Raw genomic sequence first — 115343 nt, 5'->3', positions numbered from 1 at the left:
CCATTGTGCACGCACACCGAGGTGGCTTCCTTCAAAGAAATGGAGCTCGGCAAGTTCTGCAGGGTCCGGTTCTTAAAGTGAATAGACACCCATGAGTTGGTGTTTACGGTAGACGTGTCCCTAAAATATAGGGTAATCCCGTTGTTCTCCTCTATATAATAGGTCTCCAACTTGTTTTGGGCCGACACCTTGTAGGTTTTGCCGTTCAGCTTTTCATACACATCGGGGTACATGTTCTGGAAAGACGCATTTACCTTGATGCTATCCACCAACGAGAAGCTGGTGTTGGTAGGAGCGGCTTCCGGAGAAGGCTCTGTCATATCTGAATCTGCTTCACAGCCCAGCAACAGCGAGGCCGATAGCAGCACCCCCAGCGCAGTCCGTAAAGGAAGAAGTATAGCTTTTAACATAAATATATTTTTAACTGAAGTAAGTTTCTAGTCTGTTAACCTGCCGCTTTAGGTAAAATAAAGCTAGTGGCAAGTTGGCAAAAATGATTAGGCAAAATGCGTGCCTGCTTTTCATGTTGGTAAACTACGGCCTTTTTTGGAATAAATTATTCAAAAAATGTAGCGAACCGGACAAAATCTGCAACCAACTTTACTCTAGACAGCCGCTTTTTCATTCTCCCCTACTCCACTGCAATTTCATTTTCATGTTTTGAAACCGGCGCGTACCTTTGCACATGCCAGAAAAAATTCTCATTCTCGATTTCGGGTCTCAGTACACGCAGCTGATTGCCCGTCGCGTCCGCGAGCTTAACGTCTACTGCGAAATCCACCCTTTCAATAAAATCCCGGAAATCACCCCAGATACCAAGGGCGTGATTTTGTCGGGGAGCCCGTCTTCGGTGCGGGAGGAAAACTACCCTAATCCAGACCTTACCCCTTTTCTGGGCAATTTGCCGGTTTTAGGGGTGTGCTACGGAGCCCAGTTAATGGCGCAGGAAGGTGGCGGGGAGGTAATCGCTTCTACCATCAGAGAATACGGCCGGGCCAAGCTCAGCCACGTTGACCAGCACAACCGCTTATTAAAAGAGATCACTATTGACTCCCAGGTGTGGATGTCACACGGTGATACCATCAAGAAAATACCAGATCATTTTGAGGTAATTGCCAGCACAGATTCTGTGGAGGTGGCCGCCTACAAGGTGAAAGACCAGGAAACCTACGGCATTCAGTTCCACCCAGAGGTGACGCACTCCACCGAAGGCAAGCGCCTGCTCCGCAACTTTGTGGTGCACATCAGCGGCTGTTCACAAGACTGGACCCCAGATCAATTCATTGAAAGCACCGTGGCCGAGCTGCGCGAGCAGATTGGTGATGACAAAGTGATTTTAGGACTTTCCGGCGGGGTGGATTCCTCCGTAGCGGCCATGCTCATCCACCAGGCCATCGGCAAGAACCTGTACTGCATTTTCGTAGACAATGGCTTGTTGCGGAAAAACGAGTTTGAGGATGTGTTGCACTCCTACAAAGACATGGGGCTGAACGTGAAAGGCGTGGATGCCAAAAACCAGTTCTACTCTGCGTTGGCCGGCTTAACTGACCCAGAAGCGAAGCGTAAAGCCATTGGCCGCGTGTTCATTGAAGTATTCGACCAGGAATCGCACCAGGTAGAAGATGCCAAGTGGCTGGGCCAGGGTACCATTTACCCAGACGTAATTGAGTCGGTATCGGTGAAAGGCCCTTCGGCGACTATCAAATCGCACCACAACGTAGGTGGTTTGCCCGACTTCATGAAATTGAAAGTTGTAGAGCCCCTGAAGACACTCTTCAAAGACGAAGTACGTTTAGTAGGCAGAACCTTGGGAATCGCAGATACCATAATCGGGCGTCATCCTTTCCCTGGTCCAGGCTTGGCCATCCGTATCTTAGGCGACATTACCCCTGAGAAAGTGGCCATTCTGCAGGAAGTAGACCATATTTTCATCTCTTCCCTGAAGAGAACCGGCTTATACGACCAGGTGTGGCAGGCGGGCGCCATGTTATTGCCTATCCAAAGCGTGGGCGTGATGGGCGATGAGCGTACCTACGAGAGAGTGGTGGCCTTACGCGCCGTGACCAGTGTTGACGGCATGACCGCCGACTGGTGCCATTTGCCGTATGAATTTCTGGCCGATGTCTCTAATGAGATCATCAACAAGGTGCGCGGGGTAAACCGCGTCGTCTATGACATCAGCTCCAAGCCACCAGCTACCATTGAGTGGGAATAGGTTTAGAGCTTAGTTTTCTGAAAATGATGAAAAAACAAATAGTACTTGCCGTTGCGGGGATTGCGCTGAGTTGGAACGTGCAAGCCCAAACCAGTGCTGATCTGAACACCAAGCTGCAAAACGGCCGCTTATTGCTAGACCAGGAGAAGTATGCACTGGCTATGGCGGAGTTGTTGCCCATTTCCAGCGCCACCACCGGTAAAAACTACGCCCCAGATGCTGCTTATCTGTACAGCGTAGCCGCTTCCCGGCAAAAGAAGTATGCCGAGGCCGACAAAATGCTGACCCAGCTTACTTCTACGCATGCAAACTGGGGCGGCTTAGCCGATGCCCAATACCTGCACGGGCAAGTACTATTTGAAAAGAAAGAATATTTAAGAGCTCTCAAGGCCCTGGCCGCCATTGACGAGAAGGCGATGGAGGAAGAAGTGGCCGCCATGAAACGGCACTACATGATGCTGCTCACGGACAAAGCCACCTTCCAGTACCTCATGCGTCAGTTCCCCGAGGACGCCACCCTGGCACGGGCTTACGCCGACAAACTGGTAAGCGGCTGGTTCACCGAGGAGGACCGTCCGCAGTTGGAGGCTTTGGTGCGCCAATTCAAACTGGACCGGAGTTACCTGCAGCGCTCGGAGAACATCAAGAAAGCCGCTTACAATGTGGCAGTGCTGCTGCCCTTCAACGTCTCAGACAAAACCATCCGGGTTGACAAGAAAAACCTGTACATCACCGATTTCTACGCTGGCATTCTCTCGGCCCGCGATTCCTTGCAGAAGCAGGGCGTGCAGGTGAACGTGTTTCCGTATGATACCAGCAATGATACGGCCCAGGTACGCCAGGTGATGGAGCTGCCCGAGATGGGCACCATGGACCTGGTAATTGGGCCTATCTATAAAGGAAACAGTGCATTTGCTGCCAAAATTGCCCAGAAACGGAACCTCAACATGGTAAACCCTTTCTCTGATGATGCTGATATCGCGAAAGACAACCCGTACTTGTTCCTGATGGAAACTTCAGTGGCTACTCAGGGGCAACGGGCGGCGGCGTACGCGTACCAGACCTTCCCTAAGAAAACGGCAGTGCTGGTGTATGACAGCGAGAAAAACGACACCGTATTTGCCGGAAACTTCAGACGCACGTTCACTGCTCTGGGCGGTAAAATTGTGAGCACCCATAAGATCAATTCCAAAGCAAACGGGAACATTGCTACTGTTTTAGCCCCTGTGAACCTGAAAGATCTAGGGGTATTGGTGGTTCAGTCCTCGGCAGCTAACGTGGCGACCAGCACCGTAAGCTTTCTGGAGCAACGCGCTTCCAAGGTGCCGGTATTCGCACCTCAGGCCTGGCTGGAGAACCCTCAGCTTGGGTTTTCGCAACTCGATTTCCTGGAGATGTACTTTACCGCTCCTAAGTTCATTGATCCGGAAAACCCAGCTTTGCAAAGCTTCAAACAGGCGTATACCAGCCGCTACAACCTGCCACCTTCCTCTTTCACGTACACCGGCTTTGAGTTGCTGAACTACTACGGCCGGCAGTTGCAGGAGAACGGGTATTCGGCGCCTCCAAGGTTAAGTGGGGTGCAACCCGGAGTGTTTTACCAAGGCATCGGTTATAGTACCGACGGAGGAAAACAAGCTCAGGACAATCAGTACCTTCCTATTTTAAAACTGGAAAACGGCCGCCTGTTGGTCGTAAACCCAGTGCTTTAAATTTTAGTTAGTGATTGTGAGTGAGCAAGCAAGAGTGAATAAAGAGGCCTGACCCATTCACTCACCTTCTTCTTCTCTCAATCACTTCTTCACCCTATCACTCATTAACTACACATGTCACTTATACATACAACCAGCCAAGAGTTATTCCAACGAGCACAGCAGTCTATTCCCGGCGGGGTGAATTCTCCGGTGCGGGCTTTCAGAGCAGTGGGCGGGAAGCCGCTTTTCATGAAATCGGCGAAAGGGGCTTACCTCTACGATGAGGATGGCAACCAGTACCTGGATCTGATTAACTCCTGGGGGCCTATGATTCTGGGCCACGCCCACGAAGTGGTGGAGAAAGCCGTGCGGGATGCCTTACCGGGTTCTCTCTCCTTTGGCGCTCCCACCCGCCGCGAGGTGGAGATGGCTGAGCTCATCATCAGCATGGTACCCAGCGTAGAGAAAGTACGGATGGTGAACTCCGGCACCGAGGCGACCATGTCTGCCATACGGGTGGCGCGGGGTTTTACGGGCAGAGACAAAATCATCAAATTTGAAGGCTGTTACCACGGCCACGGCGATTCTTTCCTAATCGCCGCAGGTAGTGGGGCCATCACCCTGGGAGTTCCGGATAGCCCGGGCGTAACCAAGGGAGTTGCCAACGATACCTTAACCGCCCCTTACAACGATCTGGCCGCTGTACAAACCTTGATTGATGCTAATCCCGCCCAAGTAGCGGCCATTATCTTGGAGCCGGTGGTAGGCAACATGGGACTTGTTCCGCCGGCCGAGGGGTTCCTGCAAGGCTTGCGCGATCTTTGCACCAAAGAAGGCATCGTGCTGATTTTTGATGAGGTGATGACTGGCTTCCGGTTAGCAAAAGGCGGTGCGCAGGAGTTGTATGGGGTTACCCCAGACATGACCACCATGGGCAAAATCATTGGAGGCGGCATGCCAGTGGGCGCTTACGGCGGAAAGGTAGAAATCATGAACGCGGTGGCTCCGGCCGGTCCGGTGTACCAGGCGGGCACTTTGTCTGGCAACCCGATTGCCATGTCGGCGGGAATGGCGGCTTTGACCTACCTGAACGAGCACCCCGAACTTTACACCCATTTACAGCAAATCACCGATAAACTGGTGAACGGTACCCGCCAGAACATGCAGCAGTTGGGCATGAACTTTACCATCAACCAGGTAGGCTCCATGTACAGCCTGTTCTTCACCCAACAGCCGGTCACTGATTTCGCATCGGCCAAAACCTCAGACCTGGAATTGTTTGGCCGGTACTTCCACCAGATGTTGCAGCGAGGCATTTACCTGGCCCCTTCTCAGTTTGAAACCTTGTTTGTATCCGCAGCCATTACCGATGAACTAGCAGATGCTTACCTGGCGGCAAACCTGGAAGCTTTGCAGGCACTTCAGGCATAGAGATAGATTCCCTATAAAAGCAGCGGCCCCTGATTGAATCAGGGGCCGCTGCTTTTATAAAAAGTATGATTCTGCAAGCTTCTATTCCAGCTTCTTCGGTTTGAAGTAATTCACCAGCACTTCAATTACCACCGATGTGGAGGTGCCGATCAGGAAAAGTAATCCAATGTTTTCACTTAGTACTAAAGGCTGCTGGAAGAAACCGGTCATGGCACAAATCAGTAGAAAGGAGCCCACTCCCCAAATGGAAGTAACTATAAGCAACTGCTTTCTGGTGGGGTGACTAACAAAGGTTTTCTTCATCTTTTCCATCAACTATGAATTTCTGTTGGTTTCAGATTCAAGATAAAGACATTCTGCTATAAACTGTCATCAAGTTAACATGAACTAACGCAAAGGGTAATCTCCTGCTGTTTTAGTTCTTCTATCTGATTAACTGTTTTAGATCTGTTTTAAAGAAATCAGCCTTCAAAAGCGGAGTCATCCAGAGTGCCTGTTTTTAAAGTAATTCAGGTACACACCCAATATGAAAAGCGTAGAAGTGCCTGTCAGAAGTAAAAAGGGTAGGTTTCTTCTGGTAAACAAACGCTGACGGAAGAAGTCGGTCATTGCCAAAAGCATCAAACTTATAGCGGCAACCCAGATGATGGTGAGCACCATTACCTGTCTTTTAGTGGGATGACTAAGCCAGGATCTTTGGGGCGCTTGCATAAATCTTTCGTTAATGGTGATGAAAAATGTGATTACAGAAAATCTCGGGAGACTCCCTCCAATTAAAGTTACCTACGAGCCTCTGCTTAGACGGGGTGCCGGCTTCTTAGATTTTATAGGCTTTGCAGGAGCAATCAATTGTTAATTTCGCCTTTAAAGGGTCTTTTTCGATAACTGCATCTAAAACGGGCCAATCTAGTAGACATTGAAAGGCATTCACTAAACCTCCACCCATGACCTCCTTTTTTGAACTGAGGAAAAACGGAACCACCATCCAAACCGAAATCATCGCCGGAATTTCCTCTTTTCTGGCCACTTCGTACATTATTGTGGTGAACCCCAGCATCCTAAGCCAGGCTGGTATGCCCTTTTCGGCGGTACTCACGGCCACGGTTCTGGTTTGCTTCTTCAGCAGCCTGATGATGGGTCTTTACGCCAAGAACCCTATTCTGGTGGCTCCGGGCATGGGATTGAACGCTTTCTTTACGTTCACTGCGGTGCTGGGCATGAAGGTGCCCTGGCCGGTGGCGTTGGGTGCGGTTTTCTGGTCGGGCATTGTTTTTCTGCTGCTCTCGGCGTTCAACGTTAGAACCTACATTATCAAGGCCATTCCGCGGCCATTGCGGTACGCCATTGCGGCAGGAATCGGTCTGTTTATCTCGCTCATCGGGTTTTCCAATGCCAAATTCATTGTAGCCAATCCGGCTACCATCATCGGGATTGGGGCTTTGACTCCGGCGGTGCTTACTTTTCTGGCGGGTTTACTGGTGACGGCGGTGCTGGTCACCAAACAGGTGAAAGGAGGTATTTTGATAGGAATTTTGTTCACCACCCTGGCGGCCTACCCCATTGGCCGTTGGTGGGGAGTGGAAACCGGTGCCGCGGCCACTTTGATCAACTGGCAGGGAATCTTTGCGGCCCCTGATTTTAGTTTGTTTTTCAAATTAGACCTGGTAAACTCACTTCAATGGGCCGTGGTGCCGGTGATCTTCGCCTTTGTCTTCACCGATATGTTTGACAGCCTCTCCACGCTGGTTGGTTTGGCCGAAGCAGCGAATTTGCTGGATGAGCGCGGTGAGCCCCGAAACGTGAAACGCTCGCTCATGGTAGACGCCATTGCCACCACTATGGCGGGTTTGGTAGGTTCCAGCCCCGGCACGGCCTACATAGAATCGGCGGTGGGGATTGAGGCCGGGGGCCGAACAGGACTTACTGCGGTAGTAGGCGCCTTGCTGTTCCTTCCCTTTTTGTTTCTGGCTCCTTTGCTGTCTGTGATTCCGGCTATTGCCACTGCCCCGGCCGTGGTGCTGGTGGGCGTTTTTATGGTTAGGCCGGTCACTAAAATTAACTGGCAGCAACTGGATGAAGCCATCCCGGCTTTCCTGGCGATGGTGCTCATTCCTTTCTCCTACTCCATCACCCAAGGCATCATCTGGGGATTCCTTTCCTGGACGGCCTTGAAACTAATTACCGGCAAACGGGAAGATGTCACCTGGCCCCTGCTCATTGTGGACGTTTTCTGCATTGTGGCTTTGGTGCTGGAGTAAAGTTTTGGTTATTGACACAGTTTGCAGTTTTCGCCCTAAAACAGAATACCTTCAACAACTTGGTTCTGCTTAACTCAGAAGCAAGAGAAAACTTGTGAATCGATTACCTGTTTCCTGTTGGTAAACCTTAAAACCACCAGAAAACAGCAGCATGAAAAATTATTTAATCATTGGAGGCTCATCGGGCATAGGAAAGGAGTTGGCCCAACTTCTCGTTCAGGAAGGGCTTCAGGTGTATGCCACCTACCACCAACATCCGGTTTCTTCACAGTCCCCTACCCTGGAGTATCATCACCTGAATGTACTGGAAGAAAAACCAGACTTCTCTTATTTACCAACGGTGCTGGATGGAGTGGTTTATTGTCCGGGAAGTATCAACCTGCTTCCTTTCCACCGCATTAAACCCTCTGATTTTCTGGATGATTTCCAGTTACAGGTGAACGGGGCCATTCAGGTGCTGCAAACCATCTTGCCTAACTTGAAAGCGGCGGCAAGCGCCTCCATTGTGCTGTTTTCCACGGTGGCCGTTCAGACCGGATTTAGTTTTCACACCCAGGTTGCCGTTTCCAAGGGCGCAATTGAAGGATTGACCAGAGCTTTGGCGGCCGAACTAGCGCCTACTATTCGGGTGAACGCCATTGCCCCATCCTTGACAGACACTCCCTTGGCCTCAAAGTACCTGAACACCCCGGAAAAAATTCAAGCCAACGCACAACGGCATCCCTTGAAAAAGCTTGGCACCCCACAGGACCTTGCCCAAATGGCAGCTTTCCTTCTCTCTGACAAAGCCGCTTGGGTAACGGGTCAAATCTTAAAAGTGGATGGCGGTATGTCTAGTATCAGGGCTTAGGTCATTGAATTTCATTCAAGAAGACTAGTTCCCCCCAATTTTCGACGGAAAAGGGTTAGGTGTTTTAACCCCCATTTCTTTGAATTGGCATCAGACCTTTTATATTTGATCTATCTCAAACCCTTTCATTCTCTCCCCAAGATGCAAGCACATGTAAGCAGATTCAGTATTGACATAAAGGTGGCTCAAGACGACATTGATGCGCTGGGTCATGTGAACAATGTGGTGTACCTGCGCTGGGTCCAAGATGTATCAGCCGCGCACTGGGCACACGTGGCTCCTCTTTCCATGCAGGAAAAATACTTGTGGGTGGTGCTTCGGCACGAAATAGACTTCCACAAGCCGGCTTTTAAAGAGGATACCATCACAGGCCATACCTGGGTTAGCGAGCACCAAGGCGCCAAGTTTGAGCGCTTCGTGAGCTTATACCGGGCCGGCACCCAGGACTTGCTGGCAGCAGCCAAAACCACCTGGTGCCTACTGGATGCTCAAACCATGCGCCCTAAACGCATCGAAAAAGAGATGCTAGATTTGCTGTAAGCCCGTAGCACTACATGTATAAGGCAGATAACCTTAGGTGTTGATTTATCCGGAAGTTAGGCAATAGTAAAAAACAAATAAATGAACTTTTTGAATTTTAATATTTCATCTAGAAGTTCCAGTACTTGCTCTTGTGACAAGTATCAGCCTATCGAATTAACACGGGATGAAATAAGTAAAAGGGTCAAGGAAAGTAAAGGAATCAAAAAAGGACTCGAACTAAAATCAGAAACCTTGCAAGGTCAGCAGCTTTACCAATGTTCAAACTGTCACCAATTCTGGCAAAGTAACAGGGCATGGAACTGGGGTAATAAAGAATATTTAATTAAAGTCCCAGCTATTGGCATAGAGGACTGGAAAGCTGAACCTTATATGCAGCCTGACCAGATGTTGATTTACTCTGCATTAATGAGTGAGTACTTTGAAAAGAATAGTCTTGTAGATTCAGAAAAATTATGCAGCAAAGAAAGCTGTAATAGGCCTTCTCTAAGGGCAAGCGCTCTTTGCAGAGACCATTTTATCAAGAACCTTCAGGATTTTAATCTCTTACCCAAAAGACCCAGTGGGCGTCTGTTTGAACCTTATTATGTTTAAAATTCTGGCCTGAAAAAGTAAAAATGAAAAATATCATTGCCTAACGGTCTCGTGTAAACAGCATGCCACAGCCGACGGCCTTGCACGCTGTTTACACGAGACCGTTAGGTGCAAAATAAAATTTATGAAAAAGCTGATTATCCCTTTCTTTTTGCTGTTGGTAAACCAATTCAGCTTGGCACAGAGTATTGACAACCTTTACAAAGAAATTGGAGAGGCGTCGGTTCAGGTAAGAAGAGATAAGGACGGAGCAAGCAGCTACAGCACATTGGAGACAAACTATAGGGTGCAGTATGCCCAACTTCCAAACCGCGAGTATCAGCAGTACCTAGCCAAACTTAAGTCCTCCACTACGGTCACACTAGGACGTGAAGGTCAAGACAGAACTATAGAGTTGACCTTAAGCCCACTTGACAATCCCTCTGAAGTTGCCCTATCGGCCAAGCATGAATGTGATGATATAGAGTTCCACAGTGGTTTCTACAAAACCATAAAATACGCATGCTGCACAGGACTTGCCAAAGTAAAGCTCTTCGATTACAGAAACCAGGAGATAATTGAAGGCTCTGACAAGGTTGTAACAGCCTCAATCCCTAACAATGAAACCGTGCTTTACTTTGCCTACAGTGACAGCAACTTTGACTATAGAACGGCCCTTGGCAGGATTACGGTCTCCTATGGGAGCGGTCAGCGGTACAACATCAATCTTTTATCTGACAAGCCGCTTCCAGAGCTTACCTGCCCATTTTCAAACCCAGTGCTGGAACTCGTCTCTCCCAACAAGAAGGATACAGAGTATGATAGCAACCACGATACGTATTCACTCTGGTCTTTACAAAAAATTAAGTCAATCTACGAGATAAATAAGATTTCCTTAAAAGTCAGCTTTACCTGTGACAAAACCATGAAGCCGTTTATCATCCCAATAATCAATGGGCTCCCCTTTGGTAAAGACCAGAAAGAACAGTCCTACAATGTCAGGAAAAATTAAGAGTTACTTTGCACAACAACGTGTAAAAATCAGCTTCGGCCGACGGCCTCAACGTCGTTTACACAAGACCGTTGTGCTTAATTTGAAATGGAAAAAAAATCAATTATTAAAGGCTTTTCAATAATAATCGGCATTCTCGGGCTGATACTCATTTCCATTCCGCTGTTCCTATGGTTAGCTTTCGGACCAATTAACACCTCAGGAGAAATTTTATTTTCAAAGAATAGATCCCTTGAATATAAAGTGACCTACAATGGAGACTTTGCAGGAGAATATTATGACGTCACATTCATAAACAATGACTCAGTGATTGGACATCATACTTTCCATAACAAGGACTGGGAAAATAATTATTTTATTGACTCTTTATCAAACAGAACATTTGTTTTCTTAGCTGACTCTAGCCTTGATAAGCGGAGTTTGAATGGTTATTACCTGATTTCATTTGAGGCAGACTTTACGAATGTGATTGATTCAGTCTACGATGAATATGAGAACTTTAATCACCTATATAAAATGCAGGAAATAATAAAAAAGCACTAAGCACAACAACAGCTAAACGCCAGCCTCACCCGAAAACCTCTTCCGCAGTTTAGCCTTTAAACTATAAAAGAGTTATAAATCACGAGAAGATCCATTTGCATGAAAGCCGAACTTATAAAGATCTATACCCGAGACCTTAATAGATTGAAAGCTGAGATGGAGGCTTTTCGGCAAAGTGATAATGTTTGGAAAACCAAAGGCGGTATAACAAATTCAGCTGGAAACCTGTGTTTACATCTTATTGGAAACCTAAAAACCTATATTGGAAAGAATATCGGTGGTCATGATTATGTAAGGGATCGTGACGCGGAATTCAGTTTAAAAGAAATTCCAACCATAAGCTTAGTACATCAGATTGATGAAACAAAAGAGATTGTCTTGAAAACTCTAAACCAGATGCAGATCGAGGATTTCGATCTGCTTCATACAGAAGAGGCATTAGGGTATCCCATGACAAATAGATACTTTCTGATTCATCTAATAGCTCATCTTTCCTACCATTTAGGCCAAATAAATTACTTAAGGCGTGTATTAGAAGAGTAAAACTCCCTTCGATCGTTTCTTATTCCAAAAATAAAAAGCCATTTAATATAAGGTTTAATAGTAACTCTTCTTTGCAGCCATCTACTTCTTAAATGTCCTAAAACCAAGGCTAAAGCGGTCTAATCAATAGTTCAACTTGAAAGATAATGCTATGGAAAACGCATTTAACAACAACCTAATGCTCCCTCCAGAACGGATCAAAGAACTACTCAACATTCTACAAACTCGGTTTGAAAAGAACATGAACCGACATAAGGAGCTTGAATGGGGGAATATTCAAAAGAAACTGGAGGCAAATGCTGAGAAGTTGTGGTCCCTTAACGAAATGGAAGAAACCGGCGGTGAACCAGATGTGGTTGGCCTAGATGCTGCCACTGGCGAATACCTCTTCTATGACTGCTCTGCCGAAACCCCAAAAGGCCGCAGAAGCATTTGTTATGACCCCGAAGCCCTTGAATCCAGAAAAGAGAATAAACCCCGACATAGCTCGGTTGGCATGGCGGCAGAAATGGGGATTGAGCTATTAACCGAGGAGCAGTATCGCGAATTGCAGAACCTTGGAAAGTTTGACACAAAAACATCCAGTTGGATCGTAACCCCATCAAGCATCAGAGAACAAGGAGGAGCCATCTTCGGCGATTACCGGTACGGACAGGTATTCATTTACCACAATGGCGCTGAATCTTACTATGCCGCCAGAGGATTCAGAGGCTCACTGAAAGTGTAGGTTTTTAGAAGCCCGCAAACCGAAAGTTTCTGCCTTCAGGACTAGCCAAAGAAAAAGATTTCACCTTTTCAACTACCCTTATCTTCCTTAATAATAGAATTTTGATAAAACGGATTATCCCGCCTTTTTAAAATTTGGATAGCTGCTGTATTTGTAAATTACACCCTTTCCATAAACCTCAATTGGTCTGCCCCACCCTATCCAAGCTTGACTCTTTTGATGTTCGCCTTTGCTTTTTATTGAATACATGAAAATTCCACTGAAAATAAGAAGGATTTACTTGCCCCTCCTGCTAGTAAGATTTGCTTTTACCTTCACTTTACTAGCTACTCCTTTCTTGGGGTTTGCACAAGTTCGTTTACCAAAGGTATTTAGTGATCACATGGTCCTGCAGAGAGGGTTGCCTATACCGGTTTGGGGTACGTCTACTTCTAGGAGCCAGGTAACCGTGGAACTGGGTGGCAATCGTCTTAAAACAAGTGCCGGACCAGATGGAAAGTGGATGGTGCATATGCCCCAGATTCCAGCGGGAGGTCCGTACCAAATGAAGGTGTATGAAGGAGACCAATCTCAACCGGTGATGACCTTCAAAGACGTGTTGATTGGCGATGTGTGGCTCGCCTCTGGGCAGTCCAACATGGAGTGGCAGGTGCAGCAGGCCATGAACGCCGACGCGGAGATAAAAAATGCGAAGTACCCGGCCATCCGGTATTTCAACGTACCTCATGCTATGAAAACCTATCCGCAGCAAGATGTCATTGGCGGCTCCTGGAAAGCGGCAGATTCCGTTACCGTGAAAGAAACATCGGCGGTGGCGTATTATTTTGCCAAGGAGTTACACGCGGACCTGAACGTGCCCATTGGCATTCTACAGGCTACCTGGGGAGGCACCCCCGTTGAAGCCTGGACTAGTCGGGAGCAATTACTTTCCTCTCCTATCACGCGGACAAGGGTTCTTCAAAACGATTCGGTGACGGCAAAATACTTTATCAAAGACAGTCTGGATTTGGTCCGTTTTTGGGAAATCGTGTATAAAGCGCCTTCCAAAATAGAAAAGGCTATTCCCAACCCTAAGTTTAACGATGCCAAATGGCCGGAGATAAGCATGCCTGCCACCCTCAAGGACCTGAACATGCCCGGCTATGAAGGCATGGTTTGGCTCAGAAAAACAATTAGCCTCCCTTCCCATATGGCCGGCAAAGAAGTAACCCTCCACCTGGGCCATCCCGAGATGAACTATTCCTTGTACTTCAACGGCAAAGAGATTGCCAAGAATGTCTGGAATGCAAACCCCACGCACCATTACCGTATTCCGGCCAATTTGGTAAAACAGGGCAAAAATGTAGTTGCGGTAAGAATGGCGTTTCTCTGGACGGGCGGCGGCTTCAACCCACCCGCTGAGGAAATGTTTATTACCGATGGTTCTTCCAAAGTAAGCCTGGCGGGTTCCTGGAAATACAAGAAAGACCTGGAACCTACCATTCCAACCATCCAAAATTACCACCAGTATCCTACCTACCTTTATAACGCTATGATCAATCCGATCATCCCTTATGGCTTGAAAGGAGCCATTTGGTACCAGGGCGAAAACAACGTATCTGCTGCTTCTGATTACAGAACTTTGTTTCCCATGTTAATTAGTGATTGGCGCATCAGGTGGCAGCAGGGCTACTTCCCGTTTCTGTACGTGCAACTGGCCAATTACATGAAAACCCAGCCGGAACCATCGGAAAGCGAATGGGCAGCCCTGCGTGAAGCCCAGACCATGACCTTGGCCCAGCCAAATACCGGCATGGCTTCCATCATTGACCTAGGAGAGGCAGACAATATTCACCCCAAAAACAAGCAAGAGGTAGGCAGACGATTGGCGTTGGTGGCCAAGAAACTGGCTTACCAAAAGCCTGTGCAGGCGTACGGTCCCATGTACCAGAGCCATACCATAGAAGGCGACAAAGTAAAGATTCAATTCACCGAGACAGGTGCAGGGTTGACAACGAAAGACAATGGCTCCATCAAAGGGTTTGCAATTGCAGGTCCTGACCAGAAGTTCTATTGGGCTACTGCCGTACAAGATGGAAATTCGGTAATTGTCAGTTCTGAGAAAGTAAAGAACCCGGTGGCGGTACGCTACGCTTGGGCAGATAACCCCGAGTGCAACCTCATCAATAAAGATGGCTTACCCGCTGTCCCCTTCCGCACGGATGATTGGAAGTTTGCTATAAAAAAATAAAGCCCTTCTGCCAACAAACAGAAAAACCACTTCTAAAGTGAAAGTCATCTACAAAATCACTTACCCGAACGGTAAAATCTATATTGGACAGGACCGGACAGATGACATAAACTACTTCGGCAGTGCCAACAGTGAGCTGATCTCTCAAGATTTTACAAGAGAGCAGAGAATGGATTTTACGGTTCGGCGCGAAATTTTATGGCAATCTGAAGAAGCCTCGGTGCAGGAAATCACCTTAAAGGAGATTGAATTTATAAGGGCTTTCAAATCTAATGATCCTGCCATTGGTTACAACCGCTGGCCAAAACACTCGTGAAAGGTTTAGTTTATTTAAACCTTTTAAAGCTTCTTTTTACAAAACGATCTTAAATAGCTAACTGTTGAAGCCTGAAAGTGGGACAACTTTTGGCTGTTCTGTTTAAGTCAAAGAATTGCTAAAGAAGTGTTATGCCTTGCCTGCTTTAAATCAGTTTCTTTGAGTTTCACCTCAAATACAACTATGTCGCTTAAGAAGATCATCCCTGCCCTGCTTTTGGTAGGAGGCAGTTTTGGAGTTTCCGCCCAGGCGGTGAAAGAACACGGCGCTTTACGCGTAGAAGGCATCCAATTGGTAGACAAAGCCGGTCAGCCTGTTGTGCTCAGGGGAATGAGCTTTGGATGGCACAATTTCTGGCCCCGATTTTACACTCCCCAAACGGTAAGCTGGTTAAAGAAGGATTTCAAAATAAACGTGATCAGGGCGGCCATGGGCATTGAGCCCAAAGACGGTTACTTGCAAAAACCTGAGTGGTCTAAAGAGAAGGTTAAGGCTGTAGTGGATGGCGCCATCAAAGAAAACATTTACGTCATCATTGACTGGCACAGCCACAATATCAACCTGCCTGAGGCCAAAGCCTTCTTCACCGAAATGGCCCAAACTTACGGCAAGAATCCGCATGTAATCTACGAGATCTTCAACGAGCCCGATGAAGAGACCTGGCCGCAAGTGAAAGCCTATTCAGAGGAACTTATCAAAACCATCAGAGCTATTGACCCTGACAATATTATTCTGGTGGGTACTCCGCACTGGGACCAGGACGTGCACATAGCCGCCGATGATCCTATCAAAGGGGAAAGCAACCTCATGTACACGCTGCACTTCTACGCCGCCACTCACAAGCAAGAACTGCGGGACCGCGGAGATTACGCCTTGCGCAAAGGTCTGCCTCTGTTCATTTCAGAATCGGCGGGGATGGAAGCTACCGGGGACGGTCCGTTGAATGAAGCCGAATGGAAGAAATGGATAGACTGGGCTGAGCAGCATAAAATTAGTTGGGTGACCTGGTCTGTCTCAGACAAAAACGAGACCTGCTCCATCCTTCTCCCCTCTGCTTCGGCCACTGGCAACTGGAAAGAGTCTGATATGAAGCCGTCTGGTCTGAAAAGCCGGGAGCTGATTAAACAGTATTCCGCCCCATCAAACAAGAAAGGTCAAGCCAAAGCTAAATAAGGCTCGGCTGTTTTCTTCAGAGAGCAATTAGCCTTAGAATATAAGTCAGAAACACCGGTGTAGGTCCTGTAAAAGGGAGCACGCCGGTGTTTTTTGGTTTATTTCTATAAAACATACCTAAAGCCCTTTTCGGCTAGTAACTCCAATGGCAAGAACCGGATTTTACGTGTACCTTGCAGGCTTAATCTAAGCACTACATCCGCATGATTCTCACCGACCGTCAGATTCTGGAAGAGATAGAAAAAGGCACTATCCTGATTGAACCATATGACCGCACCTGCTTGGGGACTAACTCCTATGACGTGCATTTAGGCAAGTACCTGGCGTTCTACAAAGACGAGGTATTGGATGCCCGTAAACACAACCAGATTGAAGTTTTTGAGATTCCGGAGGAAGGCTACATTCTGGAACCTGGCAGATTGTATCTGGGAGTAACCGAGGAGTACACTGAGACCCACGCTCATGTTCCCTTTCTGGAAGGCAAATCAAGCGTTGGCCGGTTAGGCATTGACATTCATGCCACCGCGGGCAAAGGCGATGTAGGGTTCTGTAACCACTGGACCCTGGAGATCTCAGTAAGCCAGAAAGTGCGCGTGTACCACAATATGCCTATAGGGCAATTGATCTATTTTGTGGTGAATGGGGGTATTGAAAATTATTACAACCAAAAGGCAAACGCCAAGTACAACCAACGCTCTGTGTACCCGGTGGAGTCTATGATGTGGAAGAATAAATTTTAGACTTTTTCTACTTTCAGGGCGCGTTTGACCAAGGTTTGTATAAATTTTACATTACCCTTGTAGTACGCCAAGAACTTAGTTTTCAGGCCTTTTTAATTGGGTTTCAGCAAAACAAACTGGTGGCTGGCACGTTCATTTTTAACATAGCGCCAACTTTTTTGCTATCGGTTTTGTTCTAAAATAGATGGCACAGGAATTGTGTAGTAACTCTCAAAACTGAACGACCATGAAAAGATTAGTGTATAGCTTAGCCCTTGTTTTATGTGTTTCTGTGGCTTCCTTCGCCCAAACCGGAGGCACTGCCGAACAACGCGCCAAGAACCTTTCCGACAAGATGATTCGGGATTTACAGCTGAACAATTATCAGGCTCGTAAACTGAGGGAGCTTAATCTGGCCAACGCTCAAAAAATGATCAATTTTGAGACGAAATACGCTAACAACCCTGCTGAATTAGAGAAATGCATTAATGGGGTTTGTAAAGAGCGTGACTTGGCTCTGGAGCGCATTTTGAGCACCGCCCAGTACTCTCAATACTACGGCTCCCGTAAGTCGCTGAACTCCTATGACCGGGAGTATGCCTTACAGTTGCAGAAAGAAAACGGCAAGGCTGCCAAAGCCCTGATCGCTCAGGACAAAGCCAGCGCTAAGCGTACGTTCTCCCAACCCGAGACAGCCGTCATTAAAGAAGCTTCCCCTAGAAACTAAAAATACGTTATCAATAAAAAAAGCCGCTTTCTCAAGCGGCTTTTTTTATTGATAACAATCAAGGCAAATTATTGAGGGTTTTGCGCGGCGTTCCGCTTTTGCTGCTCCTCAACGTGCTGCATCAGTTCCTGGCAAAGGCTGCGCATTTTCTCGGCCATCAGTTTATCATTCGTGGCGGTCTCTATGCTTTGGGCCATGGCTCCAATCGTGTCTATGTAGAAGTATTTCATCTCATCAACAGGCATATCTTTGGTCCAGAGGTCAATCTTCATGGTTCCTGAGTCATTGCGGTCCCAAAGAGAGATGTTGATGGCTTTGGCGAAGTGAATATCAGTACCGGCATCGGTAGCGGTCCAACTGATGGCCTCTGGGATGCGCTGATCATCTAAGGCAATGCTGAAGTGTATCTCTGATTTTTTCATTTGTTTCATGGGCTTTCACGCCACTGGCGTTTCTTACAAAGCACAAAGGTAAAAATGTTTTTTGGAGTTCTGCGGCTTGCTCCTCGGGCTTTTCTTCCGCCGTCCTATTTTGGGGCAATTTTCAAACAAGTGGCTCTAAAATAAGACATTTCATTTTAGCCTAAGTAACTGAATTCTACTATAAATAAACATTACCAGCAGTTCTTTTAGCATCCTGCTTTCATTTTCTAAACCACCGGTCCAAAAAGCAGAAGCCCGGCCAGATTTGATTCTGGCCGGGCTTCTGCTTTTTGGGTGTATTTGTAGACCTTACACGTAGTTGTTCAGCATTACTGGCATCACCAACATCAAAATGCTTTCATCCTCATCATTGGTGGATGGCATCAGTAAGCCGGCGCGGTTTGGCGTGGAAAGCTCTAGGGAAATTTCATCAGAGTCAATGTTGCTCAGCATCTCTGTCAGGAATTTCGCATTGAAGCCAATTTCCATGTCCTCTCCGTCATACTGGCAAGTGAGGCGCTCATTGGCTTCGTTCGAGAAGTCCAGATCCTCAGCGGAAATCTGCAACTCGCTGCCCGTGATGCGCAGACGTACCTGGTGCGTGGTTTTGTTTGAGTAGATAGAGATACGTTTCACCGAGCTCAGGAAATCGTAGCGGTCAATCACCAACTTATTAGGGTTCTGCGCTGGAATTACATTCTCATAATCTGGGTAGCGCTCGTCAATGAGGCGGCAAATCATTCTAATGTTATCAAAGCTGAAGAATGCATTGGAGTTGTTGAACTCTACCCTTACGGCAGTTGCTTCGTTAGGCAACGTAGACTTCAATAGGTTAAAAGCTTTTTTAGGGATGATGATGGAAGCGGCGTTGTCGCTGCTCACATCCTGGCGGCGGTAACGCAGCAGGCGGTGTCCGTCTGTGGCCACAAACGTGATGTTGCCGCTATTCAATTGCACAAAGATACCCGTCATAGCAGGACGCAACTCATCATTGCTCACCGCGAAGATGGTTTTATTGATGGCGCGGCTCAGCACATTAGACGGAATCTCAATGGCATTGCCCCCACGTACCACTGGTACTTTAGGGAAATCGGTGGCATTCTCGCCAGAAAGCTTATACCGACCGTTAGACGAACTGATCTCAATGGTATAGGTCTCCTCGTCAATGGTGAACGTCACCGGCTGATCTGGCAGGTTTTTCAAAGTATCTATCAGGATACGGGCTGGGGCAGCGATGCGGCCGTTTTCACGGGCTTCCACGTGTATCTCCGTGATCATGGAAGTCTCCAAATCACTTGCTGTGATGGTCAGGACACCTTCGTTGATCTCAAACAAGAAGTTCTCCAAAATCGGCACCACTGGGTTGTTGGCCACTACCCCGTTGATGCTAGTAAGCTGCTTGAGCAGCGCCGTAGAAGATACAATGAATTTCATCCGATATAGTAGGTTTGGATAAGGTCGTATATCGGGCAAAGTTAACCAAAAAAGGATTTTTTCCTATCCTGAAGGCGGTTTTTGTTTGGTTCTCCCCCACTGTTTTGCCCCTGTTTTCAGGAAAAGACGTTTAAATCAACCAACAGGCTTTTCCCTGCCCAACTATGAATCCATATCTTCTAGGATTTGGGGTAAAAATCACAAGATCACAGTCTTTCAGAATTGGTGAACAGTGCTAATATTCCTTTTGATAACCTATATGCTTCAAAAACCAATGTCCTTGAATACCTTGCTTAGGCATTTAAGGACATTGCTGCGAGTAAAGGATTGAGTTATTTTTTAGTTGCCTTCGCTTTCTTCATGGCCTTGAAAGATCCTTTGCCCTTTGTTTTTGAGGTTCCGTAGATTCCTTCATTCCCTGCTGAACCACCCGCTGGCATATGGAAGACCAGGTTTGGCTCGGCAACCGTAATATGGGGCTGCTGGTTGAAGAGAGTGCAAATCTCCAGCACCGTTCCGGCAGAGTTTTTATCGGCTTTCAATACGTGAATGTCCTCTGTGAACGAAAAAACCAGTTTGGTTCGGGTTCTCGCCATCAATTGCTCTAACTGCTGGTAGGTTCCGCTTCCTTCAATGGAGACCATGAACTCATTAGATAAGCCGGTAAGGGGTTCATCTGGGGCAGTGGAGTTGGGCGCAAAGAAAGGAGCCACATAAGTGACCGAATTTTCCTTTAATAGCCTTAAACCGATTTTTTCTGCATCATTGCAGGTAGAAGAGGCTACCAGTCGCACCACGGTTAAGATACCTGAGTCAAGGGCTACTTCACCTTCTATGCTATGAAACTGCGGAAATCTACCCATAACCTGTTGACGAGCTTGTAATGACATCCCTTCTGAAAAGCCTACCAGTATCCGTTCTCCGTATGCCTGCCCAAAATGAATGGTACCCGAAATTTTATTGAAGTAGGAAAAATTAATACATTCAGAACTCCTAGCCTCAGACACCGAGGCTGCTAAAAAGGTAGGTTCCACCTCTTCTTTTTCGCAGGAAAACAGGAAAGAAGAAGCTAGGCAAAGGCACGACAGGGATAAAAATCTTTTCATAAAAGGTGAAGTACTAAGGGAATTATGCTCTTAATACGGTTTCTGTTGAAAAAAGAAAAGATTTTATAACTGAACAAACCTCTTTATCAACAACTACCTGATTAACAATATAATAAAATAATTTTCACCTTTATATCAACGAAAAAGTTGTACTTAGCAAGGTTAGTAGACAGGATACTTGGCGTTATTTCATAAAATTTAATTTTACAACCGTCATGAAAATAGAACATGTGGCCATTTGGGTACGAGACCTGGAGCAAATGAAGGAGTTTTACACAAAGTACTTTCAGGCAACTGCCAATGACCGTTACCACAACCCAACTAAAAACTTTACTTCTTACTTTCTGAGCTTTTCTGAAGGTGCCCGCTTAGAAATCATGCATCGGCCTGATGTACCGGATAACAAGAACAGGGTGGATCTGCAAAACTTGGGGTTGATCCATTTGGCGTTGTCGGTAGGCAGCAAAGAAAAGGTAGATGCACTCACTGAAACCCTCAGGCAAGATGGGTATATTATCTATGGGGAGCCTAGAACTACAGGAGACGGTTACTATGAAAGTGTGGTACTGGACCCCGAAAACAACCTTATAGAAATTACTGCTTGAGTTAGCTTTGACCCTTATAGAGGGCCAAGGAAGCGTATTTGCTATAGTTACATTTTAGAAAATAGGCCCTTAAACTTAAATCAAAGCCATGCCTCCGCGCCGGTCAATTTTGCCGGTTGCGGTTTCAGGCAGGCGTGGCAGGTAACCAAACTGTTTAGGTATTTCATATTTGGTCAGGCTTTCGCTGAGTTTTCCTTTGAGATTGGTTTCCTCCACATCGGTCAGGGGGCTACCTTCCAGCACCGCGATGAGCTTTTCTCCTAGGGCTTCATCCGGCAAGGCAGCCGCGAAATACCGGCGCGAAATACCCAAAGCTGCCAGGGCCTCTCCTATAGCCGCTTCCACTTTTTCTAACTGTACTTTCACTCCGCCAGAGTTAATGGTATTATCGGCGCGACCTATCCACCGGAAGGAATTGTTCTCCAGCAGTTCTACCAGGTCATTGGTCACCAAGGTCTCATCTCCGGTTAAGTCGGCGGAGATGGTCAAGCAGCCGCGCTCATCCTGGTCTAGGGTTACTTCAGGAGGTGCCGTGTAGTAATCTGTTTTCTCAGGCCCATTAAGGCGGCGGACGGCTATGTGGGAGATGGTCTCTGTCATGCCGTAGCTTTGATACACAGGCACCTCCAGGCTTTGCACCGCCTCTTCCAATGCTTTGCCCACCGGGGCACCTCCCAAAAGAATGGCTTTCATCTGGTTCAGGCGGGTTACCTGCTCGGGGGTTTGCTCCAGAATGGTTTGCAGCTGAAGAGGCACCAGGGCTACAAAATCAAATTCCGCTTCTGGGTCTACACTGGCCATTGGGTTCCCGATGGGTTCAATGATGGTCATGTGCAGCTTTCCTACCAAACCCCGCACCAACATCATCATGCCAGCAATGTACTCGGTGTTCATGCATACCAACACCCGGTCCTCAGGCTGTAGGTCAAAGAGGCGAAGGGTACGCTGGGCACTCGCTTCCATTCGGGCGCGGGGCAGTTCCATAAATTTTGGTACACCGGTACTGCCCGAGGTTTGCACCGGAAACTCTTGTACACCCATAAGCCAATTCTTGCAAAACTCCAGCGTTTTTGCCTCATATCCGTCAATGGGAATACTCTCCCTGAACGAGTAATGCTGGATTTCATCTAAGAAGAATTTCTTGCCATTTAGAAGCAGGTGGTCGGGCATGGGTCAGGTGCTAATAGATGAAGGTTGTATGCTAAACTTTGGTACGTAAACTTACTAGCTACACCGAATAAAGTTTGCTGTCAAACCAAAAAAAAGCCCTGCCTAATGGTAAGGCAGGGCTTAAGTCTATGTTCTAAGATTTAGATACAAGCGTTTATCAAGGGAATTTAGGATACTTAGAGAAATCTGGTTTCCGCTTTTCCAGGAACGCGTTCTTGCCTTCTTTTGCCTCATCAGAGAGGTAGTACAACAAGGTGGCGTCTCCGGCTAATTGCTGCACCCCAGCCTGTCCGTCTAACTCAGCATTGAAAGAGGCTTTGAGCATGCGCAGGGCCAACGGGCTTTTCTCCAGGATCTTCTGGCACCACTCCACGGTGGTTTCCTCCAGGTTCTCCAACGGCACTACTTTGTTCACTAAGCCCATATCCAAGGCTTCCTGGGCGTTGTACTGGTCGCACAGGTACCAGATCTCGCGGGCTTTCTTCTGCCCCACAATGCGGGCCAGGTAAGAGGCTCCGAAGCCACCATCAAAGGAACCCACTTTAGGGCCGGTTTGGCCAAAACGTGCATTTTCTGCAGCAATAGAAAGGTCACACACCACGTGCAGTACATGGCCGCCACCAATAGCCCAGCCCGCCACCATAGCAATAACGGGTTTAGGTATACGTCTGATTTGCATCTGCAGGTCTAGCACGTTCAGACGAGGAACTGTGTCTTCGCCAATGTACCCGCCATGCCCGCGCACACTTTGGTCGCCGCCGGAGCAGAAGGCTTTACCGCCCTCCCCAGTTAGAACTATCACCCCGATGTCTGAGTTATCGCGGCAAATATTCATGGCATCAATCATCTCGGCCACCGTGCGCGGCGTGAACGCGTTGTGCACGTGCGGACGGTTAATGCTTATTTTGGCGATGCCATTATAGAATTGAAAAAGTATCTCCTGATATTCTTTGATGGTTGTCCAGTTGAATTGACTTTGCATGAACCTCTGGTTTGGGTAGAACAATGTTGCGCAAAGGTACTGTGCCCTTGCAGGAATATGCAAAGGTATACGCAGAATTGAGTTCTGCCTCAGTATTTGTGACAACAATTATCCTCTGTTCTGCAACTGCTTTTTCTCATTCAACCTTTTTTCATTCATCTGAAATTTGTGGTCCACTGAATAGTAGCCAGAGCCTCCCACAAAATAGAAAATCAAGGCGATGAGCGTCACCAGGGAAAGGCCAAACTGGGGGTTGACAGAGAAAAATCCCTGCCCGGGGTTAAAGAAGAAAACGGCCCCAATCAGGATAGGAATCTGGAACCCGATGGCTACCCTGGTAATCAACCCGATGGCAATGAGCAACCCTCCTACCAAATGGGCAAAGGCCACATAGTGCGCCAAGCCTAAAGCCACAAACTGAAACTGACTGTTCTGGATGATCTCGGCCAAAGCTGAGGTGTCGGCAATAAAGGTTAGGCCTTTATAGAAAATAAACAGGCCTAGAAGGATTCTCCCGTAGTCAAACGCTACCGGATGGTGTTCATGTTGCCACCGATCTACTTGTTGTACCCAATTCATTTTTATAACGCCTTTGCAATGGCGTCTCCAAGATACTTATACGTTGGATACTAGTAATTTATAATTATAATGCTAAACTTTTTCTTACACCCACTTACAAATAAAAAGGTTAAAAAGTGAGGCAGACGGAGGAGAATAACTTTAGGCACTTCAGAGCCTTTTCTAAGATACCAAAGTTGGGGAGGTGGAATTGAGACGTTTTGCTTCTGACCTAAAAGAATGAATAAATCATAAGTTAGAGGATTATTCTTCCACCGTTTTCCGGTACCGATATGCCCTGCTGTGGTCAAAAGAGTAGTACCCTGCCCCGCCGATGAAATAGAAAACTAAAAAGAGCAGCGTGTAAATAGCTACCGCAAACGGTGAATACAGGGAAAACAGGTCGTGGGTGGGCGTGAAGAACATCACGGCACTCAGCAGGATGGGAATCTGCACCAAGATTGCGGTACGGGTGTGCCAACCTATGGTGATCATGGCCCCGCCGACTATATGCAATACAACCACTGCATACGCCAGGAAGGTAGCCATTGAAAACAGCTTGCTGTCCAGGAGGATCTGCTCCAAGGCCGTTATGTTCATGAGGAAAGAAATTCCTTTGTAAACCAGAAAACAGCCCAAAGCTATTCTTCCGTAATCATACAGCACTACATGATGTTTATGGTGCCACTCTTCAACGTTCTTTGTAAACTCCATAATTATATCGCTTTATTACAGCGCCTCCAAAAGATAGTTACGACTATTTTTTGGCTAAGTCAACAAAGAAGATGTTAAATTTTAACCTATTGGGTATCAAAGCTGTACTTCACCAGAAACCTGCTTTCGGTAGGCTTCAAAAACAGCAAAATTCTCGGGGCTGCTGGTCTCTATTTCCAACAGTTGCGGGCCTGCTGCCGAGTCAAAAAATGTAGGAAGAACAGCCTTCAAGGAAGCCAAATCTGTCACCTTTACATAGGTGAGTCCCATGTCTTTGGCGGTGTTCTGAGCGGTTTGCATTTGCTCAGTCTCAAAGAAGGGCCTTAGCTCGGGTTGGCTTCTTGGGCCTTCAATCATCCGGAAGATTCCGCCTCCATGGTTATTTAAAACCACAATACGGAGGTTCTGCGGAAGGTAATTGTGCCACAAGGCATTTCGGTCGTACAAAAAGGCCATGTCACCCGTCACCAGGGTAACCAGTTTATCTGTGGTTAATGCTGATCCCACGGCGGTGCTGGTGCTTCCGTCAATGCCGCTGGTGCCTCGGTTGGCGAACACCTCCACTCCTTCCCTTTGGCTTACTCCAATGAGGTTGGCATAGCGCACGCTCATGCTGTTGGCCAAATGAAGCAGGCTACCAGGTGGAAGGTTCCTGAGAACCTGGTAGCAGGCCTGGAATTCTGAAAAAGGGCTGGTTTCCTGAAAACCCTCCAAAACCGCTTGGCCTTGGTTTTCCAGGTCATACCATGCTTGTGCAAAGGAGGTCGGCACTTGCTTTTCACTGGCTTCCGGAGCCACCTGCCGGAAGAAATCAAGCGGAGTGGTTCTGACAATGCGGGTGAGCGACTGAAACGTATCGGCGACCATACCGGCTTGCTGCACGTGCCAGTGGTGCATTTCTTTCTGCTTGCGCAGGAACAACTTCAGATTTTTAGAAATCAGTGATTTATGGAAAGTGATCAATAAATCGGGTTTAAGTGCTTCGGCTTCGTGCAGGTGCTTGGCCCCCAGGAACACATCATGGTAATTGATAGTCTTACCAGCCATCTGGTGGTTGCTGATGATATCCGCGACGAAGATTGCTCCAGTAGCCTGGCAAAACTTCAGGACTTCTGCCTGCAACGCCTGGTTCCGCCTCCCTTGACCCGCCACAACCAGCACTCTTTTGTATTGCTGAAGCTCGGTTTTTAGAGTGTCCCAAGCCTGAACTGGTAACCCAAAGCCCGAAGGCAACTCTTCTATGATCTTCGCGTTTGAGGAATACGCAAATTCCTCCCCTTCCTCGGGGTAAAACGGCTCCCGCAACGGGATATTCACCTGCACCGGCCCCTCCGGAAAGGTCATTACCTCATTCAAGGCTTCATTTAACAAACGACTGGCATACCACTGGGCATCAGAATGCTTTGTGTCTACCGGAAAGTCAAAGCTCCGTTTCACGTGCCCACCGTAAATGTGCGACTGCCGGATGGTCTGCCCGTCCAATTGGTCAATCCATTCAGGGGGTCTGTCTGCTGTGAGAACGAGTAAAGGAATGTTTTGGTAGAAGGCCTCGGCCACAGCTGGGGCGTAGTTGTACGCCGCTGTACCAGAGGTACAAACCAATACAACGGGCTTTCCCGTTTGCTGAGCAATCCCTAAGCCAATGAAACCGGCACTCCGCTCATCAGGTACTGTACGCACGCGCAACTGTGGGTGGCGGGCAAAGGCTAGCGTCAACGGTGCGCACCGGGAGCCCGGGGAAAGCACAATGTCCTGCACTCCCTTGCGGGCACAGATCTCTGCTATATCAATAACGGCTTGTAAAATCATGATTCTGATGCTTGAAAAAGGCGGAGCACGGTTTGCATTTTCAGCTCGGTTTCCAGCCATTCTTTGGCCGGAACAGAGTCGGCGGTCATTCCCGCTCCGGCGTATGCGGTCACGGTGTCTTGCCCCAATTCCACGCACCGCAGGTTCACAAAAAGATTGGTTTCCTGGCCTAACTGCACTGGTCCTATAAAACCACTGTAATACCTGCGTTCATGCAGCTCTAATTGGTTTATCATCTGCAGGGCGGCGGCTTTGGGCATCCCTCCTACTGCAGAGGTGGGATGTAACAACTCCAGCATTTGGGTACCCAACTGCGGGAAGCCCACCTCCTCCATGGCTGCGCTGAAATCGGTCTTTAGGTGCAGCAGGTTTCCGGCCATAATGGTGCGCGGCCCCATCTCCACATATTCGCGCAGGCGCAGGTGCCGGAAACAGCTCACAATGTAGCGTTGCACCAGCGCCTGCTCCTCAATCTCTTTTTGGCGCCAAATGGCATCAGCCGGCGTTAACCCATCGGTTACGGGTTGGGTACCGGCCAAGGCCACGGTCCGGAACACTTTATGACGGTCAATCTGTACCAGCAACTCAGGGGAAGCTCCCAGCCAGGTTCCTATCCCCGGAATAGCCACCAGAGACACAAAGGCGGTTGGGTACAGTTTGGTTAACTGGGTATACGCGTGGAGCAGATCAAAACCCTCAAACAAAGGCAAGGTCTTGGTGCGGGACAGTACCACTTTATCCAGGCAACCAGCCTGCATGGCTTTCACTGCCGTGCTCACCGTCTGCTCAAACGCATCGCGGGAGATGGACTTCACCGCACCGGCTGGGTGGCTGGGCCATGCACCCGTTACTTCCAGTTTTGGACTTCTTTTCCTGAAATCAACCCAAAAGCTGGTGGGCAGCACGGCATCTCCTAACACCGGGGCATCTCCGGCTTTCCCAGAGAAATAAAGGTCTGAGGGCAAAAAGGTAATCGGGGCCGAAGCAGAAGTCTGGAACGGGCAAAAGGCAAACCCTTTCTCCGGTCCCTCCATGGGGGGCAAGGTGTGCTTCACCTCAGCCGCCACCAAGGCCTGAACTTCTTTGGTGTTGGGCAATCGCCAGAGCGCCACCGGCAGTTGCGCCTGTAGGGCTGCCCTGAAAACCCTGAACGCGGTTTCTTCTGGGGAGGCGTCAGCGGTATTGGGGGATATGGATGGGTTTTTTAGGGACATGTAAGTTTATCTATCCAAAACGGCCATGGTAATGCGGCTGATGCAGACCAGATCACCGGCCTCGGAGGTAATACGGATTTCCCAAACCTGGGTCTTGCGCCCGACATGCAGCGCGGTAGCCTTGCCGTACACATACCCGCTGCGCACGCTCTTGATGTGGTTGGCGTTGATCTCAAGCCCCACGCAGTACTGCTTACTCAAATCCAGAAACATGGTGGCTCCTACGCTGCCTAGGGTTTCAGCCAAAGCCACGGAGGCTCCACCGTGCAATAAGCCTAGGGGCTGGTGGGTGCGGTGGTCAACGGGCATGCGTCCAATAAGGTAATCATCGCCTATCTTAGTGTATTCCATGCCCAGGTGCTCGCCTAAGGTGTTTTTATTCCAGGCATTTAGCTGTTCCAGGGTCACATCGGGGCGTCTTTTCATCCGTAGTTCTCGTATTTATGGCCTATCTTAGGGCCTGCAAATTAGCGTAAAATTGAGCCTCAAAAAAATCTACCTCGTTCGCCACGGTCAAACCGATCTCAACCTGCAGGGTGTGGTGCAGGGAAGCGGCATTGACAGTTCCCTCAATGAAACCGGCCGCTGGCAAGCCGATAAATTTTTCCAGGCTTACCAGCACGTTGCCTTTGACAAAGTGTACACATCAGGGCTGCAGCGAACCGTGCAAAGTGTGCAGGGATTTATTGACCTGGGCATCCCCCACGAGCGGCACACCGGCTTAAATGAGATCAGCTGGGGTAACCGCGAAGGCACCCGCATCACTCCCGAGGAAGACGCCTATTATTTTGACATGCTGCGGCGCTGGCAGAACGGCGAAACTCACGTACCTATTGAAGGTGGGGAAAGCCCCCAAATAGTGGCCGACAGGCAGAAACCCGTCATTGACCTGATCCTCTCCCGTCCTGAGGAAAAGACTATTCTGGTTTGCATGCACGGCCGAGCCATGCGGGTCTTGCTGGCCCAATTGCTGCGCTACCCCTTGCACCAGATGGATAGGTTTGTGCACCAGAACCTTTGCCTCTATGAGCTCAATTTTACCGGCTCTATGTTCTGGGTAGAGCGTTTTGCCGATGTGTCACATTTGACCTAGAAAAAAGAACAAGATTCTTATTTTTGGCCTTGTTTTTTGAAAACACGCCAAAAACCACCGCAGAATCTCTTAAAAGCATATTTGTATTACAGCATTTTTGCCTCTATTTTTGAGGCCTTAAACCCGAGCAAAAAACTATGGCCGAAATCATCCGAATGCCCAAGATGAGTGATACTATGACCGATGGGGTCATTGCCTCATGGTTAAAGAAAGTTGGTGACTCTGTGAAATCTGGGGACGTTCTTGCCGAAGTGGAAACCGATAAGGCGACCATGGAATTGGAGTCTTATGAAGACGGGACGTTACTGTACATCGGCCCAAAAAATGGTGAATCTGTACCCGTAGATGGTGTGTTGGCTATCATAGGGAAACAAGGTGAAGATATCTCTGGCCTTATGGCCCAAGTGAACGGTGGTGCGGCTGCCCCTGCTACTCAGGAAGCTCCTAAAGCTGAAGCCCCAAAAGCAGAATCTGCCCCTGCTCCAGCTCCTGCCGCTCAACCAGCTCCTGCTGCTAACGTGAACGCCGAAGTGGTACGCATGCCAAAAATGAGCGACACCATGCAGGAAGGTACCATTGTAGCCTGGCACAAAAAAGTAGGTGACAAAGTGAAATCTGGTGACCTGCTGGCCGAAGTGGAGACAGACAAAGCCACCATGGAGTTGGAGTCTTACGAAGACGGTACACTCTTATATATAGGTGTGGAAGCTGGTGCTTCTGTACAGGTAGACGGCGTGCTAGCCATCATTGGTGAAGCCGGTGCCGATTACCAAGCATTATTAAATGGCGGCAGCGCTTCAGGCGGCAAATCTCAAGCCGAAGACAAAGGACCAGACGTAATGACGGGTTCTATTGAGGAAGTTACCCGTGCTGAAAACCATAAAACTGATGTGCAATCTCAGTCTGGCGACGGCGTAAACCAATCAGTTGGTGCTCCGGTACCAGGCCCAGGAACTGCCACCCAGGCTGCTCCGGCAGAGAACAATGGCCGCGTGTTGGCTTCTCCGTTAGCCAAGAGAGTTGCCCAGGAGAAAGGCATCAGCCTGGCTCAGGTAAAAGGCTCTGGCGAGAACGGCCGTATTGTGTTGCGTGACGTGGAGAACTTCACACCTAGTGCTGCACCACAAGCTCAGCCACAAGCTGCTCCAGCCGCTGCCCCTGCTCCTCAGGTTTCGGCTCCGGTTCAATCGGGTGAAGCCTTCACCGAGGTTCCGGTATCGCAGATGCGTAAGGTGATTGCCCGCCGTCTGTCTGAAAGCTTGTTCACTGCGCCGCACTTCTTCCTGACCATGGAGATTGACATGGACAAAGCCATGGAAGCCCGTACCAGCATGAATGAAGTTTCTCCGGTGAAAGTGTCCTTCAATGACATGGTGATCAAAGCAAGTGCCGCTGCCCTGCGCAAGCACCCGGCTGTGAACTCATCCTGGTTAGGCGACAAGATCCGTTACAACAACGTGGTGAACATTGGGGTGGCGGTTGCTGTGGAAGAAGGGCTCTTAGTGCCAGTTGTTCGCAACGCTGACCAAAAATCACTTTCTACCATCTCCGCCGAAGTAAAAGACCTGGGCGGGAAAGCCAAATCTAAGAAACTGCAACCATCTGACTGGGAAGGAAGCACCTTCACCATCTCTAACTTGGGTATGTTCGGTATTGAAGAATTCACCGCCATCATCAACCCACCAGATGCGTGTATCTTGGCCGTGGGCGGTATCAAGCAAACGCCAGTGGTGAAAAACGGACAGATCCAGATCGGTAACGTGATGAAAGTAACCCTTTCCTGCGACCACCGCGTGGTAGACGGTGCCGTTGGTTCTGCCTTCTTGCAGACCCTGAAAGGCTTCCTGGAAGATCCGGTAAGAATGCTAGTTTAATCTAAGTAACAGCTATAAAACGAAAGAGCCGAGGGAGAAATCCTTCGGCTCTTTTGTTTTAAGCCTACTTTATTAAACAGCTACTATACTGAGATGTGTAACTACCTTTTACCCAATATTGATGTAGGGGCAATCCCTTGTGGTTGCCCTTCCGCATGTAGCAGCAAAGGGCAACCACAAGAGATTGCCCCTACATTTTACCTTTAGGCTATTTCTCAAAAACGAACCTAAAATCGCTTCTCTATTACTTTGCCAAAAGCAATAAAGCCGCCGCGAATGTACCCGCGGCGGCTTTATTGTTAACCCTTAGCAATTTTTAGTAATGATACCGCACGAAGGCTTCCATAGCTTCGTAATCTGCCAAGCCGAGTTGGTCATAGCGGCGGGCGGTATCGCGGTTCCGTTCCTGGGCGCGTACCCAGAATTCGCGCTCATCGTCGCCGGGGAAGACAGGGCGGTCCTTCTGGCTTTGGTGCTTGAAAATGGCGATGCGCTTGCGCTCCACTTCCTGCGGTGACAAAGGAACGGCCATTTCTATTTCGTGAGTCTCAAACTCGTGCCAGGCCCCGCGGTACATCCACAACCAGCAATCCTGTACCCAGGCCTCGCCTTGCGCACGAAGCCTTCTCAATGCTTCCAGGATGATGTTGAAGCACACGATGTGCGTGCCGTGCGGATCCTCAAAGTCACCGGCGGCGAACACCTGGTGCGGCTTTACTTTCTGCAGAAGCTCCATGGTGAGCTCAATGTCTTTATCGGTGACCGGGTTCTTCTTGGTTTTACCGCTCTCGTAGAAAGGCAGCGCCTGAAAATGGATATGGTCATCGGGCAACCCCGCATAACGGGCTCCAGCGATGGCCTCACTCTTCCGGATGAAAGCTTTTACATCCTGGATCTCGGGGGTGTCTACCTGATTGGGCTGTTTCTGCGCAATGAAAGTTCGCATTTGCTCGTACACCGAGGAAAGCGTTTCCCCGTCATGGCCAATGCTCCGGCTGAAGTCAATGGCAAATTCCATGTAGCGCAACACGTCATCGTCCCAAACGGCGGTGTTACCCGAGGTTTGGTAGGCTACGTGCACATCATGGCCCTGGTCCACCAACCGGATGAAGGTACCACCCATGGAGATTACGTCATCGTCTGGGTGGGGCGAGAAAATAAGTACCCGCTTTTGAGCTGGTACGGCCCTCTCTGGCCTTCCGGAGTCATCTGCGTTGGGCTTGCCACCGGGCCAACCGGTGATGGTGTGCTGCAGTTGGTTGAAGACGTCAATGTTGATGTTATATACCGGCCCTCGGTTCACCCCTAGCTGGGCCATGCCGTGGGCATTGTAATCCTCCTCGGTTAGTTTAAGGATTGGTTTTTTCACGGTGTTAGACAGCCAGATTACCGCCTTTCGGGTAAGGAAAGAACCCCAAACGCAGTCTTTCACCAGCCAAGGGGTTCCAAAGCGGGTAAGATCCGTGGCCGCATCCCGGTCTAGCACAAATTCCACGTTGTCAGAAAGCTGCAGGTAGGTGGCTGGCACTTCCCCCGAAATTTCCCCTTCCACGGCTTTACGCACAATTGAGGCTTTCTTCCCGTTCCAAGCCATGAGCACAATCTCGCGGGCCTTGAAAATGGTGCCAATGCCCATGGTGATGGCCTTAGTCGGCACGTTTTCTTTTCCCCCGAAGTCACGGGAAGCATCGCGCCGGGTCAAGTCGTCTAAGGTTACCAATCGGGTACCCGAGTTAGGTGCTGAACCTGGTTCATTGAAACCAATGTGCCCGGTACGGCCAATCCCCAGCACTTGTAAATCCAAACCGCCCAACTCCTCTATCTTCTTTTCATAGGCCAGGCAAAACGCCGGTATCTCCTCCAGAGACAAGGTGCCATCCGGTATGTTGACGTTAGCCTTATCAATGTCTATGTGGTTGAACAGGTTCTCATCCATGAACCGAACATAACTCTGCGGCGCCGTGGGCTTCATGGGATAATACTCATCCAAGTTGAAGGTGATCACGTTTTTAAAGCTAAGTCCCTCCTCACGGTGCAGGCGGGCTAGCTCGGCGTAAACGCCCACAGGTGTAGCCCCGGTGGCTAACCCAAGTACTGTCTTCTCTCCTTTTGCCTGTTTCCCCCGGATCAATTGGGCAATCCGGTGTGCCACTGCTTTGGAGGCCACATGCTGATCATCGTACACGGTGACGGGCACCTTCTCATAACGGGTCTCTTCCAAGAGGTTAAGCCTGCTCATAGTCGTATTCTGTTTAGTGGATTTTTAGGATGTGGAAGTAGCAAAGGTAAAAAGGTTAACTATTTTACAAAATTTACTAAGAACTAATTATATATTAATTTTTTTTCAAAATTCATCTTTAATCAAGCCTTCTTTAACCAAGTACTTCAATTTTTATGCTTCTTCCTTCCTTTTTAGGTGGTTTTCAGAAAATACCTGATTTTCGGGGTAAGCTTAAACCTATAACCTTGGACCAGGTAAGCAGCTTTAAGCCAGGTTCGGGTATTCGGAAAGTTTGTCGTACTTTCGCGGCTGTAAACGTGAGGCAAAGTCTTCTCATTAAGAAAGGTACATCATGACGAAAATACGTTCAACCACCGTGCTGGGAATCTACCATAACGGGGAAGTGGCGCTGGGGGCCGATGGCCAGGCCACTATGGATAAATATATTGCCAAGAGCAACGTAAAAAAAATCCGGAAACTGCAGGACGGGAAGATTGTAACCGGTTTTGCTGGCTCTACCGCCGACGCTTTCACCCTGTTGGAGCGCTTTGAAGAGAAATTAGGCGCTTACAGCAACAACATGAAGCGCGCGGCAATTGAACTGGCCAAAGACTGGCGCAAAGACCAGTACCTGCGCAAACTGGAAGCCATGATGGTGGTTGCCAATAAAGAGGAACTGCTGATCATCTCTGGGACCGGTGACGTGCTGGAACCCGACTACCAGATCGCCGCCATCGGGTCTGGGAGTACCTACGCACAGTCGGCCGCTCTGGCCCTGAAAAAGCACGCTCCGCACCTCACCGCTGAGGAAATGGTACGCGAGGCCCTGACCATTGCCGCCGATATATGTATCTACACAAATCATAATTTCATTATTGAGAAACCGAACTAAGCCGGGAGTATCTCTGTTTGCACTTTGAACCTTAAAAAATGGGAAACAAAACGCCCGCAAAAGGTTTGAATTGCTTTATTTCAAGCTTTTAAAAAACGATCAAGAAAAAGAATGAAGGTAACTCAGTTCCTGAAAGACCATTACAAGCACTTCAACGCTGCTGCGTTAATTGATGCCGCCGAAGGCTATAAGACGCACCTGAACAACGGCGGTAAAATGATGATTACCTTGGCGGGTGCCATGAGTACCGCTGAATTGGGAATCATTTTAGCCGAAATGATCCGCCAGGACAAAGTGCAGGCCATTACCTGTACCGGTGCCAACCTGGAAGAAGACATCTTCAACCTGGTAGCCCATGATTTCTACGAACGCATCCCTAACTACCGCGACCTGACACCCCAGGACGAGCAAGACCTGTTAGACCGTCACCTGAACCGCGTAACCGATACCTGTATTCCAGAGGAAGAGGCAATGCGCCGCTTGGAGCACACCGTGTTGAAATACTGGCAGAAAGCCGATCAGGCTGGTGAGGCGTATTTCCCGCACCAATTCTTCTACCAGATCCTGTTGTCCGGTGATTTGGAGCAGTATTACCAAATTGACCCTAAAAACAGCTGGATGCTGGAAGCGGCCAAAAAGAACCTGCCTATCTTTGTACCGGGCTGGGAAGACTCTACCTTGGGTAACATCTACACCGGGCACGTGATCTCCGGAGATATCAAGAATGTGCATACCATGAGAACCGGTATCCAGTACATGATGGAGCTGGCCGAGTGGTACACCCAAACCGCTACTGAGGAGTCTACCATTGGATTCTTCCAGATTGGTGGTGGTATTGCCGGTGACTTCCCTATCTGCGTGGTTCCAATGTTGCACCAAGACTTACAGCGCACTGGGGTTCCGTTGTGGGGTTATTTCGCTCAGATATCTGACTCTACCACCAGCTACGGTTCTTACTCTGGCGCGGTGCCTAATGAGAAAATCACCTGGGGTAAACTGGGCATTGACACACCTAAATTTGTGATTGAGTCCGATGCTACCATTGTGGCTCCGCTGGTGTTTGCCATTGTGTTAGACATGTAATCTTACCTTTCTTAAGAATATTGAAAAGGCGGAAGTATTTTCCGCCTTTTTTTATGCCCATTTAGTACTATTTATTTATTATTTTTTTATAACTTGTAAAGAAGACACCGGTTAACAGTAGAACAAACCTATTGGTACTCATGCTGATACGCCACCTCCCTCTTTTTACAAAAAGTAATAAAGGACAGCAGTTCTTTTATACCAATAAGCGTGGTCTTCACTTTTTGGCTTCTTCCCGCTCATTCACGCTCCTAAGGGGTAACCCCCTGCCAACTTCTGTGAAAGCAAGTTCTAGTGAGATTTCGCCTTACCGTATTGTGTTTGGCATTCCCAGAAACCGGTTAGCTTTTACACTTAAAGGACAGCAGTATATAGGGCAGGGAAAATTACCAAATTATGTATAAGGGAGGCACCTTAAAAACTGCAGAATTAATTCCCGAAAAAGTAGAAATACGGGTGTAAACAGGGATAAGCCTCGTTTTTCATTTTCTTATAAATATTTAAAACCTTCCTTGATGCCTAAATCGTAAGTAACGGAGATACAGAATTTTAAAGCCAAAGAAAAAATGAGAAAGCACTACCATCTGTCACCCATCCTCCTAGTGATTCTAATGGCCGCTTTAAGTAGCTGCCTGGGCTTTGGCCACCGCAAATTTGGATCTGATTACAGTTATGCGGGGTCCTTCCATAAATATAAGACCTTCAACTTCATCACCCACGCCTCTGAAGAAGACAGCACAACCCTGAAAAATTACGAAGTTTTAAAGAAGTACATTAGGGAGAGGTTGGAAATACAAGGGTATGAATACAGTGATAAAAAGCCCGACCTGCTGGTAAGCTACTATATCTACTACAATGACCTGAACATGAAAGGGTATGAGCAGGAGGAGTTTGACATTTGGCTTGTGAACAACGAAGAGCCCAACAAAGAACATGAGGCCTACAAACCCATCAAGATGTACATGAGCCAGGGCACTTTACTGGTGACGTTGCTGGATCATAAAAAGCAGAACGCCGTTTGGCAGGGCTACACGTCAGGGGTGCTTTCAGATCCTTCCACAGAAAACACAGCTTATCTCAACAGAGCGGTAAGAACTATCTTTGACCAGTACAGGGTTTTCCGGAAGGGGTATCTGCGCGAGAACTCTTCTAATAACTAATCTCAAAGAACCTTCTTAAGGTTTTCATTCTGGTGGGTTTTGCGGCCGCATTCTAGAAATTGGCCGCAAAACCCACTTTTATTTTATAGCTTGTACACCTAAAAAACGTTTGAAGGCAGATCCAAAGATGACACCTTGCGCTTTGGACGGCTTTCCCTTTTTAAGCAAGCTCAGCATACATGACTCTTTCCCAATATCCCCTTGAACCAAATGCATCAGAGCGTTTGGTGGTGCAACAAGCCGTTGAGAATTACCTACAGAACTTCTTAACCCAACTTCCCTCCTTGCCTGCCTTCGTGGACTCCGCAGAGAAAGGCGCCGGCCTGCTGGACAGCACTTTGGAGGAAAACCCCATCTCCATTGAAAAAGCGTTGTCCTTGTTGCACAGCGAGGTAGATGTGCCAGGCATCAACTCTGCTTCGGGTGGGCACCTGGGCTACATTCCGGGAGGCGGGCTTTACTACTCTGGTCTTGGAGATTATTTGGCTGCCGTCACAAACAAGTACGCGGGTATCTTCTTTTCGGCACCCGGGGCAGTGCGCATGGAAAACATGCTACTCCGCTGGATGGCCACTTTGATAGACTTCCCCGCCGATGCCGCCGGAAACCTTACTTCCGGAGGCAGCATTGCCAGTTTAATAGCTCTGGCAACCGCCCGTGATGCCCAGAAAATTACCTCTCGCGTCATCCCAGATGCGGTGGTCTACACCACCGCGCACGCCCACCATTGCCTAGACAAAGCCCTTCGTATTGCTGGCCTTGGTGAATGCCCCGTACGGTACATCCCCATGGATGCGCATTACCGCCTGCAACCTGAAGCCTTGGAAGAAGCTATCTCCCAGGATAAAGCTAACGGTTTAACACCTTGGCTCATCATTGCCTCGGCGGGTACAACCGATGTGGGGGCCGTTGACCCGTTGGTAGCCATTGGGGAAATCGCCAGGAAATTTAGATTATGGTATCACGTGGATGCGGCTTATGGAGGGTTCTTCGCGCTAGCTCCATCTGGAAAGCCAAGATTGAAAGGAATTGCTTCAGCCGATTCGGTGGTGATGGACCCGCACAAGGGACTTTTTATTCCTTACGGTTTGGGAGCGGTGCTTATTAAGAACAGGCAACAGACGGCAGAGACCCACCATTACTTAGCCAATTACATGCAGGATGCCCTCTCCTACACCGAAGAAGCTTCCCCTGCCGACCTATCCCCAGAATTAAGCAAGCACTTCAGGGGACTTCGTTTGTGGCTTCCGCTGAAACTGCACGGGGTAGCCGCCTTCCGGGATGCCTTGGAAGAAAAGCTGACCCTGGCGAAATATGCCTATCGAAAACTAAAGGAACTTCCGGGGTTTGAAGCACCGGTTGAGCCAGAGTTATCAGTCGTGATTTTCCGCTACGTTCCAAAAAACAACCTGGATATTAACGAGTTCAATCAGAATCTAGTCAAGGCGGTGCAACAAGACGGGCGCGTGTTTCTTTCTTCTACCTTACTGGACGGAAACTTTATGCTTCGGTTGGCGATCCTTTCCTTTAGAACGCACCATGACACCATTGAGCTTGCCCTTTCCATCCTTCAGGAAAAAGCGGCTCAACTAGAAACCGAACTGACAAATTAAGGTGATTTTGCGTTTTTAGCCCTAAAACCAATTAGCGGGAGATAGAGAATTTGATGCCGTCTTTTGACTCAACTCCCACCAATGGGAATACCCCGTTCTTTAAGAACTGGTCTCCGCTTTTTGTTAGCAGGGTCAGGTTGTCCAACTCGATCTTCCACTTATAGGTGCTTCTGTTTAGATACAGGATTGCCTGAGCCACTACCTCGGGCGAAGTGTCGCCCAAAGCCAATGATAGATGGGGCATCCACACGTCTGGGTGGTAGTAAGGGCTGATCTCCTGGCTGATGAGGCAAACCGCCTTATATAATTGGCTGTGAAATTGGTTGACGTTAGAGGTGCGCAAGATAGGAATGTACAACACCGGCTTCTCGCCGGGGAAAATACCCAACCCGGTAGTGGTAATCCTGAACCGGCAGCAGATTCCAGCCGCGTGCCCCAAGGTCTTTTGCAGATTCTGTAAGCTCCCGTCGTTAACTGTTAGCCACGTGATGTGCGGATAAGGGGTTTTCTGCACGTCTTTTAGCCCAAACTCACGCTCTAAGCTATAAATCAGTTGATTCATTCTGTCTGAATGTTCAGCATCGAGCAAAGAAACAAGAGCTACCATAGCATATAAGATTTCGCGTTTTGAGGCTAACTTTCCAAATTAACGAGATAAACGGGTAAACGTTGAAATTGAATGCTCCATATCCAGAGAGTTTGACGTTCACACCTTACCACATGAAAGAACAATGAACTGCCTCGGTTGTTCTTAGATGCAGCTTCTTTGTTTCTCATGATGATTTTCTTTCAGGGTTTCAACTTAGCCTTACTTTTGGGTCAGAAAGGATAAAGCATTTGTCCTGGCAAGCCGATGAACAAGGCTGTCGGCAATCTCGGCGTGAAAGGCGGCAGTATAGTGTACTTTGTCCACGTACCGGTTGGCAGGCCTGTTTTGCTGGATGTGAGCCAACCAGATGGCGTTTTCCTGATTTCCCTGTTGCTGCCACTCCTGGTACATCTGCCGGTAGCCACATTCAGGGTAGCATCCATTTGCTTCCTCGGGACTTAGAAAATAGGCATTTTTTGCCTGGTACTGAAAACAGGAAATGGGCTGCCAGACAAAGTAGCAGGGAATATTCGCCTGTTTGGCGACTGCCTCAATTAGGCGGCGGTTTTGCCAATAACGGGTATGAATCAAATGAATAGAGTCTGGTGCACAACTTTGGGCAGGTTCAGGGGCCTCAGGCGAGATTCCTAGCAAGCGATACCGTAAGGAACGAGCCAACCGGCTAAGGGGCATTCCCTGGAACCAGAACTGAAATAAGGTACCCTGTTCCTGTGCAAAAAGCGCCTGGGTTTGTTCAACAAACTCAGGTTCAGGTTGGGCGTACTCGTTCAACCCGTCTATAAACAGCACTAGGTCGGGTTTTACGCCTTTTACCAGCAGTTTCTCAAAAAGGGCCCTTTCCTGCTCCGAGTAATAAAAACCGCGTCCAAAGTTGTAGCAACGGACCTTTGAATGCAGTTTGCTTAATGCACGCTGTAAATAGGAAGGCAACGTTTCTTCATCTGCCACGCCATACCCAAAGGTGGTGGAACCGCCAAACACAAACACATTGTAGTTCTGGGTATCCAAAGGCCAGGGACCTTGCTCCCAACCCATCCGGAACCCTGCGGGGTGCACATTAAGGTATTTCCCCTGGTAAGGAGCCTCCTTAAACCCCGTGAAACTTTCGTATTGCTGCTTTCTGGTCCATGTTTCAGTAAGGAGGGCATCTTGTTCCTGATCTGAGTACATGGGGTACACTGCGCGCAAGGCTTCCCTCCCATACTTAAGTACAATGGGATTGGTCTTTTTGAGTTCCTCGTCTTTATAATGATAAAAGATGGAAAGCAAGGTGTTGGCTAGCAACAGCAATAATAGCAACGTAAAAACCTGCACTGCCATGAATTGATACCCCGTCACCCATTTCTTGTACATAAGCCCTATATTTCCATCGGCAATTTGAGAAAATTCAGAGTCTTTTTATAATGAGTGATTTTGTTCTAGGGATTTCAGCATTCTACCACGATGCGGCAGCGTGCTTAGTGGGGAAAGGAAAGATATGGGCAGCGGCCCAGGAAGAGCGTTTTACCAGAAAGAAGTTTGACGAGGCTTTCCCGGAGCAAGCCATCCGGTATTGCCTTTCTGAAGCCGGAATTACCTTGGCAGAGGTCAAAGCCGTGGTGTTCTATGACAAGCCTTTGCTTAAGTTTGAGCGACTGCTGGAAACCTATTATCAAAATGCCCCCTCAGGATTTACTTCTTTTCAGGCTTCCATGCCCATTTGGCTGAAAGACAAACTTTTCCTGAAAACCACCCTCCAAAAGGCTTTAAAAGAAATTGACCCTGGGGTGGAACTGCCTTTGTATTTCTCAGAGCACCATCTCTCCCACGCCGCCAGTGCTTTCTATGCCTCCTCCTTTGAGGAAGCCGCGGTGCTGACCATAGACGGAGTAGGCGAATGGGCCACGGCGGGCATCTTCCACGGGCAAGGCACTCACTTAAAGTCTCTGGTTGAACTAAAATACCCAGACTCTGTGGGTCTGCTATACACCTCGTTCACTTACTTTTTGGGTTTCAAGGTTAACAGCGGCGAATACAAGTTGATGGGGCTGGCTCCTTACGGCCGACCAGAACAAGCGCACCAACTTAGACAGGTGTTGGAGAAAGAACTGGTCACCCTTTATCCAGACGGCTCCATTTCCCTGCATCAAGAGTACTTCCAGTATTCCACCGGTCTTAAAATGATCCATGAGAAAAAATGGGAGAAACTCTGGGGGTTTCCGGTACGCCCGTCATCCGCACCTCTGGAGCAACACCACGCGGACATAGCCTTGGCCAACCAGCAGTTCACCGAGGAGGTGGTGCTGCGCATGGCCCGAACCGCCCAAAAACTTACCGGGACCCAAAATCTTTGCTTGGCAGGCGGCGTCGCTCTTAACTGCGTGGCAACCGGGAAACTGGAAAACTGCGGTATTTTCGAAAAGATCTACACCCAACCTGCCTGTGGCGACGCCGGGGGCGCTTTGGGTGCTGCCCTGGCGTTTTACCACCTCTTCCAAAAAGCACCCCGCTTAGAGAACAAGGGCTATGATGCGTTACAGGGTGCTTACCTGGGGCCTGGTTTTTCGCCTAAGGAGATTGAAAGTGCCTTAGCCAAGAGCAATCTAACTTTCCAACAATATGATGAGTTTGACCAGTTAGCCGAGGAAATTGCCGTCCAATTGGCGGACGGTAAGATTGTAGGCTGGTTCCAGGGCCGGATGGAATGGGGCCCTCGGGCTTTGGGCAACCGAAGCATCTTAGCGGATCCTAGAAACCCTAAGATGCAATCGGTGCTGAACCTGAAAACCAAACACCGGGAGGATTTCCGACCGTTTGCCCCTGCCATTCCGCTGGAATTCAAAGACAGGTATTTCGAGAACAACCGGCCATCGCCTTACATGACCACCACCACGCTTCTTCGGGCAGAGCACCGGCAGGAGGTAAAGGAAAACTTTGCACAAGCTGATATTACAACCAAACTCCTTACGCCCAAAAGCACCCTTCCGGCCGTCACCCACTCTGACTTCTCGGCCCGGGTACAGACGGTTACCCCAGACACCAATGAGCGCTTCTGGAAACTTTTACATGCCTTCGGAGCCTTAACGGGTACACCTGTTTTAGTTAACACCAGCTTCAATGTAAACGAGGAGCCCATTGTAGCCACCCCTTCAGATGCTATCCGTTGTTTTCTGGGTACTGAAATAGATATGCTGGTAATGGATACCTTTGTGGTTCGTAAACCTTAACATTCATGGATTCTTTGAAAGAACTCTGGCGGTATATGCTTACCAGAAAAAAATGGTGGCTTACCCCAATTTTATTCTTCCTCCTGCTCTTAGGACTGCTGGTAGTGGCGGGCGGACCCGCTGCGTCTTTTATTTATGCCCTTTTCTAAGTCATGACTACTTCAAGGGTCCAGACGTTAGAGGCGGCCATTTCACTGGCGCTGCCCCTACTTATTGTTTATCTGGTGTGGTTTCCCTCTACCGTCTTGCTGCTGGTAGCGGGAGGGGTTCTGATGCTGGCCCTGCTGTCAGTACCTCCTATTCCCTGGCTTCTTCAGAAATGGATGGCTTTGCTCCATGCAGTTGGGGTCATCAACACAAAAATTTTGCTGGGCCTCCTCTTTTTTGGGGTTCTCACGCCTATTGCGCTGGTTTACCGCCTGTTTCATAAAAACATCCCCAAAGAAGAAACCAACTTCGTAGAAAGAGACCACACTTTTGGTGCCGCTGATTTTGAACGCACCTTTTAAGGAAGATCAAAGCACCCTTGGTTTAGACGATGGTTTGCAGAAAGAAGCCTAAAAACCATCCCTTTCCCCTCTTCTTCCAGCAGCCGAACTCCTGATTTCGCTACCCGCAAGGCACGATTTGGAGCTTAATTTTGTTTGAAAGCTGGCAACCTTTTTACCTAAAAGTATCACCCAAAAAGGCAGACACCTGATTATTTTCAAAGTGTTACCTTTGCGGTTCCATATAGTTTGACCCATGATTTCCATTAATAACCTCAACTTCCATTTCGGGAGCCGCACCCTGTACGAAGACGCGAACCTGCACATCAAGCCAAAAGACAAGATTGGGTTGGTAGGCCTGAACGGAACCGGGAAATCTACCCTGTTGCGCCTCCTAGTGGGCGAGTACAAACCTGATGCCGGCAGCATCCAGATGGGCCGTGAGGTAACCCTAGGTTTCCTGAACCAGGACTTACTATCCTACGATACCCACGAGAGCATTCTGAACGTGGCCATGCAAGCCTTTGAGGAAGCGATTCAGCTGCAGCACAAGATTGACGAGGTGCTGCACCAAATGGAAACTGATTACCAGGACGAGCATATTGACAAGTTGGCCAAGTTACAGGAGCAGTTTGAGGCTTTGGACGGCTACAACATGCAGATCAAAGCCGAGGAGATCTTGGAAGGATTGGGCTTCACTACCCAAGAGCTTCAGCAGCCCCTGAAGACGTTCTCCGGCGGTTGGCGCATGCGCGTTATGCTGGCCAAGATCCTGTTGCAGAAACCTTCTCTCCTGCTGCTGGATGAGCCTACCAACCACTTGGATTTACCTTCCATCAAGTGGATCGAGAATTATCTGAGTGCTTATGAAGGTGCCCTGGTGATTGTATCGCACGACCGGGAGTTTCTGGACAGGACCACCAACACCACTGTGGAGGTATCGGGGCAAAAACTGAACGTATATGCCGGGAACTACAGCTTCTACCTGGAGGAAAAAGAACTCCGGAACGAGATCCAGAAAGGCGCCTACGAAAACCAGCAACAGCAGATAAAGCAGGCCGAGCAGTTTATCGCCCGTTTTAAGGCAAAAGCCACCAAAGCAAAGCAGGCCCAAAGCCGGATGAAGGCCTTGGAAAAAATGGAGCGCATCGAAGACGTGGCTGGTGACGCGCCGGTGGTAAACTTCAAGTTCCAGTTCACCGTGCAGCCCGGCCGTAACATCCTGCGTCTGGCTAACGTGAGCAAAAGCTACGGCGAGAAGTTGATCTTCAAGAACACCCACGTGAATATTGAACGCGGCGACAAGATAGCCTTAATTGGGGCGAACGGAAAAGGTAAGTCTACGCTCATGCGCATTATTGCCGGTGATGAACCTATCCAGGGCGAGCGCCAGTTGGGGCACAACGTGATCATGGCGTTCTATGCCCAGCACCAGTTGGAAAGCCTCACCGTGGAAAATGAAATCCTCCAGGAAATGGTACAGGCCGGTAGCCGCCGTACCGAGATGGAGTTACGCGGCGTTCTAGGATCCTTCCTCTTCACCGGAGATACCGTTTTCAAGAAGATAAAGGTGTTGTCTGGGGGCGAGAAAAGCCGGGTGGCGTTGGCCAAAACCCTGATCTCCGAAGCCAACTTCCTGCTGCTGGATGAGCCTACCAACCACTTAGACATGCAAAGCGTGAACATCCTCATCCAGGCCTTGGAGCAGTATGAGGGTACCTTTGTGGTGATTTCCCACGACCGTTATTTCGTGGAGAACGTGGCCAATAAAATCTGGTACATTGAGGATCATGAACTGAAAGAGTACCCAGGTACCTACCATGAGTACGAATACTGGATGGAGCAGCGGGAGAAAACCGGCAAGAAACCAGTAGCCCAAGCCACCGCCCCCAAAGCCCAGGCTAAACCGAAGCCCACGGTAAGCCAGCAACACGAACTGGAACAGGAGCTGAAGCGCATCAACCAAAAGATAAAACAGGTAGAAGGTTTGGTGAACGAACTGGAAGGCAAGCTGAAGACCTGTGAAAACAAACTGGCCCTGCCCAGCACCTACGCTGATCCTGGCGCCCTGCACGAGGCCACTCAGCAGTTCAACAAGGTAAAAGCGCAACTGGATAAAGAACAAAGCACCTGGGAACAACTCATGGAACAGGTGGATGAGTTAGAAAGCCATTTGAAATAAATTCTACAAACCCCACAACCTAAGCGGAAGTGGGGTTTACTTCTTTTAGGCCGTTTAAAGGAAAACATCCTCTACCCATCAAAGCAAGCTTCCACCCTTCTCCACGTTTACAAGAGAAGTTCCATTACCTTTATACAAGCAAGCCTTACATCCGTAGTAGCAGAAGATTCATTCATTTGTAGTCAACTTGGCAAGCGGATGTTTCTATTGATTTGACGAAAAGACCCATGAAACAAAGAAAAGCCTGGCAACATGCACTTCTCACCCTTGCTTTGACTGCGGCTTCCCTGACTGGGTGCGTGCCCGTAGAGTCAACCGGCACCGGGGGCGGAACCACCGGGTATGGCGCCATCCGGTACGAAGACGTCGTCTACAACCCTGATGTCCGGTCTGTCCAGTTTTACTCCAGCAGCAACAACGTAGGCGATTTCCTGGCGCCTCCTGTAGTTCCCATAGACCAATCATCTGCTTTAATGCTGGAATTTGACCGGATGACCGCCCCAAGGGGTCGAGTGGTGGTGAAATTCCACCATTGCGATGTAAACTGGAAACCCTCCCAGCTTCAGGCGCTGCAATTTGTTCAGGACTTCAACGAATTCTTTATTCAGGAGGTAGAGCCTTCGGCCGGCACAAAAGTCCCTTACTGGCACCACCGGTTCCGGTTACCTCGTTTGAAAATTAGTGGTAATTACCTGATGGAAGTGTCTGAGGAAGGCGGAAACCCTCTGTTAACCCGTAGGTTCGTGATCTTTGAGGAACAGGTGCAGGTGGGTTTACGTCCGGTAGCCACGCCCGGGGCCGGTGACCGGTACCAGCGGCAGCAGCTGGATTTCAACATCTTTTACGCCCAGTACCCACTGGTGAACCCGTCACAGGAAATCAAGGTTGTGATGCGTCAGAACCACCGGTGGGACAATGCCAAGTACTTTACGCGCCCTACGTTTATCCAGGAAGCGCAACGCCGTTTAGAATACCAGTTGTTTGAGCCCGAGCAGGCCTTTCTTGGTTTAAGCGAGTTCAGGGCCATAGACACACGCAGCGAGCGGTTCAGTGGCTTTGGGATTGAACGCCGCGATGTCTCCTCTACCCCAGATCGGGTGTATGCCACCGCAGGCAGAAGTCGGGCCCGTGAAGTGTACAGCTCGCAGCCAGATGCCAACGGCAAGTTCATCTTCGGGAGTCGCGAGTACGGCAATGCCCCCCTCAACGCCGATTACCAGCAGGTCACGTTTTCCCTACAAGCCCCGGAACCCGCCCCCGGTCCGGTGTACATCTACGGCGGCCTGTCTGACTGGCAATTGCAGGAACCTTTCAGGATGACCTACGATGCCGAGAAACAACTTTACACGGGTACTGTACTGCTGAAACAAGGCTATTACAACTACTACTTCGCGGTGAAAGGCGCCAACGGCCAGGCTGATGCCCGCTACTTTGAAGGAAGCCATTTCGCCACTGAGAACGTGTACGATGTTTTAGTCTACTACCGTCCGCCAGGCACCCGGGCCGACCTGGTCATTGGGTACTCCACCATTCAATTTAATCCGCAACGATAAGCCAATTCATAAATCCAATTCGGATCAATAACAGGAAAGCCTCCCTTGAAGAAGAGAGGCTTTCCTGTTTCTATTTATGGCCTGTTTTCCTGAAACAAAGGTCAAACTGTTGCATAAACTTAAAACCGACGAAGCATTCCAAAAAAGTACCTTCTGAGTAGGACTTGTTTTCAAGGTATCTTTGACAAACCAACCTTAAAACACCTACTTGCCTCTCTTTTCCAGGAAGGCCGCTAGTTTCTGAACCAATACTTCGTTGATGCGCACATAAGACTCCTGCGTCCAGCCGGCGATGTGGGGCGTTAGAATTACCCGTGGATGTTCAAACAAATACGTCAACCGGTCCTGTTGCTCTGCTGTAAGCGTTTTCAGCTTTTCATTTTCCAACACGTCTAAAGCTGCCCCGCGCACTTTCCCTGATTTAATGGCTTCTACAAGAGCGCCGTGGTCTAACACCTCGCCCCGGGCAGTGTTCAACAACCAGAACGGGTGCTGGAAATTCGAAATCACCTGTTCGTTTACAAAGTAGTGGTTTTCCTTGGTGTAAGGGAAATGGAGACTCAGGACTTGGGCCTTTTCCTGGATTTCCTGTAAAGAAGTCAATCGTACGTGGGGGTAAGGATTCTCTACCGGCTGCTGATCGTAGGCCAACACCTCGCAGTCAAACCCCATCAAACGTTTGGCAAAAGATTTTCCCATGTGGCCGTACCCAATCAACCCAATGGTCTTCCCGCCTATTTCCTCGCCTCGGTTATCTTCTCTCAGCCATTGCCCCTGCCTGATCTGCCGGTCACCTTGGGTGATCTTCCGGAACAAAGCCAACAAGAGTCCAAGGGTATGATCGCCCACGGCATCGCGGTTACCCTCGGGGGCATTGATCAACGCGATGTTGCGCGCCTCCAGCACCCCATCATCAATGTTGTCTACCCCTGCACCGGCCCGCGCCACTACCTCCAGTTTTGGGGCATGTTTCAGTAAATCGGCGGTGATACGCATTTTGCTTCTAACTACCAGCATCTGGTACTCCGGAAGCAAAGCAGGAACTTCTTCTTTTTTAATCTCAGGCCGATAAGAAACTTCCACGCCAAGGTTCTCCAGCATGGGTAAGAGACTTTCGTGCATCAGATCTATGACAAGGCAGCGGAAGGCGGTGGGTACAAGTGAATTCATGAAGAACAAAGAAGGTAAGAGTAGAAACTTTCTTCCAAATGAGAAATCAAAGGTTTAATAATAGGTGAGCTACCATGAAATACACTGCCAGCCCTAACAAGTCATTGGCGGTGGTGATAAAGGGCCCTGCAGCAACGGCGGGGTTCACGCCATATTTATCCAGAATCATGGGAGTGACGGTACCCATAAACGAAGCCAGTAAAACCACACTGAACAAGGCCACAGCCACTACCATGGACAACGTTAACTGCACCCCTAATAACAAATTAAACCCGAGCACCAGGGAAGACATCACCAGCCCATTGATCACGGCTACTAACAACACCTTGATAATCCGGGAGGTGAAATTGTCGAAAAGGATGGTTTTATTGGCCAAGGTCTGGATGATGATGGACGAGGATTGAATACCCACATTTCCGCCGGTGGCGGTGATAAGAGGCGTAAACATGGCCAAGGCCGGAATAATGGCAATGTCACCTTCAAACAACCCGATGAACCGGGCACCCAGCAAACCACCCACCATGCCTACCATCAACCAAGGTAAACGGGCGCGGGAAAGCCGGAACACGCTATCGTCTTCCTCAATATTCTCGGTGATACCCGTCATTAACTGGCGGCTTAGTTCGGCCTGCTCCTGAATCACGTCAATAACGTCATCAATGGTGATGCGGCCTAATAATCGTCCCTGGATGTTCACTACCGGGATTGCCTCCAAATCATACTTTTGCATGACAGTGGCCACTTCCTGCTCGTCTTTGTAGGACTCTATGGAAATCACATCGGGGTCATAGAGTTGCGAGATGGGTGTATGGTCGTTGGAGAGGATGAGGGTTTTCATGCTCAGGCGGCCCACCAATTTATCCCGGTCATCTACCACGTAAATGGCGTACACTTTCTCTACCTCCTCGGCTTGTCGCCGGATCTCTTCTATACACTGCCCTACGCGCCAGTTCAGGTTCACCTTGATCAATTCCTTCGCCATCAGACCACCCGCGCAGTCCTCGTCATAGTGTAGGAGTTCAATGATGTCCGCGACGTGCTCCTGGTCTTCCAAGAGAGCAATGATCTCCTCTTTGCGCTGCACGGGCTGCTCATTGAGCAAATCCACGGCATCATCAGAGTCCATCTCGCCAATGTAGCGGGCAATCTCCTCAATGGTAAAGTTCTTCAGGAAATTTGTGCGCACATCAGAGTCCAGGTCGCTAAGGATCTCGGCCCCCACATCCGCGGGGAGCACATCCATCACGTACTTGCTTTGCTCGGTATTGAGCTCATACAAGACGGTGGTGATGTCCACGGCGTACATCTCCTCCATGTTGGAGAGCACGAACTCGGCATCGCGGCGCTCTATAGCGTCCTCTATCTGGTCAATAAACTCACGGGTGATTTCAGACTGCATGCTGCTGGATCAGAAGGGTCAGGTTGATAAAATCAGTCACGGAAAGCTGCTCGGCGCGTTTGTCAAACAAGGCATCCTGGGCTACTTCCTGCGGAAGGTTAAATGGTTTGAGGCAGTTGCGCAGGGTTTTGCGGCGCGTACCAAAGCTGGTCTTCACCACCTTGAAAAACAGTTTCTCGTCGCAGGGCAGTTGAGCCATCTCATTACGGGTGAGCCGCACCACGGCGCTTTTCACTTTGGGCGGAGGGTTGAACACGTGCTCATGTACCGTAAAAAGGTACTCAATGGTGTAAAAGGCCTGCAAGAGCACGCTCATGATGCCGTACGTCTTGGAGCCGTGCGGCGCGGCAATGCGTTCGGCCACCTCTTTCTGGATCATGCCCACCACCTCAGGTACCTGGTCGCGGTGGTCCAACACCTTGAAGAAGATCTGGCTGGAAATGTTGTACGGGAAATTCCCGATGACGGCAAACGGACCAGAGAACAACGTTTTCAGGTCGGTTTTCAGGAAATCAGCAAAAAGCACGCGACCTTCTAACTGGGGGAAATGCTCGTTCAGCCAGGCGATGGATTCCCGGTCTATGTCCACGATGGTGGTTTTGTATTCGGGGTGATTTACCAAAAACTGGGTCAAAACGCCCATGCCGGGGCCTACCTCCAGAACCTCCTGCACCCCTTGGGGCAGGCGCAAAGCCTCCACTATCTTCTGGGCGATGTTGAGGTCGGTGAGGAAATGCTGACCTAGGTGTTTCTTGGGCTGGACGGGCTTCACTGGTTTTGGTTTCCGTTTGTTAAGGCTATATTGCAGCTCAAAGATACACATCTTATGCGCACAGAACTGACCTACGCTGCAACATTACCCGCGAATACCAGTACCGCCGTACTGGTGCCGGGCCGCGAGCATCTCCCCGAGGAACTTTTCTCCGCCGATGAGCTAACCTACATCCACCGCCAACTGGAGCTGAAAAGCACCTTGGTGGGTATTAATAAATTCACGCACCAGCTGTACCTGGTTCTCACCGAGCCCAAACGCAAGGGCACCGAGACCCAGGAAGCACTGCGCAAAGCTGGCCATGCCCTGCACCAACGCCTCCAAGCCGACAAAGTGGAGCATGTGGTGTTGTTGGACGGCGCCGATGGCGAAGCCTCTTTGTTTGTAGCCGAAGGGCTGGTGCTGAGCAATTACTCGTTTCAGCGGTATAAAACCCAGAAGGCTACCCCTCCTACTTTGCAAACGGTAACCATTACAGGGGTTGGGGTTTCACAGACGCAGGTGACAGAACTGGCCCATTTGCTGGAGGCAGTGTATCTTACCCGTGACCTCATCAACACGCCTCCTAACATGCAAACTGCTACCCTCTTAAGCGAGCAAATCCAGGAGATGCTGCAGAACACGGGGGTTCAGGTAGAAGTACTGGACCAGGTACAGATTCAATCCCTGAAAATGGGTGGCCTACTGAGCGTGAACCAAGCTTCAGACGAGTCGGCTACGTTTAATATTCTGGAGTGGAAACCCGAAAATGCGACCAATGCCCAACCTGTAGTTCTGGTAGGCAAAGGCGTCGTTTATGACACCGGCGGACTTAGCTTAAAGCCTACCCCCAACTCCATGGACTACATGAAATCTGACATGTCCGGCGCGGCCGCGGTAGCTGGAACACTGTATGCTCTGGCCCACAACCAAGTCCCCTTGCACGTCATCGGATTGATTCCCGCCACCGATAACCTGATCAGCGGCAAAGGCTTTGCTCCCGGCGACGTGATCACCATGCACAGCGGGCACACCGTGGAAGTCCTGAACACCGATGCCGAAGGTCGCCTAATCTTAGCCGATGCCCTCCACTTTGCCAAACGCTACAACCCTGCCCTGGTGATTGACATTGCCACCCTTACTGGAGCCGCCGCTAGGGCTGTGGGCCGCGAAGGCATTGTCATGATGGGCACTGCCGATGATTTACTTAAAACGGATTTGAAACTGGCCGGCGAAGCTGCCCACGAGCGCCTGGTGGAACTTCCCTTATGGGAAGAATACCAGGAGCACCTCAAGTCAGACATCGCCGATCTGAAAAACATTGGCGGAGCTGAGGCGGGAGCTATTTCGGCAGGCAAGTTCCTGGAGTATTTCACTAATTACCCCTGGATTCACCTGGACATTGCGGGCACCGCGTACCTGTTGAGCCCAGATTCTTACCGTGGGAAGCACGCCACCGGCAGCAGTGTTCGGTTGCTCTACCATTTCCTTTCTTCACAAGCTACCGCGTAATCAATGGAGCACAAAACCAAGCCCCGCATAGGGATCACCATAGGAGATATCAGCGGCATCGGGCCGGAAGTTGTACTGAAAACCCTTTCTGATAACCGGGTGCTGCATTACTGCACACCAATAATATATGGCTCGGCCATGGCGGTAAACAAATACCGTAAGCTGCTGTCCTTGGAGAACTTTAACTTTCAGGTAATTCAGTCTTTTGATCAACTGCACCCTAAGAAGGCGCATGTGCTCAACTGTCTGGAAGAAGAATTTGACTTTACCCCAGGTGTTCCTACCCCCGCCACGGGCAATCTGGCTCGTACTGCCTTGTTGCGTGCCGCCCAGGATCTGAAAGACGGTCACATACAAGCAGTGGTGACGGCGCCCATTGATAAAGATAACACCCAAGGCGAAGGCTTTAACTTTCCGGGGCACACCGAGTTCTTCACTACCTATTTTGATGCGCCGGAGAGCCTTATGTTCCTGGTAGCCGATGGGTTTAGAGTAGCCACGGTCACTGGGCACCTTCCACTTAAAGAAGTAGCCAACCGCCTTACGCCTGAACTCCTCATCCGGAAACTTAACATTCTGGACCATTCTTTGCGCAAAGACTTCGGGATACAGAAACCCCGGATAGCCGTGTTGGGCCTAAACCCTCATGCCGGTGAAAACGGTTTATTGGGCACCGAGGAAACAGAAATTGTGATTCCGGTGATTGAGCAGCTCAGAAACAAAGGCAACCTGGTGTTTGGCCCCTTCCCGGCAGATGGATTCTTTGGCACCCGCAGCTATAAGAAATTTGACGCTACCTTGGCGCTGTACCATGACCAAGGTTTAATTCCATTTAAGACCATCGCCTTTGAACGGGGCGTGAACTTCACAGCGGGATTACCCATCGTACGCACCTCGCCAGACCACGGCACGGCCTATGACATTGCCGGCCAAAACAAAGCAGACGAGACTTCGTTCAGAGAGGCCCTGTTTGCCGCCGTGGATATCCTGCGGGCTAGAGCCGGGGTTTAAGTTCAGACTCACCAAGTCTAATCCAAAGCGTTTCGGGGCAGTCTAAAGGAAAACTGCCCCGAAACGCTTTTCTTTGAAGAGTATGTCCTTTTTTTCATTAGTACTAAGAGGGTAATTTAGATGATAGGCAATGGCTTTCATCTCCTTTTAAGACATATCTTGTTCATTGTGAACTACTCCCGTTTAGAAGCTGTTTTCCCCAAGACAAGCCCAAAACGGGTATTTATTAACCAGCGCAAAAAAGGCATTTGTATTTTATAATTCAGATATTCTTGCTAATTTTGCGACTTGCAAAAAAAGAGGCAACGTGAAGGAGATTAAGAAATACGATATCAATCTTGTAAAGCTTGGCAACAAAAGCCACAGCTACGAGTTTGAATTGGATGACCGCTTCTTTGAGTTGTTTGAACAGGAGTTGATCCTGGGCGGCAACTTGAAGGCAGAGGTAGTGCTGCACAAGTCGGAGCTTCTTTTGCAATTTGATTTCCACATCAAAGGGACGGTTCGCCTGATCTGCGACAGAAGCTTGGAGGAGTTTGAGCATCCGTTGGAAGTTGAGCAAACGCTGCTCGTGCGCTACGGCCAGGAAGATCTGGAACTGGATGTGAACGTGCTGCAAATTGTACCGGAGACGCAGTACATCAACATTGCCCAGCATTTGTATGATTACATAGGCCTGGCAATCCCCATGAAGAAACTGGCTCCCCGGTTTGTAGAGGAAGACCAAGAAAGGGAGGACGATCCGGAGGCAGAAGGCCTGCTGATTTACTCTACCGGCTCCGACGAAGACGATGAGGACGACGAAGACGATGATGATGAGGACGGTCCTGTAGACCCTCGCTTCGCCGCCCTTAAAAAGCTAAAATAAGTTTATAACCAATTTTGTAATAATTACCTGAGATGGCACATCCTAAGCGAAAAATCTCCAAAACCAGAAGAGATAAGAGAAGAACGCACGACAAATTAACTCCAAAGGCGATTTCTATCTGCCCTAACACTGGTGAGGTGCACCAATACCACAGAGCATACGTGGTAGACGGCGATTTATACCACAACGGTAAAGTAGCAATCAAAAATTATACCTCTGTTGCCTAATAAAGCTTGCCTAAACAGGCTTTATTTTAGTTACTTGTAGGATAATTTACGAAACACGCTTTACATGAAAATAGCTCTGGATGCAATGGGAGGCGACTTCGCCCCCGACGCAGTTGTAGAAGGCGCACTTTTGGCGGCTGAGACTTTGACGGATGAGGTTGAAATTTTCCTGATTGGAGATGAAGACATAATCCATAAACTCCTGCAAAAGCACGGCTACAAAGGTTCCAGAGTAAAGGTTGTTCACGCATCTCAAGTAATTGGGATGGGTGAACACCCTACTAAAGCCCTCACCCAGAAACAAGACTCCAGCATTGCGGTAGGCTATGGCATGCTGGCCTCTAAGAAGGTAGACGCTTTCTGCAGCGCCGGCAACACTGGTGCCATGCTGGTAGGCGCCGTCTTCAGCGTAAAACAGGTAGAGGGCATTCTCCGTCCGGCGTTGGCCAGCTTCATCCCTAAATTATCAGGGGGGTTGGGCGTGCTGTTGGACGTAGGAGCCATTGCAGATTGCAAGCCAGAGATCCTGGACCAGTTTGGCGAGATTGGTTCTCTCTGTGCAGAACATATCTTAGACATCAAAAAGCCCCGCGTGGGCCTCATGAATTTGGGAGAGGAAGAAGGCAAGGGCACCATGGTGACCCAACCCGCCCACAAACTCCTCAAAGAAAACACCTCCATTCACTTTATCGGGAACATTGAAGGACGCGACTTGTTCAACGACAAGGCCGATGTCATTGTGTGTGATGGGTTTACCGGTAACGTTCTCTTGAAAATGGCAGAGTCTATCTATGACATCCTGCGGGAGAAAAAAATCTCTGATCCATTTTTTGACCGCTTCAACTATGAGGCGGTAGGCGGCAGCCCAATTCTGGGCGTTAATGGCAATGCAGTCATTGGGCACGGGGTCTCCAGCCCTACCGCTATCTGCAACATGCTACACCTGGCCAATAAAATGGCTGAGTCGCACATTGCAGAGAAATTCAGAAAACACTTTAGCGCCTGAGAGCGCCCCTTCACCAGACATTCCTTCAGAACGATATGAGTAGAATTACCGCCGCGATCACCGGTGTGAGCGGATATGCCCCAGAATATGTGTTGACCAACCAAGAGTTGGAAACCATGGTAGAAACCAACGATGAATGGATTGTTAGCCGAACGGGTATCAAAGAAAGACGCATCCTGAAGGGTGAAGACCAGGGAACCTCTGCCATTGCCATCCCGGCCGTTCTTGACCTGCTTAAAAAAACCAACACCCAGCCAGAAGAAGTAGATTTGCTTATCTGCGCCACCACTACCCCAGACATGGTGTTCCCGGCCACGGCCAACATCATCTGCGCCGAGGTGGGTGCCGTGAACGCCTTTGGGTATGACCTGCAGGCTGCCTGCTCCGGCTTCCTGTTCGCCTTGGCTACGGGAGCCCAGTTCGTGGAGACGGGTAAATACAAGAAAGTCATCATTGTGGGGGCTGATAAGATGTCGGCCATTGTGGACTACACAGACCGCGCGACCTGTATCATCTTCGGTGATGGTGGCGGGGCAGTTATGCTTGAGCCTAACGCTGAAGGTTTAGGCGTACAAGACAGCATCCTGAAGTCTGACGGCACCGGAGCCCAGTTCCTGCACATGAAAGCTGGAGGCTCACGCCGCCCGGCCACTGCAGAGACTTTGGCTAGAAGAGAGCACTATGCGTTCCAGGAAGGCCAACAGGTATTCAAGTTCGCGGTGAAAGGCATGGCCGATGTGTCTGCCGAGATCATGGAGCGGAACAACCTGACCGCCGAGGACATTGCCTGGTTGGTACCGCACCAGGCAAACAAACGCATCATCGACGCCACTGCCAACCGCATGGGTGTAGGCCCAGAGAAGGTGATGATCAATATCCAGAAATATGGCAATACCACCAGCGGCACCATTCCCTTGTGCCTGTGGGAGTACGAAAGCCAGCTTAAAAAAGGAGACAACGTGGTTCTAGCTGCTTTTGGCGGTGGTTTTACCTGGGGTTCCATTTATTTGAAGTGGGCGTATGACCCTAAGTAATCGCCTCGTTTTTAAGGCACTTTTCTAAAATAGATCAAAAAATTCGGCTATCTTTGGCCGAATTTTTTTATGTCCAATCGGGAAAAACCCGCAGACATCTTAAACCGAAACACAAGACAAACTATGGCAACTACCGCTGATTTTCGCAACGGGCTTTGCATTGAATTTAACGGTGACCTATGGCTAATCACTGAGTTTCAGCACGTGAAACCAGGGAAAGGTCCGGCTTTCGTTCGTACAAAACTGAAGAACATCAAGACCGGCAAAGTGGTGGACAACACCTTTACGGCCGGGGTAAAAGTGACTACCGCCCGTGTAGAGCAGCGTCCGCACCAGTTCATCTTCAAAGATGACTATGGCTACAACTTCATGGACCTGAACACGTTTGAGCAGGTGTCATTGGACGAGAAAATGGTGCCTTTTGCTGACCTGATGAAAGAAGGCCAGGAAGTGACTATCTTGTTCCACGCTGAGACTGAAACCCCTCTTACCGCTGAGCTTCCTACGTATGTAGAACTGACCATTACGTATACAGAGCCCGGCATTAAAGGAGATACGGCCACCAACGCTTCAAAACCAGCCACCGTTGAAACCGGGGCAACCATCTCTGTTCCATTATTTATTGGGCAAGATGAAAAGATTAAGGTAGACACGCGTACCTACACCTACGCCGAACGAGTAAAATAGAACTATGAAAGCAAAGGAAATCCAAGAACTGATTGATTTCATCGCGAAATCAGGCCTGAACAAGGTTGACATTGAGACAGAAGAGTTTAAAATCTCTGTGCAGCGCGAAGCTAGCCAGAAGGTAAAGTATGTATCTGAGCCTGCTCAGGCACCGGCTCCATTGGCCTTACCTCAAGCAGCAGCCCCTGCCCCTCAGCCAGCCGCCGCCCCGGCAGCACCTGCTGCTCCGGCCCAGCCTGTCGCCGATGACACCAGCAAATACCTCACCATCAAAGCACCTATGATTGGTACACTGTACCGCTCTGCCAACCCGGAGTCTCCGGCGTTTGTGAACGTAGGCGACGAGGTGAAAAAAGGTCAGGTGATCTGTATCATTGAGGCCATGAAGTTGTTCAACGAGATTGAGTCTGAGATCTCAGGCCGTATCGTGAAAGTGTTGGTAGACAATGCCAGCCCTGTTGAGTACGACCAGCCGTTGTTCTTGGTAGATCCTAGCTAATGCAATTTGAAAATTTGAAATTAAGATGACTTGAAAATGGAGATACTTCTGGTGTCTCCTTTTTCATCATACCATCTTCACATCTCCAAATCTTCAAATCTTCTAATTAGACAAAATGTTCAAAAAAATACTAATTGCCAACCGTGGCGAAATTGCGCTGAGGGTCATCCGGACCTGCAAAGAAATGGGAATCAAAACGGTAGCTGTGTATTCTACCGCCGATAAAGAAAGCCTGCACGTGCGCTTCGCGGATGAAGCCGTGTGTATTGGTCCTGCTCCAAGCGCCCAGTCTTATCTGAATATCCCTAACCTGATTGCCGCCGCTGAAATCACCAACGCTGATGCCATTCACCCAGGTTATGGTTTCCTTTCTGAAAACGCCGAGTTTTCCAGAATCTGTGCTGAAAACGGAATAAAGTTTATTGGCGCCTCCCCAGAAATGATTAACTCCATGGGAGATAAGTCCTCGGCGAAGGAGTACATGAAGAAAGCCGGCGTACCTACTATTCCAGGTTCTGAAGGATTGCTTTCTTCTGCCGAGCAAGGCAAGAAACTGGCGGCCAAAATCAAATACCCGGTGATCATCAAAGCCACCGCCGGTGGCGGAGGTCGTGGAATGCGGATCATCAAATCGGCTGACGAGTTTGACAAAGCCTGGAACGATGCCCGTCAGGAAGCCAAAGCCGCTTTCGGGAACGACGGTATGTACCTGGAGAAATTCGTGGAGGAGCCGCGCCATATCGAGATCCAGATTGTGGGTGACCAGTACGGGGCCGTTTGCCACTTGTCTGAGCGTGACTGCAGCATCCAGCGCCGTCACCAGAAACTGATTGAGGAAACCCCTTCCCCGTTCATCTCAGACGAGTTGCGGGAAAGAATGGGTCAGGCTGCCATTGCAGGCGCCAAGGCCATCAACTACGAAGGCGTGGGTACCATTGAGTTCCTGGTTGACAAGCACAAGGACTTCTACTTCATGGAGATGAACACCCGTATTCAGGTGGAGCACCCTATTACTGAGGAAGTAGTGAACTATGACTTGATCAAAGAACAAATCAAAGTGGCTGCCGGAATTCCTATCTCAGGCAAGAACTACTACCCGCAGATGCACGCCATTGAGTGCCGTATCAACGCCGAGGATCCGAAGGCAGGTTTCCGCCCTAGCCCAGGAAAAATCAACGTACTGCATATCCCAGGTGGTCACGGGGTTCGCGTAGACACGCACGTGTATGCTGGTTACACCATCCCTGCCAACTATGACTCCATGATCGCGAAGCTGATTGTGAGTGCGCAAACGCGGGAAGAAGCCATCGTGAAGATGAAGCGCGCTTTAAGCGAGTTCGTGATTGAGGGCGTGAAAACCACCATTCCGTTCCACTTGGCCATGATGGAGGACCAGAACTTCAACGAAGGTGATTTTACCACCAGCTACCTGGACACCTACGATTTCGCAAAGGTTTAAATCCAGTACTTACTTAAAAACAGAAAAGCAGCCCTAGGGCTGCTTTTCTGTTTTTAAAACCAAAATTTCCACATTTTCCGAAATGTTCTGACCTACAAAAACATTAGGCTTACAAAAAGCCTCCCCTGTTTTAAGCTTAATTCAGAAGATTGAGCTTAAAACAGGGGAGGCTTTTTGTAGGTCTTGCTCTTACTTCGCTAAAGCTTCTTTGCTTACCATTTCATCTAACTCCTGGAACCACTCTTCACCATATTTCCGGATCAAAGGCTCTCTGAGGAATTTGTAGACGGGTACGCCCAACTCCTGCCCGAAAGAGCATGCCGGGTTGCATATTTCCCAGCGGTCATAGTTCAGAGCTTCAAACCCATCGTACTTGGTAATCCTGATGGGGTATAGATGGCAGGATATAGGTTTCTTCCAAGATATTTTCCCCTCAAGGTAGGCTTGTTCAATAGCGCATTTAAGGGTAAAGTTATCATCATAGATGGCGTAGGCACACTCGCGGTCACCAATGGTGGGGGTGCTGTAGTCGCCTTCAAAATCTTCCACGAAAAGCCCTTGCTCCTCCACCGCCTTAATGCCTTCCTGAGACATATACGGTTTCACGTACTCGTAAGCTTCAGCCAAGATAGGTAGTTCTTCTTTTTCTAAAGGCGCTCCTAAATCTCCTTCCACGCAGCAGGCACCTTTGCATTTCTCCAGGTTGCAGACAAAGAACTTGTCTTTAAGGTCATCTGAGAGAACGGTATTTTGTAGTACAATCATGAGCTATTTCTTACAGCAGAAAGACAAAAGTACCGTTATTTAAGTTCGGCCGCAAAAAGCGGAATAAGAATATGAGATAACAGAAAAGCAGCCCTTTTGAGACTGCTTTCTTAATAAAAGGTCAAAAACGGCTAAGCTTCCATTACCCAGGCAAATGCCTTTGCTTCACTGTCAAAGAAGTGCGTGTCAAAACCCACAGCATTACTGCTTTTCATGAAGATATTTTCAATAGCCATCTTGTTGAAAATATCAGTAGACACGATCACAGCCATGCGCTTAACTTTTCCTTCTTTGGAGAATTGCGGTGCCCACTCCCGCGCCGTCCATTCCTGGTCAGAAGGCCTAATGGCTTTGGCATTGGTGTTATCCCCTAATCCAGCGGGTAACGGTTTTTTGCTTTACCAACTGAAGATAGATGCCTAAAATCTGGCGGTATTCCTCGCTGTTGGCAAATCCCTGCCACTGGGTACGCACTAATTGTAGGTCCTCATCATAAGTAATGAGGATCTTATCATTCTTGAAATATTCCATCCTTCTTGTTGTCTGTCTGTTTGAGGCTCCTGCAAAACTGGCTACATCTGCCATGAAAAGAAGTCACGCTCTTCTTGGGTAGCGTCTTGCAATTATGTTACCAAGTTCCTTCAATGCCGCCCGAAAGGCTACATAAAGCTTATTATTTGAAATTCGTTGGATGTGCTCAACTCACATCTGAAATAGGTGTGAGTAACCAAGAGAAGGCCTAAATTGTTCAGAAAATTACTTTTTTCAAAGTAAATACTTTGTTAAGCTGAATTATAGCATTATTTGTTTATAAAAGTCGAAGAACAAGGCCCCGTTACCTTTAGTAGGAGGTCTGCTTAACACAACCTGTAGAATATACTACCTAAGGGAATAGAAAAAGAATCCTCCTTTCTTGATCAATTACCTCTCCCCGATTTGCCTTTTACCTCAATTTCTTTCCTGATTAAACATAATAAGAATTTTTGTAAGGAAAATATAATAAATTGTCAATTTTAAAGCCCTACTTAGCAAATCCTTATTATGTCACATCCTGTAGGAGTCAGATTCCTGTGTCTGGCGGCCTTATTTACCTTATGCATTCCTGAGGTATTTTCTCAAAGCATCAAAGTTGATGTTTCTGCTACCCAGGCCGCAGTTGACTACCCGGTGAGCCTTTATCAGCAGGCCACCAAAACTGAGTCTCACCTCTTCAATGGTCCCGAGTATGTAGATTATCGGAAACTGCACCGGGAGGGGCACCAATTCTTTATGCAGGACTTGAAAATCAATGGGCAAGTGCACTATGACGGTGCTTTGTACACCGATGTTCCCATGCTCTATGACTTGGTTAAAGAAGAATTAGTCATAGTGACAAACGGGTTTCTACTACAAAAACTGATCACCGAAAAGGTGGCTTCCTTCACCATGAACAATCACATGTTTGTGCGCCATGTCTCTAAAGACTCGTTGACCAACACCTCGCTGCCCACCGCTTTCTATGACGTGCTTTATGACGGAAACACCCAGATGCTGGTCAACCGGAAGAAGTTGAGAGAATTTGTCATCAAAGACCTATTAGAAGTAGAACGGTACACCTCAGACAATAAATTTTATATCAAGAAAGACACTACTTACCACCAGGTGCACAGCGGCAAGTCTGTTTACAAAGTATTCAGTGACAAAAAGAAAGAACTTAAAAAGTTTGCCAGAACCAAGGGTTTCAAATTCAGGAAACAACGGGAAGAGGCAATACTGGCCCTTGTCCAGCTTTATGATTCTCTGTCTAGGTAAGATGACCTACGTTTCGCTCGCTCCCATTCTCCCCTAAAACTGAACCCTCTCCAATGACCCAACTTTACCGCATAGCCTTTCTGCTTGCCGTCTTCTTTACTTTTGCCATAGCCCAAAGTAAAGCCCAGACGGCTCCAGAAACACTCCTGACCCTGCAATTGAAGGAAGCTTCTTTGGAGGATTTGATCCGGGAGGTGGAAAACCAATCAAAGTACCGGTTTTACTTTGAACCTGCTGCCATAGACAGCTTCAAAGTGAATGTCCAGGTTACCCAACAACCACTCAAAGCAATTTTGGAACAGGTGCTGCAAGGCACCAACCTTCGGTTTGCCATCACTTCCCAGAACGATGTGGTCATCACGGAAGGCAAAGAGTTTTTGGCGGACTTGCCCAGTGATTTCTTCAAAAGGCAAGAGACGCAGGCTCCTACCAAAAGCCTGGCAGGCGAGAATCCGTTGACAAAACCGTATGTGGCCGGCGAACAGGATAAGAAGAAAGCAGTCTCAGAGGCCAAACTTTACGTCATTGGCATCAAACGCGAAAATGCCACCGGCAATGCCAACTTGGCGGGCCACCTCCGGGATGCAAAATCAGGGGAGCCCATCATTGGGGCTTCTGTCTACATCCAGTCTCCCCTGCTGGCCACTACTTCAGACCAGTATGGGTACTTCTCCTTGACCTTACCGGTAGGCCAGCATGAGTTGCTGATCAGGGGCATCGGGATCAAAAACTCTAAGCGCCGCATTGCCTTGTACTCAGACGGTAAGTTGGACATTGAGATTGAGGAAGACGTGAGATCGTTGAAGGAAGTATTGGTGGAGGCCGAAAAAGACCGCAACGTGGCCGGGATGCAGATGGGTATGGAACGCCTGGACATGCGCGCCATTAAACAAGTGCCCACTGCCTTCGGGGAAACGGATATTTTGCGGGTGGTCCTTACATTACCGGGTGTAAAATCTGTGGGGGAAGGCAGCACCGGCATGAACGTACGCGGCGGCTCCACGGACCAGAACCTCATCCTGTTCAATGATGCCACTATCTACAACCCCTCCCACTTGTTTGGCTTTTTCTCCGCGTTTAACCCAGACATAATTAAAACGGTAGAGCTGCACAAAAGCAACATTCCGGCCAGGTACGGTGGAAGGCTTTCCTCGGTACTGGAAGTCACCACCCGTGACGGTAATAAGAAGAAATTCGCCGGATCAGGAGGCATTGGGCTTTTGACCAGCCGGTTAACCTTGGAAGGCCCAATCACCAAGGACAAAACCTCCTTTATGGTGTCTGGCAGGAGCACGTACTCAGACTGGCTGCTCAAGAAACTTCCGCAGGAATCGTTTAAAAATAGCTCGGCTTCCTTTTATGATCTCAATGCCCAGATCAACCATGAGTTTGACAGCAAAAACACCCTGTACATCTCGGGTTATTTAAGCAAAGACAAGTTCAGACTGGGCAGCGATACGCTTTATTCCTTCACCAACCAGAACGCCAGCGCCAAGTGGAAGCATATCTTCCATAATAAACTATACAGCGTGCTCACGGGGGCTTACAGCCATTATGATTACGGGGTGAATTCTGAAAACAACCCTGTAAACGCCTCCAACATGACCTTCAACATGAACCAGGCTAACCTGCAGGCCGACTTCAATTATTTCCTAAACACCAAGCACACCATTGATTTCGGGGCCAGCTCTATTCTGTACAACGTATCGCCGGGCAGCCTGAAACCAGTAGGGTCAGAGTCGCTGGTGAAGGAGGATGTGCTGCAGCGCGAAAGAGCCGTGGAAAGTGCCTTATATGTCTCAGACCAGATTGACATTTCCCCCCGGTTCTCCGTGTACCTGGGACTTCGGTACTCCCTGTTCAATGCACTGGGTTCAAGGCAGGTCTATACGTACGCACCTAACGTCCCTAAATCCGAAAGCACCATCCTGGATACCGTATCTTACGGTTCAGGCAAGGCGTTCGCCACCTATCATGGCCCCGAGTACCGGGTTTCTGCCAGGTTGGGTTTGACGGATCATTCCTCGGTGAAGGCAAGCTTTAACCGGATGCGCCAGTACATCCACATGCTCTCCAATACGGCCACCATGTCCCCTACCGACACCTGGAAGCTAAGTGACGCCAACATCAGGCCTCAGGTGGGCGACCAGGTCGCCTTGGGGTATTACCAGAACTTCAGGGCCAACACCGTGGAGTTCTCGGTGGAGGGATACTACAAGAAAATGAAGGACTTCCTGGATTACCGCAATGGAGCCACCATCATCCTGAACCACCACATTGAGACCGATGTCGCCAATGCCGAGGGGAAAGCCTACGGAGTGGAAGTCATGCTGAAGAAATTGACCGGTAAACTCAACGGGTGGGTAAGCTATACCTATTCCCGCACCCTGGTCCGGCTGAACAACCCACAAGTCTCGGAACTGATCAACCAAGGGAAGTGGTACCCCAGCAATTTTGACAAACCGCATGATGTGACCCTGATCAGCAACTACCGGTTCAGCCAGCGGTTTAGCACCTCTTTGAACTTCACCTACAGCACCGGCCGCCCTATCACCTTGCCCATTGCCAAATACACCGATGGCAACGTGCAGCGCATCTTCTACTCTGACCGGAACCAGTACCGGGTGCCTGACTATTACCGGGTAGATTTTGCCATGAATATTGAAGGCAACCACAAAGTCAAAAAGCTGGCCCACAGCTCCTGGACCTTGGCAATTTATAACCTGACCGGCCGCAAGAACCCTTACTCGGTGTACTTCAGGTCTGAGGACGGCGCCATCAAAGGCTACAAGCTTTCCATCTTTGGGCAACCCATACCTACCATCACTTATAACTTTAGATTTTAATGCTGTTTTATAGAAATTGCCTCAAAAGCGCCCTGTTCTTCCTTACTCTCTTGGTGTTTGCCGCCTGTGAGGAACCCTACACCCCCGAGGTGCTGGAAGGGCAAAACAATTTTCTGGTGGTAAGTGGCTTTATCAATAGCGGTGGTCCCACTACCATTAAACTCTCGCTCACCCAGAACCTGTCTGACAACAGCGCCCCCGCCACCGTAGTGAACGCCACGGTAACGGTGGAGGAAGAAAACGGGACAACCTTCCCCCTCCGAGAATCATCGGCCGGAACGTATACCAGCCCCAACTTACACCTAAACCCCGCCAAAAGATACCGGCTCGCGATCAAAGCGGGTTCAGGGAACTATGCCTCTGACTTTGTGGAGGTAAAGCAAACCCCGCAGATTGACTCAGTAGGTTGGAAAGCAGAGAATGGCAGCTTGCAGATTCTGGTGAACACCCACGATGACCAGAATAAAACCCTGTACTACCGCTGGGAATTTGAGGAAACCTGGGAATACGCCTCCTTCTATTACTCTAACCTGGAAATCAGAAACGGGCAGATTGTGGAACGCACCAACAACATCAATCTTTGCTGGCGCTATGATAACTCCACCGCCATCAACCTGGGTAATACCGTGAAACTCAGCCAAGACATTGTCAGCAATTTTCCCTTGGTCAAAATACCGGGAACTTCAGGGAAACTGGACCGGATGTACAGCATTCTGGTAAAGCAATATGCCCAGTCAAAGGAGTCTTATGAATACTATGAGGCTTTGAAAAAGAACACCGAAAGCATAGGTTCTCTGTTTGATCCGCTTCCCACCCAATTAACGGGGAACATCCGCAACACGACCAACCCGAGCGAGCCGGTTATTGGCTTTATTAATATTTCCTCCATGACAGAGAAACGGATTTTTGTGACGAACGCAGAGCTTCCCCCGGGCTTTCATTCACCGCGCGGTTCCTGTGTTCTGGATACTGTGAAAGCCGGGACTGAAGGCCAGTACTTTTCCGGGAGCACCAACCTCCCCATTGACAGGCTCTACTCTAACAGCAGAGTGTTCATTGGTTACTCTGCGTCTTCAAAAGCCTGCGTAGACTGTAGGGTGTACGGTTCTAATGTAAAACCAGATTACTGGAGATAACCTTAACGGCAGCATGAAAGCACAACCAAAAACAAAAACCCCTGCCAGAAAGGACTCTCTTCTGAAATCCCTTCTAAGCCTCAAAAACCCAAAAGCCTGCTATGCTATCGCTTTAGGGGTTCTTCTTTTCCAAGGCAATCCCCAGCAAGCCGCCGGCCAGGTCAGATCTTTCCAGAGCCTCTTAGTTGATTTCAAGGAACATGGGATTAGATCCTTACAGGAGAAAGTATTCCTGCACCTAGACCGCCCCGCGTACGCCGCCGGAGAAACCATGTGGTTTAAAGCCTACTATGTAGAGGGTACCAGACACCAAATGCTGAACATGAGCAAAGTAGCCTATGTAGAAGTGCTGGACAGCGGCCACAAACCCCTTCTTCAAGGCAAAATAGCCTTAAATGAAGGCACGGGCCAGGGTTCCTTTACCTTACCAGTGACCTTGGCATCAGGAAATTACCGGGTGCGGGCCTATACCAGTTGGATGAAGAACTTCAGCCCGGAGTTCTACTTTGAACAGCCCGTCACCATCATCAATACTTTTCAATCCTTAGGCCTGAAACCCTTAGGGGACACCGCCTCTTTTGCCATCCAGTTTTTTCCTGAAGGGGGCCAGCTGGTGCAGGGGCTTCCGTCTAAAGTGGCGTTCAAGGCCATTAACTCCAAGACCGGGAAAGGCGCTCAGTGCTCTGGAGAAGTCTTGGATGCCTCAGGGAAAGTGGTTACCACATTTCAACCTGGCAAACTGGGGATCGGGAACTTCCGGTTTACACCCACTGGTTCCGGCGACTATACGGCGGTGGTTAGATTCCCCGGCGGCAAGGAAATCCGCCAGAAGTTGCCCAACGTACAGGACCAGGGATACACGCTGCAGGTAGAAGAGGGCCAAACTGGCGAGTTACAGCTTCTTACCCAATCCACACAACAGCAACCTGAGTCCCTCTATTTGCTTGGCCACACCCGTCAATTGGCGGTAGTAGCGGCTACGGCCACTCTGGAAAACGGAAAGGCCTTATTCAAAGTGGCGAAAGATTCACTGCCCGCGGGTATAACCCATTTCACGGTGTTCAACAGTCAGCAGAAACCGGTGACCGAACGCCTGTTTTTTAAATTACCGACAACGCAGCTGGAGATTGAAACGGTTGTTAACAAAACCCAGTTTGGCACCCGGGAAAAGGTTACGGTAGACCTCCTTTCCCAATCCGCGCCGGGCAAAACTATTTCAGCCAACTTATCTTTAGCTGTCTTCAAGGCCGATAGTTTGCAGGCGACTGACTTGGCAGATATTAGATTATATCTATACCTTACCTCAGACCTGAAGGGAACCATTGAGAACCCTGCCTCCTACTTTACCCAAGTTGGTCCACAGGCCGAGGAGGCCCTGGACAACCTGATGCTGACCCATGGCTGGAGCCGCTTCACCTGGCAGGAAGTATTGAACCCCAAACCGGATCTTTATGCCTTTCTACCAGAGGTGAAGGGGCACTTACTCCAGGGCAAAGTAACCCATGCGGTCTCGGGAGCCCCGGCTGGAGGAATTCGGACTTACCTGGCCTCGCCGGGGAAAAACGTCCAGTTCTACAGTAGTGTCAGCGCCGAGAACGGGGCAGTGTTGTTTGATGCGCAGGATTTCTTCGGGCCCAAAGAAGTGATCATGCAAAGCAATTTCCTCAAAGACAGCACCTATCATTTCCAATTGCAAGATCCGTTTTCAGAGAAATACTCCAAAACCCCGCTGCCTTCTTTTGACGTGTCAGAAAGCTTGAAAGGAGCCATTTACCAGCGACACCTAGATGTTCAGGCCCAGAACATCTACTTTGAGAAATTCCTGAACCGGTACAGAGCCCCGGGCGTTGACAGCCTGCCCTTTTATGGCAAACCTGACCAACACTATTTCCTGGATGATTACACCCGTTTCAAAGTAATGGAGGAAGTGATGCGGGAGTATGTACCAGGTGTAATGGTGAGAAAGCGCCGGGACGGTTTTCACTTTCTGGTGATGGACCTTCTTAATGACCGGTTTTTCCAGGAAGACCCATTGGTTTTGCTAGACGGGGTTCCGGTCTTTGACATCAACAAGATCATGGCCTTTGACCCTTTGAAAGTGCAGAAACTGGACGTGATGACAGGTAAATACTACAACGGGTCACTGGTATCAAGCGGCGTGGTGAGTTATACCACCTACAAAGGTGACTTGGCGGGTTTTTCGGTAGATACCCGGGCCTTGTTGCAGGAGTATGAAGGCCTACAACTGCAGCGGGAGTTCTATGCCCCTACCTACGAGACCGAAGCTCAAAAATTAAGCCGCCTCCCCGATTGGCGCAACCTCCTGCACTGGTCTCCCACCATCCAAACCGGCCAGAACGGCAAAGCCAGCACCTCATTCTACACCTCTGACCAGGCCGGCACCTACACCATTGTGGTACAAGGCCTTACCAAAAACGGGCTCCCCGGCAGCAAAGTCATCACCTTTGAGGTGAAAAAGCCCCTTTAAAAAATTTAGCTTTAACTCTGCAAGTTATTTAAAGCCTTGTTTCCGGAAAACACCCTAAAGAGAGCTCCTTCATCTGGTAAAGAAGGAGCTCTCTTTTTCCTTAAAGGCCGGGTTTCCTACCCCCAGGCAGGTTTGCAGAATGTCACCTTCAACTTTAAAAGCCAAAAGACATTTAACTTCCATAATCTGGAATGGGGCTGAAAACGGTCTCTGATAATGCGACTTTATTCCGTAATTTTGTGTTCTCCCTGAAGAAAGAATATTTGTGAGCATGGATTACCTGAAACTCCTGAATGAGTCACAGCGAGCCGCTGTTTTAAATACCGAAGGCCCTTGTATGATTATTGCCGGGGCGGGCTCCGGCAAAACCCGGGTGCTTACCTACCGCATCGCGCACTTACTGGAGAAAGGCGTTGATCCGTTCAACATTCTCTCCCTCACCTTTACCAACAAGGCTGCCAAAGAAATGCGGGAGCGGATTGAGAAAGTGGTAGGCCCTGAGGCCAAGAACCTTTGGATGGGAACCTTCCACTCCGTGTTCTCGCGCATTCTTCGGGCCGAGGCTCAGAAAATAGGCTATCCCAGCCACTTTACCATCTATGATTCTGATGACTCCAAAACGCTCATCCGGAACATAGTGAAGGAGATGAACCTGGATGATAAGCTCTACAAGCCCAACATGGTGCTGGGGCGCATCTCGGCAGCGAAAAACAAATTGATCTCCGTAGCCCAGTACCTGCGTGACCCCGCCATCCAAGCCGATGACGAGGCTGCCCTACGCCCGAAAATTGGCCAGATTTTCAAAATGTACGCCGAACGGTGCTTTAAAGCCGGGGCCATGGATTTTGACGATCTGCTCTTCAATACCAACGTGCTCTTTAGAGACCACGTGGATGTCTTGAACAAGTACCAGCACATCTTCAAGTACGTGATGGTGGATGAGTACCAGGATACCAACTACAGTCAGTACCTGATCACCCGCAAGCTTTCCGCCAAAGACCGCAACATCTGCGTGGTAGGTGATGATGCCCAAAGTATCTACGCTTTCCGGGGGGCCGATATCCAGAACATCCTCAACTTTGAGCGTGACTATCCAGAATTGGAGGTGTTCAAACTGGAGCAGAACTACCGCTCTACCCAGCACATCGTGAAAGCGGCTAACTCGGTAATCAAGAACAACAAGGCCCAGTTACGCAAAGACGTTTTCTCCCAGAACGAGGAAGGACAGCTCATTGACGTAATCAAGGCCAGTTCAGACAACGAGGAAGGCAAACTGGTGGCCCACGCCATCTTTGAGGAGAAGATGAACCAGCACCTCTCCTACGAGGACTTCGCCATCTTGTACCGCACCAACGCCCAGTCAAGGGCCATGGAAGAGGCCTTGCGCAAGATGAACATCAAGTACCGCATTGTGGGTGGCCTGTCGTTCTATCAGCGCAAGGAAATCAAGGATTTGATCTCGTACCTGCGTTTGGCCATCAACCACAACGATGAGCAAGCCCTGCGTCGCGTGATCAACTACCCGAAACGCGGTATTGGTGACACCACCGTGGAAAAACTGATTGTGACCGCCAACGAAACCAACCACAGCATCTGGGAAGTAGTAAGCCACGCAAACCAGTTGGTGGGCGGCAGAGCTGGCGCTGCCATTGGCGAGTTCGCTACCAAAATCAAAAGCTTTGCGGTCATTGCTCAGGAGAAAGATGCTTTTGAGGCGGCTACCTATATTGCTAAGCACTCTGGCCTGGTAGATGACCTGTACGCCGATAAATCGGTGGAGGGATTGGCCCGCTACGAGAACATTCAGGAATTGCTGAACGCGATCAAGGAGTTCGTGGACGATCCGGAGAAGGATGACAAGTCGCTGGCGCTGTTCCTCCAGGACATTGCCCTGCTTACCGACTCTGACACCAAAAAAGAAGAGGAAGGCGAATACGTAACCATGATGACCATCCACTCGGCAAAGGGTCTGGAGTTCCGGAACGTGTTCATTGTGGGAATGGAGGAAAATTTGTTCCCCAGCCAAATGATGCTGCAGTCCCGCGCTGACTTGGAAGAGGAACGCCGCTTGTTCTACGTGGCCATCACCCGGGCCGAGAAAAAGCTGACCCTCTCCTACGCTACCAGCCGCTACCAGTGGGGGAACCTGCGGGCCGCTGAGAAAAGCCGCTTCATTGACGAGATTGACCCTACGTTCCTGAACTTCAAGTTTGGTGATGAGCGCGGGCCGTTTGAGAAAGTGCTGCAGCGAAAAACCCCAGCGGCGCAACTCATCAGCCCGGCTAAAAAGACAGCCGCTGCCCCGTCTTATACGCCGCCTACAGACTTCACCCCCAGCGACACGTCTAACCTACAGACCGGTATGCGCGTAGAGCACCCTAAATTTGGGTTTGGCACTGTAACTAAAATGGATACCCAAGGAAACTCCACCAAAGCCATTATCGAGTTTGAGGGCGTGGGCGAGAAAACCCTGCTCCTTAGTTTCGCCAAACTTCGCATTCACGCGTAAATCGTTGCGTAGCATCCGTTTTTCGGTTTCTATAAAAGCACTGATTTAGGGCTGTTTTGTAAAAACAGCCCTAAACTATGTTTGGCAGAATTGCCTTTGCAGAGCCCTGAGCGGGTGATGTAAGAAATACTGCAATTTTTTCGTCGCTCAACGGGATACATGCTACGCGATACCCATTAAATTTCTAATTTTGATCTTGAAACACATTCCATCACCATGGTAGCCAGTTCCACTTTTAAACAAGAGCTTTTGCTGCGGGAGTACGGCCGTAACGTGCAGAACATTGTGCAGTACATCCTGACAGTGGAAGACCGAGGCAAGCGTACGCAGTTGGCACAACTGCTCGTGAACCTTATGGGTCGATTGAATCCTAACGTGAAAGACATTCAAGATGCGCAGCAGACCCTTTGGAATCACCTGTACGTAATGTCTGACGGCAAGCTGGACGTGGATGCGCCTTTCGCGCTAAGCGCCATGGAATACCTCAATGACAAGCCGCAGCGGGTAGATTATCCGGTCCAGAACCCCAAGTACAAGCACTATGGCACCAACCTGGAGCGTCTTATTGACAAGGCCAAGCAAATCAGTGACCCGCAGGAACGGGAGGGCGCCATCATCTCCATTGGCAAACTCATGAAAGTCCTGTACCGCACCTACAACAAAGACAGCGTAACCGATGAGGTGATCCTGGAGAACCTGCGCGAACTCTCCAAAGGAGAACTGGACCTTGATTCTTCGCTTCTGGAAAAAGGCAATCTTTTTGAAAGTACCGTCAAAGCCCCGCAAGGCCCTGGCAACAACTTCCAGAACAACCAGAAGTACAAGAACAACAACCAGAACAAAAATCAGAATCAGAACCGAAGTAAGAATAAATAAGAACGCATGGCTTCTTTTGAAGTAATAGGCGGCCGGACTTTACACGGCGAAATTATCCCACAGGGAGCGAAAAACGAGGCATTGCAGATCCTTTGCGCCGTGCTGGTCACCGCAGAGCCGGTGATTATCTCCAATATTCCCAACATCAGGGACGTAAACAAGCTGATTGAGCTGTTACGGGACATGGGCGTAGACGTGGAGCAAACCGCGCCAGACACCTATATCTTCAAAGCGGAGAACGTGAACCTGGATTACCTCTCCACTGATAAGTTTATTGAGCAGGCACGCGCCATCCGGGGATCAGTGATGATCCTGGGACCTATGCTGGCTCGTTTCGGGGTAGCAAAATTGCCTAAGCCGGGTGGAGACAAAATTGGTCGCCGTAGACTGGATACGCACTTCCTGGCTTTTGAGAAGTTAGGGGCCAAGTTTACCTATGATGCCAATGACAGTTTCTACCACCTGGAAGGCAAAAACCTGAAAGGGACGTACATGCTGTTGGATGAAGCATCGGTAACTGGAACGGCCAACATTGTGATGGCCGCCGTTTTAGCCGAGGGCATCACCACCATTTACAACGCCGCCTGTGAGCCGTATCTGCAGCAGTTGTGCAAGATGCTGAACCGCATGGGTGCCAAAATTAGCGGCATCGGGTCTAACCTGCTCATCATTGAGGGCGTGGAGAAACTAGGTGGTACCGAGCACCGCATGTTGCCAGACATGATTGAGATTGGCTCTTTCATCGGCTTAGCAGGGATGACCGGTTCTGAAATCACCATCAAAGATGCCCAGATCCGTGAATTGGGTTTGATCCCTGATACTTTTCGGAGATTAGGCATCCAGATGGAGTTCCACGGCGATGACATCTTCATCCCGGCGCAAGACCATTACGAGATCGATACCTACATTGACGGTAGCATCCTGACTGTTTCTGACCATACCTGGCCTGGCTTCACTCCTGACTTGCTGAGCATCGCCCTGGTGGTAGCTACGCAAGCCAAAGGAACCGTGCTCATTCACCAGAAAATGTTTGAGAGCCGCTTGTTCTTCGTGGACAAACTGATTGACATGGGCGCGCAGATTATCCTTTGCGATCCGCACCGTGCCACCGTAATCGGGCATAACCGTCAAGTATCGCTGCGCGGTATTTCCATGACTTCTCCGGACATCAGAGCGGGCGTGGCCTTATTAATTGCCGCCCTCTCTGCCGAAGGCCGCAGCGTGATCCATAACATTGAGCAGATTGACCGCGGTTACCAAAACATTGATGGTCGCTTAAATGCGCTGGGTGCCCAGATCACCCGCCTGTAATCAACTCATTGACATAATTAAAAAGGGGAGCTAGGCAACTGGCTCCCCTTTTCTTTTGGATCTATTTCCTGAAAAAGAGCCCTGAAACGAAATCAGGGGCATTGTTATTGTCCATTTTTGAAGGGTTACCTTTCTGCCGTTTAGCGGATTAAAGAGAAACGCTGGCCTATGAAAACCATCTTCTCTCCCCTCTCCCTCCTATGTATTTGCACCGCCTTGCTCCTGAATGGCTGTGAGGCAAAAAGGGAAGCTTCCTTAAATGAAACCGCCGCCCAATTAGACATGGTGGAAAATTCTACTGCTGAAGGCAAAGCCAAACCTACAAAGCAGGAGCATGTTATCCGCCAGGCCGAAGTTCGGTTTCAGGTGAAAGATCTCGCCGAGAGTACCCAGCGGGTGGAGCAGGTGGTTACCCAAATGGACGCTACCCTCGCCAACACCACCCAGCACCAAAGCGACGACACCCACACCACTGATTTCGTGATCCGGGTACAGCCTGAGAAATTCAAGCCTCTGCTCCAGCAACTGCAAAATGAGAGCATCAAACTGGACACCCGCACCATCTCCACCGATGATGTAGGTATGGAGTACGTAGACCTGGAGGCCCGAAAAAAAGCTAAACTGGCCGTAGAGCAGCGGTTTATGGGTTTGCTGAAGGAAGCAAAGACCATTCAACAAATCTTGGAAGTGGAGCGCCAGATTCAGGCAGTACGGGAGGAGATTGAAAGCGCCGAGGCCCGCCTGCGCTATCTGCAGAACCAGACTTCCTTTAGCACGATCAAGTTATCTATGTACCAGATTACGCCCGTTACTGCCCCAGAAGAACCAGGCTTTGGGACCAGGCTCCTGGAGGCGATGAGTACCGGTTGGGAACTGTGGTTGTCGTTGGTAGTAGCACTTTTCTACCTTTGGCCAGTTTGGCTTGTAGGGTTGGGCATTCTGGTGTACCTGCGCAAAAGAAACGTCGCTTAGCTTTAAAGGTCTTTTCCGGAAAACTGGCTTAAACCTCTTTTTGCCGGCGTTTTCTGAAAAGATTTTTAAAAACGTTTCTTCAGGGGTGTCCCATGCAACCTCCCAAGGGGAATAAGGGTCTTCTTTTCAGAAACCCTTCCTGAACATCTTAGCCGTACACCTATGAACAAAATTTTCCTTAAATCTTCTTGGCTTGGCTTAGCCGCTACCCTTCTCTTGCTTTCAACAGGATGTGAAAGCGAGGAGCCCAACCCTGGCAGCAACCTTCCAAACCTCCGGCCTTTGACAGCGCAGGAAGCAAAGACTGTGGTGGGTTCCAATGAGTTTGCCTTCAAGTCATTTGCCCAGTTGAGCCAGTTGGAAGGAGAAAGCAAGAACGTCTTTATCTCTCCCCTGAGTTTGAGCATGGCCTTAACCATGACCTACAATGGGGCAGCCAACGGCACTAAGGAAGCCATGAAGCAAACCCTGGGCTTCGGCGACGCCTCTGACGAGCAGATTAATGAATCTTTTAAAAGCTTGTCTGAGTTGCTGGTGGGCATAGACCGCGAGGTACAATTTACTTCGGCCAACTCTATCTGGCTAAACCAGAATTACCAGCTGCTGGCCCCCTTCGTCTCCACAAACCAGGAGTACTTCAAAGCCACGGTAAAGCCTTTGGATTTCTCCTCCCCCGCAGCTAAGAACGAGATCAACAATTGGGTGAATGAAAAAACCAACGGAAAGATCAAAACCATTGTAGAAGAAGTAACCCGAGATTATCTGCTTTTCCTGGTCAACGCTATCTACTTCAAAGGGGCCTGGACGTACTCCTTTGACAAGAAACTCACGCAGAACCGACCTTTCCGGTTAGAAGATGGTTCCACTCTGTCGCACCCATTCATGACTCTGCGGAATGCCAAGTACCAGACTTACCAGGATGACTCTAAACAAGTGTTTGACCTTCCTTACGGAAACGGCCAGTACAGCATGACCATGATAGTGCCAACAGGCCAACGTACCATAGACGACCTTATGCCAGAGCTTTCCGGAGCAAATCTGGCTTCGTGGCTTTCAAAAGCAAACCCGTCTACGTTGGAACTGCACATGCCAAAATTCAAGCTGGAACTTAAGTATGAAGACAATATGAAAACCATGCTGCAAAACCTGGGGATGGGCGTGGCTTTCTCTCAACATGCAGATTTCACCCGCATCTTTGCCGATGGAGGGATCAGCATTTCAGAGGTAAACCATAAAACCTTTGTGGAGGTGAACGAAGAAGGAACCGAAGCCGCTGCCGCTACGTCAGTGGGCGTAATCTTCACGTCCCTTCCACCCTCCCATTTGATAGACAAACCTTTTGTTTTCCTTATTCGGGAGAAGTCTACCAACGCCATTCTGTTTATTGGCCGTTTAATGAAACCAGAGTAGAAAACAGAGCTTTGGATAAGAAAAAGAAACGGGAAGCAAGGCACAGATTAAAGAGCTGGCCTTGCTTCCCGTTTCCTATATAAATCTACTTAAAAAGTAAATCTCTGGTTACCTACTCAGCTTTCTCTCTTTTGCTGCCTCGGTAAAGCTCGTACTTGAATAGGCGGCATTCAATAGGCCCGTTGTACAAAGGTATTCTGCGGGAAGGCTTCAGCCCGATGTATTTGGCCGCTTCCAGGTTACCCGTGAAGATGCAGGCATCCCAATCCTGGAAGTTGGACTTCAACGTGTCTCCGATCATTTTGTAGAGGCCGTTGATCTCGCTTTCCTCACCAATCCGTTCACCGTAAGGAGGGTTCATGACCACCAGGCCTTGGTCGGCGGGTTTCACGGCTTCCTTAAAATCCAGTTCTTTGATGCGCACGTACTGATCCAGTTCGGCGTACTCCAGGTTCTGGAAGGCCGCCTCCACAAAATCGGGGTCCACGTCTGAGCCGAAAATATCTACCTCCACCTCGGCATCTTCCTGGGCAATGGCGTCCTGCAGTACGCGCTGGTATAAAGCCGCATCATAGTCAGGCCAGCGCATGAATCCGTAATCTTTTCGGTACACGCCAGGGGCGATGTTGTGCGCCAACATGGCGGCCTCGGCCAGGAATGTTCCCGATCCGCACATAGGGTCGTATAATGGGCTTCTTTTGTCCCATCCGCTCAACAGCAAAATGCCGGCCGCCAGCACCTCATTCAAAGGGGCCACGTTTGTTTGCTGACGGTACCCGCGGCGGTGCAGTGAGTCACCTGATGAATCCAGCGCCAAGGACACAATGTTCTCGTGCATATGTAAATTAATGCGAACGTCGGGCGTGGTTACGTCAATGTTGGGCCGTCTGCCGGTTTTCTCCCGGAACTGGTCTACAATGGCGTCCTTGGTAAGTTGTGACACATACAGCGAGTGCTCAAACGTGGAGCGCGACACCACCGTGTTGATGGCAAAGGTATCATTCAGGCTCATGTACTTGTCCCAGTCAATCTCACGTACTTTCAGGTAGAGCTCCTTTTCATCACGGGCCTTAAACTGGGCAAACGGCTTCAAAATTCTGATGGCAGTGCGGCACCAGATATTGGCCTGGTACATGAGGTACTGGTTTCCGCTGAAGGTGACCGCCCGCACCCCTACTTTCACATATTGGGCTCCCATATCCCGGAGTTCCTGGGCCAGTACTTCTTCTAAACCCGCCAGGGTAGTTGCCGTCATGTTGAAATTACCCGATGATTTTGCTTTGGCCATAATGCGTGATGTAGAAGGTGTGCGTCTGTTTAAGGGCGCAATTTCGGAAAAAAAGCAGGGACAACAGCAGGTTTTGCCCTACACCTTTCCTCGGTTTGACTTATATCTTGCCAGAACTTGGTAAAGCAGCCAGACAAGGGTAAAATTTGTAAACTTTCGGGGCAGAATGGCTTACGGCAAAGAGATATTTCCTAATATTGGTAATCGTGGAAAACCCATTTTAACTCAACTATGTCAAAAGTAGTGTCTACTCCTTCCTCCTCGGGCCAAGTGCAGGCTCCGCAAACAAATTATGCCCGCGCCATGGCCATTATTGGCGCGCTGTTCTTTGTTTTCGGGTTTGTGACTTGGCTTAACTCCGTACTGATTCCCTATCTGAAGATTGCCTGTGAGCTGACCAACTTTGAGGCCTTTCTGGTAACGTTTGCCTTTTATATTGCCTACCTGGTGATGGGTGTCCCGGCTGCCTGGGTTCTGAAAAAAACGGGATTCAAAAAAGGAATGTCGGTTGGCTTGCTAATCATTGCGGCTGGCGCTTTGATCTTTATCCCGGCAGCGATGACCCGCACGTACGCTTTGTTTTTATTAGGCTTATTTGTGCAGGGAACTGGTTTAACGGTTTTACAAGCCGCGGTGAACCCTTATGTTTCCATTATAGGCCCAATTGAAAGTGCTGCTAAGCGCATCAGTATTATGGGTACATGCAACAAATTAGCAGGTTCAGCGGCTCCATTCATCTTAGGAAGCATTTTATTGGCAGGCGCAGATGAATTGGTAACCAGTTTAGAAACCATGGATGCGGCCCAGAAAGCCGCTGGCTTAGATGCCCTTGCCTCACGCGTAATCACCCCCTACCTGATCATCATGGGAGCCCTTATTTTATTGGCGGTGTTTACCTGGTTTTCTGGTTTGCCTGAAATAGATACGGAGCATGAAAACGAGACGGTTGCCGCGGCAAATACTGGAAAAACCAGCGTTTTCCAGTTCCCGCATTTAGTTATTGGGGTAATAAGCTTGTTCTTATATGTAGGTGTGGAAGTTATGGCCGGTGATACGGTGATCAACTATGCCTCCAGCCAAGGTGTTCCGCTGGAAGAAGCGTCTCGTTTTACTACCTTCACGTTATGGGCTATGATTATTGGGTATGGCTTTGGGATTGCCGCTATTCCTAAGTATCTGAGCCAACAGAGGGCTTTGCAGATCTGCGCCATTTTAGGAGTGGTTTTCGCATTAGCGGCCATTTTCACCGATGGTTATGTGTCAGTGTTGAGTATTTCCCTGTTAGGTTTGGCTAACTCCCTTATGTGGCCTGCCATCTTCCCACTGGCCATTGCTGATTTAGGCCGCTTCACTAAAATTGGTTCTTCGTTGTTAATCATGGCCATTGCCGGTGGGGCGTTGTTGCCGCTTCTGTATGGGTATTTAGCTGATGTGGTGAACCCCCAGCAAGCCTACTGGATGATGGTACCTTGCTACCTGTTTATCTGGTATTTCGCTGCCATCGGGTACAAAATCAGAACCAGATAAGATAAATCTTTTTCAAGGCTGGTTTCATAAACCAAGCCCTAAACCGGGAAAGCCACCTCTGCAGGGGTGGCTTTTTCTATGGCGCCAACTCTCTACTGATTTCTCTGTGCATTTCCGTACTTTTGTACCATCACTCCAATTTCCTCTCATGAATATTCAAAGAGAAGCCTCGTTGCAGCCCTACAACACGTTTGGGATAGACGCCAAAGCCCGTTTACTGGCGGAGTTCACCTCAGTGGAGGAACTCAGGCAACTGCTTCAAAACCCCGAGATCCAGAACCTGACTAAGTTGATTCTGGGGGGTGGCAGTAACATCTTGTTTACCCAGGATGTAGAGAGCGCCGTGCTTCTGAACCGGATCAAAGGCATCACCCAGACGGAGGAACCCGATGGCAAGCATGTTCTGGTGAAAGCCGGAAGCGGGGAAACCTGGCATGAACTGGTGGTGTACACGTTGGAACATGATTTAGGCGGCATTGAAAACCTGTCGCTGATACCAGGCACAGTGGGTGCGGCTCCCCTGCAAAATATAGGGGCTTACGGAGTGGAACTGAAAGACACTTTTGTTTCCTTGGAAGCCCTGGAGATTGAGACTGGTGAAGTGGCTACTTTCAACAAGGAACAATGTGGTTTTGGGTACCGTGAAAGCGTTTTCAAGAAAGAGGCGAAAGGCAAATACATTGTCACATCCGTTACCCTCAGGCTTACGAAAGAACACACGTTCAACACTTCCTACGGAGCCATACAGGATACTTTGGCCCAGCAACAGGTAAAGGAGTTGAGTTTAAAAGCCATCAGTGAGGCCGTTTGCCACATCAGAAGAAGCAAGTTGCCAGACCCTGCCCAAATTGGGAATGCTGGCTCCTTTTTCAAAAACCCCGAAATTCCGCAGGCTTTATTTGAAATCCTGAAGGCGCAGTATCCTGGCATTCCCGGCTATCCGGTTACTCCCGAGACAGTCAAAGTCCCTGCTGGGTGGCTTATTGAGCAATGCGGCTGGAAGGGCAAAGTGCTAGGGCAGCATGGCGTGCACAAAGACCAGGCGTTGGTGCTGGTGAATTACGGAGGAGCCGCGGGCAATGACGTGAAGGCCCTGGCCTACGAGATCATTAAATCAGTGGAGGAGAAATTTGGTATATCGCTTACCCCAGAGGTGAACATCATTTAAGCAGAAAGGCGGTAAAGCCATTAATGCCCACGGCAGAATGTTACTCAAACAACTTAATAAATAGCGAAGGCTAGAGAAATACCTACAGCCTTCGCTATTTGATTTATGCCTGTTTTTGCAAAACAAGGCATAAAATATTCTCTCCTGCTTATCCACTTTACAGTTTAATTATCTTCTGAACCTGCTGTACGCTACCATTTTGCAGTAAAAGGGTGTAAGTTCCCGCTGGAACCGTAGCGAGCGATACTACTTGTTTACCAACAGGAGGAAACACCACCATTTGCTCATGAACGGTAACGCCCAAGCTGTTCACCAATCTAAAAACGTACTTTCCTTTCTTCACGCTAGGAGCTGCCTCCAGGGTAATTGATTGTGACACCGGGTTAGGATAAGTCCTGATTTCAGCCTGCATTTCCAATTCTTCCTTAGAACCAGAAAGGGTGTTCTCTAACTTCACCAGAAAAGCATCAGTATTCTGCCCCTGAGCCGATCTAGTGACGGGCATCATCCCATCGGCGTTGAAGTTCAGCGTTCCCCCAAAGGCACCTGCCATGTAAATTTTGAAAGCATCCAGCAGTAGGGCGGTACTTACCTGATCTTGGGCATTTCCGATGGACCTGGCCCAGACAAAACCAGTCTGGCTTAAGCCATACTTGAGCAGCAGCATGTCCCTTTGCCCGGCATTGGATTTGATTACCGGGAAGGGGCTATGCGCAGGCTGGCCATTGTGGGAAGCGTACAGGTTAACGTCGGTTTGGGTATCAAAATAACCAGTGGCATAGAGCCCCGATTGATCCACCGCTAGATCTGTCAGGTAGTCTTTTCCGGCGCCACCCACTCCATGGAGCCAAATCGTTTTGCCGGTAGTATAGTCAAACTTGGCTAAAAACGCATCGTTTTCACCTTTGCAGCCCAATTGCCAAATACCATTCTGTGTCGACGGGAACTGGATGCCGAACTCCGAGGCGGCATTGGTAGAAAACCATCCAACCATGTAAATACCGGTATTATCCAGGGCCAGGGCGTTTACCCAAGAAAAGGTGAAAGTACCTTGGGTTTGCTCTAACCAGTCCAATTCTCCGGTACCTGGATGGTAGCGCGCCCAGAAGACGTTCCGGCTGCCGCCCTGGCTGGAGATCACCTCAGGCCGGGTACCGCCCAGGTTAAAGTCGGCTGAACCGGAGAACACCCCGCCCACAAATAGCCCCTGGTCATTGGCTGCTATGGCACTAATGGCCTCTCCGTTCACCCCTCCTACCCCGCGCCACCAGGCGGTGGTACCATCCTGGCCATTCAGTTTCATCAAGAACCCATCAGAACTACCCTTGCTAGATTTAAGCAGCGCCGTTCCGCCGGTGTTAAAGTTCAGTTCTCCCGAAAACACGCCGGAAACAAACAGCTCTCCGTGCGACGTAGCCATTCTAACATTGTACACTCCATTGCTGGCCAGGTCTCCCAAGATTGGTTTCACCCATTGAAATTCGGCGTTCTCTAACGCATACTTCGCCACAAACCCATTGGGAGAATAGCCCGATTGTCCGCTCACATCAGGTCCCGTTAAGTTTGCCGGGGTTCCGCCTGGATTGAAATTCAGTTGTCCCCTAAACAAGCCGGAAATGTAGATGGCAGTGGGATCCACCACCAGGTCCAGGTCTTCTGCCAAACCCGTTCCAGTTATGGTCTTTACCCATTCCAAACTCCCGTTAGAAGTGTATTTGGCAATAAAGGCGCTCTGGGCTCCCGTGCTTTGGAAGGTAGTGCTTTCCATCTGAGCGCTCCCCTGAAAAGTGCCTGCCATGTACACGTTTCCGGCAGGGTCTTTAGCAAGCGCCGTGGCAAGGCTATGAAGAGGATTGGTGGATGGTGCGCCTTCTAGGGTTTGCATCCAAAGAACGTGCGCAGAGGATTGGGAGTAAGTCTTTAGAGGCAGCAGGTAAAAGGTGAACAGAAGTACCAGCGCGAAAAGAAAAGGCTTCATAGAAATGAATCTTGGATTTAAGATTAGATTATAAATTCAAAGATTCCTATATAAACAAAAAGGTTGCATGTCAGGGACATGCAACCTTTAAGAGTAAGTTAAATTTAACCTTTATTACTTCAGTACGATGACGGAGACCCCGTCGCCTCCCCGCTCCACATGTTCATCGGAGACGCTGGCCACTTCCCGAAGGGTGCGCACATAGTCCCGAATGATCTGTTTCAAGATGCCGTTGCCGCGTCCGTGAATGATTTTCACCTCAGGCATGCCCAGCATGATGGCATCATCCATGAAGTTCATGACGGTGGTCAAGGCTTCCTCAGCGCGTTGTCCGCGGACGTCCAGCGTGTACTGGAAATCGGCCATGCGTTGGGTAACGTCTAAGCCTTTGGACGGAGCCACGGCGGTTGCCAGTTCCTTTTCCTTCTTGGCTTTTTCGCGCACCACGTTCGGGTCAGGACGCTCTAATTTCTCCAGCTTCACAATCGTCTTCAGTCCACCGAAGCTCACTTCCGCAGTTTTGCCTTTGACCGCCAACAGTTCACCCACAGAGTCCTGCCCAATTAAGGCCACGCGCTCGCCCGGCTGTAATGGTCCGGTCGGTACTGAGCCGTTTCGTTTAAACACTGGCTTCGGTTCTGGCGTGAGCTTTTCTTTGAACGCATCCAATTGCTGACGGGCTGCCTTGGTTTGCTCCTTGTCGGCCTGGCTCCGCTTGATCTGCTCAATGGTGCTCTCAATCTGCTGGTTCGCATCTTTCAGAAGCAGCTTGGCCTGGCCTTTTGCGGTCCGGATAATGTCTTGCTTGCTTTCCTCTAAGTGCTGTTTCAGAGCGGTATATTCCTCTACCTGCTTCTGCAGTTTGCGCTCGTGTTTGGCCACGGCTGCGTTCTTGCGTTCCAGGTCGGTTTTCTCCTGCTCCAGTTGCTCCAGCAATTTGTCGTAACGGATCTTCTCCTTCCCTACCAGTGTACCGGCCTTGTCAATGATGTTCTTCGGCAAGCCGATTTTACGGGCGATTTCCAAAGCGAAGGAAGAACCCGGTTTCCCGATTTCCAGTTGGTACAGCGGCTGCAGCTCAGCAGGGTTATAGCGCATGGCACCGTTCACAATGCCTTCGTTCTTCTCCGCGAAGTTCTTCAAGTTGGTGTAGTGAGTGGTGATCACACCAAACACTTTCTGCTGGTGCAATTGCCCCAACACCGCCTCGGCAATGGCGCCACCCAACGCTGGCTCAGTACCTGTACCAAACTCGTCAATGAGCACCAGTGACTTTTTATCTGCCAGCAACACAAATTGTTTCATGTTCTGCAAGTGGGAGCTGTAGGTACTCAGGTCGTTCTCAATGGATTGCTCATCGCCCATGTCCAGGAAAATATCGCTGAACAAACCAGCCTCTGAACCTTCGTCCACCGGAATCAACAAACCGCATTGCAGCATGTACTGCAACAGACCGGCCGTTTTCATAGCCACCGATTTACCCCCTGCGTTTGGCCCCGAAATCAACAGAATACGTTGCTCCTGATCCAAATCCAGTGACAAAGGCACGGCTTTCTTGCCCTGCGCCTGTAAGGTCAGGTGCAGGATGGGATGACGAGCGTTTTTCCACTTCATGACCGGACGCTTGTGCAGCTCTGGCATAATTGCGCCAAGCTTGTTTGCCACCACCGATTTGGCCCGGATGAAGTCCAGCAAAGCCAAAAACTTATAGGCACTACGCAGACCCGGTAAATGATGGCGTACCTGGTTCGTAACAGCCGTTAACAACCTGATCAACTCACGGTGGTAGGCATTCTCCAGGTCCTTAATGTCGTTGTTCAATTCAAATACGCTCTCCGGCTCCAGGTACACGGTTTGGCCCGTGGCTGATTCATCGTGAATCAAACCCTTGATGCGGCGCTTGTACTCGGCAATCACTGGTATCACCAATCGACCTCCTCTGATGGTAGGCTCAGCATCACCTGGCGTCCAGCCTTCATTTTTGGCGTGGCGAAGGATGCTGCTGATGGTCTTGCGGAGCTGGGTCTGCTGGCCTATGAGGTCCCGCTTTACACGCTGCAGTTCCGGGGAGGCGTCGTCTTTTACGTTACCGTTATCATCCACCAGTTTCTCCAGGGCTGACACCAGCGAACGGTCTACCTCCACACCTTCAGTCAGGGCTTTCAATGCCGGGTACTCCCCCTCCTCAGACTCCACAAAGAAGCCTAACGCCTGACGGATAGCCCGCAAGGACATTTTCACCTCAAACACACCACGTACTTCCAGGAAAGAACCTTCCAAGGCAGCCCGGTTCAGGTGCTCGGTGACATCAAAATAGTAGCTGGACGGAAAATCTTCACCAGAGCGCAAGATGTTGGCAAACTCGTGCGTTTGCTGCAACAGGCGTTGCACCAGGTCAAAGCGGTCCAGGAACGACACGCGCTCTACGAACCTCCGCCCCAGCGGACTTAAACAGGCCTCAGACAACATCTCTCTGATTTGGCTGAATCCTATCTTTTGCTCAAAATTTGATGGATATATCAAGTCTTTTGTTTTTCTAGTTTTATTTATCGTTTCAAGCCCGGTTTTGCAAAAATAGCTTATTTACGGGATTGGTCAGGATTATAGAACATACCCAAGCCACGGTATGTTCCTTGGCAGCTTAAGAATTATTAGCCTAACCTTAATTTAACATATAATTTAAGCTAAAGGCATATTTAGAACTTTTCTTCGATGCCTAGCCCGAACAAAGCATAATCATACTTTACCGGATCTGTGGGGTTAAACTGTCGCAGGTTCTGGGTAAGTTCTTCGGCCATGGCCCAGTCTGATTGCGTTCTCTGGATAAGCCCTAACCGGCGAGCCACGCGTTGCACGTGCACATCACAGGGGCACACCAGATCGGCGGGAGACATTCGCTGCCAGATACCAAAATCTACTCCCTCCCTATCTTTCCGCACCATCCAGCGCAGGTACATATTAATCCGCTTGCAGGCCGATTTCTTGGCTGGTGTGGAGATGTGCTTGCGGGTTCGGTGCGGGGCCTCCGGCAAAGAGAAAACCAAGTTATAGAAATGCTCTAGCCGTGCTTTTTGATCAGAGATGGGAACGGACAAGTCTCCTATAAACGCTTCCTCCAAACTCTCATGCTGTTCATAAAACCACCGGAAGAAATACACCAGGTATAACAAGTCTGTGTCATTAAAAGTGCGGTGCTTGAAACCGAGTAGGTTCTTGAGGTCGTCATCCTGGTGTTGGGTGATAAATTGGTACGGGGCATGGTCCATTCGCTGCAGTAATTCCCGGCATTTGTTGATGATGGTTTTCCGCTGGCCCCACGCTAAAATAGCCGCGAAGAACCCGGAAATTTCAATGTCCTGTTTCTGGGTAAACAAGTGCGGAATGGAGACCGGATCATGGGGGATGAAGTCTTTGGTATTGTACCTCCGGTATCGGTCTTCCAGGAGCGTTTGGAGTTGAGAGGCGGAATAAGACATGGGTGCAGTCAGATTTTAAGCAAATGAAACGGAAAAGAGGCAAGAACGGCACCTGGTAGGTTTTCCGTTTCTTGCCTCTTTTTGAAATAAGGAGGGTAGAACAGATTACGGCATGTAAGAAACCTCTACCCTGAAGCGCTTGTCTACGGCTCCAATCTGCTGGCAAGCCTTTCTGGAAAGCTTCACCACCACTTTGTCATTATCACCGGTGGCCGGTAATTTCCCGATTACGCGCACGTACACCGTTTGGTCGTTCATGGGGTTCTTCACCGCCATAATGGTACCCACCGGTGCGGTTTTGTGCAGGGCTAAGAATTTATTTGCATCGGTGCGGGTTTCAATCTGCTCAGCCATGCCGCTTTCATTGACCCTGGAAACGTATTCTGAGGTCTTGGTGGCAGGCTTCTCCTCGGCTACTTCACTCTTGTCGTTTTTATCTACTTTTTCGCCTTTTGCCGCAGAAACGGTGGTGGCTTTGGTAGAAGTAGCTGCGGAGGTAGTAGAGGTGGGTCCGGCCGGCTGCTTGGAGGCAGTGACTACGTCATCTTTCTCAGGGGTGTACACTTTGGCGTTGGCGGCAGCCGCGGCGGGTGCCTTCTCTCCTATCCCAACAATTAGGCGTTGGCCTACCTTCACCGTAGAGGCAGTCATTTTATTCCACTTCTTCAGGTCCTCAATGCTCACCTCGTGTTGGTTGGCGATGGAGAATAGCGTCTGACGGGCCTGTACAGTGTGTACCTTGTTGCCTTTCGCATCTACCTCATAGGTCCGGTTTGCAGCGGGGCTGCCAGAAGCCGGCGTTTCAGTTGAAACTGCTTTGGTGTCAGTGGATGCTGTGCTGGTGTTACCCGCGTTTATGGGAATAAGCACCGTTTGCCCTATGATTAAGGCTTTGTTTACATTCTTGTTGGCCGCTACAATCTTGTCAACGGCTACTCCGTATTTGCGGGCAAGACCGTAAAGGGTCTCACCAGAGGTTACTTTATGGGTGATGTAGGTTTTCCCGTTCTGGGTTTTCACACCGGTTGAATCTCTAAGGAACAGCGTCTCGGCAGAGGCAGCTCCATAAGATACCATGAGACATCCCAATACAAACACAAACTTCTTTAACATGGACTCTACTTCTTTATTCTTAAACAATAACCAGGGACAAACACTAACCTCTTGAAAGCATTTGCTTTTATAAAAGAGGTTTTTAAGTGGTTTACAAGCGTTTCCTCCAGGGTAGCAGAACGATTAGGAAGGCCAAAAGCTTTCCTCAATCGTCAGCGAGGGTGTAAGTTACCAAAAAAATCAGAAACCTTCTTCTCTGCCTTTCCGTTTAACGCCCCGGTCATTGAAAGAGGTCTGCCATGGGCTACCTTTATCTTTATTAGCCGAGTCAGCTTCTATTGGGGTTCTGCTAGAACTGGTACACCACTTTGTATTCCTCGTTCAGTTTAAGGGCCGCTTCAAATTTGTTGCCAGTTTTGGGCGAGGTAAAGCCTTTAATCTTCCCGGTCTTCCCTTTCAGGATCAAGGCCTGTATTTGGCTTTCCGATAAGGTTTTCCCGTGCAACTCAAAAGGAACCATGAATTGACAGCCTTCCCGGAAACGGCTGCAACCGTAGGCGGTCTTTCCTTTCAGCATTTGGCCCTGACTGCACTTAGGGCAGATCATGACTACGGGCTTATGCACCTTGGCCTCTGCTCTCTCCAACTGTAGCTCATGAGTGGGCGTCAAAACAAAGGCAGCGTCAAATTTATCACCCGAGGCTTCGTCTACAAACCCCTTTACCACCGGGCTTTTTCCTTTTTTGAGGAGCGCCTGTACCTGTTTCTCGCCCAAAGGTTTGCCGCTGAAGGCCATGGGCAGCCTGAACGTACAACCTTCCCTGAACCGGGCGCACCCATAGGCCTGGCTTCCTTTCAAGATGGAACCAGTTCCGCAGGCGGGGCAATTCCCTAAACCAGTACCGGGCGCATCGGAGCTTTTAGCCTCCTTTTTGGGTTTCTCCCCTTTTTTGGCAGGCTCCTTCTCCTGGGCTTTGGCAGCGGTTTCGGCGGGCTGAAGGGTTACGCGGTGGTTGTCTTGTTTCACCTCCTGCACCATTTCCCATACCAAACCCTTCAGTTCACGCAGGAAATCATCGGCAGAGAACTCCCCTCCTTCAATCTGGCGGAGTTTCTTCTCCCATTGCCCGGTCATCTCGGCTGATTTAAGGGTTGGGTTTTTGATGACCTGTATTAGGTCAATGCCCATTTGGGTGGGCAGGATCTTCTTCTTTTCCTTCCGTATGTAGTTGCGCTTAAACAGGGTCTCAATGATGGCCGCCCGGGTGGAAGGCCGCCCGATGCCGTTTTCTTTAAGAGCTTCTTTCAGTTCATCGTCCTCTACCTGTTTTCCGGCGGTCTCCATGGAGCGCAACAAGGTAGCCTCCGTAAAATCTTTGGGCGGACTGGTGGACTTCCGTTCCAACAAAGGCTCATGGGGACCTCGTTCACCGGCATCAAAGTGCGGCAGTACGGCTAGCTCCTCTTCTTTTTCCTCGCCCTCACCGGTTGGTTTAGCGGCAGGTTTGGGGGCAGCCGGGTTTTCCTCGGGGCCATAGACCACGCGCCAGCCGGGCTCCAGTATCTGCTTGCCTTTGGCCCGGAAGGCGTGTTGAGCCGCCTCGCCGTTCACCACGGTGTTGCTTACAATACAGTCAGGGTAAAAAGCCGCAATAAACCGTTTGGCCACCACGTCAAAGACCTTGGCTTCGGTCCCGAACAATCCACGGGCCTCTGCACCGGTGGGGATGATGGCGTGGTGATCAGTTACCTTGTTGTTATTGAATACCTTCCCCGACTTCCGAATTTTATTACTCAGCAATTCCTGCGTGAGGTGCTGATAGCCGGTAAGTCCGCTTAAAATGCCAGGGATCTTAGGGTACAGGTCATCTGGCAGGAACGTGGTGTCTACCCTAGGGTAGCTGACTACTTTCTTCTCATAAAGACTCTGCACCGTTTTGAGGGTCTCATCCGCAGACAAGCCAAATTTGTTATTGCATTCCACCTGCAGAGAAGTCAAATCAAAGAGCTTGGGTGCACTCTCTGTACCGCGTTTGGTCTCTACGTCTTTGATCTCAAACTCAGAAGGCCTGATCTGCTCCAGGATGGCCTGGGCTTTGGCTTCGTCTTTGAAACGGCCCGAGGTGCTACTGAACGTGACTTCGCGGTACACGGTCTTCAACTCCCAGAAAGGCTCCGACTTGAAGTTTACAATTTCCAGGTGCCGGTGCACAATCATGGCCAGCGTAGGCGTCTGCACCCGTCCTAACGAAAGCAATTGCCGCCCCTGCGCGTACTTCACGGTAAAAAGACGGGTAGCGTTAATGCCCAGAAGCCAGTCCCCAATGGCGCGGCTCTTGCCTGCCTGGTAGAGTTGGTCAAACTCTTTGCCGTCGCGCAATTTGGCAAACCCCTGCCGGATGGCCTCTTCCGTAAGCGAGGAAATCCAGAGGCGTTTGAAGGGTTTGCGGTACTTGGCCTGATGCAACACCCAGCGTTGGATTACCTCCCCTTCTTGCCCGGCATCACCGCAGTTGATCACTTCTTCGGCAGTTTCCAGCAGGTTCTGGATGATCTTGAACTGCTGCTCTACCCCTTTGTTGCTGATGAGCTTGATGTCAAACCGGTCGGGTACCAAGGGCAGATCAGGCAGGTACCACCGCTTCCAGTTAGGGTTGTAATCATCTGGCTCGCAGAGTTGGCAGAAGTGTCCGAAGGTCCAGGTGACCTGGTATCCATTCCCCTCAAAATACCCGTTCATCTTGGTTTTGGCACCAATCACTTGGGCAATTTCACGGGCTACACTAGGCTTTTCGGCGATGCAGAGTTTCAAGGCTATTTATCTAAAAACAAGTCAAAATCAGACCCCAAAGATACGCAAAATAGAGGGGCTATGCCAATTATAGGAGTTTGTAGCACATATATCACTTTACCTATGTTTTGCTAATTTCTTACCGTTCAAACGATTTCTTTTATCAATTCAATATCAATTAATTAAGGCATTCAAAACAACTTACAAGCGTTAGGCTCACCCCCCACTTTTTGGTATTTATACTTAACCATGCCAAAATGGACTCGTATATATTAATCCATGTGCCTTGTATGGCATTGGAAGAATCCATCATTCACCTTAAACTATAAACAACTATGAGAAATCACGGAATGGGGTACGATGCTTTTAACTCGTACCGCTCTGGACATGAGAACACCAGTCGTAGTGAATGGGGTAGCTTAGGCAACCGCATGGAAGGCCAAGGCAATAAAGATTATCAGTCTTACGGGGGCAGCATGAACCGCGGCAACTCCGGAGACAGAGGTGAAAGCAATTTCACCAGCCAGGGAGGATCCGTATTCAGCGGTAACCTTGGTGACAGACAAGAAAACCATTACAGCAGCCAAGGCTCTAACTACGGCGGAAACCAATACCGCTCTGGAAGCCAGAGTGACCAAAACAGAGGCAATATGGGTGGCCAACACGGCAATACCAGCGGCTGGAGCGGTCATTCTATGCAAGGTAACCAAGGCAATTCCATGCAAAACAGAGGCGGCTCTAACCAAGGCGGTTATGGTTCACACAACCAGGGAAGCTCTAACTACGGTTCTTCGTATGGATCTTCTATGGGTGGCCAGAACAGCATGAACCAAGGCGGATACGGTGCCTATGGCTCCGGCTCAAACCAAGGTTCTTCTAACTACGGTTCACGCGGCGGCTCTAACTACGGCCAAAGCGGTTCTTCTAACACTGGCGGCTCTGCGCAGAACATTGGAACTTACGGTGGTGCCCGCTCTGGATATGCCGGCTCTTCTTCCGGAAACACTTCGGGCGGCGCGCTAGACAGAGGCAATGCTTATAACAACTACGGTGGGTCTAATGACTTCCGCGGCTCCAACTCAGGCTATGGTTCTTCCGGATCTTCCAACTATGGGAGCTCACGGGGCGGCCAATCCTCTGGGTCTAACAACTACGGAGGATCTTTTGGGCACAGCGGGTCTTCGTATGGGAACAATTCAGAATCTTCTTACGGGCAGTCTTCCAGAGGCGGTTCTGGATATGGAATGAACAGCGGCTCTAACTCATGGGACAACAACCGTCACTCTGGAGGCAACTCTAACATGTACGGCACCAGCAACCAAGGCAGCAACCGCGGCGGAAGCAGCTGGATGAATGACAACGACAATGACCATGACCACGCCCGTTTCAGTCACGGCAATGCCATGGAGAACCGTTATTCAGATGACTACAGCCATCCGTCTAACATGAACCGTGGCAGAGACTATGACCAGGATAGATACAGCCACAACCGCAGCCATGACAACGACCAGGATGACAACCAAGGCGAAGGCTTCTTTGAAAGAATTGGCCATGGTATCAAAGATGCCTGGAACAGCATAGCTGGTGATGATGATAATGACAACAACCGCAGAAATTCTGCCGGTGGCCCTCCATATAACTACGGCGCAGGCTCAAACAACGCCGGCTGGTAAGTAATCCTCCTTTATAGGGAAAAAGAAAGCCCCGCCAATATGGCGGGGCTTTCTTGTATAAACTAAAACAGTTATGGGGGATGTGTTTTAAAAAAACTAAAGGTTGCCGGGATGCTCTTCTCTTTTCTTCAGGAGCTCTTTCAATTAAGCGAAAGGCTGCTTCTTACTTTTAGGAGCGTTGCCTCTGCGGCAGGTATCGTCTTCAAACATTCTGCATGACAGAATGTTTGATTTTACTAGTGCATGCTTACCGTAGAAACAGACGGGATGTCTTTCAGGGTTAACCTGATATCCTTCTCATGGGCTACGGTTCTAAAGTTCTGGATCGCTTCCAGCACGTCATGGTCAATGTAGGTAGACTGCGAACCATCAATGATCACATCGCTATTCTCTGGCAGGTGGTCTAAAGTCAGGGCCACGCTTGCTTTGTTCAGGAAGGAAACGTTCTCGCTCAGTTTGATGTGGATCTTATCCTGCCCGTCTTGGCTGTGGCGCTTGTAGAAGTAAGGTGACTTGTAATTGGCTTTCAAGATATAGAAGACACCTACTACCAGACCTATAGAGATACCTTTCAGTAAGTCAGTGAACAGGATAGCAATAATGGTGATGATGAACGGCAGGAACTGGTTCATGCCAAGTTTCCATTGCGTCTTGTAAAGCACTGGTTTGGTCAGTTTGAAACCTACCATAAGCAACACCGCAGCCAGGGCCGCCAAAGGAACCAGGCTCAGCACGTTGGTTAAGAACAGGATACTCAATACAAGGAAGATACCATGGAAGAAGCTAGACATCTTGCTTTCACCACCGGCATTTACGTTTGCAGAGCTACGTACAATCACCGCTGTGATAGGAATACCACCAATCAACCCGCTGATCATGTTACCCACACCTTGCGCTTTCAACTCGCGGTTAGTAGGAGTGCGGCGCTTATGCGGGTCTAGTTTATCTACTGCTTCAACGCTCAGCAAGCTCTCTAAGCTAGCCACAATAGCCAGGGTGATACCAATTACCCAAACCTGAAGGTTAGTGATGGCAGCCCATTCTGGGAAACGTAGTTCATTCAAAAGAGAGGCAGGCCCAGAAATCTCAGGCAACTGCACCAGGTGAGTATCGGCGATGGTAAATGCCTGGAAAGAGCTTTGGAACATCAGGTTTAACCCAATAGACACCAGAACGGCAATCAAGGCTCCTGGAATAAGCTTGAAAACGGTAATCCGTTGCATAAACGGACGCTCCCACAGAATCAAAATAGCCAGTGAAACAATCCCTACAATCAAAGAACCTACTTGCAGACGGTTACTGAAAGCGTAGGAAATCTCTGAAAAGGTGTTCCGGCCGTCGGTCTGGAAGAAGTTCAGGTCACCCAGGAAGTCTTCATCAGCGCCTAGGAAGTGGGGAATTTGCTTCAAAATCAGGATTAGACCAATTGCGGCCAGCATCCCTTTGATGACTGAGGATGGGAAGTATAACCCAATGATCCCAGCTTTTAAAAACCCAAGAATGATTTGGAAGACACCGCACAACACCACGGCCAAGAGGAATACCTCAAAGCTACCCAACGTCTGAATACCGCCCAACACGATTACGGTCAAACCCGCGGCCGGACCACTCACACTTAATTGGGACCCGCTCAGCAGGGAAACCACCAAACCGCCCGTTACTCCGGCTATAAGCCCGGCAAAGAGAGGCGCCCCAGAAGCAAGGGAAATCCCAAGGCAGAGGGGTAAAGCCACCAGGAAAACAACCAGCCCTGCAGACAAATCTTTGCCAACAGTGTCAAACAAACCTCTTTCTTTCATACGATAGTGTCTCTTAGTCCACGTTGCCAAACTTGCAACGTTTTGCTACTCTAGAATAATTTTATTTTACAAAAGTCATCTGATAGAATTAAGATCGAATTAAAACAAGATTAAAATTTGATTAAAACGTAAATTAATGTTGAGCGTAAAAAGAAGGTTGTTTATAGGAAAATGGCTGTTCAGGAAGGTTTTACTGAAAACACCCTTAAAGCGACCAAATTAGAACGAGCTAAAAATAAGATGTGAATGGAGGCTTTGGCGTCAACACCAACAAAGCAACCTAGCTTAAAAGAAGGTTTAATTCGCTGCAAAGAGGACTGTTTTAATCTCGTTTTCTTTAAACAAGCCAAAAGCAGGTTAGCAAAAGCAAAACGGCGATTCTTTTCAGCAGGAAAAGAATCGCCGTTTGGGGAAATGAATGGCTTTAGGACAGATCAGATCTTGTAGGTCTTGTACAGTTTAGGCAGGGTAATAGTCACCTCAGTGCCTTGGTTCAACTGAGAATGCACATCAATGGAGCCTTTGTGCATACTGATGATTTTATCGGCTAGGGGCAAGCCAATGCCGTGCCCCGAGATATCACGCACACTTTCGGCCCGGAAAAAAGGCACAAACACTTTCCTTACATCTTCGGGGGCCATTCCTATGCCGCGGTCACTCACACGCAGCTGCAAGGTGTCGGCCTGCACTTCAATAGAAGCAGTTATAGCCGGGTTGTTGCCCGAGAATTTAGCGGCATTCTCTAAAACGTTCACGGTGGCAATCAGCAGCAGCGCCTCATTGCCTTTGATCATGAGTTCGTTATCATCCTCGGGCAGGTTGACAAACTCCACCTCTACTTTCATCCGAGGCTGCCGTTTTTGAGCCTCGCCGCAGGCTTGCCATACTAGCTCGTCTAGCCGCAAGTCCGTCATCTGTACCTTGGAAGAATCGGAGCTAGCCTGCACCATCTGCAGGAGCCCATTAGAAAGCTGGGCCAATAGATTGGCATCTTCAAGGGTAGACTTTAAAACCCGCTCATACTCCTCGGGTTGGCGTTGCTTCATCAGAGCCACCTGCAACTCCCCTATCATGGCAGTGAGCGGGGTACGCAATTCATGGGAAGCATTGGACACAAACGTTTTCTGCACCTCAAACGCCTTTTCTAACCGGTCTAACAGGTTGTTGAAGGTCTTGGCTAGCTGCGCCACTTCATCTTCGCCATCAGCCTGGCTTAACCGCCTATGCAGGTCTGAAGCCTTAATTTTCTCCACCTCTGACACTACTTGCAAAAAGGGCCGTAGCGCCGCCCGTGAGAAAGCGATGCCGCACAACACCACCGTGACCAAAGCCATCACAAAGCCAGTAATTAAAAGCGTGCGCAGGTGGTGCAGCTTGTTCAGATTGTATAAGTCAATAGAGGAGGCGAGCACATAATGAATCTGGCCCCGGTGGAGGTATCGGATGCCCACCATCTGCCGGTCGCCTTGGTCCATGCGTACCTCCCCTTCCTGGTTTAGCCTTTCTAAAAGTTTTTGGGGCACCTTCATGCCGTCTTCGCCTTCCGAGAAAATGACTTGCTGGTTTTGGTCAAATACCCTTACGGCTTCCCGCGGCAGCATCTGGAAATACAGCCGCTGGTCTAGGGCATGTTGCTGCTGGGTCACGGTGTCGGCATCCAGCACATAGTGGGCGGTGGCATAGGCCCGATTCAGGATGCGGCCGTAGAAATCGTTTTTGCGGTAAAGGGCGCTGAAATAGTAGACAGATACCGAAAACAGGAGCAAAATGCCCGTGAAGATGGCCGTGAACTGTAAGGTTAGTTTGGTTTTGATTTTCATTTCTAGTCCATCTCCTTCATCACGTACCCCATGCCTACTAAGGTATGGATCAACTTGGGCGAAAAATCTTTGTCAATCTTCTTGCGCAGGAAATTGATGTACACGTCAATCACGTTGCTGCCCGTGTCAAAAGACGTTTCCCAGACCTGCTCAATGATGTCTACTCTGGAGACCACCCGCTCCTTGTTGCGCAACAGGTAATGCAGCAGGGCAAACTCTCGGGCCGTCAGAGAAATAGGGGTGCCTTTCCGGTGGACCGTTTTTCTTTGCACATCCAACTCCAGATCAGCGATTTTCAGCACCTCAGTCCCCACGCTTTCCTGCGATCTTCGGGTCAGAGCCCTGATGCGGGCCAGCAGCTCCTGAAACTCAAAGGGCTTCACCAGGTAATCATCGGCGCCGGAGTCAAGCCCCAGGATTTTATCATCAGTGCTGCCTAATGCCGTGAGCATGAGAATAGGCACAGTGAGGTTCTGCTGCCGGATGAGTTTGCAGACCTCCACCCCGTTCATGCGGGGCAGAATCACATCCAGGATGACCAAGTCATATTCATTGTCCATGGCCAGTTTAGCCCCGTAGAATCCATCGTAGGCTTGTTCCACCTCGTACATCTGCTCTTCCAACCCTTTTTTGATAAAAGCGCTTACTTTGGGTTCGTCTTCAACGAGCAGTATCTTCATGGTTCTAAGGTACGGGATGCTAAGGTGCAAAAATAGAGAGAAATTTACTTTTACGCGGACGTAAGCAGTACCTTCCTTTTTGGGTCTTTTTAGGAAAAGTCCACTAAAAACGAGTACACGACACCCAAAACTAGTCAAATTCCTTTACCCAACAGGCAATTTTGCTTCCTTAGGTGCTTTTGAGCGAGAGTTTTTCCAGATGAATCCATCCAGGATGTAGTGTGTCATCTGCGGTAAAGCCAGCAAGGGCACCAACACAGCTAAAAGCAGTTGATCGTTGATCTGCGGCAGCGACTGAAAAGACGAGAATACCTGCGGATGCTCGCGCCACACCAGTGCATCCCAAAGCCCTTCCTCCAGGTACGCCAGCACGACCACCAGACCGATAAAGAACCCGACTCCTACCATGCCCATGGAGAATTGCTCTATCCAGCCGGGTTTCTGTGTAATGGTGGCTCTATTTTTCTGTTTCTTTCTGGAAATCCAGACCAAAGCAAGGTACGGAATTCCGTGGGAGACTACGTTGAAGGTGGTAAAGATGAGGTCCCCGTTGTACTGCACAATCCCGATGTACCAGGCCAGAAAGGTACCGGTAATGACCAAGTGCCGGGGCAGGTTGAACCGTTTAGATTTTCCGTACACCCAAGCTTCTTTCAGCAGGTAAACCAGAAACAAGCCGATATTCAGGAAGGCTACCCAAGGCGCGGCTTTGGGGAAAGTTAACGGGATAAAATCGTCATCTATAAACCAGTTGAAGTTACGGCTGCCTTCCAAGTGCCAATACAGCAAAGGCAGCAGCGTGGCCGCGTACACGCAGAAAGTATCAAACTGAAGTTCACTTCTGTGGCGCTGTTCCTGCCTTGAGTACAACCGCATAAAACCATACTGTTGCCGCACAAAATGGTACACTGCCAAATAAGCCAACACCCGCCAAAAGACACCCTCGCCTAACGAATACAACAAAATTCCGCCTGCCCAGGCTGCGAACGGCACCCAAAGTAAAAGCTGCCGACGTTGCTGCAGCGTCTCTTTCTCAAAGTACGTCCGGAACAAGGTGCTGTACACGTGCCCTACGTCAATCAAAAGTACTAGCAAAACCCAGGCGGGCACTGGGAGGCTCTTTACGTGCTGTTGAAAGAACCCAGGGAACAGCATGATCGCCAGCAGGCAAAGAAAAGGCGGCGAAAGGATAAACCAGAAGTCTACCCTTGCCGAGTGCAGCCACGGCTGTTTTTGGCCTATCATGGGCTAAGAGGTTAAAATCTGTTTCGCCGCTTTGATGCCTTGGTAGAAAGCCTCTTCAAAAATGGAGATGCCGCTCAGGTCTGTATGGGCAAACACAATCTTGCCTTCTAAGGGAGCCGCGGCTTTCTCGCGTTCTTCTCCCCAGATGAAGCCGGGCGCAGGTTTGATCATGCCATGGCCCCACACCCAGACATCCAGCTGTTCCACTTCTTTCCTGATGGTAGGGTGCGCTTTCTCCAGTTCCTGCAACACCACCTCGGCCCATTCTTCCTGTTTCCTGGTGAACACCACCTGCCGCGAGGCCGGGGATGAGTCGGCCACTGGATAATAAAATGTGATAACCTGCTTCTCGGGAAACCCTTGCACACTTTGGTGCTGGGCATTAACGTACCCTAAAGATCGACTGCCGTAAATGACGTTGTCCCAACTCAAAGGGGTTCCCTTGCCCTCGGGCACTTGCTTCAAGGTAAGATTCGCCACAACCCAGGGGGCATAAGTAAACGCTTGGCGGTTCTGTTTTCCGGCTGGATTTGAAATAGTAGCCAGTAAACGTTCCCTTACAAACTGGGGCGTCGCCATCACGCACTTCTGTGCGATAAGCCGGGTGGGCTGCTCTGTTTCAAGGTTGAGGTAATCAACAAGCACACGATCCTCTTCCATCTGGAGGTGGTAGACCAGGGAACCGGTTCTGATGTCTGGTCCGGCTTGGGCCCGCAGTTGTTCCGCGAGCCAATGGTTTCCCTGGGGCCAGGTGAGCACCCGGTGCGCGTCTGAGTTGGCGGCTTGGGCTTTCCGGGCGGCAAAGTAATGGATGCCGGCCCAAGCCGAGACCTGCTCCACGGTTCCCCCGAAATCGTCCAGGCAGCAATACTCCACGTACCAGCGCAGGTACTCAGAGGTTAAGTTCTGCTGGTGCAGCCATTCCTGCATGGTGATCTGGTCCAGGTTCCGGAATGTAGCTTCTCCCGAGGATTTCTCCAGCGGGATGTCAAACGCGAACCGACCGTCTTTTCCTTTGGCTTGCTTCATATCTTCCATAAGCGCCAAGAACCGATCTATCTGCTGTAGGTCGGGTTGGGGTACGCTCCAGTTGGGCACCAGTCCCTCCTGCCAGTAACCGTTGATGTAAAGCCGTTCTTCGGGGTCAAAGCAGAGATGGTATTCATTGTAATGGGGCAACCCGGCCGTATTGTAACCCGTGATCACCTGGGATTCCTCCAGAAAATCCAGCAACTCAGAATTGGAGTTGTTGGGCAAAGGCAAATAATGGGCTCCCCACGGGTAAGCAGAGACAGAGTTTTTCCCAGATTGGCTGTTGCCACCCGTCCTGTTTTCCAGTTCCAAAAGACAGAACTTGGTGTTAGAATGCTTGGTCAACCAGCGGGCGGCTGACAAGCCGGAAACCCCGCCCCCGATGACCACCACGTCCACTTCTTCTGTTTTGGTGGGAACCGTTTTAAAGCCGTTTCTGAGTAAATGGCCCGCTTTGAATGATGGACCAAACAGCCGGCCGGTGATTTGCTTTTTCTCTTCCAGGGCACAGCTGCTTAGTGAAGCTCCACCCAGCGCCAGACCTCCTAACGCCAGCGCACTTTGCTTCAAGAAGCGCCTCCTCTCCTCCCGCTCTGACATGGTTAGTTGATATAGCTGGCCCATTCGTCCTCAAAATAACGGACCAAGGCCTGGTTGTTTAACTTGTTGATTTCGGTTTGGCGGGCAGGCATATCCTTAGGGAACGTGCGCATCTGCTCAAAGGTAGGCCCATCTAGAAAGCGCAGCTGCGCTAAAAACTGGCCATTCACCTGCACGCTTTTATCTGGAGAGGCTAATACAAAACCCCAGTCCCCGAAGGACGGCACGTGCGCGTGGTACGGCAAGGTGGTAAACCCGCAACTGGTGAGGGTATTCACCACGCACCAATAGGCATTTGGTGCCACAAACGGCGAAGTAGCCTGAATGACCGCGGCCCCACCCGGCGCGATAGTTTCCCGCAGCACTTTGTAAAAGGTATTGGAATACAGTTTCCCAATGGCGTAATTGGCCGGATCCGGGAAATCGATCACCACAAAGTCAAACTGTTCTCGGTTGGTTTTGAGCCATTGAAAAGCATCGGTGTTGATGACCTGCACTTTCCTGGACAGTAACGCCTGTTGGTTCAATTTCTTGAGCACATCATGGCTGGAGAATAGCTTGGTAACCGCTTGATCCAGGTCTACCAGTACCACTTTTTCAACGCCCGGGTACCGTAACACTTCCCGCACGGCCAACCCGTCCCCACCGCCCAGAACCAGCACCTTTTTGGGATTTGGCACCGAATTCAGGCCGGGGTGCACTAATGCCTCGTGGTAGCGGTACTCATCTGAGCTGCTGAACTGCAGGTTACCGTTCAGGAACAGCCGGAACTCCCTGTCGTTCTTGGTGAGCACAATCTTCTGGTAAGGCGACTGCACCGAGTAAATGATTTTGTCTGCGTACGAAAGGCTTTCGGTGAAAGCCAGAATGCGGTCGCTCATCACAAACCCCGCCACCAAAGTCACAATGGCCACGGCGCAGGAAGCCCGCAGAAAATAGATCCACCTGATTTCCTTGCTGAAATAAAAACATAGCCACAAAGCCACGCCCGCGTTGAGCAACCCGAAGAAATAGGAAGTGCGCAGCAAGCCCAAATGCGGCACCAGCAGCAACGGAAAAATTACCGAGGCCAGCAAAGCTCCGATGTAGTCAAAGGTAAAAACCTTGGAAACCAGCTCTTTGAACTCGAACCGGTCTTCCAGGATGCGCATGATCAAGGGAATCTCCAGCCCCACCAAAATACCGGTCAAGGACACCAGCATGTACAACACAATCTGGAACGAGGCCACCCGGTCAAACAGCAGAAACAGGATAGTAGAGCTGAATCCGCCTACCACCGCCACCAACACCTCTACATGGATAAACCAGGCAATAAGGTTCTTGTTGAAGAACCGGGAAAGATAACTCCCGATTCCCATGGAAAAGAGATACACCCCAATAATGGTTGAGAACTGGGTTACCGAATCTCCCAGCAGATAACTGGCCAACGTACCCGCTACCAACTCATACACCAACCCGCATGTTGCCACCACAAACACAGAAAAGAGCAGCAACACCTGTACGTTTACTCGCATGTAAAAACTCTGATTACCCGTGTACTGATGCGCCAATAATGATGGCAATGGCAATGATGAAGGCGGCAAAGATTACGGCCAAGGCCATGTTCTGTTTCTCCAAAATCTCTTTCCAGAGGTTCTCCGGCGTGATCCTCTCCAAAAGCCAGAAGGTGAAAAACAAGATGGCGATGCCAATGAAGGAGTACAGCAAAGAGGCCGTCACCAGTTTGTAGTTAATGAATGATTCCATGGTTTTATTTGTGGTAAAAGGTATGTCTTCTGTATCCGCCGGAAGATCTGCCGCCGCTGCCTTCCGATTCTTCCTTGTCATCGCCCAGGAACCGGGTACCGGTAAGCCCGGCGTAAGCGAAGAATCCCAGCACCAGCACCAGGTAGCCCAGAAAAATTTGTTTGATGTATTTATTCATGCCCGGTTTTATTTTTCTTCATAGGGTGAGTAATCGCTGTTCATCCAGCGGCTTTTTTCAAAGGAGTAGTGCCGTAAACCCTGTACCAGGGGTACTGCCCCAATCAGTAAAAGGGCAATCCAGAAGTTAGACCAGATAGGCACATCCTGCACAAGTTTCAACTGGAACGTTTCAGGGCGGCTGGCACCCAAGGCCAAGGATTCTCTGGAAGGCTGCAAATACACCTGGTATGTCCCGTGCGGAATGGAAGACAGAATTTGATCCGTGCCTGGACTACCCTCGCTCCAACGTTCGCCGTCTTCGTAACCCGAGTAAAACTCCACCCCTACTTCCACAAAATACTCGCGGCCTGTTTTCACATTCAACAGGGAAATGCCGGTGGCAAACCACGTATTGGTGACCGGCGCCCTTAGATGAACCTGCAAGTTGGTAGCCCCCAGTAAAGAGGATCCTATTTCTAAGGTAGGCCCAGGGACCGGTACTAGGGTTCCCTTGCCTGCCTCCTCGGTCACGGCAAACGATTCATCCAGCAGCACTTTGTTCTGGTGGAATATCAAAAGCAGCACCTGGATCAAAAGCAAAATACCAGCCGCTATGCCCCCCACCTTGGAGACGTATGGATAAGAGAAGTTTTCTGAGAAGGGCTCAACAGCACCTACATCTATCTTGTAGGGCATTTGGCCTGCAATGGAAAATGTTTCCTGTACCGTTTCCGGCTCCATGTGCTCACCCAGCATCCAGCTTTGCTCGGTTCGGCTAACAGACAGAGTCATCATGTAGGGCGGAGAGACATACTCCACATACTGGCATTTGTCTTCAGTAATCAGCCAGAAGAACTCGCCCTGGGCGTACATCACTTGTGAGCGGTATTTGTTGTACAACTTGAACTCTCTATCAAGGTAATGGAGAGAAGATGCATTTCTATTTATCCCGTTGGTGAAGTTAGAGACATATTGGAAGAACGTCCAGTGGCCATCATATTCAGACAAATAGGAATACCCATGCACCGGGTTGAAAAGTACATACTCCCGCCACCGGTACTTGAAGTTCTGCTCTTTGTAGACCACAAAGCCCACCACTTTGTACAGGATACCTTTGATCCGGCCCTCGCTGCCAATGGGTAACAACGGCTTCTGCTTTTCCTTGTCAACAGACTGAACTGGAAACAGTCCTTTCTCTTGCACCTCAGAAAGCTTGGAACAACGCGGACAAGCCACGCTTTTCGCCTGGGCGTGCGTGTACAACTGCAGCGGATGCTTACAGTTAGGGCAATTTACCTCCAGCGGCAAAGCGGGAAGTTTGCCTTTCTCTTTTACCTCAAAGCCATTCATGGTGCACGCGGGTTCCTTGAAGAAATAACTCGTTCAGTTCTACATACCGGCCCAAATAGGCGTGGCTTACCGTACCGGAGGCTTGAACCAAGCCCATTTGACCATTAGGCCTGAACAGTTCAAAGGAGGTGAAGTTCTTCTCCAGCAAGCCTTGCTCGGGCACCTCCCCTTCCCAATAAATTAATTCCACTTTATCAATGACTTCTATCTCCAGGGAAGCGCTGCCGATGCTCAGGGTCTCGCCGGCCATGCCTCCCGTTAAGGGTCCAAGCCCTGTATAGTTGGATTCTTGGAAAAGGCTGTAGTTTCCGGCCCAGTCCCCTAGCCATTCGGTTTTGCCGCTTTTGTATTGAATATACCAGTGGTTTCGGTAGCCTTCAGAGAAGAAGTACTGGATGCGGCCTATCACCTCAAAGGCATCCCCGTTGAACCTCCCGGTGGTGCCTACCTGCAGAATACTCATCTCCTCTCGCATGGGGAGCGCTTTTTGGGGAACTGCCCCATCCACCTGGGCTCTTCGCACAATGGAAAGGCAGGTAGGGCACACCTGCGCCAAGGTTAGTTCTGTTCTGAAGACGAGAGAAGTACTACAGGAAGGGCAAGCAAAGGGGGTGCCCACGGGTATCATCATAAATTTGCAAGGTCAAGCATTAGGTGGTTGACAGACACCGGTCCTGTTTTGGGGTTGTTTTCTAAAAATAGCGCTAAAATAGCACAGGCAGAAATACCTGAAATCTGGTTACAATTTACAGCTTCTGGGGCAATTCCAAAGTATTTACCTCAAATGGATCTATGTAAAAGTTATACCTTATTTGTTTTAGCTTCTCTGTATAAGTCAATTACATAAGGTTTACAAAACAAGCTTCTCATTTTGAAGGCCTTACAAAAAGGTTCTACTAATGGCCTAGCAAGTCTCCTACTTGCCTCGCTTGACTCATACCTCACATAGCAAAAAACAAAAGCCTCCGTTTCTCGGCTGCTTTCTTAAAACGGCTGAGAAACGGAGGCTCTGTACATGGAAAAAAAGGTCTTTACAACTCAGGCACCGCGCCGGCCAATTCTGCTTTCCGGTAACTGGCGGCACTTCCCTGGCCCAGAAAGTAAATCAGGATTCCGAAGATGGTGCAGGAGGTCATTACCCCTACCATGGGCAACGCCGATCCGTTATGGAGCAAACTCACCGCCCCAGAGACCAAGGCTCCAATACCCATCCTGAAGCTACCCCCCAGCGCCGAGGCGCTCCCTGCTATCTTGGAGAACGGAGCCAATGACAAAGCGGAAGCGTTAGGGGCCGTTAATCCCTGCCCCAGCAGGAACAGGAACAGCACAATGATCAAACCTAATTTATCAAACCAACCCGCATACACGCCAAGGACCATCACGGCCCCGATTACCGTTTGGTAAAGGAGCCCCATCCTGATGATTTGCTCGCTTTTAAGCTTTCGGAGCAGGATGTGGTTGAACTGCGGGGAACCGATCATAGCCACCGACAGGATCGCGAAAATCCAGCCGTACTCCTGCTCGCTGACCTTGTAGATGTTCATGAACACGTCTGGGGAACCTGAGATGTAGCCAAAAGGCGCAGCAGAGGCAATTCCCCCAACTAGGGTGTAAACCAGAAACTGAGGGTTCTTTAACACCGTCAGAAAATTACCCAGCACTGCTTTGGGCTTCAACGACATGGAGGGGTCTGGTTGCTTCCCCTCTGGCAAAGCGAAAAAGATCCCGATGAGAATAACTAGGGTAATTGCCCCCAGGGCGATGAAAACGGAAGGCCAGCCAAAAGCGGCGGTCATGTACCCTCCAACGGTTGGGGCAATCATAGGGGAAACGGCAATCACCAGGATAAGCCAGGAGAAAACTTTGGCGGTTTCGGTAACGGGAAACAAATCCCGGACCAGCGCCTGAGCAGCCACCATACCCGCACAGCCCCCAATTGCCTGCAGAAACCGCATGGCAATGAGCATATCGGCGGAGGTGGACATGGCGCACCCGATGGAGGCGATCATGTACACGCCTAAGCCTACATACAAGGGGTACTTTCTCCCAAAGCGGTCTAAGAGCGGCCCGTATAGCAACTGCCCAACCGAGATACCAATCAAATAAGCGGTAAGGGAAAGCTGGACTTTGGAAATGGTAGTATTAAGATCCTCTACAATGGCCGGAAACCCCGGCAGGTACATGTCAATTGAAAAGGGGCTGATAGTGGAGAGGGAGCCCAAAATCAGTATGATGATGAAATATTGTTTACGCGTCATAATGGTAAGCCAAAGAGGGCAAAGGTACGCTTCCTGCCGGGCAATCGCCCGGAAAAGAACATTATTACCAGTACCCTCTGTGAAACTGACTCTTGTGTACGCGATTGCAGAATCCGGGGCCACCTGATTGGGAACCGTTTTCTAAAAACCAGCCCATAACAAGGCTTCCGACCTGACTACTTGGTCTCAGGCCCCCAAAAGAAAAGGCGTTGGAACGGTATCACCCCTTCCAACGCCTTCCCGCTATAGAAAATTAATTGGGTTTATTTCCCGTCCTGGTACATGAGGTGATAGTACTCATCGGCCATGCGTTCAGACCCAAAGTATGCCGTTACGTCGCGCATACTCTGTTTCATGATGCTCACCCACTTCTTACGGTCAAGGTAATAAGCCGGAATCACCTCGGTCTCCAGGATGTGCATCATGTTGGTATAGTCAATCTGGTCCTGCTCATAATCTGGCAGTGTGGTATCCACGATGGGGAACAGGAAGCTGTTTTCACCATGCTTCCCAAACTCTGGAATCCAGCCATCCTGCACCGAGAAGTTGATGGCTCCGTTCATGGCGGCGGTCATCCCGCTGGTACCCGAGGCCTCTCTTGGGCGGCGGGGCGTGTTGAGCCAGATATCGGCGCCGTGTTTCAGTTTGGCAGAAAGGTCCAGCTCATAGCCCGTCAAGACCGCCACGTTTTTCTTTTGGTGCGATACCTCAATCAGCTTGTTGAAGATATTAATGGCACCAAAGTCAAACGGATATGGTTTCCCGGCCCAGATGACCTGTACGGGCTGCCCCTCGCGGTTCACCAATTCAAAGAATCGGTGCAAGTCATAGAGAAGCAAATCGGCACGTTTGTAGGCCGCGAACCTGCGCGCCCAGACAATGGTAAGCACGTCGTTTTTGAAAATTTTCCCGGTTTGGTCGGCTACCAGGTCAAAGAGGGGCTTTTTCATCTCGCACTTCAGTTGGACCAGACGCTCATCATCGTTTGTGTCCAACGCCTTCCGGATCTCGGTATTCTGCCAGTAAGCCACGTTCTGGGCGTTGGTGATGGACTTGATCTCGCTGACGCCTTCGTTGCCGTACCACATTTCCCGCGAAACATCGCCATGGAGTTTAGATACTCCGTTGGAAATCTTGGAGAGACGCAAAGCGGTTAGGGTATAGTTCAGGCTTTGCCCAAACGTGCCGGAGATACGCCGGGCCTCCTCTACGCTCAATGCCCCAAAGAAGGACATCTTCGCCAGTAAATCTACATCATTCTCCTCGTTCCCGGCTTTCTCGGGGGTGTGGGTAGTAAATACCATGCGTTTCTTCACCTCATGCACATCACGGTACTTGTCAAAAAGATGAAACACCAGCGGTAAGGCATGGGCCTCGTTCATGTGGTAGATGGCCGATCCGCCCAGGGTCTCTACCACCTTGGCTCCGCCAACGCCCAGAATGATGCTCTGGGCAATGCGAGTAGGCAACTCGGGGTCATACAGCCGGTGGGTAATAGTGCGGCTCAGGTAGTCGTTCTCCGGGATATCGGTGGTCAAGAAGTACATGGGCACCGTTCCGAAGGTCTCGGCAGGCAGAACCAGCGCCTTTACCCACACCGGATTGTTATGGATGTTCACCTGCACCATAATGCCAGTGTCTTCCAAAAACGTGTAGTATTTCTTCTGAAACTGAACACCCATGAGCTGGTCATCTGTGCGCACCTGGTCATAGTAGCCGTAGCGCCAGAGAATGCCAATGCCAATCATGTTCTGCCGCAGATCATAGGCACTGCGCATGTGCGAACCAGCCAGATACCCCAAACCACCCGAATAAATTTTTAGGGCCTGATGAATACCGAACTCCATACTGAAGTAAGCCACCCGCTCACTGTACTTCTCATTAATGGTATACGGATGATACCACTTGCTGTAGTTTCCCATAAAATACTGGCCAAGCCAACGTAAGACAATTGTGTGAATCTGCTCCCTGCCACAGCAACACTTGTACCACTAATAAGTGAAAACAACTAAGCCGCCGGAACAATACGTATTAATACTAGCCATTTTCACCCACACATGCAAATAGCAGGAATTCTTCCGTTGGAGATATAATGCTAGCTACAAAACTGCCCGAAGCACCTATCCCAATTTGGGAATTAAATCTCCACCCTTTTCCCATTTTAGAAACCTGTTTAGCAGCTAGTTAGGAAAAACAGGCTTAAAAGGCGCTAACTTTCTTCCCCGCACCGGCTTCTTCGTGCGAATAGACCTTATCAAGAAACCAAGTCAATACTAGTAGCAAAGGGTACAAAAAAGACTCCCTGCTTTAGAGCTGTTCTTGTCAAAACAACCTTAAAACAGGGAGTCTGCTTTTCTAAACACATTAAGTTCTTTTAGGAACCTGCACAGTTCCTAGGGGCAGGCCTACGTTCTTGATACAATGTTTCTAAAAACGGCGGCTTATGAGACATCCAAGAAATCTGCCAGGATTATGGCTTATCTACCGAAATCGTCTTGCACCCGCACGATGTCGTCTTCGTTGGAAGGGTTAGAGGCATCGGTGTGTTGCCAGATTTCGGCCAGAACACCCCACTCGTTCAATCCTACCAAACGATGACGTTCCGATTGCTTCAAGGTGATTAGGGCACCGGGTTCCAATTTTTGCAGTTCGCCTTCTTCATCTGAGGGGCTCGTCACCACACCTACTTTTCCTTTCACTACTTTCCAAATTTCCGCGCGGCGGTGATGGTACTGCCAGGAAAGCCGTTTTTCAGGGGCTACCACCAGAATCTTAGGGCTCAGTTTACCCGAGATTCTGAGATCATCCACGGAGATTCCATCAAAATAGGTGTCGGCAAATTCCTGTGCCTGGTTTTCATCAATCACAAAGAAACCTCCCCATGGCCGGGTTTGGTCCTGGTTGGCAATTGAAAAGCCTTTGGCGGTCAGTTCTTGCTCTATCTCTTGAAAAAGCGCTTGTTTCTGGTTGTCAGGGGTAGACATAGTCAGTTCAATTTATAGATGTACGGGGCTAATTTAATAGGGCAGACTAAATATACCACATAAAACATGTAAGAACTCTGGTTTTGAGGGCACACTCTTCAGCATGCTTGTTTAAAGCCCTTCTTAGTAAAAACAGGTCCTAAACAGTTAAGGAAGAAAACTTAGGAAGAGAAATGAAGGCCAACTCCTGAAAGCGATCACCTTCACTATAGTACAACAAAATAAAATAGCCCAAGCACATAAAGATTCTTTGTATTTTCATAATAGTAAATTACTATATTCCGTAGTGTTGAAATTCATTAATCAGGAAAAGGCCACCTTCATTTAAAAAATGGCAGACATTTTATAAAACGTATAATGGACACTTTTGCCCCATTAGTCAGTTTAGACAGTTAATCTAACAACTTGGGTTGGATTAATAAACCTCCATATCTGAACGACACAAAAATCCATCATGCAATCAACTTGTTTGAATAATGAAATTTTATTCAGAAGACAATAAATTACTTTTGTGCAGAAATAATACCTTAGCGGCAAGCGATATCTATGGAAAATATCTACGAACAAAATGCGCCGGAAACACCCGAATTTCTAAAAACCGGAATTTCGGGTAAACTATTAGCTCTATTGCAGTCTGAGGTCTTTGAACGAGGTGAAGGGATTGAGAAGGTGCTTTTATTAGCGACCACCTACAAGCGGGTGCTTAGCCTTAAAGCTGGTTCAGGAGAGTTTGAGAGATTCGGGTGCTTTTTCTGGCATTTAGACACTCTTATTCATGAGGCCACCAACATGCAACAGAATCCTGAAAGTGACCTTTTCCTTTACTTGAAGGCTTTATTTGATTTTAAAGATTCTGTCAAGGGAATTCTCCCCCACCTGAATACCTCCGCTGCTTAAGCAAGCATTTCACCAACCTGACTGGGCTCAGTTAGAATTATCCCTGTCTTTAGAATCAATATACTTTTCGGCCCGGTCTTTAAGGGGTGGGGTTTTGGCATTGGGCGAAATCTGGCCCGGGTAACTGGCCGGAATCTGATCTCCCAGCAATTTTCCCCAAGGCTGCAAGTTTTCTATTCGGTCGAAGATTATCTTCAGCACGGCTACAAAGGGAATAGACAAGAACATACCCGAAACACCCCATAGAGCACCTCCCAGAAGCACCGCCAGCACCGAAATTAACGCGTTTATCTTGACCTTAGAGGAGACAATGCGAGGCACCAGCACGTTGTTATCAATAAACTGAATCACAAGGTACGCCCCAACAATAGCCAATTGCGTGGTATATCCCTCTTGGGTTACGGTGGCCATCAAAACAGGCAGGATAATGGCAATCAACCCACCCACATACGGTATCATGTTCAGGATGGCCCCAATCACCCCCAGAAGAATAGCATACGGCACGCCTAAAATGGTCAATGCCACCGAGTTCATAACCGCTACAATGGAAGCCTCAATCAACAACCCCACAATATAGCTCTGAATTGCCGACTTGGTTTCGTGCAGGATTTCGGCCACATAATGAGTATTCCGGGTAGAAAACACCTCAAACAGGAAATTCAGGATCAAAGGCTTATACAAAAGGAAGAGAAATACATATACCGGAATTAGGAAAAGCAAACTGAAAATTCCCAGCACGCTGCTTACCGTTTTCCCCACCAGGGCCTTGCCACCGCTGGCTGCGTCTTTCAAGAATTGGGTTTGTTTTTGAAAACTGATGCCAAACGTGTTTTGCGCGAAATTCTGAAGGTCGGTTAAGATTTGAGAGAGTTTTAATTTTAGGGCAGGCACCATCTCTCCGAACTGGATGATTTGGGAGGAGAGCAGGAACAACAATACCCCTAGAATCGTCAGCGCAATCAAGAGGGTTAGCAGAATAGACAGCACCGTTGGAATCTTCAACCGCATCAAGCGACTGTTCAAAGGGTTCAACAGAATTGCCAGCAGCAGTGAAAAGGCAATAGGAACCAGAATATCGGCTAACGTGAAAAGCACATAGACCAATAAGATGATACCCAACAAAATAAGGGTCATCTTTTTGTAGAACTGATCTGAGGAAGTCATAGCTACATCTACTCTAATGCCGTTAGAATGTTGCTACTTATGCCCTTATTTGGACGTAGAAAAGGGGCAAGACTGCTCCTGAATGGTACAAACAAAGCATTTTCAGAGGAAGGTGGATTAAATCCGTTCACCATGGACAAGGACCAGTTCATCCATTTGCTTCTTCAGAAATCCTTAACTTGTTAGCTTGGAATCTATTAATTATTGAAGGATCTAAAAAAATAGCAATCCTTAGGGCTACCTTTCTACCTATTAGGATTAGCCTATTTGCCCAGTAAATAAAATCAGCTAGTTAGGAGCTCATTTTTCTAAGTTCAACCCGAAATCTGCTAGAAAACCTGATATAACGCTTTTAATGACACTTTTATCTTAGCAATTCTTCCTCTTAATATTACAATTGTAAATCCCTCCTAAACTAAACCATTGAATAAATATAAAAACGTTCATCCTCTTAATCCTACAGATCAGCGACACATTGCAGGTATTTATCGTTTTCAAAGAATTGTTTCCTTTGGTTCTTGCTATTTAGGAGTGGAAATGAAAAGCAAAAAGAATGAGTGCACCTCTACGAGACAATCCTTTCCTTTATCAGCTGATTTTAGCCAACCGGTTACAGGCCGAATTCAGCAGAGACGAATTTCAGCGTGGTGAGTCCATTGAGAAAGTAACGGACCTGGCCCTTCGGATGCGCTTCCTTTTGACGCATTTGGAAGAAACCACCTTGGACAAGACTCTGCTGCGGGAAGTCTCCTGGAAAGCAAATCTCCTCCAACACGAGGCATTTACTTTCTCCCATTCCGCTAAAAAGGATACGTTCACCTATTTGAAGGCTTTCCATGACGCTCGGAAAGCATTCCTGACCTTGCTTCCCCTAATTGGATTAACCGAGTAGCTTTCTTTCCTAGTCTCTTTATTAACGAAACCCAATTGCACCTTTGAGAAAATTATACCAGGAAAGGACAAGGCACCTGACAAAGGCCTTCCAACAATGCTTGCATATTAAGCTTATTTTCAATAAACTAGCTTAAACTAATTACTCACCAAGCTTCTATAAAACCCGTCCCCTTCAATTAGTAATTGTTTTCTGCCTCAAACTACAAAGGCAATGTTTAAACCACTCCCTTTCAAAGAACTGCCCCGGCAGGTTTTTGAAACAGAATTCGTATCCATTCACCTGCTAGAGGCCCATGACTTGCTTCTTCTGGTTTGGAAACGGCAAATAAACCTGGAAGAGCGTAAAATTGGCTTCGGAAAGGCTCTGGAATTAACAGAAGAGTACCAACTTAAGTACTGGCTGATAGATGACCTGCAGATCTACCTGATTGCCCCCGAGGAACAGCAATGGGTACTCACCGAATTTCAGGAAAAAGCCTCTAAAACGACCATCGTCAAATTGGGAGTGATCACCTCTGATTACTACCCTGCCCTGGTGGCTAACACTGAGTTCACGAACAAAGGCAAGGAAGGCTACCAAGCCAAAGGAGCTATCCAGCACGAGGTCTTCACCGACTACGAAAGTGCCCTCAATTGGCTTTACCCTGATGAATCCTTAGAAGCGTCCTCGCTTTAACCTCAAATTAGAAAAAAGAACCTTAAAACGGGTAAGAGGAACAGACTCCACTTACCCGTTTTAAGGTTTGATAGCTGATTAGGAAAGAAGCATATGGGGTTGTCCCGCTTAATTTTAACGCCAGCACAGAAAACCAGCTAGCACTTGAGGCTAGTTACTTAACCGGCGCAGGTATCTCTCCGGAATTGCTGATGAAGGCCACCTTTTTGCTGTCTGGTGACCAGGAGGGTGTATTGATGGTCCCCTGCCCCCCGTAGACATAGGCGATCACTTTTGGCTCTCCACCGCTGATGGGCATCATCCGGAGGTACACATGTTTGTAGAATGGGTGGTCTCCTGATTGCACTTCCTCTTTCAGGAAAGAAACGAAAACCAACCATTTGCCATCCGGCGATACATGGGGGAACCAATCGTGGAAGTCACCGTTGATGACAGGCTCCTGATCCGTCCCATCGGCTTTCATGCGCCAGATCTGCATGTTGCCCGTTCTGTTGGAGTTGAAATAGATGTACTTCCCGTCTGGAGTGTACTCTGAGCCGTCATCAAGACCCTTGGCCGTAGTGAGCCTGGTTTCTGCGCCTCCTTTTGCCGGAATGGTGTAAATGTCATACTCCCCATTCCGCTCTGCGGTAAAGGTGAGGGTTTTGCCATCGGGCGACCAGCCATGCAGGTAAGAAGGACCTCTTGGGGTAATCTGTTTAGGGGTGCCGCCTTTCACCGGTACGGTGTAGATAATAGAACCGCCTAAGGCCTCTACCCCGCTGCTCAAGCCTAGCATTTTACCGTCAAAAGAGAGCACGTGGTCGTTGTTGTTGTTTCTTACGTTGCCGGTGTTCAGTACTTGGGGTTTGCGGGTGGCAAGATTGAACGTGTACATCAACCCATCGCTGTTATAGATCAGGGTCTTGCCATCGGGCGTCCAGTTAGGGGCCTGCAAAGACTTTGGGGAAGTGTAGATGATTTCCCGTTTGCCCGTAGTCACGTCTAAGATCTCTAGGTTGCTCCCCAGGTATTGCCGGTATTGCACCAGGTCATCCGGGGCAGGAACTGAGATACGCACATCCTCAAAAATGCCTTTTTCCAGCACCTGTGGGTTATGCGACCCTACAAACAAACCAACGTACACCTCCTGCCCTAAATCAAGGTTAGTTACCTCCTGCGTTACAAAAGGCTGCCCAAACTTGGCGACCCGCATGGTGTAAGTAGTACCTTTCCGCTCCAACTGAATGACATCTGGGCCGTTTAATCTTGAGCGGATTTCCTGGGTACTGTCTCCTTTGGCTTTCCGGAACTGAAGGGCGGTGAGGCCGTCACCGTGCACCACGGCATTGATATGTGGGGAGTTGCCCTGCAGATCCTGGCGCACCATCCACCCAATTTTGCGGTGTGGATCTACGCCTTCCCCCACAAACCTACCTCGGGTGTACAGAATGAAATCGCCGGTCATGCGTTTCCAGAGATAGTGAAACTCATCTTTGTCAAACCAAATGTTGTACCCAGAACCGCCCACCTCATACTGCTGGGTTTTAGGGTCGTATTTGGCAAAACCGGGTTTCAAGACCTTTCCTACATCGGAACTGCCCTCAAATACTCCAATTGCTTTCTGTTGGGCTGAGGCAGAGAAACAAATCAAGATTAGCAAAGCGGTGCATCCAAGGAGAATTCTTCTGTAGTTCTTCTTCATAAAGGGTCAGATTAGGTAAGTTAAACCTCTATTAAGGTAGGTGTTTTGCGGGAGATTTCAGAAAATTGCACCGTAAACACATCAGGCATTAACCAAAGCATCTTTTAACTGGCCATTATAGGCAAGGAAGACTCCCAAATCAAATTATCTCACCCCACTATGGGTGAACACAAAATCATGGATAAAAACAGATTCTCTTTTCGCAACATCCCGGGATGGGTAGTGATGCTGGCTATTTTCGGAGTGTTATACCTGACGGGGTTACACACAGAAGTAATAGGGCAGATGCAGCGGCTCCTTTTGGTCACCGGGTTGAAGAAAGCAGAAGTACCGGAGCCGAACTCCGAATTATCTAAAGGGACCACTCCAGAAGAAGCTGTTACTAAGAACACCTCTATGGCAGGTGCTGGTTTACAGATCACCTCGCTGGATGGCACCACCATTAATTTTGAAAGCTTGAAAGGAAAGGTGGTGTTCCTTAACCTTTGGGCCACCTGGTGCCCACCCTGCGTGGCGGAGATGCCCAACATCCAGAGTCTCTATGAGAAGACCAAATCAGACAAAATCGCTTTTGTTATGCTTTCCATGGATCAGGCAGGAATGACCAAGGTTAAAAACCATGTTGCTAAAAAAGGCTATAAGCTACCCGTTTACCTGCCTGCCAATCCCTTGCCAGTTGAGTTTGACAGCCCTTCTATCCCTACCACCTTCATTATCTCGCCCGAAGGCAAAATCGTGACAAAGCAGGTGGGGTTAGCCGATTATGACACCCCTGAAATGATTAAGTTTCTTCAAACGTTGGCCAAGTAGCGCAAAAAAATAAGCTTTTGTATTCGGGTTTTCCTTACGGCTACTCTTAACAACTAATTGCCTTTCTATTCAGAGTATAACGGGCTTTTGTTTTGGTAAAACCAAAGTGTTTTGCTTAAAAAACTATTAAAAAGGCCCCAAATGCAATCTTTTGCTTTTGGGGCCTTTTTAACAAAATAAGCACTAAACTGCAGATAAACTGGGGTTCAATTTTGGAACTGGTTAACAGGGTGCCTCCTCATGGAGGCTACAAACCCTGTCGGTTTGTCTTGACCATATTTAACTCTTTTCCAGCAATGTCTTCCCAGCGGTAGAAATGGAAAGTCTTATCAGTGCTCATGGCTACAAACAATCCGTGTTTAAATTTCTTGCCCAATGGCACGGATACGGTTTCTGAACCATCACTGTTGACCGCAGACACGTTCACGCTCTTGATAAAACGGTGCTCATACGGCTTGGAGGCTGTTCCTTCGCGGGTGAACACCATGAACCGGTTGGCTTCCTGGTCAGACACTAAAATGTAGCCGGTGCTGTCAGTAAGGGCGTAGATAGAGATGCCCTCATGGTCACGGCTGAAGTCCTGGGTAGCAAACAAAGCCAGTTGCTTGTTGCCTTTCTCTGGATCTGCGAAGTATTGGCGCACCCCCAGCCCTTCGTCTGAGTAGTACACGTACCCTAAGGCATCATCTACGGCAATGGCTTCTATCTCTTTCTTGCCGCTGTACTCCCCAAACTTGCGCACCAGGGTGGCTTTCACGTGGCCGGTTCCGTCGTCTTCCAGCAGGTACTGCCAGAGGTAGGTACCATCCAGCGGACCAACTTTACGGCTCACAATGGTATAGACTTTCCCGGCTTTGTTTTTATACAGAGACACACCCATCAGGTCACGGTAGCCTTCCTGGGTTTCGCCCACGAACATCTCCAAACCACCTTTGTCAACAGGCTTCATGTCTGGCACTGAGAAAATGCGCAGTTTGTGGGTCATCCGTTCGGTGGCCACGGCTATGTCGGTGGGTTTGCCATTCAGGATAAGGCCGTATTCTACGTCCACGTTGTTGGGGCGCTGCAGGTTTTTCACAGTCTTTTCAGGAATAATCTTCCCTTCAAGATCAAACACATACAAGCCTCCTTGGGCATCTTTATCGGTGCCAATGATCAAGCTCTTTTCCGGATTCCTGGGGTTTACCCAGATGGCGGGATCGTCTGAGTCAAATTGAACGGTATCTGTGATTACCGTGGCCTGCACCACTTTTCCGGCGACTGGCTGGGGCTCGGTTTGCCCCATCTGCGGTGTAGTGATGGTTTCTGCTTTGGGCGAGGAACAGGCCGCTAATAAGAACACGAGGCTAACCTCTTTATAATAGGATAATGTAAACATAGGTTTGTTGGAAGGAATTAGTTCAGGCAGAAAAAGCCTGACAGGGTTGATTTTTATTTTTTGAGGAGAAGGGTGATGGAACGGGTTTCCGCATCATCGTATTCTCCTTTTAAGGTAAGGGTGAGGCGCTTGCCTTGCACTTTGAAGGAGCCGGCGTAAGTGAAATCCACCGCTGAGCCGTCTTTCTGTTTGATGCTTTCGGTAAACTCCAGGTCGCCTTCCAGTTGGTCGTCTTCCAGTTCCTCAAACTCGGCTTCTATCTCAATCACCTTGTTTTCTTCCTCCACTTCGCCGCAGGCTTCCACCCTCTCAGTTTCCTTAAGCTTTACTTCGGCTTTCCACTCGCCGTATTCAAAAGCCAGAACAATTTCTTTCACGTCATCGGCCATGAGATTTTTCACGTCCTCATTAATGAGCCCGAACAGGTTTTTGAAGTTCTGGAACTCGGTGGCATCTTTCACGTCTACTTCCCATTCGCCGTAGATGCCTTCATCGTCCAACACCTGGTATTCAAATTCATTCGTGGTGTTCACCACCACCTGCTGCCCATTGGCGTTGAGCCCGATGAGTTTCATAACCAGGCCCCGGCTTTGCGTGTTGAAGATGTCGTCATCAAATAAATCTGCATCGGTCTCAAACTCTACCTCAATTTCTTCTACCCCGGCCGGGAAGCGAACTGATCCCAGCCCGGTGGCCGGGTCAAAGGTGAGGTTGAGGTCTATGTTCTGGTCTTCAGACGTGGTGCAGTCATCAATCTCGTAGAAAGCCGTCCAGTCTTTCAGGTAGTCTGACAGCCTGTTGAAGCCCTTGGTCTCAGTTATATGAAACTGGACCGTCACATCCTTGTCCAGCGGTACTACTTTGCCGCCCAACTCCTCGCCCGCGGGATCTACCCTATCTGCGAACGTGATCTTAAAGCTGAACTTGTCTTCGTCTTCCAGGTCACCGTCGCCCTCGTCTGAGAGCAGCACAACCTGTGGATAAGCGAAGTCCATGAGCGGCGTTACCACATCCTCGTCTTTCTCGTCACAGGCGGATAGGGTACAGAGGAACGCTCCGGCGAGCGCCCACTTTTTTATGTTTTTCATGTGTTTTTAAGATTTGAGTAAGAAAACAGCGCCTTGCTTAGAGGTCAAACTTCACGCCTATGCGGCTCCACCAGGAGTAGAATTCCCGCTGGATGATTTGGTTCTTCTGGCCCATGTAGCGCTCAAAAGGCTGGTTGGTGAGGTTCATGAACTCGGTAAAGAACCGCAGGCGGGAGTTCAGGGCGTAGCTGGCGCTGAAGTCCAATTGGGCCCGGTTCTTCACAAAAAGGTCCTCCTCCGCTGAACCACCTACTTCGCTCAGGTATTCTCCATTGAAGTTCATCGAGGCCCGGGTGGTGAATTTCTGGCCCTCGTAACTTAAAGAGATGTTCCCCACGTTTCTGGCCTGGCCCGGCAACCGCAAGCGTTCGGTTTCATTAGGGTTGTTGCTGTTCGCCGACCGGCTCTGGATCTTGGCGTCTGAGTGGGTGTAGGTGTAGTTGGTGTACAAGCTGAAGTTCCGCAGGAAACCGGGCAGGAACGTGAGGTTACCCTGGTAAGCCACTTCAAACCCGGTTAAATTGGCCTGGTTGCCGTTCTGCGCTTGCACTACGTCTATACTCTCCACAATGGGTTGGCCCTGCAAAGGATACGGACTCGCGAAAATGACCTTGCGGTAAATAAAATCATCCAGCTTTTTGTAGAAGAATCCGCCAGATAACACGCCCACGTTCCCGAAGTAGCGCTCGGCCAATACATCCAGGTTGAACGCGCTAACTGGCTTCAGTTCTGCATTCCCGATGGTGGCGATGTTGTCTTCGCGGTTGATTTCCTGTGAAGGAATTAATTCACTGAAGTTAGGGCGGGCGTAGCTGTAAGTTGCCGCGGCTCTGAGGTTGGTGAACCTATCCAGTTCGTATTTCAGGTGTACTTGCGGCAGGAAGAAGTCATAAGTGGAACTACCAGTCACGGGTCTAATGGCTTCCAGGTCACCGGCGGCATCAATGAGCACGTCTTTGGAGGCGTAGTCTACTTTGGTTCGCTCATACCTCAGTCCGGCCAGCACCATCAAAGGGCCCATCTGCTGCCGCACCATTCCGTATCCGGCCACTACGTTCTCCTCGGCGTCAAAAGCTTCCAGTGCTTCGTCAATGTTCTTGTCTTCCACGTTCAGCTCAAACTGCGCCGGGTTGGCGTTAAAGTAGTTGATAAAACGAGTCACGTCTAAGGGATTGCCCATGTTATAGCGCCCTCCCAGAAACGAATCTTTCACCGGAGAACCTTCAAAAGCGTCCAGCCCTGGCACGCCGTCTCTGCCCTCAAACTTGTTGGCCGTGATGGTGTAGCTTTTCTTCTTGCGACGCACCTTACCACCAAATTTCACGAGCCCGCTGTTGTCGCCCAGCTTGTACGGAATTCCCAGGTCTACTTTGGCGGTGAGGTTCCGGTCTTTAGCCAGGGTGTGGCCAAACTCTGCTTCATCCAACTCATACAGGCTGTTGTTGGCGAAGTTCTCAGATTCTATCTGGGGGTACCTGGAGGTTGGAAAACCGAAGGAAGAAGGCATGCTGGCAATGAAGCCTATCTCGTTGTCATAAGGCGTATCCTGCTCCCCGTAAGAGTATTGCGCCTCGTAGTTCAGGAAGAAACCGCTGAAGGTGTGCTTCGCGCCGGCGTTGATGGAGAGGATGGATTGCTCCTCAAAGCGGTCTTTGGTGAGCTTCTCAATTTCGTCGGCTTCGGGCACAAACACGTACCGGCGGCGCCATTCCCTGTCTGTGAAGCGGGAGTACAAGCCCCGCACATATACCTCATGGTTGGGATTGAACTTATAATCCAGGGTGCTGCTGAGGCCGGTGCGGGTACGGGTGAGTTCGTAATCCCGTAGTTCCAGCTCATTGTCTTGCGGCGCATACTCCCAGTTGTCTGACCCTAGTTTGTTCTGGTAGTAATTGCCGTTCACCAGAAAGCCAAGTTTCTCCTCTTTGCCAAAGCGCTGCCCGTATTGCAATTGACCGTTCACGTTTGGTTTGTCCATGAGCTGGTTATAGCCACCGGCCAGGGAACCGGAAATCTGCGCCCGTCCGCTCTGGGCGGTGCGGGTAATCAAGTTCACAGAACCCCCAATGGCGTCCCCGTCCATGTCGGGAGTCAGGGACTTGGAGATTTCCATTGAGGCCAGTTGGTCTGAAGGTATCGCGTCTAAGGCCACAAAGCGCACATCCGCCTCGGGCGAGGGTATCTGCTCACCGTTCACGTTAATGTTGGTGAACTGCGGCGCCAAGCCTCTCACCAGCACGTAGCGGCCTTCGCCTTGGTCGCGCTCAATATTCACGCCGGGTACCCGTTGCAGGGCTTCGGCGGCGTTGGGATCAGGGAAGCGTCCAATCTGATCAGAAGCCACGATGTTCTTGATGTTGTCGGCGTTTTTCTGCTGGTTCAATGCTCTCGCTTGCCCTTGCACAGAGCCGGTTACCACCACGTCACTTAAGTGGTTGGAGGTACTTCTTAGTTTCAGTTGCAGTACCGATGCCTCACCGGGGCTTACGCTCACAGCAAAGGTGGTATCTTGATAGCCCAGGTAATGCACTTTCAAGGTGTAGTTGCCCGGTGTGGCGTATAACCGGAACTCCCCGTCTAAACTTGTAGACACTCCGTTGCTGGTACCTGCCAGTTCTACGGCAGCCCCAGCCAGCGGCTCTCGGTTCACGGCATCTGTAATCTTGCCCCTTAGAATGGCTTGCTGTGCGTGGGTTGCTCCTGAAAGCCCCATAACCAGAAAGCAAAAGCTGAGTAAAAATTTATACCTCATAGCGTTGGTTGATTGACGCTGTAAAGGTGACGCTCTCCACGGCTCAGAATCAATTTTGGGGCGTATACAAAATGTGAACATGCCATTTTGCAACGTAAACAAGAAG

97 protein-coding genes and 1 pseudogene (1 of these 98 only partly in view) are annotated in these 115343 nt (G+C 49.4%); 53 read left to right on the top strand and 45 right to left on the bottom strand.

Going from position 1 to position 115343, the window contains the following annotated elements; genetic code table 11:
* Positions 1 to 410, bottom strand: the 5' portion of a protein-coding gene (locus tag ACW9SV_RS10430; RefSeq protein ID WP_479556702.1) for a hypothetical protein. Its footprint begins 253 nt before the window's first position; 410 of the gene's 663 nt are visible here — the first part of the coding sequence; the start codon lies at positions 408 to 410; the stop codon falls past the left edge of the window.
* 275 nt (positions 411 to 685) lie between these two features.
* Between ACW9SV_RS10430 and guaA the strand changes: the two genes are divergently transcribed.
* The 3 genes from guaA (at position 686) to hemL (ending at position 5340) form a co-directional block, all read left to right on the top strand.
* Positions 686 to 2215, top strand: a complete 1530-nt coding sequence (gene guaA, locus ACW9SV_RS10425) for a glutamine-hydrolyzing GMP synthase (protein WP_479556701.1) — start codon at positions 686 to 688, stop codon at positions 2213 to 2215.
* Between the two features lie 23 nt (positions 2216 to 2238).
* Positions 2239 to 3927: an ABC transporter substrate-binding protein gene (locus ACW9SV_RS10420; protein WP_479556700.1), complete on the top strand. Its 1689-nt coding sequence runs from the start codon at positions 2239 to 2241 to the stop codon at positions 3925 to 3927.
* A gap of 114 nt (positions 3928 to 4041) precedes the next feature.
* Entirely contained in the window at positions 4042 to 5340 is a 1299-nt protein-coding gene (gene hemL / locus ACW9SV_RS10415) for a glutamate-1-semialdehyde 2,1-aminomutase (protein WP_479556699.1), read from the top strand.
* Positions 5341 to 5421: 81 nt separating this feature from the next.
* Here hemL and ACW9SV_RS10410 read toward each other — a convergent pair whose 3' ends face one another.
* Complete coding sequence (locus ACW9SV_RS10410; protein ID WP_479556698.1) at positions 5422 to 5643, bottom strand: hypothetical protein; 222 nt, start codon at positions 5641 to 5643, stop codon at positions 5422 to 5424.
* A gap of 641 nt (positions 5644 to 6284) precedes the next feature.
* On the opposite strand from ACW9SV_RS10410, the gene ACW9SV_RS10405 reads away from it, so the two are divergent.
* The 13 genes from ACW9SV_RS10405 to ACW9SV_RS10345 all read left to right on the top strand — a co-directional run bounded on the left by ACW9SV_RS10405 (position 6285) and on the right by ACW9SV_RS10345 (position 17551).
* A complete protein-coding gene (locus ACW9SV_RS10405) occupies positions 6285 to 7598 on the top strand; it encodes an NCS2 family permease (protein ID WP_479556697.1) in 1314 nt (437 codons plus the stop codon).
* Positions 7599 to 7749: 151 nt separating this feature from the next.
* Positions 7750 to 8448, top strand: coding sequence for an SDR family NAD(P)-dependent oxidoreductase (locus ACW9SV_RS10400; protein ID WP_479556696.1), 699 nt, complete (start codon positions 7750 to 7752; stop codon positions 8446 to 8448).
* A 141-nt stretch (positions 8449 to 8589) separates the two neighbouring features.
* The gene (locus ACW9SV_RS10395; protein WP_479556695.1) at positions 8590 to 8988 is read left to right on the top strand and encodes an acyl-CoA thioesterase; all 399 of its coding nucleotides are present in this window, start codon (positions 8590 to 8592) and stop codon (positions 8986 to 8988) included.
* 81 nt (positions 8989 to 9069) lie between these two features.
* On the top strand, positions 9070 to 9582 hold the full coding sequence (locus ACW9SV_RS10390) for a hypothetical protein (RefSeq protein ID WP_479556694.1): 513 nt from the start codon (positions 9070 to 9072) through the stop codon (positions 9580 to 9582).
* A 175-nt stretch (positions 9583 to 9757) separates the two neighbouring features.
* The gene (locus tag ACW9SV_RS10385) at positions 9758 to 10573 is read left to right on the top strand and encodes a hypothetical protein (protein WP_479556693.1); all 816 of its coding nucleotides are present in this window, start codon (positions 9758 to 9760) and stop codon (positions 10571 to 10573) included.
* Positions 10574 to 10660: 87 nt separating this feature from the next.
* Positions 10661 to 11116, top strand: coding sequence for a hypothetical protein (locus ACW9SV_RS10380; protein WP_479556692.1), 456 nt, complete (start codon positions 10661 to 10663; stop codon positions 11114 to 11116).
* A gap of 99 nt (positions 11117 to 11215) precedes the next feature.
* The gene (locus ACW9SV_RS10375) at positions 11216 to 11659 is read left to right on the top strand and encodes a DinB family protein (RefSeq protein WP_479556691.1); all 444 of its coding nucleotides are present in this window, start codon (positions 11216 to 11218) and stop codon (positions 11657 to 11659) included.
* A 151-nt stretch (positions 11660 to 11810) separates the two neighbouring features.
* A complete protein-coding gene (locus ACW9SV_RS10370; protein WP_479556690.1) occupies positions 11811 to 12386 on the top strand; it encodes a DUF4256 domain-containing protein in 576 nt (191 codons plus the stop codon).
* 382 nt (positions 12387 to 12768) lie between these two features.
* Entirely contained in the window at positions 12769 to 14616 is a 1848-nt protein-coding gene (locus ACW9SV_RS10365) for a sialate O-acetylesterase (protein WP_479556689.1), read from the top strand.
* 37 nt (positions 14617 to 14653) lie between these two features.
* Positions 14654 to 14932, top strand: a complete 279-nt coding sequence (locus ACW9SV_RS10360; RefSeq protein ID WP_479556688.1) for a GIY-YIG nuclease family protein — start codon at positions 14654 to 14656, stop codon at positions 14930 to 14932.
* 183 nt (positions 14933 to 15115) lie between these two features.
* Positions 15116 to 16105 carry a glycoside hydrolase family 5 protein gene (locus ACW9SV_RS10355; protein WP_479556687.1) on the top strand — a complete coding sequence of 330 codons (990 nt, stop codon included), beginning with the start codon at positions 15116 to 15118 and terminating at the stop codon, positions 16103 to 16105.
* 203 nt (positions 16106 to 16308) lie between these two features.
* Positions 16309 to 16845 (top strand): dCTP deaminase, encoded by a 537-nt coding sequence (gene dcd, locus ACW9SV_RS10350; RefSeq protein WP_479556686.1) that lies wholly within the window; start codon positions 16309 to 16311, stop codon positions 16843 to 16845.
* Positions 16846 to 17071: 226 nt separating this feature from the next.
* Complete coding sequence (locus tag ACW9SV_RS10345; protein WP_479556685.1) at positions 17072 to 17551, top strand: hypothetical protein; 480 nt, start codon at positions 17072 to 17074, stop codon at positions 17549 to 17551.
* Positions 17552 to 17619: 68 nt separating this feature from the next.
* Here ACW9SV_RS10345 and gldC read toward each other — a convergent pair whose 3' ends face one another.
* From gldC to ACW9SV_RS10330, 3 genes are all read right to left on the bottom strand, one after another.
* Complete coding sequence (gene gldC / locus ACW9SV_RS10340) at positions 17620 to 17982, bottom strand: gliding motility protein GldC (protein ID WP_377163097.1); 363 nt, start codon at positions 17980 to 17982, stop codon at positions 17620 to 17622.
* 300 nt (positions 17983 to 18282) lie between these two features.
* Positions 18283 to 19407, bottom strand: coding sequence for a DNA polymerase III subunit beta (gene dnaN / locus ACW9SV_RS10335; RefSeq protein ID WP_479556684.1), 1125 nt, complete (start codon positions 19405 to 19407; stop codon positions 18283 to 18285).
* 332 nt (positions 19408 to 19739) lie between these two features.
* Positions 19740 to 20513, bottom strand: a complete 774-nt coding sequence (locus ACW9SV_RS10330; RefSeq protein ID WP_479556683.1) for a hypothetical protein — start codon at positions 20511 to 20513, stop codon at positions 19740 to 19742.
* 215 nt (positions 20514 to 20728) lie between these two features.
* On the opposite strand from ACW9SV_RS10330, the gene ACW9SV_RS10325 reads away from it, so the two are divergent.
* Entirely contained in the window at positions 20729 to 21118 is a 390-nt protein-coding gene (locus ACW9SV_RS10325; protein ID WP_479556682.1) for a VOC family protein, read from the top strand.
* A 75-nt stretch (positions 21119 to 21193) separates the two neighbouring features.
* Here the strand turns inward: ACW9SV_RS10325 and ACW9SV_RS10320 are convergent, their stop codons facing one another.
* The 7 genes from ACW9SV_RS10320 to ACW9SV_RS10290 all read right to left on the bottom strand — a co-directional run bounded on the left by ACW9SV_RS10320 (position 21194) and on the right by ACW9SV_RS10290 (position 27991).
* The gene (locus ACW9SV_RS10320) at positions 21194 to 22288 is read right to left on the bottom strand and encodes an AMP-binding protein (protein WP_479556681.1); all 1095 of its coding nucleotides are present in this window, start codon (positions 22286 to 22288) and stop codon (positions 21194 to 21196) included.
* Between the two features lie 157 nt (positions 22289 to 22445).
* Positions 22446 to 23270 carry a 1,4-dihydroxy-2-naphthoyl-CoA synthase gene (gene menB, locus ACW9SV_RS10315; RefSeq protein WP_479556680.1) on the bottom strand — a complete coding sequence of 275 codons (825 nt, stop codon included), beginning with the start codon at positions 23268 to 23270 and terminating at the stop codon, positions 22446 to 22448.
* A 108-nt stretch (positions 23271 to 23378) separates the two neighbouring features.
* On the bottom strand, positions 23379 to 23849 hold the full coding sequence (locus ACW9SV_RS10310) for a DoxX family protein (RefSeq protein WP_479556679.1): 471 nt from the start codon (positions 23847 to 23849) through the stop codon (positions 23379 to 23381).
* 243 nt (positions 23850 to 24092) lie between these two features.
* Positions 24093 to 24542 carry a DoxX family protein gene (locus ACW9SV_RS10305; protein ID WP_479556678.1) on the bottom strand — a complete coding sequence of 150 codons (450 nt, stop codon included), beginning with the start codon at positions 24540 to 24542 and terminating at the stop codon, positions 24093 to 24095.
* Between the two features lie 96 nt (positions 24543 to 24638).
* Entirely contained in the window at positions 24639 to 26351 is a 1713-nt protein-coding gene (gene menD, locus ACW9SV_RS10300) for a 2-succinyl-5-enolpyruvyl-6-hydroxy-3-cyclohexene-1-carboxylic-acid synthase (RefSeq protein WP_479556677.1), read from the bottom strand.
* Positions 26348 to 27565, bottom strand: coding sequence for a chorismate-binding protein (locus ACW9SV_RS10295; RefSeq protein WP_479556676.1), 1218 nt, complete (start codon positions 27563 to 27565; stop codon positions 26348 to 26350). The genes menD and ACW9SV_RS10295 overlap by 4 nt, the downstream gene beginning before the upstream one ends.
* Before the next feature lie 6 nt (positions 27566 to 27571).
* Positions 27572 to 27991 carry a hotdog fold thioesterase gene (locus tag ACW9SV_RS10290; RefSeq protein ID WP_479556675.1) on the bottom strand — a complete coding sequence of 140 codons (420 nt, stop codon included), beginning with the start codon at positions 27989 to 27991 and terminating at the stop codon, positions 27572 to 27574.
* A gap of 52 nt (positions 27992 to 28043) precedes the next feature.
* Between ACW9SV_RS10290 and ACW9SV_RS10285 the strand changes: the two genes are divergently transcribed.
* Positions 28044 to 28658, top strand: coding sequence for a histidine phosphatase family protein (locus ACW9SV_RS10285; protein WP_479556674.1), 615 nt, complete (start codon positions 28044 to 28046; stop codon positions 28656 to 28658).
* Between the two features lie 137 nt (positions 28659 to 28795).
* On the top strand, positions 28796 to 30532 hold the full coding sequence (locus ACW9SV_RS10280) for a pyruvate dehydrogenase complex dihydrolipoamide acetyltransferase (protein ID WP_479556673.1): 1737 nt from the start codon (positions 28796 to 28798) through the stop codon (positions 30530 to 30532).
* 316 nt (positions 30533 to 30848) lie between these two features.
* Here the strand turns inward: ACW9SV_RS10280 and nagB are convergent.
* A pseudogene (nagB, locus tag ACW9SV_RS10275) lies at positions 30849 to 32777 on the bottom strand (glucosamine-6-phosphate deaminase); the annotation flags it as partial.
* Between the two features lie 328 nt (positions 32778 to 33105).
* On the opposite strand from nagB, the gene hslV reads away from it, so the two are divergent.
* The 4 genes from hslV to ACW9SV_RS10255 all read left to right on the top strand — a co-directional run bounded on the left by hslV (position 33106) and on the right by ACW9SV_RS10255 (position 37501).
* Positions 33106 to 33645, top strand: a complete 540-nt coding sequence (gene hslV, locus ACW9SV_RS10270) for an ATP-dependent protease subunit HslV (RefSeq protein WP_479556672.1) — start codon at positions 33106 to 33108, stop codon at positions 33643 to 33645.
* 111 nt (positions 33646 to 33756) lie between these two features.
* Positions 33757 to 34728: a deoxyhypusine synthase family protein gene (locus ACW9SV_RS10265; protein ID WP_210464477.1), complete on the top strand. Its 972-nt coding sequence runs from the start codon at positions 33757 to 33759 to the stop codon at positions 34726 to 34728.
* Between the two features lie 566 nt (positions 34729 to 35294).
* Positions 35295 to 35888: a DUF4136 domain-containing protein gene (locus ACW9SV_RS10260; RefSeq protein ID WP_479556671.1), complete on the top strand. Its 594-nt coding sequence runs from the start codon at positions 35295 to 35297 to the stop codon at positions 35886 to 35888.
* A gap of 179 nt (positions 35889 to 36067) precedes the next feature.
* Positions 36068 to 37501, top strand: coding sequence for a pyridoxal phosphate-dependent decarboxylase family protein (locus ACW9SV_RS10255; RefSeq protein WP_479556670.1), 1434 nt, complete (start codon positions 36068 to 36070; stop codon positions 37499 to 37501).
* A 31-nt stretch (positions 37502 to 37532) separates the two neighbouring features.
* On the opposite strand, the gene ACW9SV_RS10250 is transcribed toward ACW9SV_RS10255, so the two are convergent.
* Positions 37533 to 38063 (bottom strand): 2'-5' RNA ligase family protein, encoded by a 531-nt coding sequence (locus tag ACW9SV_RS10250; RefSeq protein WP_479556669.1) that lies wholly within the window; start codon positions 38061 to 38063, stop codon positions 37533 to 37535.
* 246 nt (positions 38064 to 38309) lie between these two features.
* Positions 38310 to 39464: an SGNH/GDSL hydrolase family protein gene (locus ACW9SV_RS10245; protein WP_479556668.1), complete on the bottom strand. Its 1155-nt coding sequence runs from the start codon at positions 39462 to 39464 to the stop codon at positions 38310 to 38312.
* A gap of 50 nt (positions 39465 to 39514) precedes the next feature.
* On the opposite strand from ACW9SV_RS10245, the gene ACW9SV_RS10240 reads away from it, so the two are divergent.
* From ACW9SV_RS10240 to ACW9SV_RS10220, 5 genes are all read left to right on the top strand, one after another.
* The gene (locus tag ACW9SV_RS10240) at positions 39515 to 41317 is read left to right on the top strand and encodes a carbamoyltransferase family protein (RefSeq protein ID WP_479556667.1); all 1803 of its coding nucleotides are present in this window, start codon (positions 39515 to 39517) and stop codon (positions 41315 to 41317) included.
* A 5-nt stretch (positions 41318 to 41322) separates the two neighbouring features.
* Complete coding sequence (locus ACW9SV_RS10235) at positions 41323 to 41466, top strand: DUF5989 family protein (protein WP_479556666.1); 144 nt, start codon at positions 41323 to 41325, stop codon at positions 41464 to 41466.
* 3 nt (positions 41467 to 41469) lie between these two features.
* Entirely contained in the window at positions 41470 to 41826 is a 357-nt protein-coding gene (locus ACW9SV_RS10230; RefSeq protein WP_479556665.1) for an SxtJ family membrane protein, read from the top strand.
* A 235-nt stretch (positions 41827 to 42061) separates the two neighbouring features.
* Positions 42062 to 43987, top strand: coding sequence for a ribosomal protection-like ABC-F family protein (gene abc-f / locus ACW9SV_RS10225; RefSeq protein ID WP_479556664.1), 1926 nt, complete (start codon positions 42062 to 42064; stop codon positions 43985 to 43987).
* 227 nt (positions 43988 to 44214) lie between these two features.
* Positions 44215 to 45540 carry a type IX secretion system plug protein gene (locus ACW9SV_RS10220; protein ID WP_479556663.1) on the top strand — a complete coding sequence of 442 codons (1326 nt, stop codon included), beginning with the start codon at positions 44215 to 44217 and terminating at the stop codon, positions 45538 to 45540.
* 204 nt (positions 45541 to 45744) lie between these two features.
* Here the strand turns inward: ACW9SV_RS10220 and ACW9SV_RS10215 are convergent, their stop codons facing one another.
* The 3 genes from ACW9SV_RS10215 to rsmA are packed head-to-tail and all read right to left on the bottom strand — an operon-like array spanning position 45745 to position 48881.
* Positions 45745 to 46710, bottom strand: a complete 966-nt coding sequence (locus ACW9SV_RS10215; protein ID WP_479556662.1) for an NAD(P)-dependent oxidoreductase — start codon at positions 46708 to 46710, stop codon at positions 45745 to 45747.
* Between the two features lie 46 nt (positions 46711 to 46756).
* Entirely contained in the window at positions 46757 to 48109 is a 1353-nt protein-coding gene (gene mgtE / locus ACW9SV_RS10210; RefSeq protein WP_479556661.1) for a magnesium transporter, read from the bottom strand.
* The gene (rsmA, locus tag ACW9SV_RS10205; RefSeq protein WP_479556660.1) at positions 48099 to 48881 is read right to left on the bottom strand and encodes a 16S rRNA (adenine(1518)-N(6)/adenine(1519)-N(6))-dimethyltransferase RsmA; all 783 of its coding nucleotides are present in this window, start codon (positions 48879 to 48881) and stop codon (positions 48099 to 48101) included. The genes mgtE and rsmA overlap by 11 nt, the downstream gene beginning before the upstream one ends.
* A gap of 54 nt (positions 48882 to 48935) precedes the next feature.
* On the opposite strand from rsmA, the gene ACW9SV_RS10200 reads away from it, so the two are divergent.
* From ACW9SV_RS10200 to accC, 9 genes are all read left to right on the top strand, one after another.
* Complete coding sequence (locus ACW9SV_RS10200; RefSeq protein ID WP_479556659.1) at positions 48936 to 50372, top strand: leucyl aminopeptidase family protein; 1437 nt, start codon at positions 48936 to 48938, stop codon at positions 50370 to 50372.
* 3 nt (positions 50373 to 50375) lie between these two features.
* Positions 50376 to 51383, top strand: a complete 1008-nt coding sequence (pdxA, locus tag ACW9SV_RS10195; RefSeq protein WP_479556658.1) for a 4-hydroxythreonine-4-phosphate dehydrogenase PdxA — start codon at positions 50376 to 50378, stop codon at positions 51381 to 51383.
* A 307-nt stretch (positions 51384 to 51690) separates the two neighbouring features.
* Positions 51691 to 52251, top strand: coding sequence for a YceD family protein (locus ACW9SV_RS10190; RefSeq protein ID WP_479556657.1), 561 nt, complete (start codon positions 51691 to 51693; stop codon positions 52249 to 52251).
* 32 nt (positions 52252 to 52283) lie between these two features.
* Positions 52284 to 52478, top strand: a complete 195-nt coding sequence (gene rpmF / locus ACW9SV_RS10185) for a 50S ribosomal protein L32 (protein WP_207431237.1) — start codon at positions 52284 to 52286, stop codon at positions 52476 to 52478.
* 64 nt (positions 52479 to 52542) lie between these two features.
* Positions 52543 to 53484, top strand: coding sequence for a phosphate acyltransferase PlsX (gene plsX / locus ACW9SV_RS10180; RefSeq protein ID WP_479556656.1), 942 nt, complete (start codon positions 52543 to 52545; stop codon positions 53482 to 53484).
* A 35-nt stretch (positions 53485 to 53519) separates the two neighbouring features.
* On the top strand, positions 53520 to 54518 hold the full coding sequence (locus ACW9SV_RS10175; protein WP_479556655.1) for a beta-ketoacyl-ACP synthase III: 999 nt from the start codon (positions 53520 to 53522) through the stop codon (positions 54516 to 54518).
* Positions 54519 to 54641: 123 nt separating this feature from the next.
* The gene (efp, locus tag ACW9SV_RS10170) at positions 54642 to 55205 is read left to right on the top strand and encodes an elongation factor P (RefSeq protein ID WP_479556654.1); all 564 of its coding nucleotides are present in this window, start codon (positions 54642 to 54644) and stop codon (positions 55203 to 55205) included.
* 4 nt (positions 55206 to 55209) lie between these two features.
* Positions 55210 to 55704, top strand: a complete 495-nt coding sequence (gene accB / locus ACW9SV_RS10165) for an acetyl-CoA carboxylase biotin carboxyl carrier protein (protein ID WP_479556653.1) — start codon at positions 55210 to 55212, stop codon at positions 55702 to 55704.
* Positions 55705 to 55819: 115 nt separating this feature from the next.
* Positions 55820 to 57163, top strand: a complete 1344-nt coding sequence (gene accC / locus ACW9SV_RS10160) for an acetyl-CoA carboxylase biotin carboxylase subunit (RefSeq protein ID WP_479556652.1) — start codon at positions 55820 to 55822, stop codon at positions 57161 to 57163.
* A gap of 189 nt (positions 57164 to 57352) precedes the next feature.
* Here the strand turns inward: accC and ACW9SV_RS10155 are convergent, their stop codons facing one another.
* From ACW9SV_RS10155 to ACW9SV_RS10145, 3 genes are all read right to left on the bottom strand, one after another.
* Entirely contained in the window at positions 57353 to 57928 is a 576-nt protein-coding gene (locus ACW9SV_RS10155) for a DUF3109 family protein (protein WP_479556651.1), read from the bottom strand.
* A gap of 131 nt (positions 57929 to 58059) precedes the next feature.
* A complete protein-coding gene (locus tag ACW9SV_RS10150; RefSeq protein WP_479556650.1) occupies positions 58060 to 58200 on the bottom strand; it encodes a hypothetical protein in 141 nt (46 codons plus the stop codon).
* 91 nt (positions 58201 to 58291) lie between these two features.
* On the bottom strand, positions 58292 to 58459 hold the full coding sequence (locus ACW9SV_RS10145) for a hypothetical protein (RefSeq protein WP_479556649.1): 168 nt from the start codon (positions 58457 to 58459) through the stop codon (positions 58292 to 58294).
* Between the two features lie 510 nt (positions 58460 to 58969).
* Here ACW9SV_RS10145 and ACW9SV_RS10140 point away from each other — a divergent pair.
* From ACW9SV_RS10140 to ACW9SV_RS10100, 9 genes are all read left to right on the top strand, one after another.
* Positions 58970 to 59719: a hypothetical protein gene (locus ACW9SV_RS10140; RefSeq protein WP_479556648.1), complete on the top strand. Its 750-nt coding sequence runs from the start codon at positions 58970 to 58972 to the stop codon at positions 59717 to 59719.
* 53 nt (positions 59720 to 59772) lie between these two features.
* Positions 59773 to 62565 (top strand): carboxypeptidase-like regulatory domain-containing protein, encoded by a 2793-nt coding sequence (locus ACW9SV_RS10135; protein ID WP_479556647.1) that lies wholly within the window; start codon positions 59773 to 59775, stop codon positions 62563 to 62565.
* The gene (locus ACW9SV_RS10130; protein ID WP_479556646.1) at positions 62565 to 63701 is read left to right on the top strand and encodes a DUF4249 domain-containing protein; all 1137 of its coding nucleotides are present in this window, start codon (positions 62565 to 62567) and stop codon (positions 63699 to 63701) included. The genes ACW9SV_RS10135 and ACW9SV_RS10130 overlap by 1 nt, the downstream gene beginning before the upstream one ends.
* A 13-nt stretch (positions 63702 to 63714) precedes the next feature.
* Complete coding sequence (locus ACW9SV_RS10125) at positions 63715 to 66189, top strand: hypothetical protein (protein WP_479556645.1); 2475 nt, start codon at positions 63715 to 63717, stop codon at positions 66187 to 66189.
* A gap of 271 nt (positions 66190 to 66460) precedes the next feature.
* Entirely contained in the window at positions 66461 to 68698 is a 2238-nt protein-coding gene (locus ACW9SV_RS10120) for an ATP-dependent helicase (protein WP_479556644.1), read from the top strand.
* 216 nt (positions 68699 to 68914) lie between these two features.
* Entirely contained in the window at positions 68915 to 69574 is a 660-nt protein-coding gene (locus ACW9SV_RS10115; protein WP_479556643.1) for a DUF4290 domain-containing protein, read from the top strand.
* A gap of 6 nt (positions 69575 to 69580) precedes the next feature.
* A complete protein-coding gene (murA, locus tag ACW9SV_RS10110) occupies positions 69581 to 70885 on the top strand; it encodes a UDP-N-acetylglucosamine 1-carboxyvinyltransferase (RefSeq protein WP_479556642.1) in 1305 nt (434 codons plus the stop codon).
* A 168-nt stretch (positions 70886 to 71053) separates the two neighbouring features.
* A complete protein-coding gene (locus ACW9SV_RS10105; RefSeq protein WP_479556641.1) occupies positions 71054 to 71857 on the top strand; it encodes a DUF4349 domain-containing protein in 804 nt (267 codons plus the stop codon).
* A 162-nt stretch (positions 71858 to 72019) separates the two neighbouring features.
* Positions 72020 to 73267 (top strand): serpin family protein, encoded by a 1248-nt coding sequence (locus ACW9SV_RS10100; RefSeq protein ID WP_479556640.1) that lies wholly within the window; start codon positions 72020 to 72022, stop codon positions 73265 to 73267.
* A gap of 112 nt (positions 73268 to 73379) precedes the next feature.
* Here ACW9SV_RS10100 and ACW9SV_RS10095 read toward each other — a convergent pair whose 3' ends face one another.
* Entirely contained in the window at positions 73380 to 74555 is a 1176-nt protein-coding gene (locus tag ACW9SV_RS10095; protein WP_479556639.1) for a THUMP domain-containing class I SAM-dependent RNA methyltransferase, read from the bottom strand.
* Positions 74556 to 74786: 231 nt separating this feature from the next.
* Here ACW9SV_RS10095 and ACW9SV_RS10090 point away from each other — a divergent pair, with 231 nt between their 5' ends.
* Positions 74787 to 76082, top strand: a complete 1296-nt coding sequence (locus tag ACW9SV_RS10090) for a sugar MFS transporter (protein ID WP_479556638.1) — start codon at positions 74787 to 74789, stop codon at positions 76080 to 76082.
* Between the two features lie 148 nt (positions 76083 to 76230).
* A complete protein-coding gene (gene murB, locus ACW9SV_RS10085; protein ID WP_479556636.1) occupies positions 76231 to 77250 on the top strand; it encodes a UDP-N-acetylmuramate dehydrogenase in 1020 nt (339 codons plus the stop codon).
* A gap of 157 nt (positions 77251 to 77407) precedes the next feature.
* Here the strand turns inward: murB and ACW9SV_RS10080 are convergent, their stop codons facing one another.
* From ACW9SV_RS10080 to ACW9SV_RS10060, 5 genes are all read right to left on the bottom strand, one after another.
* Complete coding sequence (locus tag ACW9SV_RS10080) at positions 77408 to 79228, bottom strand: T9SS type A sorting domain-containing protein (RefSeq protein WP_479556635.1); 1821 nt, start codon at positions 79226 to 79228, stop codon at positions 77408 to 77410.
* 114 nt (positions 79229 to 79342) lie between these two features.
* Entirely contained in the window at positions 79343 to 81751 is a 2409-nt protein-coding gene (locus ACW9SV_RS10075; RefSeq protein ID WP_479556634.1) for an endonuclease MutS2, read from the bottom strand.
* 173 nt (positions 81752 to 81924) lie between these two features.
* Positions 81925 to 82704 carry a TIGR02757 family protein gene (locus ACW9SV_RS10070; RefSeq protein ID WP_479556633.1) on the bottom strand — a complete coding sequence of 260 codons (780 nt, stop codon included), beginning with the start codon at positions 82702 to 82704 and terminating at the stop codon, positions 81925 to 81927.
* Between the two features lie 105 nt (positions 82705 to 82809).
* Complete coding sequence (locus ACW9SV_RS10065; RefSeq protein ID WP_479556632.1) at positions 82810 to 83817, bottom strand: septal ring lytic transglycosylase RlpA family protein; 1008 nt, start codon at positions 83815 to 83817, stop codon at positions 82810 to 82812.
* A 289-nt stretch (positions 83818 to 84106) separates the two neighbouring features.
* Positions 84107 to 86569 (bottom strand): type IA DNA topoisomerase, encoded by a 2463-nt coding sequence (locus tag ACW9SV_RS10060; RefSeq protein WP_479556631.1) that lies wholly within the window; start codon positions 86567 to 86569, stop codon positions 84107 to 84109.
* Positions 86570 to 86883: 314 nt separating this feature from the next.
* Here ACW9SV_RS10060 and ACW9SV_RS10055 point away from each other — a divergent pair, with 314 nt between their 5' ends.
* Positions 86884 to 88221, top strand: a complete 1338-nt coding sequence (locus ACW9SV_RS10055; protein ID WP_479556630.1) for a hypothetical protein — start codon at positions 86884 to 86886, stop codon at positions 88219 to 88221.
* 236 nt (positions 88222 to 88457) lie between these two features.
* On the opposite strand, the gene ACW9SV_RS10050 is transcribed toward ACW9SV_RS10055, so the two are convergent.
* From ACW9SV_RS10050 to ACW9SV_RS09990, 13 genes are all read right to left on the bottom strand, one after another.
* Positions 88458 to 90020, bottom strand: a complete 1563-nt coding sequence (locus ACW9SV_RS10050) for a SulP family inorganic anion transporter (RefSeq protein ID WP_479556629.1) — start codon at positions 90018 to 90020, stop codon at positions 88458 to 88460.
* A gap of 434 nt (positions 90021 to 90454) precedes the next feature.
* The gene (locus ACW9SV_RS10045; RefSeq protein WP_479556628.1) at positions 90455 to 91840 is read right to left on the bottom strand and encodes a HAMP domain-containing sensor histidine kinase; all 1386 of its coding nucleotides are present in this window, start codon (positions 91838 to 91840) and stop codon (positions 90455 to 90457) included.
* 2 nt (positions 91841 to 91842) lie between these two features.
* Positions 91843 to 92520 (bottom strand): response regulator, encoded by a 678-nt coding sequence (locus tag ACW9SV_RS10040; RefSeq protein WP_479556627.1) that lies wholly within the window; start codon positions 92518 to 92520, stop codon positions 91843 to 91845.
* Positions 92521 to 92664: 144 nt separating this feature from the next.
* A complete protein-coding gene (locus ACW9SV_RS10035) occupies positions 92665 to 93765 on the bottom strand; it encodes a hypothetical protein (RefSeq protein ID WP_479556626.1) in 1101 nt (366 codons plus the stop codon).
* 3 nt (positions 93766 to 93768) lie between these two features.
* The gene (locus ACW9SV_RS10030; RefSeq protein ID WP_479556625.1) at positions 93769 to 95421 is read right to left on the bottom strand and encodes an FAD-dependent oxidoreductase; all 1653 of its coding nucleotides are present in this window, start codon (positions 95419 to 95421) and stop codon (positions 93769 to 93771) included.
* Entirely contained in the window at positions 95400 to 96911 is a 1512-nt protein-coding gene (locus ACW9SV_RS10025; protein WP_479556624.1) for a polyamine aminopropyltransferase, read from the bottom strand. Before ACW9SV_RS10025 ends, ACW9SV_RS10030 begins: the two co-directional genes overlap by 22 nt.
* Before the next feature lie 13 nt (positions 96912 to 96924).
* A complete protein-coding gene (locus ACW9SV_RS10020; protein ID WP_479556623.1) occupies positions 96925 to 97143 on the bottom strand; it encodes a DUF350 domain-containing protein in 219 nt (72 codons plus the stop codon).
* 4 nt (positions 97144 to 97147) lie between these two features.
* Positions 97148 to 97321, bottom strand: a complete 174-nt coding sequence (locus tag ACW9SV_RS10015) for a hypothetical protein (protein WP_479556622.1) — start codon at positions 97319 to 97321, stop codon at positions 97148 to 97150.
* 8 nt (positions 97322 to 97329) lie between these two features.
* Positions 97330 to 98652 carry a DUF4178 domain-containing protein gene (locus ACW9SV_RS10010; RefSeq protein ID WP_479556621.1) on the bottom strand — a complete coding sequence of 441 codons (1323 nt, stop codon included), beginning with the start codon at positions 98650 to 98652 and terminating at the stop codon, positions 97330 to 97332.
* Positions 98639 to 99283 (bottom strand): hypothetical protein, encoded by a 645-nt coding sequence (locus tag ACW9SV_RS10005; protein WP_479556620.1) that lies wholly within the window; start codon positions 99281 to 99283, stop codon positions 98639 to 98641. The genes ACW9SV_RS10010 and ACW9SV_RS10005 overlap by 14 nt, the downstream gene beginning before the upstream one ends.
* Positions 99284 to 99683: 400 nt before the next feature.
* Positions 99684 to 100910: a multidrug effflux MFS transporter gene (locus ACW9SV_RS10000; protein WP_479556619.1), complete on the bottom strand. Its 1227-nt coding sequence runs from the start codon at positions 100908 to 100910 to the stop codon at positions 99684 to 99686.
* Between the two features lie 263 nt (positions 100911 to 101173).
* Positions 101174 to 102832: an alpha-glucan family phosphorylase gene (glgP, locus tag ACW9SV_RS09995; RefSeq protein ID WP_479556618.1), complete on the bottom strand. Its 1659-nt coding sequence runs from the start codon at positions 102830 to 102832 to the stop codon at positions 101174 to 101176.
* Between the two features lie 555 nt (positions 102833 to 103387).
* Complete coding sequence (locus ACW9SV_RS09990; protein WP_479556617.1) at positions 103388 to 103894, bottom strand: cupin domain-containing protein; 507 nt, start codon at positions 103892 to 103894, stop codon at positions 103388 to 103390.
* A 546-nt stretch (positions 103895 to 104440) separates the two neighbouring features.
* On the opposite strand from ACW9SV_RS09990, the gene ACW9SV_RS09985 reads away from it, so the two are divergent.
* Positions 104441 to 104791, top strand: a complete 351-nt coding sequence (locus ACW9SV_RS09985) for a hypothetical protein (RefSeq protein ID WP_479556616.1) — start codon at positions 104441 to 104443, stop codon at positions 104789 to 104791.
* Between the two features lie 27 nt (positions 104792 to 104818).
* On the opposite strand, the gene ACW9SV_RS09980 is transcribed toward ACW9SV_RS09985, so the two are convergent.
* Positions 104819 to 105955 (bottom strand): AI-2E family transporter, encoded by a 1137-nt coding sequence (locus ACW9SV_RS09980; protein WP_479556615.1) that lies wholly within the window; start codon positions 105953 to 105955, stop codon positions 104819 to 104821.
* A gap of 553 nt (positions 105956 to 106508) precedes the next feature.
* Between ACW9SV_RS09980 and ACW9SV_RS09975 the strand changes: the two genes are divergently transcribed.
* Positions 106509 to 106847, top strand: a complete 339-nt coding sequence (locus ACW9SV_RS09975) for a hypothetical protein (protein WP_479556614.1) — start codon at positions 106509 to 106511, stop codon at positions 106845 to 106847.
* A gap of 213 nt (positions 106848 to 107060) precedes the next feature.
* The gene (locus ACW9SV_RS09970) at positions 107061 to 107525 is read left to right on the top strand and encodes a hypothetical protein (RefSeq protein WP_479556613.1); all 465 of its coding nucleotides are present in this window, start codon (positions 107061 to 107063) and stop codon (positions 107523 to 107525) included.
* 154 nt (positions 107526 to 107679) lie between these two features.
* On the opposite strand, the gene ACW9SV_RS09965 is transcribed toward ACW9SV_RS09970, so the two are convergent.
* Entirely contained in the window at positions 107680 to 109209 is a 1530-nt protein-coding gene (locus ACW9SV_RS09965) for a biopolymer transporter TolR (protein ID WP_479556612.1), read from the bottom strand.
* Positions 109210 to 109368: 159 nt separating this feature from the next.
* Here ACW9SV_RS09965 and ACW9SV_RS09960 point away from each other — a divergent pair, with 159 nt between their 5' ends.
* Complete coding sequence (locus tag ACW9SV_RS09960; RefSeq protein ID WP_479556611.1) at positions 109369 to 110019, top strand: TlpA family protein disulfide reductase; 651 nt, start codon at positions 109369 to 109371, stop codon at positions 110017 to 110019.
* 247 nt (positions 110020 to 110266) lie between these two features.
* Here the strand turns inward: ACW9SV_RS09960 and ACW9SV_RS09955 are convergent, their stop codons facing one another.
* From ACW9SV_RS09955 to ACW9SV_RS09945, 3 genes are read right to left on the bottom strand one after another with little or no spacing between them, the layout of a single operon-like run.
* The gene (locus ACW9SV_RS09955) at positions 110267 to 111397 is read right to left on the bottom strand and encodes a phytase (protein ID WP_479556610.1); all 1131 of its coding nucleotides are present in this window, start codon (positions 111395 to 111397) and stop codon (positions 110267 to 110269) included.
* A 53-nt stretch (positions 111398 to 111450) separates the two neighbouring features.
* Positions 111451 to 112485, bottom strand: a complete 1035-nt coding sequence (locus ACW9SV_RS09950) for a hypothetical protein (protein ID WP_479556609.1) — start codon at positions 112483 to 112485, stop codon at positions 111451 to 111453.
* Positions 112486 to 112522: 37 nt separating this feature from the next.
* Positions 112523 to 115198: a TonB-dependent receptor gene (locus ACW9SV_RS09945; protein WP_479556608.1), complete on the bottom strand. Its 2676-nt coding sequence runs from the start codon at positions 115196 to 115198 to the stop codon at positions 112523 to 112525.
* Positions 115199 to 115343: the final 145 nt, after the last annotated feature.

Source organism: Rufibacter sp. JT20002 (genome assembly GCF_056491185.1).
This window is presented reverse-complemented; position numbering and strand designations above follow the sequence as displayed.

Coding starts and splice junctions, on each gene's coding strand:
- guaA (WP_479556701.1), top strand. CDS start 686: ATGCCAGAAAAAATTCTCATTCTCGATTTCGGGTCTCAGTACACGCAG.
- ACW9SV_RS10420 (WP_479556700.1), top strand. CDS start 2,239: ATGATGAAAAAACAAATAGTACTTGCCGTTGCGGGGATTGCGCTGAGT.
- hemL (WP_479556699.1), top strand. CDS start 4,042: ATGTCACTTATACATACAACCAGCCAAGAGTTATTCCAACGAGCACAG.
- ACW9SV_RS10410 (WP_479556698.1), bottom strand. CDS start 5,643: ATGAAGAAAACCTTTGTTAGTCACCCCACCAGAAAGCAGTTGCTTATA.
- ACW9SV_RS10405 (WP_479556697.1), top strand. CDS start 6,285: ATGACCTCCTTTTTTGAACTGAGGAAAAACGGAACCACCATCCAAACC.
- ACW9SV_RS10400 (WP_479556696.1), top strand. CDS start 7,750: ATGAAAAATTATTTAATCATTGGAGGCTCATCGGGCATAGGAAAGGAG.
- ACW9SV_RS10395 (WP_479556695.1), top strand. CDS start 8,590: ATGCAAGCACATGTAAGCAGATTCAGTATTGACATAAAGGTGGCTCAA.
- ACW9SV_RS10390 (WP_479556694.1), top strand. CDS start 9,070: ATGAACTTTTTGAATTTTAATATTTCATCTAGAAGTTCCAGTACTTGC.
- ACW9SV_RS10380 (WP_479556692.1), top strand. CDS start 10,661: ATGGAAAAAAAATCAATTATTAAAGGCTTTTCAATAATAATCGGCATT.
- ACW9SV_RS10375 (WP_479556691.1), top strand. CDS start 11,216: ATGAAAGCCGAACTTATAAAGATCTATACCCGAGACCTTAATAGATTG.
- ACW9SV_RS10370 (WP_479556690.1), top strand. CDS start 11,811: ATGGAAAACGCATTTAACAACAACCTAATGCTCCCTCCAGAACGGATC.
- ACW9SV_RS10365 (WP_479556689.1), top strand. CDS start 12,769: ATGGTCCTGCAGAGAGGGTTGCCTATACCGGTTTGGGGTACGTCTACT.
- ACW9SV_RS10355 (WP_479556687.1), top strand. CDS start 15,116: ATGTCGCTTAAGAAGATCATCCCTGCCCTGCTTTTGGTAGGAGGCAGT.
- dcd (WP_479556686.1), top strand. CDS start 16,309: ATGATTCTCACCGACCGTCAGATTCTGGAAGAGATAGAAAAAGGCACT.
- ACW9SV_RS10345 (WP_479556685.1), top strand. CDS start 17,072: ATGAAAAGATTAGTGTATAGCTTAGCCCTTGTTTTATGTGTTTCTGTG.
- gldC (WP_377163097.1), bottom strand. CDS start 17,982: ATGAAACAAATGAAAAAATCAGAGATACACTTCAGCATTGCCTTAGAT.
- dnaN (WP_479556684.1), bottom strand. CDS start 19,407: ATGAAATTCATTGTATCTTCTACGGCGCTGCTCAAGCAGCTTACTAGC.
- ACW9SV_RS10330 (WP_479556683.1), bottom strand. CDS start 20,513: ATGAAAAGATTTTTATCCCTGTCGTGCCTTTGCCTAGCTTCTTCTTTC.
- ACW9SV_RS10325 (WP_479556682.1), top strand. CDS start 20,729: ATGAAAATAGAACATGTGGCCATTTGGGTACGAGACCTGGAGCAAATG.
- ACW9SV_RS10320 (WP_479556681.1), bottom strand. CDS start 22,288: ATGCCCGACCACCTGCTTCTAAATGGCAAGAAATTCTTCTTAGATGAA.
- menB (WP_479556680.1), bottom strand. CDS start 23,270: ATGCAAAGTCAATTCAACTGGACAACCATCAAAGAATATCAGGAGATA.
- ACW9SV_RS10310 (WP_479556679.1), bottom strand. CDS start 23,849: ATGAATTGGGTACAACAAGTAGATCGGTGGCAACATGAACACCATCCG.
- ACW9SV_RS10305 (WP_479556678.1), bottom strand. CDS start 24,542: ATGGAGTTTACAAAGAACGTTGAAGAGTGGCACCATAAACATCATGTA.
- menD (WP_479556677.1), bottom strand. CDS start 26,351: ATGATTTTACAAGCCGTTATTGATATAGCAGAGATCTGTGCCCGCAAG.
- ACW9SV_RS10295 (WP_479556676.1), bottom strand. CDS start 27,565: ATGTCCCTAAAAAACCCATCCATATCCCCCAATACCGCTGACGCCTCC.
- ACW9SV_RS10290 (WP_479556675.1), bottom strand. CDS start 27,991: ATGAAAAGACGCCCCGATGTGACCCTGGAACAGCTAAATGCCTGGAAT.
- ACW9SV_RS10280 (WP_479556673.1), top strand. CDS start 28,796: ATGGCCGAAATCATCCGAATGCCCAAGATGAGTGATACTATGACCGAT.
- hslV (WP_479556672.1), top strand. CDS start 33,106: ATGACGAAAATACGTTCAACCACCGTGCTGGGAATCTACCATAACGGG.
- ACW9SV_RS10265 (WP_210464477.1), top strand. CDS start 33,757: ATGAAGGTAACTCAGTTCCTGAAAGACCATTACAAGCACTTCAACGCT.
- ACW9SV_RS10260 (WP_479556671.1), top strand. CDS start 35,295: ATGAGAAAGCACTACCATCTGTCACCCATCCTCCTAGTGATTCTAATG.
- ACW9SV_RS10255 (WP_479556670.1), top strand. CDS start 36,068: ATGACTCTTTCCCAATATCCCCTTGAACCAAATGCATCAGAGCGTTTG.
- ACW9SV_RS10250 (WP_479556669.1), bottom strand. CDS start 38,063: ATGAATCAACTGATTTATAGCTTAGAGCGTGAGTTTGGGCTAAAAGAC.
- ACW9SV_RS10245 (WP_479556668.1), bottom strand. CDS start 39,464: ATGTACAAGAAATGGGTGACGGGGTATCAATTCATGGCAGTGCAGGTT.
- ACW9SV_RS10240 (WP_479556667.1), top strand. CDS start 39,515: ATGAGTGATTTTGTTCTAGGGATTTCAGCATTCTACCACGATGCGGCA.
- ACW9SV_RS10235 (WP_479556666.1), top strand. CDS start 41,323: ATGGATTCTTTGAAAGAACTCTGGCGGTATATGCTTACCAGAAAAAAA.
- ACW9SV_RS10230 (WP_479556665.1), top strand. CDS start 41,470: ATGACTACTTCAAGGGTCCAGACGTTAGAGGCGGCCATTTCACTGGCG.
- abc-f (WP_479556664.1), top strand. CDS start 42,062: ATGATTTCCATTAATAACCTCAACTTCCATTTCGGGAGCCGCACCCTG.
- ACW9SV_RS10220 (WP_479556663.1), top strand. CDS start 44,215: ATGAAACAAAGAAAAGCCTGGCAACATGCACTTCTCACCCTTGCTTTG.
- ACW9SV_RS10215 (WP_479556662.1), bottom strand. CDS start 46,710: ATGAATTCACTTGTACCCACCGCCTTCCGCTGCCTTGTCATAGATCTG.
- mgtE (WP_479556661.1), bottom strand. CDS start 48,109: ATGCAGTCTGAAATCACCCGTGAGTTTATTGACCAGATAGAGGACGCT.
- ACW9SV_RS10200 (WP_479556659.1), top strand. CDS start 48,936: ATGCGCACAGAACTGACCTACGCTGCAACATTACCCGCGAATACCAGT.
- pdxA (WP_479556658.1), top strand. CDS start 50,376: ATGGAGCACAAAACCAAGCCCCGCATAGGGATCACCATAGGAGATATC.
- rpmF (WP_207431237.1), top strand. CDS start 52,284: ATGGCACATCCTAAGCGAAAAATCTCCAAAACCAGAAGAGATAAGAGA.
- plsX (WP_479556656.1), top strand. CDS start 52,543: ATGAAAATAGCTCTGGATGCAATGGGAGGCGACTTCGCCCCCGACGCA.
- ACW9SV_RS10175 (WP_479556655.1), top strand. CDS start 53,520: ATGAGTAGAATTACCGCCGCGATCACCGGTGTGAGCGGATATGCCCCA.
- efp (WP_479556654.1), top strand. CDS start 54,642: ATGGCAACTACCGCTGATTTTCGCAACGGGCTTTGCATTGAATTTAAC.
- accB (WP_479556653.1), top strand. CDS start 55,210: ATGAAAGCAAAGGAAATCCAAGAACTGATTGATTTCATCGCGAAATCA.
- accC (WP_479556652.1), top strand. CDS start 55,820: ATGTTCAAAAAAATACTAATTGCCAACCGTGGCGAAATTGCGCTGAGG.
- ACW9SV_RS10155 (WP_479556651.1), bottom strand. CDS start 57,928: ATGATTGTACTACAAAATACCGTTCTCTCAGATGACCTTAAAGACAAG.
- ACW9SV_RS10150 (WP_479556650.1), bottom strand. CDS start 58,200: ATGGCTGTGATCGTGTCTACTGATATTTTCAACAAGATGGCTATTGAA.
- ACW9SV_RS10145 (WP_479556649.1), bottom strand. CDS start 58,459: ATGGAATATTTCAAGAATGATAAGATCCTCATTACTTATGATGAGGAC.
- ACW9SV_RS10140 (WP_479556648.1), top strand. CDS start 58,970: ATGTCACATCCTGTAGGAGTCAGATTCCTGTGTCTGGCGGCCTTATTT.
- ACW9SV_RS10135 (WP_479556647.1), top strand. CDS start 59,773: ATGACCCAACTTTACCGCATAGCCTTTCTGCTTGCCGTCTTCTTTACT.
- ACW9SV_RS10130 (WP_479556646.1), top strand. CDS start 62,565: ATGCTGTTTTATAGAAATTGCCTCAAAAGCGCCCTGTTCTTCCTTACT.
- ACW9SV_RS10125 (WP_479556645.1), top strand. CDS start 63,715: ATGAAAGCACAACCAAAAACAAAAACCCCTGCCAGAAAGGACTCTCTT.
- ACW9SV_RS10120 (WP_479556644.1), top strand. CDS start 66,461: ATGGATTACCTGAAACTCCTGAATGAGTCACAGCGAGCCGCTGTTTTA.
- ACW9SV_RS10115 (WP_479556643.1), top strand. CDS start 68,915: ATGGTAGCCAGTTCCACTTTTAAACAAGAGCTTTTGCTGCGGGAGTAC.
- murA (WP_479556642.1), top strand. CDS start 69,581: ATGGCTTCTTTTGAAGTAATAGGCGGCCGGACTTTACACGGCGAAATT.
- ACW9SV_RS10105 (WP_479556641.1), top strand. CDS start 71,054: ATGAAAACCATCTTCTCTCCCCTCTCCCTCCTATGTATTTGCACCGCC.
- ACW9SV_RS10100 (WP_479556640.1), top strand. CDS start 72,020: ATGAACAAAATTTTCCTTAAATCTTCTTGGCTTGGCTTAGCCGCTACC.
- ACW9SV_RS10095 (WP_479556639.1), bottom strand. CDS start 74,555: ATGGCCAAAGCAAAATCATCGGGTAATTTCAACATGACGGCAACTACC.
- ACW9SV_RS10090 (WP_479556638.1), top strand. CDS start 74,787: ATGTCAAAAGTAGTGTCTACTCCTTCCTCCTCGGGCCAAGTGCAGGCT.
- murB (WP_479556636.1), top strand. CDS start 76,231: ATGAATATTCAAAGAGAAGCCTCGTTGCAGCCCTACAACACGTTTGGG.
- ACW9SV_RS10080 (WP_479556635.1), bottom strand. CDS start 79,228: ATGAAGCCTTTTCTTTTCGCGCTGGTACTTCTGTTCACCTTTTACCTG.
- ACW9SV_RS10070 (WP_479556633.1), bottom strand. CDS start 82,704: ATGTCTTATTCCGCCTCTCAACTCCAAACGCTCCTGGAAGACCGATAC.
- ACW9SV_RS10065 (WP_479556632.1), bottom strand. CDS start 83,817: ATGTTAAAGAAGTTTGTGTTTGTATTGGGATGTCTCATGGTATCTTAT.
- ACW9SV_RS10055 (WP_479556630.1), top strand. CDS start 86,884: ATGAGAAATCACGGAATGGGGTACGATGCTTTTAACTCGTACCGCTCT.
- ACW9SV_RS10050 (WP_479556629.1), bottom strand. CDS start 90,020: ATGAAAGAAAGAGGTTTGTTTGACACTGTTGGCAAAGATTTGTCTGCA.
- ACW9SV_RS10045 (WP_479556628.1), bottom strand. CDS start 91,840: ATGAAAATCAAAACCAAACTAACCTTACAGTTCACGGCCATCTTCACG.
- ACW9SV_RS10040 (WP_479556627.1), bottom strand. CDS start 92,520: ATGAAGATACTGCTCGTTGAAGACGAACCCAAAGTAAGCGCTTTTATC.
- ACW9SV_RS10035 (WP_479556626.1), bottom strand. CDS start 93,765: ATGATAGGCCAAAAACAGCCGTGGCTGCACTCGGCAAGGGTAGACTTC.
- ACW9SV_RS10030 (WP_479556625.1), bottom strand. CDS start 95,421: ATGGGCCAGCTATATCAACTAACCATGTCAGAGCGGGAGGAGAGGAGG.
- ACW9SV_RS10025 (WP_479556624.1), bottom strand. CDS start 96,911: ATGCGAGTAAACGTACAGGTGTTGCTGCTCTTTTCTGTGTTTGTGGTG.
- ACW9SV_RS10020 (WP_479556623.1), bottom strand. CDS start 97,143: ATGGAATCATTCATTAACTACAAACTGGTGACGGCCTCTTTGCTGTAC.
- ACW9SV_RS10015 (WP_479556622.1), bottom strand. CDS start 97,321: ATGAATAAATACATCAAACAAATTTTTCTGGGCTACCTGGTGCTGGTG.
- ACW9SV_RS10010 (WP_479556621.1), bottom strand. CDS start 98,652: ATGAATGGCTTTGAGGTAAAAGAGAAAGGCAAACTTCCCGCTTTGCCG.
- ACW9SV_RS10005 (WP_479556620.1), bottom strand. CDS start 99,283: ATGATGATACCCGTGGGCACCCCCTTTGCTTGCCCTTCCTGTAGTACT.
- ACW9SV_RS10000 (WP_479556619.1), bottom strand. CDS start 100,910: ATGACGCGTAAACAATATTTCATCATCATACTGATTTTGGGCTCCCTC.
- glgP (WP_479556618.1), bottom strand. CDS start 102,832: ATGGGAAACTACAGCAAGTGGTATCATCCGTATACCATTAATGAGAAG.
- ACW9SV_RS09990 (WP_479556617.1), bottom strand. CDS start 103,894: ATGTCTACCCCTGACAACCAGAAACAAGCGCTTTTTCAAGAGATAGAG.
- ACW9SV_RS09985 (WP_479556616.1), top strand. CDS start 104,441: ATGGAAAATATCTACGAACAAAATGCGCCGGAAACACCCGAATTTCTA.
- ACW9SV_RS09980 (WP_479556615.1), bottom strand. CDS start 105,955: ATGACTTCCTCAGATCAGTTCTACAAAAAGATGACCCTTATTTTGTTG.
- ACW9SV_RS09975 (WP_479556614.1), top strand. CDS start 106,509: ATGAGTGCACCTCTACGAGACAATCCTTTCCTTTATCAGCTGATTTTA.
- ACW9SV_RS09970 (WP_479556613.1), top strand. CDS start 107,061: ATGTTTAAACCACTCCCTTTCAAAGAACTGCCCCGGCAGGTTTTTGAA.
- ACW9SV_RS09965 (WP_479556612.1), bottom strand. CDS start 109,209: ATGAAGAAGAACTACAGAAGAATTCTCCTTGGATGCACCGCTTTGCTA.
- ACW9SV_RS09960 (WP_479556611.1), top strand. CDS start 109,369: ATGGGTGAACACAAAATCATGGATAAAAACAGATTCTCTTTTCGCAAC.
- ACW9SV_RS09955 (WP_479556610.1), bottom strand. CDS start 111,397: ATGTTTACATTATCCTATTATAAAGAGGTTAGCCTCGTGTTCTTATTA.
- ACW9SV_RS09950 (WP_479556609.1), bottom strand. CDS start 112,485: ATGAAAAACATAAAAAAGTGGGCGCTCGCCGGAGCGTTCCTCTGTACC.
- ACW9SV_RS09945 (WP_479556608.1), bottom strand. CDS start 115,198: ATGGGGCTTTCAGGAGCAACCCACGCACAGCAAGCCATTCTAAGGGGC.